Source organism: Paenibacillus glycanilyticus (assembly GCF_051200795.1).
In the GTDB taxonomy this organism is placed as follows: domain Bacteria; phylum Bacillota; class Bacilli; order Paenibacillales; family Paenibacillaceae; genus Pristimantibacillus; species Pristimantibacillus glycanilyticus.
The window spans coordinates 2,202,420-2,317,762 of sequence record NZ_CP195155.1; the positions used below are offsets into that span (position 1 = coordinate 2,202,420).

105 protein-coding genes (2 of these 105 cut by a window edge) are annotated in these 115,343 nt (G+C 50.5%); 80 read left to right on the forward strand and 25 right to left on the reverse strand.

Annotated features, from left to right (window positions below):
* The 3 genes from aroC to ACR9FF_RS09950 all read left to right on the forward strand — a co-directional run.
* Positions 1–626: the 3' portion of a chorismate synthase gene (gene aroC, locus ACR9FF_RS09940; RefSeq protein WP_435170755.1), read on the forward strand. 430 nt of this gene lie to the left of the window's left edge; 626 of the gene's 1,056 nt are visible here — the last part of the coding sequence; its start codon lies beyond the left edge, outside the window; the stop codon is at positions 624–626.
* A 95-nt stretch (positions 627–721) separates the two neighbouring features.
* Positions 722–1,411, forward strand: coding sequence for a TerC family protein (locus tag ACR9FF_RS09945; RefSeq protein ID WP_435170757.1), 690 nt, complete (start codon positions 722–724; stop codon positions 1,409–1,411).
* Positions 1,412–1,687: 276 nt separating this feature from the next.
* Entirely contained in the window at positions 1,688–5,368 is a 3,681-nt protein-coding gene (locus ACR9FF_RS09950; protein WP_435170759.1) for an OmpL47-type beta-barrel domain-containing protein, read from the forward strand.
* Positions 5,369–5,433: 65 nt separating this feature from the next.
* Here ACR9FF_RS09950 and acnA read toward each other — a convergent pair whose 3' ends face one another.
* A complete protein-coding gene (gene acnA / locus ACR9FF_RS09955; RefSeq protein WP_435170761.1) occupies positions 5,434–8,142 on the reverse strand; it encodes an aconitate hydratase AcnA in 2,709 nt (902 codons plus the stop codon).
* 260 nt (positions 8,143–8,402) lie between these two features.
* Between acnA and ACR9FF_RS09960 the strand changes: the two genes are divergently transcribed.
* Positions 8,403–9,422, forward strand: coding sequence for an LLM class flavin-dependent oxidoreductase (locus ACR9FF_RS09960; RefSeq protein WP_435170763.1), 1,020 nt, complete (start codon positions 8,403–8,405; stop codon positions 9,420–9,422).
* Between the two features lie 744 nt (positions 9,423–10,166).
* Here ACR9FF_RS09960 and fabV read toward each other — a convergent pair.
* Positions 10,167–11,357, reverse strand: coding sequence for an enoyl-ACP reductase FabV (fabV, locus tag ACR9FF_RS09965; RefSeq protein ID WP_435170765.1), 1,191 nt, complete (start codon positions 11,355–11,357; stop codon positions 10,167–10,169).
* A gap of 197 nt (positions 11,358–11,554) precedes the next feature.
* Positions 11,555–11,761 carry an alpha/beta-type small acid-soluble spore protein gene (locus ACR9FF_RS09970; protein ID WP_127496967.1) on the reverse strand — a complete coding sequence of 69 codons (207 nt, stop codon included), beginning with the start codon at positions 11,759–11,761 and terminating at the stop codon, positions 11,555–11,557.
* 191 nt (positions 11,762–11,952) lie between these two features.
* On the opposite strand from ACR9FF_RS09970, the gene ACR9FF_RS09975 reads away from it, so the two are divergent.
* Together ACR9FF_RS09975 and ACR9FF_RS09980 are read left to right on the forward strand one after the other, a co-directional pair.
* A complete protein-coding gene (locus tag ACR9FF_RS09975) occupies positions 11,953–12,252 on the forward strand; it encodes a phasin family protein (protein WP_127496966.1) in 300 nt (99 codons plus the stop codon).
* Positions 12,253–12,266: 14 nt separating this feature from the next.
* Positions 12,267–13,934: an ABC1 kinase family protein gene (locus ACR9FF_RS09980; protein WP_435170768.1), complete on the forward strand. Its 1,668-nt coding sequence runs from the start codon at positions 12,267–12,269 to the stop codon at positions 13,932–13,934.
* A gap of 207 nt (positions 13,935–14,141) precedes the next feature.
* Here ACR9FF_RS09980 and ACR9FF_RS09985 read toward each other — a convergent pair whose 3' ends face one another.
* The 8 genes from ACR9FF_RS09985 to ACR9FF_RS10020 form a co-directional block, all read right to left on the reverse strand.
* Positions 14,142–15,986, reverse strand: coding sequence for a CotH kinase family protein (locus ACR9FF_RS09985; RefSeq protein WP_435170770.1), 1,845 nt, complete (start codon positions 15,984–15,986; stop codon positions 14,142–14,144).
* Between the two features lie 20 nt (positions 15,987–16,006).
* Positions 16,007–16,714: a DUF4956 domain-containing protein gene (locus tag ACR9FF_RS09990; RefSeq protein ID WP_317980340.1), complete on the reverse strand. Its 708-nt coding sequence runs from the start codon at positions 16,712–16,714 to the stop codon at positions 16,007–16,009.
* Positions 16,715–16,718: 4 nt separating this feature from the next.
* Positions 16,719–17,429, reverse strand: coding sequence for a polyphosphate polymerase domain-containing protein (locus tag ACR9FF_RS09995; protein WP_435170772.1), 711 nt, complete (start codon positions 17,427–17,429; stop codon positions 16,719–16,721).
* A 170-nt stretch (positions 17,430–17,599) separates the two neighbouring features.
* A complete protein-coding gene (locus ACR9FF_RS10000) occupies positions 17,600–19,063 on the reverse strand; it encodes a sensor histidine kinase (RefSeq protein WP_435170774.1) in 1,464 nt (487 codons plus the stop codon).
* The gene (locus tag ACR9FF_RS10005) at positions 19,060–19,737 is read right to left on the reverse strand and encodes a response regulator transcription factor (protein ID WP_435170776.1); all 678 of its coding nucleotides are present in this window, start codon (positions 19,735–19,737) and stop codon (positions 19,060–19,062) included. The genes ACR9FF_RS10000 and ACR9FF_RS10005 overlap by 4 nt, the downstream gene beginning before the upstream one ends.
* Before the next feature lie 128 nt (positions 19,738–19,865).
* Positions 19,866–20,558: a metal-dependent hydrolase gene (locus ACR9FF_RS10010; protein WP_435170778.1), complete on the reverse strand. Its 693-nt coding sequence runs from the start codon at positions 20,556–20,558 to the stop codon at positions 19,866–19,868.
* 12 nt (positions 20,559–20,570) lie between these two features.
* The gene (locus tag ACR9FF_RS10015) at positions 20,571–21,458 is read right to left on the reverse strand and encodes a VOC family protein (RefSeq protein WP_435170780.1); all 888 of its coding nucleotides are present in this window, start codon (positions 21,456–21,458) and stop codon (positions 20,571–20,573) included.
* 317 nt (positions 21,459–21,775) lie between these two features.
* Positions 21,776–22,552, reverse strand: a complete 777-nt coding sequence (locus ACR9FF_RS10020) for a Cof-type HAD-IIB family hydrolase (RefSeq protein ID WP_435170782.1) — start codon at positions 22,550–22,552, stop codon at positions 21,776–21,778.
* 214 nt (positions 22,553–22,766) lie between these two features.
* Here ACR9FF_RS10020 and ACR9FF_RS10025 point away from each other — a divergent pair, with 214 nt between their 5' ends.
* A complete protein-coding gene (locus tag ACR9FF_RS10025) occupies positions 22,767–23,696 on the forward strand; it encodes a manganese-dependent inorganic pyrophosphatase (RefSeq protein WP_127496956.1) in 930 nt (309 codons plus the stop codon).
* Between the two features lie 70 nt (positions 23,697–23,766).
* Here ACR9FF_RS10025 and ACR9FF_RS10030 read toward each other — a convergent pair whose 3' ends face one another.
* Together ACR9FF_RS10030 and ACR9FF_RS10035 are read right to left on the reverse strand one after the other, a co-directional pair.
* Complete coding sequence (locus ACR9FF_RS10030) at positions 23,767–24,270, reverse strand: GNAT family N-acetyltransferase (protein WP_201004911.1); 504 nt, start codon at positions 24,268–24,270, stop codon at positions 23,767–23,769.
* A 107-nt stretch (positions 24,271–24,377) separates the two neighbouring features.
* Complete coding sequence (locus ACR9FF_RS10035) at positions 24,378–24,866, reverse strand: C40 family peptidase (protein WP_244935721.1); 489 nt, start codon at positions 24,864–24,866, stop codon at positions 24,378–24,380.
* A gap of 307 nt (positions 24,867–25,173) precedes the next feature.
* Between ACR9FF_RS10035 and ACR9FF_RS10040 the strand changes: the two genes are divergently transcribed.
* From ACR9FF_RS10040 to ACR9FF_RS10165, 26 genes are all read left to right on the forward strand, one after another.
* Entirely contained in the window at positions 25,174–25,662 is a 489-nt protein-coding gene (locus ACR9FF_RS10040) for a MarR family winged helix-turn-helix transcriptional regulator (protein ID WP_127496953.1), read from the forward strand.
* Positions 25,656–27,383, forward strand: a complete 1,728-nt coding sequence (locus ACR9FF_RS10045; protein ID WP_435170786.1) for an ABC transporter ATP-binding protein — start codon at positions 25,656–25,658, stop codon at positions 27,381–27,383. Before ACR9FF_RS10040 ends, ACR9FF_RS10045 begins: the two co-directional genes overlap by 7 nt.
* Positions 27,380–29,257 (forward strand): ABC transporter ATP-binding protein, encoded by a 1,878-nt coding sequence (locus ACR9FF_RS10050; protein ID WP_435170788.1) that lies wholly within the window; start codon positions 27,380–27,382, stop codon positions 29,255–29,257. Before ACR9FF_RS10045 ends, ACR9FF_RS10050 begins: the two co-directional genes overlap by 4 nt.
* A 358-nt stretch (positions 29,258–29,615) precedes the next feature.
* Positions 29,616–30,086, forward strand: a complete 471-nt coding sequence (locus ACR9FF_RS10055; protein ID WP_435170790.1) for a hypothetical protein — start codon at positions 29,616–29,618, stop codon at positions 30,084–30,086.
* 321 nt (positions 30,087–30,407) lie between these two features.
* A complete protein-coding gene (locus ACR9FF_RS10060) occupies positions 30,408–30,692 on the forward strand; it encodes a hypothetical protein (RefSeq protein WP_435170792.1) in 285 nt (94 codons plus the stop codon).
* 18 nt (positions 30,693–30,710) lie between these two features.
* Entirely contained in the window at positions 30,711–31,163 is a 453-nt protein-coding gene (locus tag ACR9FF_RS10065) for an NUDIX domain-containing protein (RefSeq protein ID WP_435170794.1), read from the forward strand.
* Positions 31,164–31,332: 169 nt separating this feature from the next.
* Positions 31,333–31,626, forward strand: a complete 294-nt coding sequence (locus ACR9FF_RS10070; RefSeq protein ID WP_201004916.1) for a DUF4362 domain-containing protein — start codon at positions 31,333–31,335, stop codon at positions 31,624–31,626.
* Between the two features lie 15 nt (positions 31,627–31,641).
* Positions 31,642–32,118, forward strand: a complete 477-nt coding sequence (locus ACR9FF_RS10075; protein WP_435170796.1) for a GNAT family N-acetyltransferase — start codon at positions 31,642–31,644, stop codon at positions 32,116–32,118.
* Positions 32,119–32,137: 19 nt separating this feature from the next.
* A complete protein-coding gene (locus ACR9FF_RS10080) occupies positions 32,138–32,794 on the forward strand; it encodes an HAD family hydrolase (protein WP_435170798.1) in 657 nt (218 codons plus the stop codon).
* Positions 32,795–32,900: 106 nt separating this feature from the next.
* Entirely contained in the window at positions 32,901–34,202 is a 1,302-nt protein-coding gene (locus ACR9FF_RS10085; RefSeq protein WP_435170800.1) for a phytoene desaturase family protein, read from the forward strand.
* Positions 34,180–35,046 carry an RNA polymerase sigma factor SigJ gene (gene sigJ, locus ACR9FF_RS10090; protein ID WP_317980328.1) on the forward strand — a complete coding sequence of 289 codons (867 nt, stop codon included), beginning with the start codon at positions 34,180–34,182 and terminating at the stop codon, positions 35,044–35,046. Before ACR9FF_RS10085 ends, sigJ begins: the two co-directional genes overlap by 23 nt.
* A 239-nt stretch (positions 35,047–35,285) precedes the next feature.
* Positions 35,286–36,593, forward strand: a complete 1,308-nt coding sequence (locus ACR9FF_RS10095; RefSeq protein ID WP_435170803.1) for an ABC transporter substrate-binding protein — start codon at positions 35,286–35,288, stop codon at positions 36,591–36,593.
* A 97-nt stretch (positions 36,594–36,690) separates the two neighbouring features.
* Entirely contained in the window at positions 36,691–37,599 is a 909-nt protein-coding gene (locus ACR9FF_RS10100; RefSeq protein ID WP_435170805.1) for a carbohydrate ABC transporter permease, read from the forward strand.
* Between the two features lie 10 nt (positions 37,600–37,609).
* Positions 37,610–38,422, forward strand: coding sequence for a carbohydrate ABC transporter permease (locus ACR9FF_RS10105; RefSeq protein ID WP_015843665.1), 813 nt, complete (start codon positions 37,610–37,612; stop codon positions 38,420–38,422).
* 63 nt (positions 38,423–38,485) lie between these two features.
* On the forward strand, positions 38,486–40,318 hold the full coding sequence (locus ACR9FF_RS10110; RefSeq protein ID WP_435170807.1) for a sensor histidine kinase: 1,833 nt from the start codon (positions 38,486–38,488) through the stop codon (positions 40,316–40,318).
* A gap of 15 nt (positions 40,319–40,333) precedes the next feature.
* Entirely contained in the window at positions 40,334–41,950 is a 1,617-nt protein-coding gene (locus ACR9FF_RS10115) for a response regulator (protein ID WP_435170809.1), read from the forward strand.
* 23 nt (positions 41,951–41,973) lie between these two features.
* Entirely contained in the window at positions 41,974–43,251 is a 1,278-nt protein-coding gene (locus tag ACR9FF_RS10120; protein ID WP_435170811.1) for an ABC transporter substrate-binding protein, read from the forward strand.
* Positions 43,252–43,791: 540 nt separating this feature from the next.
* Complete coding sequence (locus ACR9FF_RS10125) at positions 43,792–45,432, forward strand: extracellular solute-binding protein (protein WP_127496940.1); 1,641 nt, start codon at positions 43,792–43,794, stop codon at positions 45,430–45,432.
* Between the two features lie 117 nt (positions 45,433–45,549).
* Positions 45,550–46,404, forward strand: coding sequence for an ABC transporter permease (locus tag ACR9FF_RS10130; protein WP_236013348.1), 855 nt, complete (start codon positions 45,550–45,552; stop codon positions 46,402–46,404).
* A gap of 11 nt (positions 46,405–46,415) precedes the next feature.
* Positions 46,416–47,297, forward strand: a complete 882-nt coding sequence (locus tag ACR9FF_RS10135) for a carbohydrate ABC transporter permease (RefSeq protein WP_127496938.1) — start codon at positions 46,416–46,418, stop codon at positions 47,295–47,297.
* A gap of 42 nt (positions 47,298–47,339) precedes the next feature.
* Positions 47,340–48,470 carry a glycoside hydrolase family 88 protein gene (locus ACR9FF_RS10140; protein WP_127496937.1) on the forward strand — a complete coding sequence of 377 codons (1,131 nt, stop codon included), beginning with the start codon at positions 47,340–47,342 and terminating at the stop codon, positions 48,468–48,470.
* A 210-nt stretch (positions 48,471–48,680) separates the two neighbouring features.
* Positions 48,681–51,044 (forward strand): helix-turn-helix domain-containing protein, encoded by a 2,364-nt coding sequence (locus ACR9FF_RS10145; RefSeq protein ID WP_435170814.1) that lies wholly within the window; start codon positions 48,681–48,683, stop codon positions 51,042–51,044.
* Between the two features lie 12 nt (positions 51,045–51,056).
* Entirely contained in the window at positions 51,057–52,667 is a 1,611-nt protein-coding gene (locus tag ACR9FF_RS10150; RefSeq protein ID WP_435170816.1) for an extracellular solute-binding protein, read from the forward strand.
* A gap of 92 nt (positions 52,668–52,759) precedes the next feature.
* Positions 52,760–53,155 (forward strand): phage holin family protein, encoded by a 396-nt coding sequence (locus ACR9FF_RS10155; RefSeq protein ID WP_435170818.1) that lies wholly within the window; start codon positions 52,760–52,762, stop codon positions 53,153–53,155.
* A gap of 74 nt (positions 53,156–53,229) precedes the next feature.
* Positions 53,230–53,625 carry a hypothetical protein gene (locus ACR9FF_RS10160; RefSeq protein WP_435170820.1) on the forward strand — a complete coding sequence of 132 codons (396 nt, stop codon included), beginning with the start codon at positions 53,230–53,232 and terminating at the stop codon, positions 53,623–53,625.
* 144 nt (positions 53,626–53,769) lie between these two features.
* The gene (locus ACR9FF_RS10165) at positions 53,770–54,159 is read left to right on the forward strand and encodes a cytochrome c oxidase subunit II (protein WP_015843678.1); all 390 of its coding nucleotides are present in this window, start codon (positions 53,770–53,772) and stop codon (positions 54,157–54,159) included.
* A gap of 44 nt (positions 54,160–54,203) precedes the next feature.
* Here the strand turns inward: ACR9FF_RS10165 and ACR9FF_RS10170 are convergent, their stop codons facing one another.
* Positions 54,204–54,461, reverse strand: a complete 258-nt coding sequence (locus ACR9FF_RS10170; protein ID WP_015843679.1) for a hypothetical protein — start codon at positions 54,459–54,461, stop codon at positions 54,204–54,206.
* A gap of 109 nt (positions 54,462–54,570) precedes the next feature.
* Between ACR9FF_RS10170 and ACR9FF_RS10175 the strand changes: the two genes are divergently transcribed.
* The 13 genes from ACR9FF_RS10175 (at position 54,571) to ACR9FF_RS10235 (ending at position 63,330) form a co-directional block, all read left to right on the forward strand.
* Positions 54,571–54,858, forward strand: coding sequence for a Dabb family protein (locus tag ACR9FF_RS10175; RefSeq protein ID WP_127496932.1), 288 nt, complete (start codon positions 54,571–54,573; stop codon positions 54,856–54,858).
* Positions 54,859–54,883: 25 nt separating this feature from the next.
* Positions 54,884–55,006, forward strand: coding sequence for a hypothetical protein (locus ACR9FF_RS10180; protein ID WP_015843681.1), 123 nt, complete (start codon positions 54,884–54,886; stop codon positions 55,004–55,006).
* 4 nt (positions 55,007–55,010) lie between these two features.
* Positions 55,011–55,457: a DUF86 domain-containing protein gene (locus ACR9FF_RS10185; protein WP_127496931.1), complete on the forward strand. Its 447-nt coding sequence runs from the start codon at positions 55,011–55,013 to the stop codon at positions 55,455–55,457.
* A gap of 49 nt (positions 55,458–55,506) precedes the next feature.
* Positions 55,507–56,187: a helix-turn-helix transcriptional regulator gene (locus ACR9FF_RS10190; protein WP_174806591.1), complete on the forward strand. Its 681-nt coding sequence runs from the start codon at positions 55,507–55,509 to the stop codon at positions 56,185–56,187.
* Between the two features lie 112 nt (positions 56,188–56,299).
* Entirely contained in the window at positions 56,300–56,761 is a 462-nt protein-coding gene (locus tag ACR9FF_RS10195; RefSeq protein ID WP_201004931.1) for a DUF948 domain-containing protein, read from the forward strand.
* Between the two features lie 26 nt (positions 56,762–56,787).
* Positions 56,788–57,183, forward strand: a complete 396-nt coding sequence (locus tag ACR9FF_RS10200; protein WP_127496929.1) for a YtxH domain-containing protein — start codon at positions 56,788–56,790, stop codon at positions 57,181–57,183.
* A 179-nt stretch (positions 57,184–57,362) separates the two neighbouring features.
* The gene (gene racE / locus ACR9FF_RS10205) at positions 57,363–58,172 is read left to right on the forward strand and encodes a glutamate racemase (protein ID WP_308443815.1); all 810 of its coding nucleotides are present in this window, start codon (positions 57,363–57,365) and stop codon (positions 58,170–58,172) included.
* Positions 58,173–58,278: 106 nt separating this feature from the next.
* The gene (locus ACR9FF_RS10210) at positions 58,279–58,758 is read left to right on the forward strand and encodes a MarR family transcriptional regulator (protein WP_435170826.1); all 480 of its coding nucleotides are present in this window, start codon (positions 58,279–58,281) and stop codon (positions 58,756–58,758) included.
* A 140-nt stretch (positions 58,759–58,898) separates the two neighbouring features.
* The gene (locus tag ACR9FF_RS10215) at positions 58,899–60,131 is read left to right on the forward strand and encodes an MFS transporter (RefSeq protein WP_435170828.1); all 1,233 of its coding nucleotides are present in this window, start codon (positions 58,899–58,901) and stop codon (positions 60,129–60,131) included.
* 114 nt (positions 60,132–60,245) lie between these two features.
* A complete protein-coding gene (locus ACR9FF_RS10220; protein WP_435170830.1) occupies positions 60,246–61,142 on the forward strand; it encodes a M14 family metallopeptidase in 897 nt (298 codons plus the stop codon).
* A gap of 73 nt (positions 61,143–61,215) precedes the next feature.
* Positions 61,216–61,452, forward strand: coding sequence for a hypothetical protein (locus tag ACR9FF_RS10225; RefSeq protein WP_317980320.1), 237 nt, complete (start codon positions 61,216–61,218; stop codon positions 61,450–61,452).
* 62 nt (positions 61,453–61,514) lie between these two features.
* Complete coding sequence (locus ACR9FF_RS10230) at positions 61,515–61,817, forward strand: iron-sulfur cluster assembly accessory protein (RefSeq protein ID WP_127496923.1); 303 nt, start codon at positions 61,515–61,517, stop codon at positions 61,815–61,817.
* An 88-nt stretch (positions 61,818–61,905) separates the two neighbouring features.
* The gene (locus ACR9FF_RS10235) at positions 61,906–63,330 is read left to right on the forward strand and encodes a PDZ domain-containing protein (protein WP_435170833.1); all 1,425 of its coding nucleotides are present in this window, start codon (positions 61,906–61,908) and stop codon (positions 63,328–63,330) included.
* A 67-nt stretch (positions 63,331–63,397) separates the two neighbouring features.
* Here ACR9FF_RS10235 and ACR9FF_RS10240 read toward each other — a convergent pair whose 3' ends face one another.
* Both ACR9FF_RS10240 and ACR9FF_RS10245 read right to left on the reverse strand, forming a co-directional pair.
* The gene (locus ACR9FF_RS10240; protein ID WP_435170835.1) at positions 63,398–65,470 is read right to left on the reverse strand and encodes an LTA synthase family protein; all 2,073 of its coding nucleotides are present in this window, start codon (positions 65,468–65,470) and stop codon (positions 63,398–63,400) included.
* Between the two features lie 21 nt (positions 65,471–65,491).
* A complete protein-coding gene (locus tag ACR9FF_RS10245; RefSeq protein ID WP_201004940.1) occupies positions 65,492–66,628 on the reverse strand; it encodes a THUMP domain-containing class I SAM-dependent RNA methyltransferase in 1,137 nt (378 codons plus the stop codon).
* Positions 66,629–66,753: 125 nt separating this feature from the next.
* On the opposite strand from ACR9FF_RS10245, the gene ACR9FF_RS10250 reads away from it, so the two are divergent.
* From ACR9FF_RS10250 to ACR9FF_RS10270, 5 genes are all read left to right on the forward strand, one after another.
* Positions 66,754–67,380 carry an O-methyltransferase gene (locus ACR9FF_RS10250; RefSeq protein WP_435170837.1) on the forward strand — a complete coding sequence of 209 codons (627 nt, stop codon included), beginning with the start codon at positions 66,754–66,756 and terminating at the stop codon, positions 67,378–67,380.
* Between the two features lie 202 nt (positions 67,381–67,582).
* A complete protein-coding gene (locus ACR9FF_RS10255) occupies positions 67,583–68,113 on the forward strand; it encodes a type IV pilus modification PilV family protein (protein ID WP_435170839.1) in 531 nt (176 codons plus the stop codon).
* Positions 68,097–68,621 (forward strand): PulJ/GspJ family protein, encoded by a 525-nt coding sequence (locus ACR9FF_RS10260; protein WP_164775569.1) that lies wholly within the window; start codon positions 68,097–68,099, stop codon positions 68,619–68,621. The genes ACR9FF_RS10255 and ACR9FF_RS10260 overlap by 17 nt, the downstream gene beginning before the upstream one ends.
* A gap of 12 nt (positions 68,622–68,633) precedes the next feature.
* Positions 68,634–70,391, forward strand: coding sequence for a hypothetical protein (locus ACR9FF_RS10265; RefSeq protein WP_435170842.1), 1,758 nt, complete (start codon positions 68,634–68,636; stop codon positions 70,389–70,391).
* 114 nt (positions 70,392–70,505) lie between these two features.
* Entirely contained in the window at positions 70,506–71,405 is a 900-nt protein-coding gene (locus ACR9FF_RS10270; RefSeq protein WP_435170844.1) for an aldo/keto reductase, read from the forward strand.
* Between the two features lie 24 nt (positions 71,406–71,429).
* On the opposite strand, the gene ACR9FF_RS10275 is transcribed toward ACR9FF_RS10270, so the two are convergent.
* On the reverse strand, positions 71,430–75,659 hold the full coding sequence (locus ACR9FF_RS10275; RefSeq protein ID WP_435170846.1) for a DUF5057 domain-containing protein: 4,230 nt from the start codon (positions 75,657–75,659) through the stop codon (positions 71,430–71,432).
* Between the two features lie 214 nt (positions 75,660–75,873).
* On the opposite strand from ACR9FF_RS10275, the gene ACR9FF_RS10280 reads away from it, so the two are divergent.
* From ACR9FF_RS10280 to ACR9FF_RS10355, 16 genes are all read left to right on the forward strand, one after another.
* The gene (locus ACR9FF_RS10280; RefSeq protein ID WP_127496914.1) at positions 75,874–77,538 is read left to right on the forward strand and encodes a GspE/PulE family protein; all 1,665 of its coding nucleotides are present in this window, start codon (positions 75,874–75,876) and stop codon (positions 77,536–77,538) included.
* 79 nt (positions 77,539–77,617) lie between these two features.
* Entirely contained in the window at positions 77,618–78,661 is a 1,044-nt protein-coding gene (locus tag ACR9FF_RS10285; RefSeq protein ID WP_435170849.1) for a type IV pilus twitching motility protein PilT, read from the forward strand.
* On the forward strand, positions 78,661–79,869 hold the full coding sequence (locus ACR9FF_RS10290) for a type II secretion system F family protein (protein ID WP_201004948.1): 1,209 nt from the start codon (positions 78,661–78,663) through the stop codon (positions 79,867–79,869). The genes ACR9FF_RS10285 and ACR9FF_RS10290 overlap by 1 nt, the downstream gene beginning before the upstream one ends.
* 66 nt (positions 79,870–79,935) lie before the next feature.
* Positions 79,936–80,397: a type II secretion system protein gene (locus ACR9FF_RS10295; protein ID WP_435170851.1), complete on the forward strand. Its 462-nt coding sequence runs from the start codon at positions 79,936–79,938 to the stop codon at positions 80,395–80,397.
* 77 nt (positions 80,398–80,474) lie between these two features.
* Positions 80,475–81,230 carry a prepilin peptidase gene (locus ACR9FF_RS10300; protein WP_435170853.1) on the forward strand — a complete coding sequence of 252 codons (756 nt, stop codon included), beginning with the start codon at positions 80,475–80,477 and terminating at the stop codon, positions 81,228–81,230.
* A gap of 16 nt (positions 81,231–81,246) precedes the next feature.
* Complete coding sequence (gene pilM / locus ACR9FF_RS10305) at positions 81,247–82,749, forward strand: pilus assembly protein PilM (RefSeq protein WP_435170855.1); 1,503 nt, start codon at positions 81,247–81,249, stop codon at positions 82,747–82,749.
* Positions 82,742–83,341 (forward strand): GspMb/PilO family protein, encoded by a 600-nt coding sequence (locus ACR9FF_RS10310; protein WP_435170857.1) that lies wholly within the window; start codon positions 82,742–82,744, stop codon positions 83,339–83,341. Before pilM ends, ACR9FF_RS10310 begins: the two co-directional genes overlap by 8 nt.
* A gap of 215 nt (positions 83,342–83,556) precedes the next feature.
* Positions 83,557–84,627, forward strand: coding sequence for a uroporphyrinogen decarboxylase (gene hemE / locus ACR9FF_RS10315; protein ID WP_127496908.1), 1,071 nt, complete (start codon positions 83,557–83,559; stop codon positions 84,625–84,627).
* On the forward strand, positions 84,620–85,567 hold the full coding sequence (gene hemH / locus ACR9FF_RS10320) for a ferrochelatase (RefSeq protein ID WP_127496907.1): 948 nt from the start codon (positions 84,620–84,622) through the stop codon (positions 85,565–85,567). Before hemE ends, hemH begins: the two co-directional genes overlap by 8 nt.
* Positions 85,568–85,583: 16 nt before the next feature.
* Positions 85,584–87,032 carry a protoporphyrinogen oxidase gene (gene hemG / locus ACR9FF_RS10325; protein WP_435170860.1) on the forward strand — a complete coding sequence of 483 codons (1,449 nt, stop codon included), beginning with the start codon at positions 85,584–85,586 and terminating at the stop codon, positions 87,030–87,032.
* Between the two features lie 67 nt (positions 87,033–87,099).
* The gene (locus ACR9FF_RS10330; RefSeq protein ID WP_435170862.1) at positions 87,100–88,452 is read left to right on the forward strand and encodes a CapA family protein; all 1,353 of its coding nucleotides are present in this window, start codon (positions 87,100–87,102) and stop codon (positions 88,450–88,452) included.
* A 27-nt stretch (positions 88,453–88,479) separates the two neighbouring features.
* On the forward strand, positions 88,480–89,220 hold the full coding sequence (locus ACR9FF_RS10335; RefSeq protein WP_127496905.1) for a glycerophosphodiester phosphodiesterase: 741 nt from the start codon (positions 88,480–88,482) through the stop codon (positions 89,218–89,220).
* Between the two features lie 179 nt (positions 89,221–89,399).
* Complete coding sequence (locus ACR9FF_RS10340) at positions 89,400–90,257, forward strand: DUF92 domain-containing protein (RefSeq protein ID WP_435170864.1); 858 nt, start codon at positions 89,400–89,402, stop codon at positions 90,255–90,257.
* A gap of 164 nt (positions 90,258–90,421) precedes the next feature.
* Positions 90,422–90,796 carry a VOC family protein gene (locus tag ACR9FF_RS10345; RefSeq protein ID WP_435170866.1) on the forward strand — a complete coding sequence of 125 codons (375 nt, stop codon included), beginning with the start codon at positions 90,422–90,424 and terminating at the stop codon, positions 90,794–90,796.
* A 33-nt stretch (positions 90,797–90,829) separates the two neighbouring features.
* Complete coding sequence (locus tag ACR9FF_RS10350) at positions 90,830–91,585, forward strand: class I SAM-dependent methyltransferase (RefSeq protein WP_435170868.1); 756 nt, start codon at positions 90,830–90,832, stop codon at positions 91,583–91,585.
* A gap of 102 nt (positions 91,586–91,687) precedes the next feature.
* Complete coding sequence (locus ACR9FF_RS10355; protein ID WP_127496582.1) at positions 91,688–92,446, forward strand: cyclase family protein; 759 nt, start codon at positions 91,688–91,690, stop codon at positions 92,444–92,446.
* A gap of 18 nt (positions 92,447–92,464) precedes the next feature.
* On the opposite strand, the gene ACR9FF_RS10360 is transcribed toward ACR9FF_RS10355, so the two are convergent.
* The 4 genes from ACR9FF_RS10360 to ACR9FF_RS10375 form a co-directional block, all read right to left on the reverse strand.
* Positions 92,465–93,310, reverse strand: coding sequence for a DUF4362 domain-containing protein (locus ACR9FF_RS10360; protein ID WP_435170870.1), 846 nt, complete (start codon positions 93,308–93,310; stop codon positions 92,465–92,467).
* Between the two features lie 368 nt (positions 93,311–93,678).
* Positions 93,679–95,469: an oligoendopeptidase F gene (pepF, locus tag ACR9FF_RS10365; protein WP_435170872.1), complete on the reverse strand. Its 1,791-nt coding sequence runs from the start codon at positions 95,467–95,469 to the stop codon at positions 93,679–93,681.
* 185 nt (positions 95,470–95,654) lie between these two features.
* The gene (locus ACR9FF_RS10370) at positions 95,655–95,831 is read right to left on the reverse strand and encodes a hypothetical protein (RefSeq protein ID WP_164775547.1); all 177 of its coding nucleotides are present in this window, start codon (positions 95,829–95,831) and stop codon (positions 95,655–95,657) included.
* Between the two features lie 156 nt (positions 95,832–95,987).
* Entirely contained in the window at positions 95,988–96,221 is a 234-nt protein-coding gene (locus ACR9FF_RS10375) for a hypothetical protein (RefSeq protein WP_127496579.1), read from the reverse strand.
* 153 nt (positions 96,222–96,374) lie between these two features.
* Here ACR9FF_RS10375 and ACR9FF_RS10380 point away from each other — a divergent pair, with 153 nt between their 5' ends.
* Positions 96,375–97,079, forward strand: coding sequence for a class I SAM-dependent methyltransferase (locus ACR9FF_RS10380; protein WP_435170875.1), 705 nt, complete (start codon positions 96,375–96,377; stop codon positions 97,077–97,079).
* A 74-nt stretch (positions 97,080–97,153) separates the two neighbouring features.
* Entirely contained in the window at positions 97,154–97,351 is a 198-nt protein-coding gene (locus ACR9FF_RS10385; RefSeq protein ID WP_127496577.1) for a cold-shock protein, read from the forward strand.
* A 74-nt stretch (positions 97,352–97,425) separates the two neighbouring features.
* On the opposite strand, the gene ACR9FF_RS10390 is transcribed toward ACR9FF_RS10385, so the two are convergent.
* Positions 97,426–98,610 carry an MFS transporter gene (locus ACR9FF_RS10390; protein ID WP_435170877.1) on the reverse strand — a complete coding sequence of 395 codons (1,185 nt, stop codon included), beginning with the start codon at positions 98,608–98,610 and terminating at the stop codon, positions 97,426–97,428.
* A 155-nt stretch (positions 98,611–98,765) separates the two neighbouring features.
* On the opposite strand from ACR9FF_RS10390, the gene ACR9FF_RS10395 reads away from it, so the two are divergent.
* From ACR9FF_RS10395 to ACR9FF_RS10435, 9 genes are all read left to right on the forward strand, one after another.
* Positions 98,766–99,083 carry a hypothetical protein gene (locus ACR9FF_RS10395; RefSeq protein ID WP_201004965.1) on the forward strand — a complete coding sequence of 106 codons (318 nt, stop codon included), beginning with the start codon at positions 98,766–98,768 and terminating at the stop codon, positions 99,081–99,083.
* A 78-nt stretch (positions 99,084–99,161) separates the two neighbouring features.
* Entirely contained in the window at positions 99,162–100,190 is a 1,029-nt protein-coding gene (locus tag ACR9FF_RS10400; RefSeq protein WP_201005091.1) for a tetraprenyl-beta-curcumene synthase family protein, read from the forward strand.
* Between the two features lie 24 nt (positions 100,191–100,214).
* On the forward strand, positions 100,215–101,183 hold the full coding sequence (pfkA, locus tag ACR9FF_RS10405; protein WP_435170879.1) for a 6-phosphofructokinase: 969 nt from the start codon (positions 100,215–100,217) through the stop codon (positions 101,181–101,183).
* Between the two features lie 133 nt (positions 101,184–101,316).
* The gene (locus ACR9FF_RS10410) at positions 101,317–103,077 is read left to right on the forward strand and encodes an ABC transporter ATP-binding protein (protein WP_435170881.1); all 1,761 of its coding nucleotides are present in this window, start codon (positions 101,317–101,319) and stop codon (positions 103,075–103,077) included.
* A 17-nt stretch (positions 103,078–103,094) separates the two neighbouring features.
* Positions 103,095–103,769, forward strand: coding sequence for a response regulator transcription factor (locus ACR9FF_RS10415; RefSeq protein WP_127496572.1), 675 nt, complete (start codon positions 103,095–103,097; stop codon positions 103,767–103,769).
* Positions 103,766–104,839 (forward strand): sensor histidine kinase, encoded by a 1,074-nt coding sequence (locus tag ACR9FF_RS10420; protein WP_435170883.1) that lies wholly within the window; start codon positions 103,766–103,768, stop codon positions 104,837–104,839. Before ACR9FF_RS10415 ends, ACR9FF_RS10420 begins: the two co-directional genes overlap by 4 nt.
* Before the next feature lie 91 nt (positions 104,840–104,930).
* Entirely contained in the window at positions 104,931–106,412 is a 1,482-nt protein-coding gene (locus ACR9FF_RS10425; protein ID WP_435170885.1) for a sensor histidine kinase, read from the forward strand.
* Positions 106,390–107,079: a response regulator transcription factor gene (locus tag ACR9FF_RS10430; protein ID WP_127496569.1), complete on the forward strand. Its 690-nt coding sequence runs from the start codon at positions 106,390–106,392 to the stop codon at positions 107,077–107,079. The genes ACR9FF_RS10425 and ACR9FF_RS10430 overlap by 23 nt, the downstream gene beginning before the upstream one ends.
* Before the next feature lie 36 nt (positions 107,080–107,115).
* Entirely contained in the window at positions 107,116–110,151 is a 3,036-nt protein-coding gene (locus ACR9FF_RS10435; protein ID WP_435170888.1) for an efflux RND transporter permease subunit, read from the forward strand.
* A 185-nt stretch (positions 110,152–110,336) separates the two neighbouring features.
* Here the strand turns inward: ACR9FF_RS10435 and ACR9FF_RS10440 are convergent, their stop codons facing one another.
* The 3 genes from ACR9FF_RS10440 to ACR9FF_RS10450 form a co-directional block, all read right to left on the reverse strand.
* Positions 110,337–111,524, reverse strand: a complete 1,188-nt coding sequence (locus tag ACR9FF_RS10440) for a putative glycoside hydrolase (RefSeq protein ID WP_435170890.1) — start codon at positions 111,522–111,524, stop codon at positions 110,337–110,339.
* Positions 111,525–111,709: 185 nt separating this feature from the next.
* Positions 111,710–111,898 (reverse strand): hypothetical protein, encoded by a 189-nt coding sequence (locus ACR9FF_RS10445; RefSeq protein ID WP_174806585.1) that lies wholly within the window; start codon positions 111,896–111,898, stop codon positions 111,710–111,712.
* Between the two features lie 149 nt (positions 111,899–112,047).
* The gene (locus ACR9FF_RS10450; protein ID WP_127496565.1) at positions 112,048–112,887 is read right to left on the reverse strand and encodes a YitT family protein; all 840 of its coding nucleotides are present in this window, start codon (positions 112,885–112,887) and stop codon (positions 112,048–112,050) included.
* 159 nt (positions 112,888–113,046) lie between these two features.
* On the opposite strand from ACR9FF_RS10450, the gene ACR9FF_RS10455 reads away from it, so the two are divergent.
* Both ACR9FF_RS10455 and ACR9FF_RS10460 read left to right on the forward strand, forming a co-directional pair.
* The gene (locus ACR9FF_RS10455; RefSeq protein WP_201004977.1) at positions 113,047–114,639 is read left to right on the forward strand and encodes a DEAD/DEAH box helicase; all 1,593 of its coding nucleotides are present in this window, start codon (positions 113,047–113,049) and stop codon (positions 114,637–114,639) included.
* Positions 114,640–114,733: 94 nt separating this feature from the next.
* Positions 114,734–115,343, forward strand: the 5' portion of a protein-coding gene (locus tag ACR9FF_RS10460; RefSeq protein WP_435170892.1) for a YesL family protein. Its footprint extends 176 nt past the window's final position; only the first 610 of its 786 coding nucleotides appear in the window; its start codon is at positions 114,734–114,736; its stop codon lies off the right edge, out of view.

A 115,343-nucleotide genomic window follows, 5' to 3' on the forward strand; every position in this document is an offset into this window, starting at 1 on the left:
TTCTTGAACGCCGCGGCGTATCCATCGTTGCGTACACGAAAGAAGCAGGCGGCATTAAATGCGAGACGTTCGACGAATCCGTTATCGAGAAAAATCCGATGCGCGCAGCCGATCTGAACGCCGCGGAAAGAATGGTAACGCTCGTGGAGGATCTGGCGGCTAAAGGCAACAGCTGCGGCGGCGTGGTGGAATGCATTATCCGCGGCGTGAAGCCGGGGATCGGCGAACCAGCATTCGATAAGCTGGACGCGGAGCTTGCGAAAGCGATGCTGTCCATCGGTGCGGTAAAAGGCATTGAGTTTGGCGCAGGATTTGCGGCAACAACCATGTTCGGCAGCGAACATAACGATGAAATGGACGCAAACGGCTTCCTGACCAATAATGCCGGCGGGATCGTTGGAGGCATCAGCACGGGGCAGGATATCGTTTTCCGTATTGCGGTAAAACCAACGTCGTCGATCTCGCTTCCGCAGCAAACGGTTGACGAAGAAGGCAACGAGCATACCATTCAAACACTTGGACGTCACGATCCGTGCATCTGCCCGCGCGTTGTACCGGTAGTGGAAGCGATGGCTTGCATGGTGCTTGAAGATTTGTACAAACGCCATACGGCTTTGCATGACTAACATTAATTTTATTTTATCAATAAATATTACATCCCTCGTAAAAAATAAACTATAATGATGGATGTTATGGTTTATCACGCAAGAAAGAAGGGGAAATGGACTTGACGCCGTTTGAATTTCTGACCACACTACTGTCCATTGTATTTATTGATCTTATTCTCGCTGGCGATAATGCGATCGTGATTGGGATGGCGGCAAAACGGCTCCCGAAGGAGACGCAGAAAAAAGCCATCCTGTATGGTACCTTCGGAGCTATACTGCTTCGGATCGTAGCGACCGTTCTGGTTGTGTACCTCCTTCAGATTCCTTGGCTGCTTGTTGCCGGCGGAGTCATTCTTCTCTGGATCGCGTACAAGCTGCTTGTGCAGGAAGAAGATCATGAGAACATCAAGGCGGGAAGTACGCTGTGGGCTTCCGTGTGGACGATTATTGTAGCGGACGCGGCAATGGGGCTGGATAACGTAATTGCCGTTGCAGGCGCCGCTCAGGGACATACGCTGTTAGTTATTATAGGTCTGATTATCAGTATTCCGATTGTGGTATGGGGGAGCACCTTGTTTATCAAGCTGCTCAGCAAATTTCCTTGGATCATTTATGCAGGCTCGGCCGTGCTGGCTTATACGGCATCCAAGATGATTACTCATGAGCCGGCGTGGAAGGTTTGGTTCGAAGAAAATCAGGTCGTCAAGTGGCTCGTAATCGCCATAGCGGTTGTTGCGGTGCTTGGCGCAGGGCTTTGGACGAACGAATGGAAGAAGAAGCATCCTCAAGCTGCACACGAATAAATCAGAAAAACCGATGTTAGAGTGGACAGGCTCTAATGTCGGTTTTTTGTTTTTTTTCAATGAAGAATACACTGATTTTTATACCTTTATCCCTGATAATTGCATAGAGATTTCCCAGTTGTTCCCTTACAATGGGCATGGTTCGGATTTCAATATCAACAAGATAAACATACCGTGAAATTCAGGTAACGGGTACTAGTCGACAGGATAAGAAAGGAGGAGCAGACGGATTCCCCATCTTTACCTATGATTGTTACTATGAATTGGAGGTTGAAAATGATGCAGGCCATACGCCGCAGACATCCTTTGGCAAAGCTTCTCCTTATCTGCTTACTCTCTACCTTGCTCGTACCGCTTCATATTACTCCTGTGCTTGCCGCAGACATGGCAGTAGTTGATGAAGATTTCTCTGCTTATCCTGTTGGCGCGCTGACAATTGGAAGCGGTAACAATTGGACGAAGGAAGGAACGGCACCGGTTGTCGAGGTCGTTAACAATCCGGATACCCATCAGCAATACGCTGCAATCAGCCATGATCTGACCGGCTCCTCTTATTTCGGTCAACGTTTTACTCCTCAGACTGGAGGCATGATTCTGCAATTTGACCTTAATATGCCTACAAGCAAAGGCGGAACCTTCTGGGTGATGGAAGGGAAGGTAAACGCCACAAACGCAGCCGTTACCCGTATGGTGATGGATGGCGGCGTGATCAAAATGCAGAACGGACCAACCCTCGTCACGTATGACACGACGCATTGGTACAGGTTTACCTTCGTTTACAATATTCCGCAGAAAAAATACACCTTATCGATCAAGGATTTAAATACGGGCAATACGGTTAACACCAATGAAAACTTCTACAGCGCCAGAGAACGGATCAGCAGCTTCGGCTTCTTCACCAATGCGGACGGAGGCCGGTACAACCTGGCGAATATGAAAGTCACGGCGCTTGATCTGGCTTTGGCCAATGTTCAGCTTAAAGCCGGCGATTATGCTCCTCCCTTTGCTTTTGACCCGACAAATAACAACTATACAATCGATGTGCCTTATTCCGCAAGCGTCCTGACCGTGACGCCAACGGCGAGTTATGCGGAAGGCGTTCAACTGAATGTTGGCAGCTCAACCGTTGAAAGCGGTTCTTCGATTGACGTGCCGATTAACGGTGCTTCCTCGCCAATAAGCATTACGGTTGCTTCCAAGCAATATACGGATGTAGCCCGTACTTACACGATTAATGTCAAAAAGTTGGACAAGGCTCCCGTTGTTACGGATCTGGCCGCGGAAGGCCATGACGGCAAGGTTCTAATTGGCTGGAAGGCTCCGATTGATCCGGCATACCAAAAGGCCAATGTCTACATCGTTAATGAAGACGGCACGGAAACTCTGGTCGCTGCGGTGCCAAAAGGAACGTATATCGCAACTGTTGACGGCCTTGATAATGGTACGGAGTATACGTTTAACGTCAAGGGTGTTTACGCGTATGAGGGAGAAGAGCTGACAGAATCAGCTCCCGTAACCGTGATGGCTAAGCCGCAGCTGCTGCCGGCCCGGCAGATGGAAGACTTGGATCGCGAACTTGTAGCCGTAGAGCAGGATGGACATGTCTACCTCTCTTGGAGATTCCTTGGCACGGAACCGGATAATATCGGCTTTAACGTATACCGCGACGGGGTTAAAATCAACTCTGCTCCGGTTCAATCCAGCACAAACTATGTGGATGAGTCTGGAACGGCGGATTCGTCTTATGCGATCCGGGCGGTTGTGAACGGTGCGGAACAAGCGCCGTCCGAATCGGTACGGCCTTGGAATACGAATTATTTGAACGTACCGCTGGATAAGCCTGCCGATGGCGTGACTAGCGCTGGCGAAGCTTATACGTACCGGGCGAATGACGCATCCGTAGGCGATCTGGACGGGGACGGCAAATACGAAATCGTATTGAAGTGGGACCCAAGCAACTCGAAGGACAACTCACAGTCGGGTATTACCGGCAATACGTATCTGGACGCGTACAAAATGGACGGTACGCGACTATGGAGAATCGACATGGGTCCGAATATCCGATCAGGCGCCCATTATTTGCATCCGATGGTGTATGACCTGGATGGAGACGGCAAGGCGGAGGTAGCCGCGCGTACCGCGGACGGAACGGTTGACGGTTCAGGAACCGTGATTGGCGATGCAGCGGCTGACTACCGAAATTCAAGCGGATACGTCCTTGACGGGCCGGAGTTTTTTACGATCTTTGAAGGAGCGACGGGCAAGGCACTGGATACGGAGGATTATGATCCGCCAAGAGGCAATATCGGAGACTGGGGAGATACGTACGGCAACCGGATTGACCGTTTCGGAGCAGCGATTGCTTATTTGGACGGCGCGCATCCAAGCTTGATCCTGCAGCGCGGCTATTACACGCGGATGGTACTGGTGGCGTACAACTGGCGAGACGGGGAACTAAGCAAGCTGTGGAAGTTTGACTCTCCGAATCCGGGTTACGGACAAGGCAACCATCAGCTGAGCGTGGCGGATATCGATGCGGACGGCAAGGACGAGATCGTAACCGGCAATACGGCGATTAACGATGACGGAACTTTGCTGTGGAATACGAAGCTGGGCCATGGCGACGCCATGCATCTCGGTGATCTGATTCCTTCCCATCTCGGTCTAGAGCTGTGGACGGTGCAAGAGGAGACAGGCGCTAAGTATTCGGCAACGATGATTGACGCGCGGACAGGGAAGCCGTTATACGGACAGCCCCAGATTGGCGCGGATACCGGCCGCGGCTTGTCCGCGGACGTGGATCCAAGATACGAGGGCGAAGAGTCCTGGGCTATTGACGCGACGAAGCCAGCCGCAACGGAAAGTAACTCAAGCGGCTTTATGTTTAACGCGGAAGGCATCAAAATTTCTAACCAAATCCCTACCTCCAACTTTGCCATCTGGTGGGACGGCGATTTAAGCCGCGAGCTGCTGGATCATGATTGGAACGCTGCAACAGGCAATGGCGTGCCGAAGATCGACAAATGGGATTACGAGAATAGCTCGCTTGTCCGGTTAGAGACGTTTGCCGGTACGTATTCCAATAACGGAACAAAAGGCAACCCGTCTCTGCAAGCCGATCTGCTTGGCGACTGGAGGGAAGAGGTGGTTGTCAGAACGGAAGACAGCAGCGCGCTTCGCATTTATACAACGACGGACGTAACGGATCAGAAGATCCGCACGCTGATGCATGATCCGGTATACCGGTTAGGCATAGCGTGGCAGAACACCGGCTATAACCAGCCGCCGCATACAAGCTTTTACCTGGGCAACGGAATGGAGAAGCCGGATGCTCCGAACATCTACCTCGTCGACAACACGGCTCCGGCTACAACCGATAATGCGCCGGCAGGTTGGGTTAATCATAATGTGACGGTAAACTTAACGGCGAATGACAGCATTTCCGGCGTTGACGCTACTTACTATACGTTGGACGGAGGAGCGGAGCAGAAGGGAACTACCGTTCAAATAACGGAGGACGGTGTCCATACCCTTGTTTATTGGAGCGAGGATCATAAGGGGAATGCGGAAGCTCCTCATACGGTTAAGATCCAGATCGATAAGACAGCGCCTGAGCTGAGTGTAGTACTGGATAAAACGGAGCTATGGCCGGCCAATCATAAGCTGGTTGACGTAAAAGCCGTTGTGAAAGGCACGGACCTTACGTCAGGCGTCGATTCGGTCGTATTAAGCTCCATTACAAGCAACGAGAAGCTTGCGGAAGGAGCGAATGCGGATATTCAAGGGGCTGAATTCGGTACGCTTGATCAAGCCTTTAAACTGAGAGCAGAGATGTCCGGCAGCAAGAATGGACGTACGTATACGATCAAGTACACGGCAACGGACAAAGCAGGCAATGTAACGGAGAAGTCCGTTACGGTTATCGTGCCTCACGATCAGTCCGGCACAAAGGAATAGGGGATAAATTAAATTAAATTAAAAAGGTGAGCCCGAGGGCTCACCTTTTTGTTATAACGAATAAATTAGTTCTTAATCATTTGACGCAGAACCGTTTGCAGGATACCGCCGTTACGGTAGTAGTCAACGTCCACAAGGGAGTCGAGGCGTACGATAACTTTGAATTCGATTTGGGAACCGTCTTCTTTCGTAGCGATAACCGAAACCAGGTCGCCTGGTTGAACATCGTTCGACAGACCAACGATATCGAAGGTTTCGAAGCCAGTCAGACCAAGTGCCTGCCAGCCTTGGCCAGCTTGGAATTGGAGCGGAAGAACGCCCATGCCAACCAGGTTGGAACGGTGGATACGCTCGAAGCTCTCCGTAATAACGGCTTTAACGCCGAGGAGGAACGTACCTTTAGCTGCCCAGTCACGGGAGCTGCCTGTACCGTACTCTTTACCGCCGAGTACAATCAGGTTCGTTTTGTCCGCTTGGTATTTCATCGAAGCATCGTATACGGAAGTCACTTCGCCGGTAGGCTGGTAAGTCGAGAAGCCGCCTTCTGTGCCCGGAGCCATGTGGTTACGGATACGGATGTTCGCGAATGTACCGCGAACCATAACTTCGTGATGACCGCGGCGGGAGCCGTAGGAGTTGAAGTCTTTCTTCTCAACACCGTTAGCGATCAGATATTTACCGCCTGGAGCATCTGGACGGATGCTGCCTGCAGGCGAGATATGGTCAGTTGTAACCGAGTCGCCGAGAGCAAGCAAAGTTTTTGCTGCTTTGATGTCTTCAACGTCGCGGATGCCGTCAGCAAGGCTGTCGAAGAACGGCGGGTTAGCGATGTAAGTGGATTTTGGATCCCACTCGTACAGTTCGCCTTCCGGTACTGGGATAGCGTTCCAACGTTCGTTTTGCGTGTATACATTCTCGTATTTCGCACGGAACATTTCCGGGGACAGCGAAGCGCTCATCGCGTCAGCGATTTCCTGGTTCGTTGGCCAGATGTCTTTCAGGAAGACAGGCTCGCCTTGCGGATCGAAGCCGATTGGCTCGCTAGCAAAGTCGATGTTAACTGTACCAGCCAGCGCGTAAGCAACAACAAGCGGCGGCGATGCCAGGTAGTTCGCTTTGATTTGCGCGTGGATACGGCCTTCAAAGTTACGGTTACCGGACAATACGGCAGCAACAGTCATGTCGTTGTCAGCGATTGCTTGGCTTACGTCTTCAGGCAATGGACCGGAGTTACCGATACATGTTGCGCAGCCGTAACCAGCAACGTGGAAGCCAAGTGCCTCGAGGGACTCGAGCAGGCCAGCTTTTACGAGGTAGTCGGTAACAACCAGGGAACCTGGAGTCAGCGAGCTCTTCACGTATTCAGGCTTAACGAGACCGCGAGCGACAGCTTTCTTCGCCACAAGGCCCGCGCCTACCATTACGCTTGGGTTGGAAGTGTTCGTACAGGAAGTGATAGCGGCGAGTACGACTGCGCCAGCTTTCATTTCGCTTACTTTGCCGTTAGCGTGGTTAACGGTAACGACTTCTTCCGTTTTCTCGTCAGTCAGGCCGTAACCGCCTTTGTCGACTGGCTTGCGAACGATTTCGTTCCAAGCGTCCTTCATCGAAGTCAGCTCGATACGGTCTTGCGGACGTTTAGGACCGGCAAGGGAAGGAACAACCGTCGACAGGTCGAGTTCAACCACTTCCGTGAAGACAGGGTCCGGAGTAGCATCCGTACGGAACATGTCTTGTGCTTTGTAGTAAGCTTCAACCAGCTCGATTTGCTCTTCCGTGCGGCCCGTTTGGCGCAGGAAGTCGAGTGTAGTTGCGTCAACCGGGAAGAAACCGATTGTTGCGCCGTACTCAGGAGCCATGTTGGCAACCGTTGCACGGTCAGGAAGGCTGATGTTGGACAAGCCGGAACCGAAGAACTCGACGAATTTGCCGACAACGCCTTTTTTACGAAGCATTTGAGTGATAGTCAGGGCAAGGTCAGTCGCCGTAGCGCCTTCTGCCAGGCTGCCAGTCAGTTTGAAGCCGATAACTTCAGGAGTTACGAAGTACAGCGGTTGGCCAAGCATGCCAGCTTCCGCCTCGATACCGCCAACGCCCCAGCCAACGATACCAAGACCGTTAATCATAGTTGTATGGGAGTCCGTACCGACGAGGGAATCCGGGAATACGAAGGTTTCGCCGTCAACCGTTTTTGTAGCTGCAACGGATGCCAGGTACTCAAGGTTGACTTGGTGAACGATACCCGTATCCGGCGGAACCGCACGGAAGTTATCGAATGCCGTTTGTGCCCAACGGAAGAAGCGGTAGCGCTCTGCGTTCCGTTCGAACTCGATGCGTTGGTTGATTTCAAGCGCATCCGGGGAACCAAATGCGTCAACCATTACGGAGTGGTCGATTACGAGATCGACAGGTACAAGCGGGTTGATTTTTTTAGGGTCGCCGCCTGCTTTTTTAACCGTTTCGCGCATTGCAGCAAGGTCAACGACAACCGGTACGCCGGTCAAGTCCTGCAGTACGATACGGGAAGGGATGAAAGGAATTTCTTTGTCGTCGCGGTTAGCCGCCCAATCAGCGAGTTGTTTGACATGCTCTTTTGTGATAGCACGGCCGTCGAATTGACGAACAGCGCCTTCGAGCAATACTTTAATCGAAAATGGAAGTTTGGAAATGTCGCCAAGTCCTTGTTTTTCCAGACCTTGAAGGCTGTAGTAAGCATAGGATTTGCCGCCGACTTCCAAGCTCGACCGTACAGAATAATGGTCTTGATTTGCCATGTTCGGGTATTCCTCCTTGAATGATGTTGACGATTTTGTTGTTTCATTCTGTGAAACTCTATTTCAAAAATCGTTATGTCTTTATTATAGCTCGAGATGTGAGGTTCGTAAAGCAGATTCAGACAGTCATTGGCGGAAATTCACGGTTATTTGCGCAAGTTGCTGGCAGAATGGATACAGTGGTCACTTACTAATGTATAGCAGTTGCGATAGAACTTCGTTATAATGGACATGATGTCTCATGAGAAGGAGAGTTGGACATGACAACAACGAAAAAGCTTGGCAACGTCAAGCTGTCTATATTAGATCTTGCGCCGATTGTGGAAGGCTCGACGGCCTCGGACGCCCTGTGCAACAGTCTCGACCTGGCCCAGCATGCGGAAAAATGGGGCTATACCCGTTATTGGGTAGCCGAGCATCATAGCATGCCGGGAATCGCCAGCTCGGCTACTTCATTAGTAATCGGCCATATTGCGGGCGGTACATCGACCATTCGCGTCGGCTCCGGCGGCATCATGCTGCCTAACCATGCGCCGCTTGTGATCGCGGAGCAATTCGGCACGCTTGAATCGTTGTATCCCGGCCGTATTGATCTTGGCCTTGGCCGAGCTCCGGGCAGCGACCGCCAGACGATGATGGCGCTGCGCCGCGATTTGTACGGCGGGGAGAATTTCCCGGCGATGCTGGAAGAGCTTCGCGGCTTCTTCCGCGGACCGGAATCGGAGAAAGCGGTACGCGCGGTGCCGGGCGAAGGCCTGGATGTGCCGATCTGGCTGCTTGGCTCCAGCGATTTCAGCGCGAGGCTTGCAGGCGAGCTGGGCTTGCCGTTTGGCTTCGCGAGCCATTTCTCGCCGGACTTCACGCTGCCGGCGCTTGATATTTACCGCAGCAGCTTCAAGCCGTCGGCGTATCTGGATAAGCCGTATGCGATGGTTGGCGTAAACGCCATCGCGGCTGACACGGATGAGCACGCGGAATGGCTTGGCACAACGCTGGAGCAGCAGTTCCTCAATCTGATTCGCGGCGGCGTGCCAAGAAAGATTCAGCCGCCGGCCGATCTCGAAGGCTTCGCGAATCCGTATGAGCTGACGGCCGTGCGCAACCAGCTTCGTACGGCGATCAAAGGCAGCCCGCAGACGGTTGAAGCAAAGCTGAATGCGTTCATCGAGCAGACGGATGCGGATGAAGTGATCATCAACTGCGCGATTTACGATCATCAGGAGCGGTTGAAGTCTTACGAGCTGATTGCCCAGCTCGGATTAAGCGGCAGCAAGGAATAAGCGGATAGCGGTGGAGCAGCCTTCGGGCTGCTCTTTTTTCGTTTGAAGAGATTAGCTTAACGATGCGCGGTATCGTTAAAGCGGCGAGGAGGGCTGGGCTGGTGAGCTTAACGATGCGGCACATCGTTAAGAAGCGGGAGAATGCGTGAAACAGGCCCAAAATGGGCTGCAGGCGGTAGCTTAACGATGCGCGGCATCGTTAAGGCGGGCGAGGAGGGCTGGGCTGGTGAGCTTAACGATGCGCCATATCGTTAAGAAGCGGGAGAATGCGTGAAACAGGCCCAAAATGGGCTACAGGTGGTAGCTTAACGATGCGCGGTATCGTTAAGGCGGGCGAAAAGGGCGATGCTGGTGAGCTTGCCGATGTGGCACATCGTTAAGGAGTCGGAGAATGCGTAAAACAGGCCCAAAATGGGCTACAGGCAGTAGCTTAACGATGCGCGGCATCGTTAAGGCGGACGAAAAGGGCGATGCTGGTGAGCTTGCCGATGTGGCACATCGTTAAGGAGCGGGAGAATGCGTGAAACTGGCCCAAAATGGGCTACAGGTGGTAGCTTAACGATGTGCGACATCGTTAAGGCAGACGAATAGGGCGAGGAGGGTGAGCTTAATGATGCGCCAAATCGTTAAGATGCGGGAAGTGGGAAGGGGCAGATATGTGTCGGTGGAGATGGATGAATGAAGTACAATCTACCCAACAAAAAAACCGTAGCAGGCTGGCCTGCTACGGTTTTCTCTTATCGTCTAGCGGAGGTTTGGAATATCAACTTCCGGATTTGTGTCTGCTTCGTAGTCGATACCGTCGGTTTCGAAGCCGAACAGCTGGAAGAACTCGCGGCGGTAGCCTTCAAGATCGGACAGCTCGTAAACATTTTCCGTGGTAATCTCGCTCCACAGCTTATCTACCGCAGCTTGGACGTCTTCGCGCATTTCCCAGTCATCCATGCGGATGAGGCCTTTTTCGTCAACCGGCGTAGGGCCGTCTACATACAGGCGGGTAGCGAACATGCGGTACATTTGCTCGATGCAGCCCTCATGAATACCTTTTTCCTTCATTACTTTGAAGAGCGCCGAGATGTACAGCGGCACGACCGGAATCGCGGAGCTGGACTGCGTAACCAGCGCTTTGGCAACCGCAACATAAGCGCGTCCGCCAGTGGAGGACAATTGCTCGGTGAGGTTGTGCGCCGTAGCCTCCAGATCGTTTTTCGCGCGGCCGATGGTGCCGTCACGGTAAACCGCATGCGTAATTTCCGGACCGATGTACGAGTAAGCAATCGTAGTAGCGCCTTCTGCAAGCACGCCGGCTGCTTGGAGCTCGTCGATCCACATTTGCCAGTCTTCGCCGCCCATGACGGTAATCGTCTGGCTGATTTCTTCTTCCGTAGCCGGTTCAATCGTAGCAACGGACACAACGCCGTTATGGAAGTTAACGGTTTTGTTCGAATAGGATTGACCGATCGGCTTGATCACCGAATTGAACACTTCGCCTGTCTTCGGATGAACGCGGCGAGGTGCGGCAACGCTGTAGACGACGAGATCAACCGAGCCAAGCTCCGTGCGGATCAGATCGATCGTTCTAGCTTTGGTCTCGTCGGAGAATGCGTCGCCGGTGAGGCTGAACGATTTCAGGCCGGATTCCGCAGCAGCCTTCTCGAAGGCAGCGGAGTTGTACCAGCCCGGCTTCGCCGTACGGTTGCCTTCCGCGCCTTTGCTCGTAAATACGCCAACGGTATTCGCGCCAGCGCCAAATGCCGCAACGATGCGGGAAGCAAGGCCGTAACCCGTAGATGCGCCGATAACAAGCACATTACGCGGACCTTTCAATTTCGGTTGGGACTGTACGTATTCCACTTGGCGGTTCACTTGCTCCGCGCATCCAACCGGATGGGCGGTTGTGCAGATAAAGCCGCGTGATTTCGGTTTAATGATCATATGGTAAAATCCTTTCTTCATTAAAATCATAATTATAGGTTCAGTCCACAATAAGACAAGCCATTTCTCATTTTACCGATTTTTAGCTCTAAAGGGAAGTTCACGCACAAAGGAAATCATAAAAAAACAGGGCTAAGCCCATTGAAACAGCGATTGCTGCAGGGTTAGCCCTTGTCGTGTAAGTGAGTGCCGCTTGCTTAATACCGGCCGGATATTTGCTGCTCCGCCATCTGGATCAGGCGTTTGGTAATCGTTCCGCCGATAGAGCCCATATCGCGAGTCGTCATATGGCCGTAGTAGCCGTCAGCGGGAAGCTCTATGCCAAGCTCTTGCGCGATTTCGAACTTAAGCTGTTCAAGCGCGGCGCGGGCATTCGGAACTAATAATGATTTGCGGTTAGCCATGGAAAGTGCCTCCTAAAAAATAGTCGAATTAGACGACCATTTATTACCGTTATTATGCGATACAGGGATAAGAATTATCCGTAAATTCACCCTTTTTTTACCTTAGTGCCGGTTAAAACAAGCGCAATGACTGTAATCCGGCCAAGTTGCATAAACTGGATATATTCCATACTGTAGGAGATGTGATACAGATGAAGGATTTGTTCGGAAGAGCCGTATCGTTTGGACTTGGATTTGCGGTGACAAGCAAGGAGCAAGTAGAGAAGCTGGCGGAGGAATGGGTGCGAAAAGGCGAAATTACCAAAGCGGAATCGTCCGTCTATGTCGATGAGCTGCTCAAGAAAGGCGAAGAAACACGCAATAAAATTGAAGAAATGATTCGCGAACGCGTACAATCCATCATTGGCGAGAAATACGTAACCAGAGAGCAATACGAGCAGCTGGAGCAGCGTGTGGCGGCGCTTGAGCATAAAGAAACCCCTGTGGACTGATCTGAGGCGGATGTATGAGCGTAAGATCGAAATTCCGTCATTTGCAGCGTTATCGGGAGATCGCTGTCGCTTTTGTCCGCAACGGCTTTGGGTATATTGCCAAGGATTTGGGACTGCCGGATACGGGACTGGCGCTGCGTGGCGGTGAAAGGCAGGGCATTCGCAAACGGGGAGTCGGAGAGCGGCTTCGCATGTTTCTGGAGGAGCTTGGTCCAACCTTCGTCAAGCTGGGTCAAATGGCGAGCATACGGCCTGACCTGATTCCTGCCGGCATTATTGCGGAGCTGGAGCAGCTGCAGGATCATGTTCAGCCTTTTTCGTATTTGGAAGCCGTACATATTATTGAAGACGAGCTGGGTTCGCCGATTGAGCAATTATTTGCAGAGTTTAGCGAAGAGCCGCTGGCTTCCGCGTCAATCGGGCAGGTATACCGGGCCAAGCTGATAGACGGCACGGTGGTAGCGGTAAAAGTACAGCGCCCATCTATACAAAAGGTCATCGAGACGGATCTCGATATCTTGTCGGAGCTGGCGCGGGTTGCGGAGCATCGTCTCGAATGGGCGCGCAGCTACCGGCTACGCGACATGATCGACGAAATTGCCAGAGCGCTTCGCGCCGAGCTTGATTACGGACTGGAGGCACGCAATGCGGAACGGTTCGCCGCCCAGAGCAGCAGGTTTGACGGCATCATCATTCCGGCGGTGTACTGGGAGTATACGAGCAAGCTTGTTCTGACGATGGATTACGTGGAAGGGATCAAGCTGTCGGACCGCGAGCATCTCGAGCAGGGTGGCTATGATCATAAAAAGCTAGCGGAGCGGTATTCCAAAGCGATCTTTCAACAGGTGCTGGTGGATGGCTTTTTCCATGGGGATCCGCATCCGGGCAATGTGCTGGCTCTGCCTGACGGGAACCTGGCTTTTTTAGATTTCGGGATGGTCGGAAGGCTTACGTCTGACATGAAGCAGCATTTCGCCACCTTCGTAATCGGCCTGCGCAATCAAAGCACAAGTACAATTATCCGGGCGATTAACGGGATGGGCTTTATCCCCGATGCTACGGACAGGAAGGCGCTCCGGGCTGACGTGGACGAAATGAGGGACAAATATTACAAGGTTCCCCTTAGCCAGGTAAAGATCGGGGAGTCGGTCAATGAGCTGTTCGCGCTTGCTTTCCGCCATGGGATTCGAATTCCGTCCGAGCTTACCTTGCTGGGAAAAACGTTCCTCACCCTGGAAGGCGTAGTGACGGCGCTTGACCCGGACTTCAGCGTGTTTGACGTCGCCGAGCCGTTTGGCCGAAAGCTGGTGATCGAGAAGCTGGACCCGCGTCGGCTCGCGCGCAAATGGGTGGATGACATCCCGGATTATCTGGAGCTGCTCTCGGATGTTCCGCTCAGTTTGAGGAGCGTGCTCAATATGATGCGAAGGGGAAGGCTAGGGCTGGATCTTGCTATTCCCGAATTAAATGCCGTGCTGAAAAAGCTGGATCAGATCAGCAACCGGTTAAGCCTCAGCATTGTGCTGCTATCGTTCAGCATTATTATGGTTGGCCTTATTATAGGCTCGTCAATGGGGCATCAGAGCACGCTGCTGTGGAATATACCGGCGATTGAGATCGGGTTCGGGATTGCTTCTATTCTGTTTGTGTGGTTGATTGTGGCAATCATTCGGAGTCGGTAATGGAAAACGGAATTACGGAAATGTATCTCCTTCCGGCCGCTGTTGCCAGTACTTTACTTTAACAATTTTTCAAGGTGGTAAAGTACATGGCAAAGGCGAACGTTTCACTCCTCCAGGAGATACATTACCTTCATTCCTCTTCCATTTTTATAGGGGAACAGGCAAAGGAGCAGGGGGATTCCCTGCTCCTTTACTTTTGAGAAAAGATTATAATCTTCTGCGGTTGAAGTATTTGATGAACAGACACGAGAGGAGCAAGACAAGGATTGCGATACCGGCCGTAATGGCTTCTTTAGAGTTATCCTGCTTAGGCTGGTTGCCCATGCCCATGCCCATTCCGGGGAAACCTCCGCCGCCCATGCCGCCTTGGAAGCCATCCGGTGGCTGGCCCATACCTCCGCCCTGGAAATCTCCCGGCGGGGCTCCCATATCGCCGCCAGGGAATCCCATGCCGTCGCCGCCTTGGAACCCGTCCGGCGGCACGCCCATATCGCCGCCTTGCTGCTGGCCGCCGTTGCCAGCGCCGGTACCGGCTTGGCCTTGCTGCGCATCGGCGCCATTCGCGCCTTGCGCGGCAGCCGGTACCGCGCCTTGCTTGCTGTCCGCAGCGCCATTGGTGCTCTGCTGTGCAGCGGCACCCTGCTGCGCCGCATTACCGCCCACGCCTTGGGCTGCAGCGGCACCTTGCTGCCTTACGCCTGCGTCAGCGGCATTTTGCTGGCGGTTGCCGCCGCCGCGCATGCCACCACCAAAGCCCCCACCGCTGCCGGAGCCGTCGCCCGAAGAGGGGATCGTGCCGTCGAGCTGCTGCGAGATATTGCTGATCGTGCTCGCATTGGTCGAGACTAGAGATTTGACTCCCGACTCATACTCCTCGTACGTGTAGAACGAGGAAGGGTCCGCTTTGACATACGAGGCGATCATCGTGTTAAGCTCATTTACTCTTGCCTGGAATTGCGAGTCCGACAAATAACCATCAACGATCTTTTGGAGCATCTCATGGTACTTCTCTTTGTATTCATCCACGGCAAGCAGCTTTGCGACCAGCGGACGGTCCGCAAGCGCGCTTTGCGTCGGCTCGTCGATTAAGAGACTGCTCGAACCTCCGCCGCCCATCATTCCCATGCCGCCAAAGGCCATATTGTAATCCCACGGCAGGATGGAGAAGACGCCGTCATCCTCATACAGATAATAATTCTGCTTGTTGCCTCCAATGTAGCTGTCCATATTATTGGTAGCTGCGTTTAGGGCGATATACCCCAAGGCATCATCGACATTGATATATTTCTCCAAATCGGTACCGTTGTTCAGCTCGTTCAACATATCGATCAGAATGTCGTTATTGGAGGATTTGGATTTTTGCGTAAGACCCGGGTAAGAATCAAGCTTGTCGTCGATCCAGAGAAGATCGCTGCCCGTCGACATAACTCCTTTATACAATGCGCCATACGCATTGCCGAAGTTGCGGTTCAGATATTCATCTCCGACTTGTTCGACCGCTAAGTAGAAGCCCCACAGTTTATCGTTCACATATACGTTAACGAACGAGAACTTTGGTGTCGGCAGCCCCATCTGGTCGGCCAGCTCATACGTCAGAAATTCCCTCATATAGGAAGCATCGCTGTAATTATTGTTCAGGTTGATTTTGCTGATGCCGCCAAGCGTCTGGTTCACGTATTCGTCAAAAGAGATCTTGAAGCTGTACCGGTCGGAATCATCCATCCGCACGACGCTTGCAAGGCTTAAGTTACCCTTGGCGCGGATGCCGACATTGTCGAAATGCTCTCCGTTATAATCCACGGAAGCCGCGTGGTATTCCTCGGCGCTGGCATTATCAATAATGTTCTGGAACTGATCTTCATCGATCGTAATTTTCACGTCGACGACTTTGTCCTTCGGAAATACGGTTTCGTCTAAAAACTGCTCCTCCTTGGAGGCGGGTTTGTTCTCAGCGCTTTCTCCCTCATTGTTCGCTGCCGGCTTGGAGCCGCATCCTGTTAATCCGATGATCAGAATGATGGAGAAGAGCGTCAGCATAAACTTCGCTTTCATCTTAAGCACCATCCCGTCTTTTACGATACGTAATCCCCGCTGTAGCTGATCAGAACGGCATTGCGAACGCCGGCAATCTGCGACAGCTCGTTTACAAAACGTCCTTCCTGATCGTTCAGACGGACTTCCAGCGTAATTTCGATATTTCCTGCGGATACGGTTTTTTGCTTCACGTTATAGCGTTTAACCAGCTTGCCGACTTGTTGCTGAACGGCTTTTTCGCTCTCGTCATTTGCGCATTGAACAACCAGAAGGTACGGATTTTCCACCTTGCCGCCTTTTACGAACAGGAAGAGGACAAGCCCGATAACAACAGAGCCAACAACGGCAAGAGTGAAGAAGCCTGCGCCGGTTACGATACCGGCAGCTGCCGCCCAGAACAGGAAGATCAGGTCGGTCGGGTCTTTGATTGGCGTACGGAAACGAACGATCGAGAGCGCGCCGACCATACCGAGGGACAGGACGAGGTTCGAGTTGACCGCCAGAATAACGACGGACGTAATGATGGTCATCCCGATCAGGGAGACGTTAAAGCTCTTGGAGTATAACACCCCGCTGAAGATTCTTTTGTAAAGCGTGTAAATAAACAGACCGATTAAGAAAGAGATAGCGAGCGTGATCAGCATTTTCGAAATATCGATGCTTGAATTGAAGTTGTCGAGGACCGAGCTTTTGAAAAGGTCGGAAAACGTGTTGGTCGTATCGGTTGCGTTAGTTGTTGTATCCATTGGTTTAATAATCCTCCCACGAGTTATATTTCAGAAATTTACGGCAGATGACGTACTTGGACGCCGATTGCCGGTTCAGGCCTTCAAGCTGCAGCGCAGTCTGAATGTAGCCCGGGATGTACTCATCGAATTTCACTTCCAGGATGATGAGATCTTCATCGATCGCTTTAACGGGCGCCAGCTCGGGATCAAAAATATCGACCGCATGCAGCCCGGTCCGCAGGTCCTTGTCGAACGTAATCCGTACGTTGCCGTTATGGCAGACATAAGGCTCGCGCACATAATCGACGATTACCTTCGGACGAAGCAGATTGTCGTGCATTTCATTGTAGATCTCCTTAAACAGCGGCTTGTCCGGCACGTTCAGAACCTCGTAATCGCCAGCCATAATGCGGTTGTACATCTCTCTGGTAAGCGGCTCCTTCAACTTGGCGATGTAGTCCATCCGTTTAAGCTTTTTTTCGAAATGAATGACTTTGTCCTGGCCGTTGTAGATGCGGATCCGGTACTTTTTCCTGTCCCGGAAGCCGCCCAGCTTGTCGTTTAAGGCGGTATTGCTAAAATCGTCGAAATACAAGCTTCGGATATGGTATTCACCGGTTGAACCCGCATGCTCGTCGGGCTGCATCAGATGACTTAACCGTTGGCGAATCGTGAAATATTGCAGATGGTTGATGAAAAATTTCAGCTCATTCCTGAATTTGATTTTGCTCATTATTACACCTCATTTCACTGTCATGTTTGCTTTCGTTTACATTCTCTTAACAAAACTAATTGTATAGGCTGAGTCTGATGCTAATCTTAACGCTGGCTGAAAGAATGCTGAATGTCTTCATGCGCGCGGCAAAAAGGCCATCCCGCCATTTGGTATGACGGAATAGCCTTTTAAGGATGAAGCGGCAGTCTGATTCGGAACGTGCTGCCCGAGCCTTCTATACTGTCCACTTGTATGGTGCCGTGATGCTTGGCGACAAGGGACTGGGTAATGGCAAGGCCAAGACCCGTACCGCCGCTTTTGCGCGTTCGCGAGGATTCGCTTCTGTAGAATCGTTCGAATAGATGGGGCAGATGCTCTGCCGCTATACCGGAGCCATTATCGGACACGGCAATAACCGCTTCATCCGCTTCCGTATATAGCTTAAGGGACAAGCTGCCGGTATCCGGATCGGTATGCTGAACGGCATTCAGGAACAGATTCAGCACCGCTTGCTTAAGCTGATCGGGATGCCCGGAAACCTGAATGCCCGAATTGATGCGCAGGCTAACGCTGCGAGTGCCGCCTAGCAGGAGAAGCTGGGGCTCCATTTCCTGCAGAAGCTTGTCCAGCCGGATCACGATCCGTTCGGGCGAAGGGGCCTGATCAAGCTTGGCAAGCAGGAGCAAATCCTCGACCAGCTTGTTGATCCGTTTGGATTCCAGCTGCATGCTGGTTAAGGCGGAACGAAGCTGATCCGGGTTGGAAGCGGCCCCGCGCAGCAAAACTTCGATAAAGCCATGAATAGACGTAAGCGGTGTGCGCAGCTCATGCGACGCGTCCGCGATAAACCGTCTCATTCGTTCCGTTGTCTGCCGTTCGGCTTCAAAGGAAAGGTCCAGACGCTCCAGCATCCCGTTAAAGGCGACGGCAAGCTGGTCGATTTCCTGCTGCCCTTGATTAACGGGCAGTCTTTCGTTCAGATTAGCGGCATCCGTCTGGCCGACCTTTTGCACGACGCTCGACAACGGGCCAAGCGTGCGGCGCAGCAGGGGAATATAGAGCCATAAGCCGGCAGCCAGCGCAAGCACGGACAATCCGATAAAGATCGCAAGCTGAGTCATCAGTATTTGCTTCAGGGAAGCGGTATCCGTTCCGGCCTGGATGATGCCGTCGGGATGTCCGGGAGGCCCCGTGACATGAAAGACGACCAGCTGCTGCGTGCCTTTTTTGTCCGTCAAGATCCGGTAAGCGCCACGCTGATTAGGCTGTTTAAGCAGCTCTTTATATTGCCCGGCCGATAATTGAGGAGCGTTAAGCTCCTCATCGCGCGACAGATCGGTAAATTCGCCTTCAAGATTAATGGAAGCCAGGGACAAGCCCGGCTGATAATAAAACGGGGCCGGGATCGGCAGCTGCATGGGCGGCAAGCTGCCGGGGAGACTGCCGCCGCCGAACGGCTTGCCTCCAAACCAATCATGGGGAAGCGAGATTAGTTGGGCTTCCAGCGCTTCGGCTTTATTTTTATATTGAAAATCCTTCATCAACACATACTGCAAAATTCCGATCATAAGCAGCAGAGCCGCCATGACGAACAGAGAGCGCTGAAGAAGCTGAAATCGGAGGGAACGGGGGGCTAAGAGCGAGCGTCTCATGACAGATCCATCCTGTAACCGACGCCCCGCAGCGTACGGATAAGCCGGTGCTCCTTGTCGCCAAGCTTGTCCCGCAGGGAGCGGATGTACACCTCGACGATATTGTCTTCCCCGCCAAATCGGTAGCCCCATACGCTGTCCAATATTTGCGCTTTGCTGAGAACAATGCCGTTGTTCAGCACCATAAATTTCAACAGCTCATATTCGGTGGGAGAGAGCTCCAGGGTCTGATCCTGGTAGATCAGTTCCTTCTTGAGGTCGTTAACGCGGAAGGGGCCGTAAGTCGCCTCGCCCAGCAGGCTAGGGAACTGGTTGCGGAGCCGGGCTTTGATCCGGGCGAGCAGCTCTTCGAAGCTGAAGGGCTTCACGACATAATCATCCGCGCCAAGCGTTAAGCCCTTCACCCGGTCTAAGATCTCATCCTTCGCGGTAAGCATAATGACCGCAACGTTCGCTCCGGTGTCTTTGACCGCTTGACAAACTTCAAACCCGTTCATCTCCGGCATCATGACATCGAGAATAAGGACATGGGGCTGAAACTCCTTGGCCAGCTGCAAGGCGGCTGCTCCGTCCTCGGCGGTACGGATGTCAAACCCTTCGTTCAGAAGACCCAGCTCAAGAAATTGTATAATATGCGGCTCATCGTCAGCCAGCAATAATCGGATTCCGTTCATAAATGCGTTGCTCCCCGTTATCATGTTCAAAATTTGTTGTCTACTTATTATCGTCGTTTTTAGCAGGGATTTCATTAACCGCAAATAAAAAAAAGCTGCCGACCCTATAAGGGAAGGCAGCTTGCGCGTTAGATGGACAGCTTCTGGCCGGGCTCGAGGAGCTGGCCTTTTAAGCCTTTTGCTTCCAAAGCCTGAACGAAGGCTTCCGCATCCTGGCGGATAACCGGGAAGGAATTGTAGTGAACCGGGATTGTCACCTTGGCGCCGAACCATTCGGCCGCTTGGAGAGCATCCTCGGGGCCCATCGTGAAGTGGTCGCCGATCGGGATGAGAGCAACGTCAATGTTATGACGGTCTCCGATCATTTTCATATCGCCATACAGAGCAGTGTCGCCGGCATGGAGAATCGTCTTGCCGTCCACCGTAATAATGTAGCCGCCCGGCATGCCTCCGTAAATAATGCGCTGCTCTTCCGCGATGGTAATGCCCGAGCTGTGGAACGCTTGAATCATTTTCGCTTTGGCAAAGCCAAGATCAACGGTCCCGCCAATGTTCATGCCAATCGTCTCAACGCCTTTCCAGGACATGTAGGTAGCAAGCTCGACGTTCGCGACAACCGGAGCATTGTTCGCCCGGGAGATAGGCTCGGCATCAAGGATATGATCGATATGGGCATGCGTGAGAAGGACCGAGTTGACCTTGATGTCTTCGGGCTTCGTTACAGCCAGTTCGTTCCCTCTCAGGAAAGGATCGATTACAAGCGAGTTATCGCCGGAAGTAATCTGGACACAGGAATGTCCGTGAAAAATAATATCAGTCATTGTAGCAGCTCCTTAACGGTTGTTTTGTTGGACAAGTCTCGTGGTAAGTTTAATGCGTACGCTGGACGGATCGGTGACGAAAGCGGCGCCGTCCTGCTGTTCAACGGAAATGCCTGCGGCAAGAAGCCGTTCAAGGGCCGATGAGAGTTCGCCGGAATCCGGATAGACGATCGTAAAATAGTCTAGCCCGGTTGATCGGGAGGAGGGAGCGGGAGCTCCGATGCCAGCCCATACATTAAGTCCGATATGGTGATGGTAGCCTCCGGCCGATACGAATAATGCCCGCATCTGGGTATAATCGCCGACAATATCGAAGCCTAGCAGACCGTTGTAGAACGTTCTTGAATCCGGAATGCCCACCGTATGAAGATGAACGTGGCCCATGATGGTTTCAGGCGGCAGACCTTTCGTTATATCTTCTTCGCCGGCTTCCTGCAATAGACCTTCCCAGTCGATCGGATCGGTTGCCATTACGTAATCGCCGTTAACGTCGCGCTTCCATTCGGATCTTGGACGATCGGCATAAATCTCGATTCCGTTATGGTCGGGATCGGATAAGTATAACGCTTCGCTGACCAAGTGATCGGCCTGGCCAAGCGGGATGCGGTGAGCGATCAGCCGCTTAAGAACGATGCCAAGCTCCTTGCGGCTGGGAAGCAGCAGGGCATAGTGGTACAGCCCGGTTGTTCCTCTGCGCTCTGGCGCTACAATAGCGTCCGGTATTTGCTCAAGCAGAATGAGAGCTGTCTTGCCATCAGCGGCTAATGCGGCAGTCGTGCTCGTCTGCTCCAGAATCCGGAGGCCGATAACCTCGGTGTAGAAGCTGAGAGATTGCGCGAGATTGCTGATCTTGAGCTTTACAGCGCCAAGAACGGTATCTGGATGGATGCTTGCGGACATGATGTAGCCCTCCTTCGCTTAGTTACTTTTTGTAAATTAATATAAATAATATATTTAGTGTTGTCAAGTTATGGGATTGTGAAAACCGGGGAAAAGGCGTGGAGTAAGGTTGCGGAAATCGCTTATGTACTTGTGTTAGTGTGGAATAAAAATGCGAATAAGATACGCTGTTGTACCCGGATGGAGGCAGATAACGAAATAAGAGGAAATTATCGTGTTGCAGCGGGGGGATTAGCGGGAGTTTATAATCGGAGGTTCTGCCAACCTACGGCGCCAATAATAAAAGCCCGCGCAATGGCGGGCTTGGCTGAACCTATTTATTTGATAAGACCGGCATGCACGAGACCGTTGCGGATGCCGCTGTCGCTTACATGCGTCGTAATGTAATTCGCGAACGGCTTCAGCTCTTCATGGGAGTTGCCCATCGCAATGCCAAGGCCAACAACCTCGAGCATTTCTTTGTCGTTCAGACCGTCGCCGAACGCAACGGCTTCTTCCGGAGCGATGTTGAGCAGCTTGAGCAACGCTTTAATCCCTTGCGCCTTGGAGCCGTCAACGGTAAGCACGTCCATCGCGGTGTCATGCCAGCGGATAAAGCGAAGTCCAGGATTAGCCTCACCGTACAGATGCTCTTCGCCCTCGGTACAATGCAAGAAGATCTGATAAACATCTTCCTTCTGCCAGAAGTCCGGATCAAAGCCCGGCTGCGCAACGCGCAGCGATGCTACGGAATTAAACACATGCGGGTGGGATTCCGTATTGCGGTAGAACGAATCATGTCCTTCGAACACGAGAGTATGATTGTGGGCGGAAGCATGGCTGACCAGGGTTTCCACGTCTTCGCGCGGAATAGGGCGACGGTAGATGGCTTCTCCTTTGTATACGACGTACGCGCCATTCAGGCTGACATAAGAATCGATACCAAGCTGCTCGGCAATCGGAGCGAAAAAGTAGGGTGCTCTGCCCGTTGCGATAACAGCAGGAACCCCGCTGGCCTGCAGGTCGCGAATCGCGTCGATCGTATCCTGCGGGATTTGTTTTTCTTCATCCAATAATGTGCCGTCGATGTCAAAGAAAGCAATTTTGTATGGCATAAGCTTACCTCTCCTATCCCTATTTGCGGTTTCATCTATATATTGACGTACTATAACACCGATTTCCGTGATTAGGCAAGCTTTAAAGGCTGGAAAGCGGCGCAGAAGAGTGCGAACATTTTGAATGAATCGGTGTAAAGAAGTAGGAGTTGGACGCATTATGCGATATAATCAGATGGGTATCTATAATTGGGAAATAAGGAGAATGCACGCAATGGAAAAAACATTGATCTTCGGGCACAAAAATCCGGATACAGACACGATCTGCTCCGCGATTGCCTATGCCGAACTGAAATCGAAACTTGGTTTTAACGTTGAAGCCGTACGCCTTGGCGAAGTAAACGGCGAAACGCAATATGCTCTGGACTACTTCAAGACGGAAGCTCCGCGTTTTGTCGAGACTGTAGCAGGCGAAGTAAACAACGTTATTCTGGTTGACCATAACGAGCGCCAGCAAAGCGTTTCCGATATTGATCAAGTTCGCGTCGTTGAAGTTATCGACCACCACCGTATCGCTAACTTCGAAACTGCGGCTCCTCTGTACTTCCGTGCCGAGCCTGTAGGCTGCACGGCTACAATCCTGAACAAGCTGTACAAAGAAAACGGCGTTGCCATCAGCAAAGAGGCCGCTGGACTGATGCTGTCCGCTATTATCTCTGACTCCCTTCTGTTCAAATCGCCTACATGCACGGAGCAAGACGTAGCGGCAGCTCGCGAGCTGGCTGAAATCGCCGGCGTTGACGCTGAAGTTTACGGTCTGGAAATGCTGAAAGCCGGCGCGGATCTCCGCGACAAAACAATCGGGCAGCTTCTGTCGCTGGACGCGAAAGAATTCTCGATGGGCAGCGCAAAAGTAGAAATCGCTCAAGTTAACGCGGTTGACACAAACGACGTTCTGGTTCGCCAAGCGGATCTGGAAGCGGCAATCAACGAAACCATCGCGAAAAAAGGTCTTGATCTGTTCGTATTCGTCGTTACCGACATCCTGAACAGCGATTCCATCGCTCTTACTCTGGGTGCGAAAGCTAACGCTGTCGAACAAGCTTACAACGTTACTCTGGAAGGCAACAAGGCGCTTCTCAAAGGCGTTGTGTCGCGTAAATCGCAGATCGTACCGGTTCTAACCGAAACGTTGAGCAAGTAATACGCTATATAATAGAAGAAAGAGGTTGTTCCCATTGGGACAACCTCTTTTCTTATTGCCGCAGCTGCACTTACTTCAGCCTCAGCACCATATCTTCTTCATCCCAATACTGGCCTTGCGATTTCATGGCATTCCGCTCAATGCCAAATACCTCGAAACCGCAGCTGGCATACAGCGCTTTTGCCGCAGCATTTTCGGAAATAACGGTTAAATTAATCTGTTCGAGTCCATCCATTGTCGAGGCTTTACGGATCAGCTCCGTAACCAGCCGCTTGCCAGCTCCTTGACCGCGCGCCTCCGGAGCGACATACATCGCGTAGATATTCCCTTTGTGGAATATTTTCGGTTTACTTTCTCTCACGAATGTAACCATGCCAACCAGCTTGCCTGCAAGAAACGCTCCTAACGTGAACCGCCCTTCATCCGGCTTCAGCCCACTTGCGATCTCGGCAAGCGATCTTACGACCTGGATCTCGTAGGTGGTAAGGAACGCTTCGGGACTTTCAAGCAGGGATTGCAGACGAAGCTCATGGTAAGCTTGGGCATCGGCTTCGGTCAAAATCCTAATTTCCACAGTTTCACCTCCATTACGGATTGAAATTCCATAGGAGAGGGAAGCTTTCCTTCCTGTAATAAAAAAATGGCTGAGCTTGTTGGCTCAACCATTGTGCAAGTTAGAATTTAGTTAACGACACGGCGTGCAGTTACGTATTTGCCGGACCAGTAGGAGCTGGACATGTCGGATACGGTAACGCCTTGGCTAGTGGAGCTGTGAAGAATTTTTTTCGATCCGGCATAGATGGCCACGTGGCTGATGCTGATGCCGTTCGTACGGAAGAATACAAGATCACCTGTGCTCAGTTCCGTTTTTGGCACTTTTTTGCCGACAGTCGCTTGCTCGGCTGCTGTGCGGGGCAGGTTAACATCAAGGCCGGCAAACATGAATTTCGTAAAGGACGAGCAGTCAAAGGCATATGTAATTCCGACCGGGGCACCGTATTTGTAAGGCACGCCTAAGTAATTTTTACCTTCGCTGATCAAGGCCAGCGTTTTTTCCGTTGCAGCGTTTGCATGATTCGTTGTAGTAGCAAGAGTGAAGGCTGATGCAGCAATGGTTGCAACCAGGCTAAATGTCATTATTTTTTTAAGGGATTTAAATGTGTTTTTCATGGTAGTATGGTTTCCTTTCGTTTGGAAGTTCATTCGAATACAGATTCCATCTTTCGCTGAAATTACTATAACACAACCGAAACAGCACAAATTTTTACAATTAGAGCGAAAGATCAATGAATTGTAAAGAAAGACACCTTTATGAGAAATAAATGAGAATCTCTTTAGAAACGCTCTCAGAAAAGTCTCCTCATATAAGCCGCTTCTCATTGACGGGTAATAGGGGAGTGAAATATAATTAGGTAGCCTATTATTAATAGTACTAAAATAATTAGTGGCTTACATATTTAAAGGGTGAGGTGATCAAATGGCCGGCGGTGGAGAAGAGACCGCAGCACGAAGACTAATAGAAGTATTTATGCTGTTCAACAAGATGAACTGGAACCATCAGCCGATGGATCTGAAGCAGAAGCATAGCGAGCTGCGGCTGCTAGTCGTGATCAAGCGAATGGGCAATGGAGAAGATGAAGGGGTCAAAGTATCCGATTTGAGCAAGTTTCTGAAGGTGACGTCGCCAACCGTTACGCAGCTCCTTAACCGGCTTGAAGAGATGGGGCTTATTGTCCGCAAAGAGGATCCGAGAGACAGAAGAGCGGTCCGCGTGTCCCTGACCGAAGAAGGCGAATTAACCGCCAAAAAGGCGCTGCAAGGTTTTATGCAACGGATGAACGGTCTTGTTGATTTTCTGGGCGACGATGACACGGAGCAATTAATTCGTCTGCTCAGGCAGACGACGACTTATTTCGAACAAATGAATCTGAACGATTCAAATGGAGATGATGTTAATAAATGTTGAAATTATTCCGCTATTTAAAGCCGTTTCGGCTTTTGGTAATTGGTGTTTTGGTTTTTGTCTTTTTGCAGACCTTGTCTGATTTATATTTGCCAACCTTGATGGCGGATATCGTGGATAAAGGCGTATCTGTAGGCGACAAGTCTTATATTTGGAAAATCGGCGGCTTCATGCTGCTGGTTGCGGCTGCGGGCGGGATCTGCTCCGTATTGGCCAGCTATTTCTCCTCGAAATCCGCAATGGGCTTTGGACGGGATGTCCGCAGTAAAGTGTTCAAGCATGTCGAGAACTTCTCGCTGCAGGAGTTCGACAAGATTGGCACAGCTTCGCTGATTACCCGCACAACAAACGATATTACGCAGGTACAGCAAGTGCTCATCATGATTTTGCGGATGATGATTACCGCGCCTATGATGTGTATCGGCGGCATTATTATGGCCATCTCGAAGGATGCCAAGCTGTCGCTTGTATTTGTAGTCGTTATACCGGTACTGGCAGGCGCGATCTTCCTGGTCGTGCGTAAAGGGATTCCGCTGTTCAAAGCGATGCAGGTGAAGATCGATAAATTGAACCTGGTGCTGCGCGAAGGCCTTACGGGTATCCGCGTTATCCGTTCGTTTGACCGGATCAGCCATGAGAGTAAGAAATTCGATGCGGCGAACGCCGATCTGACCGATACGGCGGTGCGCGTAAACAAAATTATGGCGATTCTTATGCCGCTGATGATGCTGATCATGAACATTTCAACGATTGTCATTATCGCGATCGGCGGTATTCGAATTGATCATGGGAATATGCAAATCGGTTCCCTGATGGCTTTTATTCAATACGGCATGCAAATTATGTTCTCGCTTCTGATGATGTCGATGATGCTGATTATGATTCCGCGGGCGCAGGCATCGTCTGTCCGTATTAATGAAGTGCTCGAAATGATACCAACGCTGTCCGACAAAGAAGTAACGAAGAAAAACAGCGGCAAAGAAGGCTATCTGGAATTCCGCGGAGTGTCATTCAGCTATCCGGGCGCGGAACAGCCTGCGCTGTCGGATATTTCGTTCCAGGCAGGCCCTGGTGAAATTACCGCCATCATTGGCGGCACAGGAGCGGGTAAATCCACGCTCGTCAGCTTGATTCCTCGTTTCTATGATGTGGATGCGGGTCAGATTATGATTGACGGCATGGACATTAGAGATATGAGCCAAGAGGATCTCCGCCATAAGATCGGCTTTGTTCCGCAAAAGGCGGTTCTCTTCACGGGCACGGTAGCGGAAAATATCCGTTACGGCCAGGAGGTTGCAACAGACGAGGAAGTCGCTCATGCCGCGGCTATTGCGCAAGCTTCCGAGTTTATCGGCCGGATGGAGCAGGGCTACGATTCCATGATCGCGCAAGGCGGCAATAACGTGTCCGGCGGTCAGAAGCAGCGCTTGTCCATTGCGCGGGCATTGGTGAGAAGGCCGGAAATTTACGTGTTCGACGACAGCTTCTCGGCACTCGACTTCAAGACGGATGCCAAGCTTCGTGCGGCATTGAAGTCTGAGGTAGGCAACTCCACGGTTATGCTTGTCGCGCAGCGCGTAAGCACGGTTATGGATGCGGACCGGATTATCGTCCTTGATGAAGGACGTATTGCGGGGATCGGCAACCATAAGGAGCTTATGCAAACTTGCGAAGTCTACAAGGAAATCGTGTCGTCGCAGCTGTCAGAGGAGGAGATTGCATGAGCCAGCAAAAAGGAAACGGACGCCCTCCAGGCGGACCTGGCAGAGGCCCGGGCATGGGCGGTCCCGGCGGATTCGGGATGCCGGTGCAAAAGGCGAAAAACTTTAAAGGAACACTGTTCCGGTTAATGGCGTATCTGAAGCCGCATCAAACCAAGCTTCTGCTTGTGCTGCTTACCGCGATTTTGAGTACGGTATTCAGCATCGTAAGCCCGAAAATTATGGGTCATGCGATGACTAAGCTGGCCGAAGGTTTTTTTGGTAAACAAAATGGCGGGGCGGGAATCGATTTTGACGCGATTAATCAGATTCTGCTTATTCTCGTCGTTCTCTATATCATCAGCTCGGTGTTCAGCTATATCCAGCAGTATTTGATGGCGGGCGTAGCCCAGAATACCGTTTACGATCTGCGCAAGCAGGTGAACGCCAAGTTCAACCGGCTGCCGCTGAAATATTTCGACTCCAAATCCAATGGCGAAATATTAAGCCGGGTCGTTAACGACGTGGACAATATCGCCAATACGCTGCAGCAAAGCTTAACGCAGCTGATTACATCCGTTATTACGCTGGTTGGTATTATCATTATGATGCTCACCATCAGCCCGCTGATGACGTTGATCGTCTTCCTGACGATTCCGATCAGCTTGCTAGCGACGGCTGTTATCGCTAAGCGTTCGCAGAAATATTTCGTGAAGCAGCAAGCGGAGCTTGGTAAATTAAACGGCCACGTGGAAGAGATGTATACCGGTCACAAGATCGTAAAAGCTTTTGGCCGCGAACGCGAATCCATGGAAAAGTTCGAGAAGATGAATGAGCAATTGTACGATGCCGGCTGGCGCGCCCAATTCATCTCCGGCATTATTATGCCGATCATGAGCTTTATCGGAAATATCGGTTACGTGTTTGTCAGTATCGTTGGCGGTATCCTTGTTACGAGACGCGCGATTGAAGTCGGGGATATCCTGGCCTTCATTCAGTACACCAGACAGTTCACTTGGCCAATCACGCAGCTGGCTACGATTTCGAACGTTATTCAGTCGACAATCGCATCAGCGGAACGCGTTTTTGAGCTTCTGGACGAGGAAGAGGAAGTACTGGAAGCAAATCCGGCGAAAACAATCACTCGTCCGAGCGGTTCCGTGCATTTTGACCATGTGAAATTCGGTTATACAGCGGATAAAACTCTGATCGATAACATGAACATCAATGTGCTGCCTGGTCAGACGGTGGCGATCGTAGGTCCAACAGGTGCCGGTAAAACAACGCTCGTAAACCTGCTTATGCGGTTCTATGAGCTGAATGACGGGAAAATTACGATTGACGGCGTCAACATTACGGATTTGAAGCGCAGCAATTTGCGCGGCATGTTCGGAATGGTGCTTCAGGACACCTGGCTCTTTAACGGCACCATTCGCGACAATATTGCGTATGGACGGGAAGGGGCGACGAAGGAGGATGTCGTTAACGCAGCGAAAGCGGCTCATGCCGATCATTTCATCCGGACGCTGCCGGACGGTTACGATACGATTCTGAACGAAGAGGCGTCCAATATCTCGCAAGGGCAAAAGCAGCTTCTTACTATTGCCCGGGCAATTCTGGCTGATCCGTCCATTCTGATACTGGATGAAGCAACCTCCAGCGTCGATACTCGTACAGAGGTCTACATCCAGAAGGCGATGGGACATCTGATGGAAGGCCGCACAAGCTTCGTTATCGCGCACCGTCTGTCGACGATCCGCGATGCAGACCTGATTCTTGTCATGAACCAAGGCTCGATTATCGAGCAGGGTACGCATGAGGAGCTTCTGGAGCAGGGCGGATTCTATGCGGATTTGTATAATAGCCAGTTTACGGGGAAGGCGATTGAGGCTGTTTAGTTTTAAAGGCAAGGGATAGCAAAGCAAGGGATTACGGGTTTGTATCTCTTCCGGCCGCTGTTATCATTCTGAATAGTGAACTTGTTAATCTAACGAGTATTCAGAATGATAAAGGCGAACGCTACGCTCCTCCAGAGATACAAACCCTCCATCCCCCTCCAATCTTAAACCATACAAGCCCACAATTAGTCTCCCCTTAATGGCTATGTGTGGGGAGGACGGTAAAAAGAGAAAGCGCGTTAACTGCGCTTTCTCTTTTTGTTTGTCATGAGCGGTGGTGATGCGCAACAAATGTTATCGCATGACGTCTTAATAAGTAATTCCAAAGATAGGAAAATGAAATGCGGGGGTACATTATGTGAGAAAAACCTTTATTTTCATTGTTGTTTTATTTTTAATGGGAGGCGCGTATCTGTATCTTCGTTTTGGACCATTGTCACCACAGCATGAATTGAAGAGACAGTTGGAGCACATTATTCATGAACATAATCAAGCGAATATTCAAGCTCTCTCATTAGACGAACCAACAACGGAATATCTTCTTGAATTGCCGACTGACGCAGTAGTTGAATCTGCAACGGATTTTCAAGGAGGCTCAGAACAAATAGGTTATTTGGTTAGCAGGGTGGGGGTAAAGCCGCTTCATGTATATATGACAGTGACTACCAAATCTCTATATCATAAGCTTTTTCCTAAATGGACTTTATTAAAAATAACAATCGCACCAAATGGAACGCTACCTTCCATTCGTGAGCTTCAAAAGTCTGCAGAATCGGAAAGAAATCAAGTCGTAGCCGAAGAGATTATTAAATGGGGAGAAGGAGTGTAGGCATGTCTAGAACCATAAATCTATTTATTGGGTTTATCGTTGGGGTAATTCTAATGATACTACCTCAGCCGCATATTTTTATTGTTAGCGATCTATTGAATGCTTTAAGCGGGGGAGACATCCTTGATGGTCTTATCCATAAATTTTTGGGAACCATCGGCTTTGTTCTTGTGTGTATTTTTGGATATAAAATAGTTACATCCGTTCTTCGGGAGAATTAATATAAGGTAACGGAAGGCGGGGAATACATTGAAGAAAACATATAGTATCCTGCTTGTTGTTTGTCTTTGTTGCTTTCTGGCCGCATGCGGGAAAATTAAGGTGTTTGAAGATCGTATAGACACAATCGAAACCAATGAATTAATGGTCAATTGCTCGGCTGAAGTAACTAAAGGTCAGTCGCAAGTTAACGATATCGGATACTTATGCCGTGTACATATAGATGAGAATACGGTCATTCAGAACGAGCGAGGTGAGCCTGTCCAATTGTCGGAGCTGACTACCGAAGATATAGTTCGGATCGTTCCCGTGAAACCTCAGAATGTGAAAAAAGGAAAAAGAGAATTTACGGCCAAAGAGATTACCGTGCTGGAACAAGATAAATAGAGGAGCGAGAAACAAGAAATGAAGCCTATTCGAAACTCAGGAAAAGCTATTATTATTCAGGATGAGAAAATGTTATTAACGGTTAATAAGGATGATGCTGGGCTCTTTTACTTGTGTCCCGGCGGGGGGCAAGAGCATTCCGAGAGTTTGAGGCAAGCGGTAATAAGAGAATGTCTCGAGGAAATTGGAGAAGAGGTAGAGGTTCAAGATCTTGTCTGCATACGTGAATATATCGGCAGGAACTATATTGATGGCGATCCAGGAATGCATCAGGTGGAATTCTTTTTCGAATGTAACCTGGTTTCCCCGAATCCAACCTTCGAGCATGTGCCGGTTCCGGATGACCATCAAGTAGGAGTTGAATGGGTAGAGGTAAGCAGGCTGGATGAAATCCGATTTTACCCGAGCGAATTAGGGGTCCGAATAAAAAATAAGGATAAAAGCAAGCGTTATCTAGGCGATATAAATTAGAAACGGTGGTAAAGGAGGCTAAAATATCCTTAAATCTCTTTCAGTCATTTTACTTATTGTTACGAGTTTGTGTTTATCGGCATGTTCAATCTCAGCCGGAGAAACAAAGTCTCAGACTCCATTTGGAAATGATATACTGAAAACCTTCGGAAAAGAAGATGTAGTACGAATGCAGCACTTCATTAATCGTTTTCATGATCATAAATTTGATTATGTTCTCGCCATTCCGCCATTTTTAGATGGAGGTTATGTCATCTATGATTTGATCGCCGATGATGGCGAGGTCAAGGTAAGATTGGACTCAACGCGGGATATTTATAGCAGCGACGCCGGTTTGCAGTTAACTTGCAAAGCTATAGAGTTCGATAACAAAGGAACTGTAGTGGTCGAGCAGTGTACAGGCCCGGAGAGTGTGGAAGTTTCCCATTACTCTTTGTTTTCATTTGATCCCACGCGAAAATAAGGAATAGGAGCATGAATGGTGAAAGTCGTAAACGCAGAGAAAGAAGATATAAAGCAGTGGTTAGTATTGGCTGCTGAGGTGGAAAAGCTGTTTGGACCTATGGTTGATGATCCTTTGTTTGTTCAAACGCTTGAACGAAATATCCGCGAGGGCAGGGCTTTTTGCATACGGGAGGATGACGGTTTTCCCGGAGAACAGCTGCTTGGCGGGATTCTCATCTCAACGAAAAAGGCTCCCTCCTATAAAATCGGCTGGCTGGCAGTATCTGCACAAGCAAGAAACAAAGGGGTGGCCTCCGCGCTTATGAAGCATGTCCTCGAACATTTTCAATCCCCGGCAGAGGTATCGGTTGTTACGTTTGGCGAAGATACGAAGGGCGGACTTCCGGCAAGAAGGCTGTACGAAAGGTTTGGGTTTGCGCCTCAAGAGGAGCCTGTTCCGAATGGACCGGAAGGCGGAAGCAGGCAGCTATTCAAGCTGATCATGAACTAATCTATTCGGGAGGTGTAACATGCGGTTTAAAGCCGTACTCTTTGATCTGGACGGAACGCTGCTCGACCGCGATGCCTCTTTGGCTTTATTTATCGATGATCAATATGAACGTTATCCGGCGTTTCAGAAGGTGCCGAAGGATGTTTTCGCGAGACGGTTCATTGAGCTCGATCAGCATGGCTATGTATGGAAGGATAAGGTGTATGAGCAGCTGCTGGCAGAATTCCAAATTCCAGGCTTGCGCTGGGAAGAGCTGTTAGAGGATTATTTGCAGTCGTTTCAAAAGCATTGCGTCGGGTTCCCTCATCTCATTCAGATGCTCTCCTCTTTAAAAAGCTGCGGAACCAAAATCGCCTTAATTTCAAACGGCTACGGCCAGTTTCAATATGATAATTTCAAAGCACTAGGCATTAGCCCATTTTTTGACGAGATCCTTATATCGGAATGGGAAGGGCTTCGCAAGCCGGATCCGGCTATTTTCGAGCGGGCGCTCTACAAGCTTGGCGTGAAGGCGGAGGATGCGCTTTTTGTTGGCGACCACCCGGACAGCGATATAAGAGGCAGCCGCGCGGTTGGCATGAAAGCCGTGTGGAAGTATAATTCGACCTTTTCTCCCGATGTTGAGGCGGATGGTATTGTTTATGAATTGGATGAACTACTCAAAATTATATTTTAGTGCAGGTTAAAGCGATCAAATTAGCTTTAAATTTTTTTTGCGTATCTGTCACATATCACATCCCTTGCCCGTCATACAGGTAAAATTTGCGAGGGGATGATGAACGATGCAAAAGGTTGACGTGGTTGTGGTTGGAGGAGGAATTGCGGGTTTAACCGCTGCTATTTACGCAGCCAAAGCCGGGAAACAAACGGTGGTCATTGAAAAACAGAGCCGCTTGGGAGGCCGAGCCGTTTCCAACAAGAAAAAAGGTGCTTACTTTAATCTAGGCGCGCATGCCTTGTATCAGGGGGATGCCTATGCGACTTTCAGGGAACTGGGATTAACCTTACAAGGAAAAAGGCCTTCATCGTTCGCTTATGGCGTTTGGAAAGGGAAAGCAAGCCCCTTGCCTTCGGATATGAAATCCTTGTTTACGACCCCGCTATTGTCCTGGCAAGGAAAGATGGAGTTTGCTTCCTGTCTTATGAAAGTTAAAAAAGCGGATACTCGTCAATTCGACCGAATCAGTATCCGCGAATGGGTAGAAGGGAATTTGCGAGACCCTATGGTGCGCAATATCTTTTATTCGCTCTTTCGTGCCGCCAGTTATGTGGTTGGGCCGGATTTGCCAGCAGCCGGTCCTGTGTTGAAGCAGCTGCAGAATGCCCTTAAAGGCGCATTGTACCTGGATCGCGGCTGGGGCGAATTGATCGAGGAATTGCGGACAAAGGCATCCGGTCTAGGCGTAAAGTTTTTAACGAATACCAAAGTCGCATCCATCGATACCCGTGGCGGGATCGTGCGGCAGGTTCTTTGTGCGGACGGAACGACAATCGATACGCAGCATGTTATTCTTGCCACAGCGCCTTCCATCGCCAATGAGTTGGTGCCCTTTGCGGAAAAAACCGCCCTTCATACCTGGAAAGAACAAGCGATTGAGGTCACCGCGGCTTGCCTGGATGTGGCCTTGAAGCGGCTTCCCGAGCCTAAACAACAATTTGCTTACGGGATTGATCAGACGGTGCTTTTTAGCAATTATTCGCGTGCGGCTTATCTAAGCGACGATGGAGCGCAGGTCATATCTCTCATTAAGTACCAAGGGAAAGAATCGGACCCGGATAAAGATTTGCAAGAGCTGGAAGGCGTGCTGGATTTGATGCAGCCGGGATGGCGGGAACAATTGGTTGTGAAGCAATACCTTCCAAAAATGACGGTTTGTCACGACTTTATGCATATGAAACGTCTTGAGAATCCCGGACCCGCTGTCCCGGAAATACAAGGATTATATGTAGCGGGAGAATGGGCGTCGCATGGTGAAGTATTGGTCGATGCGGCGACGGCAAGCGCCAAAAGAGCCGTACAACACATGCTCTCCCTTGAGGGTAAGGAGAGGAATGCCTTTTATGAGCATAGAGGAGTTATATAAACGTTATAAAACGGAGCTGTTTTCGTTAGCGTATCGGATGCTCGGCAGTGTGATGGATGCGGAAGATATCGTGCAAGATGCTTTTTTAAGCTATAACGGGCTGTCTGATGCAGGGACCATCCGAAACGAAAGGGCATTCCTATACAAAATCGTCACGAATCGTTGTCTTGATCTTTTGCGCTCGTCGGCCAAAAAACGGGAAATGTATGTCGGCCCATGGCTTCCGGAGCCCCTGATTGATAAAGGGGCTTCGGACAACGACCCATCCCATAAATATTTGCGGTCCGAGTCGATTTCCACGGCTTATCTTCTGCTCCTGCAGCAACTGAGCGCAACGGAAAGGGCAGTCTTTCTTCTTCGGGAGATTTTTCATTATTCGTTTGAAGAGATTGCCGATATTGTCGGGAAAAGCATTGCGAATTGCAGGCAAATTTTCCACCGCGCCAAAAAAAGCATCCATTTCGACCCGGACCAGCAACCGTCGGTTTCCGTTGCGGAGGAGAAGATTAAAGAGTTCGTGAATTCGCTCTTGCAAGGAAATACATCGAAGCTTCTTGAACTGGTTAGCGAAAATGTTGTGCTCTACTCGGACGGCGGAGGCAAAGTAAGGGCGGCGCAAGTACCAGTTGTCGGATTTGAGCAAGTGCTGAAGCTGCATCAACATTCGATCAACCTGCATGCGGGTAAGATTACGTATTCGTTCCTCATGGTGAATGGGCTCCCCGGAATCAGGCTTCATTTGGATGAAGGGATTCAGTATGTTTATTCATTTGCTTATCGGGATCATAAGATCGAAGCGATTTATGCGGTTGCCAATCCGGAAAAGCTGCGCCATCTATCGTGAATTTTTGTTGCGTTGACCCTCATCTCCGATTTTTTGGGGATAGGGTCTTTTTTTCTTTCATTTTGACACCAATCGTAAGATCGTCTACCCGCCCCTCCTAGCAGACCTTATTTTTGTATACCTAAATAGAGCGTTTTATCGGTTTGGCTGGAGAAGCAAACACGATAAAGTAAGGATTAAAGAAAGCACTTACATTTTTCGTGAAGCGCTTTCTCCAATAAGAGAGGGGTAGTCGAAACATGAGAGCAAAGAAGAAAGCCGGAATGATGCTGACCGCCGGAGTGGCGCTTGCGCTAGCCGTAACGGGATGTTCTTCGTCCAACGGCGGCGGTAACGCGGATAACAAAACGAATGCCGGAAACGCAGGCGGCAAGAGCGGCAGCCCGGTAGAAATTACGTTCTGGAATATGTTCGGCGGCGGCGAAGGGGATTTCGTCGATCAGATTATTAAAGGATTTAACGATTCGCAGCAAGAGGTGATCGTGAAGCAGCTGCGTCTGGAATCAAACGAATATTACGCGAAGTTAGGCACGGCGCTTTCTTCTTCCAAGGGACCGGATGTAGCCGTAGCCCACGTCGACCGGCTTTCTCCTTTTGTAAAAGCGAAGCAGATTGTGCCGGTTGACGAGCTGGCGAGCAAAGTCGGATTTGATCTTGGACAGATCAGCGAATCGAATATAACAAGCGTTACTTATGAAGGCAAGCCTTACGCGGTACCGCTCGACACTCACTTCCATATGCTCTACTACAATAAGGACATTCTCAAAAAAGCGAATCTCTTAAATGAGGACGAGACTCCTAAACTCGATGATGTAAGTCCCGAAGGTTATTTGAATACGTTAGCTCAAATTAAAACAGCCGTTCCGGATGTGCAGGCGATGGCCGTTAACACGCCTTATTTCCAAGAGCCCTTCCTCAATATGTATTATGAAGCCGGTGGCGATATCCTCTCGCCGGATTTGAAGAAAGCGGCTATCAACAATGACAAGGCACTAAGCGTATTGAAATTCTACGATGACATTTATACCAAGCAGTACGCGGACATTAACGACAAGAATCCATGGGATACGTTTAGCAACGGCAAAGCCGCCTTCTGGTTTGGCGGGGTATGGGAAGCTGGGGTGCTGCTTGGAGATGCCTCGAAACATATCGGCGCAATGCCATTGCCTGCAATTTTCGGAAGCCAGACGCATTGGGGCAGCTCGCATACGCTAGTCATTCCGTCGTATGTTTCTGCGGAGAAGCAAGAGGCTGCTGCCAAGTTCATGAAATACTTCTCCGAAGTGGGCGGCCAGACTTGGGGTAATGCGGGTCACGTGCCTGCGAACAGCAAGGTGACGGCAAGCGAAGAATACAATAAGCTGCCCTATCGCCAGTTCTTTATCGAAGCGCAGAAAACCGTCAAATTCGCGCCGCAAACGGATAACTATACGACGATCATTACGACGATCGCCGAATCGCTGCAAAACATCATTTTCCATAATGAATCGGCAGAAGACGGCTTGAAGGATTTGGAGAAACAGATTAACGAGATTTTGGCTAACTAATACAGCTCTTGAAGGGTAGGCTGGGCAGGAACGGCGTTACTACTGCCTGGCCGACTCTATATAAATGAATGACGTAGAGAAGCAGGGAGAAACACATATGGATACCAAACCGATTGAACTGCGCAAGAAAAGAGTATCGGGCAAGCGAGCAAAAGCCGAGCTAAAAGCGATCCTGTATATTGTTCCCTTTTTGATCCCGTTCGCCCTATTCTATTTGTGGCCCGTCCTGCGCGGCACCTGGATCAGCCTGCATGTCTGGAATATTCAAGGGATGCAGCGGTACGTGGCGCTCGACAATTACAAACGAATTTTCGAGAATAGCGATTTCTACAAGTATTTATGGAACTCGTTTTATTTTGTACTCATCTGTGCTCCGACGGTTCTCATATTGGGGCTGATTCTGGCGCTTATTATTAATCAAAGGATCTGGCTGAGAACCTTGATTCGTTCCGTTTATTTCCTACCTTATGTCTTGTCGGTTTCGGTAATCAGCTTTATTTGGCTGAAGCTGTTTGATCCGAAGAACGGTCCGGTCAACGGCCTGCTGGGACTTCTTGGCTTGCCTCAGGACATCAATTGGCTGACCGATCACCGGTTTGTATGGTGGGCGATTACGATTGCGACGGACTGGTGGACGGTTGGATTCGTTATGGTGCTGTTCCTGGCGGGTCTTCAGGAAATTCCCCAGGATCATTATGAAGCAGCTACGATCGACGGGGCTGGAACATGGAGCAAATTCTGGCATATTACGATACCGGGATTGTCCAGAGTCATGAAGATTCAAATCTTTTATCAGGTCATCAGCTGCTTGAAATTGTTCGGTCAAGTTCAGATTATGACCGGCGGCGGTCCGGGGGACTCTACGAACACGATGATCCGTTATATTTACGTGACGGGCTTCAAGAAAGATATGTTTGGTCTTGCCTCCGCGCAGTCCATCGTATTTTGCGTCATCATGCTGCTCATTGCAGTCATTCAATTTAAACTTACGGATCGAAAGGATTGAGGGGATTAACATGAACAAGTGGGCTCTTAACATCATTGCAACGGTACTGGCGGTTCTTTTCGTGTTCCCGCTCATCTGGATGCTGCTTGTCTCCTTGAAGCCGGACGGTACGAATGTTTATGCCATGTCCGACTGGGTTCATTTCGCGGATTTGACGTTCAGCAATTACAAGAAAGTGATCACCGGCTCCGAGATTCTCAGATGGACCTGGAACAGCACGGTTATCGGCGTCATTACGACGCTGTTATCCATACTGCTCAGCTCCCTGGCCGCGTATTCTTTCTCCAAAATGCCTTTTAAAAGCAAAGGTTTTTTATTTGTCCTCATTACCTCGGGACTTCTTATTCCGACCGAAGCGATTCTGATTCCGTTATACGAAACGACGCTGCATCTGAATCTGATCGATAATAAGTGGGCCATTATTCTCCCCGGCCTTACGAATCCAATTGGCATTCTTCTTCTCAAGCAATTTATGGACGGCGTTCCGAAGGATTATATCGAAGCCGCTCAAATTGACGGAAGCGGAACCTTCCGGATCTGGTGGAACATCTGCCTGCCGCTGACGAAATCGGCGATGGTATCGGTTGGCATATTCTTTCTGATTTTATCCTGGAATAATTTCCTCTGGCCGTATCTGACGATTACCTCGGAGGAAAATATGATATTGTCGGCAGGACTGCCTACGTTTTTATCGAATAATAATATGTCCTTAAATATGATTATGACGGCAAGCGGCATTGCGGCTATCCCAACGATTCTGGTCTTTGCCATTCTACAGCGCCATATTGTGCAAGGGGTGGCGATGTCTGGCGTGAAGGGCTAATGAAATGATCGGGAAGACGTTTGCCAATAAAAACGGCATGTCCGGCAGGAGCAGCGAGGTACAATGAGAAAACAATCCGGCTGGGCAAGGTTTTTGCCCTCGATGAATATATGGAAGAGCAGCATACGCTACAAATGGATGCTGCTCTTATTTCTATTTTCCCTGACACCGTTAATCGTGATGGGTACGATCTCGTATTCGCTCTCCAAATCCACAATTAACGAAAAGGTAACGGAGTATTCGGAGCAGCTGCTCAAGCAGACGGCGGATAACATCGATACCCGCTTGGGCATTTATAAAGACCTGATGATGCAGGTCGTGAATAACGGCGAGATTATCCGGATGCTGCGGGATCTGGATAAGACAAGCGCGGATAAGCCTTACGATATCGACAGCTTGTCGCTGACGACAAAGCTTTCCACGATTATTGCGATTAATCAGGACATTCAATCCATTTCGTTTATTTCCAAGGATCATTATATAAAAGGAATTTACCGATGGAAGAACCGCACGCCCGAAGAGGTAAGCGGTTTCTTGACTACGCTTGAGGACGGAAGCAATTTCAGATGGTTTCCGACCCGGCTTAACACGTATGTAGACAGCTTGAACACGCAAAACGTCCATGTTTTTTCGCTCTCCAAGCAGATTTACAAAACTTCGGACGACAGTCCGGTAGGGATTATAGCGGTACTGGATATCCGCGGCGAGGTGCTGAAGGAGCTTGGTTCAAGCTCAACCAACAACAACCGGGATATTCAAAGCTTCGTTATCGACGGTCAAGGCCAGATTGTTTCTTATGGCGAGAATGACATGATCGGGAAAAATGTAAAAGAAGTACTCGGGGAACAAGGTTATAATCAGATCGTTCATTCCGGCCTGGAGGAATACCGCTTTCCCATTAAGGAACAAGGGAAGAAGCTGATTGTGAATTACAAGAAGCTTCACACCAATGACTGGATAGTCGTGAACGTCATCTCCGAATCGATTCTGTATCAGGATTCCGACCGTCTGCTGCGGACGATATGGATTATTGCGCTGCTCTGTATCGTGTTCTCTATTATAACGGCCATTTTTCTTGCAAATTCGATCAGCAATCCGATTCTGAAAATGATCCGCCTCATGAGACAGGTCATGTCGGGGGATTTGACGGTTCGGTTCCGGGTCAAGAAGCATAGCGATGAATTTGATATATTGGGCAATAATTTCAATTACATGGTCGCCCGGATTGATGAGTTGCTGAAGACGGTGTACGAGGAGCAAAATCAGAAAAGAACAGCGGAACTAAAAGCTTTGCAAGCGCAGATCAATCCTCATTTCCTGTATAATACACTCGATATTATTAAATGGACGGCCCTGATCCAGAAGGCGAATAACGCCGCGGAGATGGTCAGCCTGCTGTCCCGTTTATTGCGGATCAGCTTGGACAAAGGGAAAGAGACGGTCACCGTTGAAGAGGAAATCGAGCATGTGCAGTGTTATCTGGGAATCCAGAAGTTCCGGTTTAATTATAAAATCAAAACGGAGGTCTATGTGGAAGACGGTGTCCGTCAACTGCGGACCCCGAAGCTGATACTTCAGCCGATTGTCGAAAATGCGATCCTGCATGCTTTTTCCGATTCGGAGCAAGAGGGGCAAATCGATATTTCCTGTACCAGAAGCCCGGACGGAGGCATACGCTTTCAGATTGCAGATAACGGTAAAGGAATGGATCCGGCTTACGCAAGGAGTCTTCTCCGGAATCAGAATCAGGAGCAGGGCGGCAAGACGGGAGGAATCGGGCTCGCGAATGTGGATGAACGGATCAAGCTCATTAGCGGCAAAACGTACGGTATCGATATTGCAAGCGAACCGGAAGCGGGAACAACGGTTACGATCAAGCTTCCGTATTTGGAATAGGAGAGATTATGGCAGATGTACCGAGTGATGATTGTTGAGGATGAGTTTATCGTGCGCTACGGTATTCGCTCTATGATCGATTGGGAGAAGGTAGGATTGGAAGTAACGGGCGAAGCCGCCAACGGAAAAGAGGCACTGGAGCTCATTCGCCGGGATCCTCCCGATATTCTGATCACGGATATCAAGATGCCGGTTATGGACGGGATTCGGCTCATTGAGGAAGTCCGAAGCAGCGGATTTACGATGAAAGTGATTATTTTAAGCAATCTGGAAGAGTTCCAATATGCCCAAAAAGCTATTCGTTACGGAGTTTCGGAGTATATGATCAAGTCGGATATGATGCCAAGGGATTTCGAAAAAGCATTAATGAACGTTAAAGCTTCATTGGATACGGCCGAGTCAGATCCCGAAATCAATGCAAAAGCGTCTATTGTTGAACCGGCACGGAAGGAAAAGCTGCTGCTGGGATTGATTGAAGGAAGCCGCACGGAAGAAGGGGAAGCCGGTTCGATTCCGGAGGAAGCGGAGCTTAATGGCTTGCATCTGCCTGCCTATCTCCTGTACACGCTTATTCACACGAGAGACTGCGGGCTGTTCGAGAAGCAGCAGGTCATTCATGAAACGTTCGAACAGATCGGAAGCGATCGAAGCTTTGTTGTGTTTGCGGATAAACAAGGGGAAATTAACGTCCTGCTTCCGGTTCCGCAGCATGAGGCGGTCAATTTGGAAGGGATTAAGCAGCTGGCGGAACGGATCATCTCCCATCTATCGCAGGCTTACGGACTTGCATGTACGATTGGGTTAAGCGGAAGAGTAAGCGAGTGGACGGAGCTAAGCAAGGCATACGGCGAGGCTTTGGCGGCTGCCAAGCAAAGCATGTTCGCCGGGATCGGGAAAGCGATCTTGTATTCGGAGCTTGCCGGGGCCAAGGAAGCAGACGGCGCGCCAATTAAGGTAAGCCAATCCCATATTCATACTTTGCTGTATGGGCTGCAGTCCAAGGAGCTTCACGATTATGTGAACGGCTTATTCGATCAGTTGGGCAGGCGGCAGGATCCGGATCTGGTGCAGCTCATCTCCCTTGAATTGATTATGATTCTAACGGCGATATGGCCGGATGTCTCCCATGATCAGCAGCAGGTGGTCCAATTGAAAAAACAGTATTTCGACCAATTATCGAAGCTGGAGACGATTGAGCAAAGCCGCGACTGGTTCCTCCAAGCCTTCGCGGAGCTTCTTGAGCATATGATTCGCATTTATAACAGTGACCGGAACAGTATAATAAAAGCAACGCAGTACATTCAGCAGCATTACCAGCAGGAAATATCCTTGCAGTCCATTAGTCATTTCGTTCATTTGAGCAAAAATTATTTTGCGAATCTGTTTAAGAAGGAAGTCGGGGAAAGCTTTCTGGAATACGTAACGAGAGTACGGATTGAGAAAGCAAAGGCGCTGTTGGCCGGTGAGATGAGAGCTGCCGACGTCGGGCAGATGGTCGGCATTCAGGACCCTAAATATTTCTCGAAAGTATTCAAGAAGATTACGGGAGCAACTCCTTCGGAATATAGAAGCTTAGTGAAAGATAATAAGGAGAACAAAGGGATTATAGATAGCTCTGAAACAGGGCAATAAATATGTCTGCGGAAGGTGAAAGTGTGGGGAAAAAGCTTTCTGCATGGTTGTTCGTTATGGTGGCATGCATGGGATTGCTGGTCGGATGCGACGGTTCGGGCAAAGCGGAAGCACCGGTCCGTAAATCGGCCAAAGCACCGGTTGAAATCTTGTTCTGGAATCCGTTCGGCGGCGGAGAAGGAGACTACGTTGGCCAAATCATCAAAGATTTTAACGAGTCCCAGCAGGGAATCGTCGTCCGGCAGCTTCGTCTCGAATCCAATGAATATTACGTCCGGCTAAGCACGGCATTATCTTTCGGGAAAGGCCCCGATGTGGCCGTTGCCCATGCGGACCGGGTATCGCCTTTTGTGAAGGCGAAGCAGATTATTCCGCTCGACGGGCTGGCGCAGTCTGCCGGATTAGATTTCAGTCATATTGAGCCAACAAACCGAAATAGCGTCGTGTATAACGGGGAGACGTATGCGGTTCCGATCGATACGCATTTTCACATGCTGTATTACAACAAGGATTTGCTGGCTAAAGCCGGATTGGACGAGGACGAGGTTATTTCCAAGCTCCGCCATCTAACGCCGCAGGAGTTTATGGATTTCCTCACGTTGCTTCAGAACCGTTTGCCCGGCGTACAGCCGCTTGCGGTGAATACGCCTTTTTTCCAGGAGCCGTTTCTGGATATGTATTACGAAGCCGGGGGCGAGCTGCTTACTCCCGATATGAAGCATGCGGCGATCAATAATGAGAAGGCGCTTGAGGTGCTCCGGTTCTACCAGAAGCTGTTCGCCAGCGGTCTAAGCGACCTTAACGATAAAACGCCTTGGGATACCTTCCACAACGGCCAAGCCGTATTCTGGATGGGAGGAATATGGGAAGCGGGTCATCATCTGAAGGATTCGTCCTTTCAGAGCGGAATTGCGGAGCTCCCGTCCTTGTTCGGCGGAAATAAGCAATGGGGCAGCTCGCATACCTTGGTTATTCCGACCTATGTGACGAAGGAGAAGCAGCTCGCGGCGATGGCTTTCATCCGTTATTTCTCGGAAGTCGGCAGCTTGACCTGGGGGGAAGCGGGACATGTTCCTGCCAACAGTACGGTGCAAAACGACTCCCACTATCAGAACCTCCCGTACCGCAAGCTGTTCCTGGAATCGTCGCATCATGTGAAGCTGGCTCCCAATACGGACAAATATTCCGCTTTGTACACCGTTCTGTCGGAGGAGCTTCAGAATATTATTGCCAATCGACAGGATCCCAAGAAAGGCCTCGTTGATCTGGAGCAAAAGGTAAACGAGCTGTTAGCGAGCTGAGAAGAGGAATAAATGCGGTCCTTCCGTGTCCCGGCGGTCAGTGGAGGAAAAAGTCATAATTCGATGCTGTTTTAAAAGGGCTAGAGATTTAGGGAAACATCCCGAATCTCTAGCCCTTTATTATTCCTCTCTCTCCGAGAGAAGGGAGGAATAGAGGAAATGTATCTCCTGAAGGAAAGTGTATGCTTCCGAAGTAGCTTTCTTTCAGAAAGCTTTTAAGCGCCCGCCTTTGCCAGTCGTGAAATCTCGTTGAAAAACGAGTTGATTCAAAATTTCACGATGGCAACAGCGACGTAAGGAGATACATTTCCGGCATTCCGGCAAAATCTCTCCAATACGCTTTTCCCCCACTCATTATCGATTTTTCCTATTGATTTGTACAAATCATCACTCCCACCATCAATATAAATGGCGAAATCCTCAATTCCCCCTTCTCAAATCCCCATTTGATTGCATCTTTTGCCCATATCGACTCTCCTCCTGCTCCTTTACTCTATGGATGTAGCCATTTTCACTACACAATTAAACGGAGGTAGGGTCATGAAAAAATGGGTAGCAGGTTCGCTCAGCATCGCTTTGCTGGGAACAATGCTTGCAGCGTGTTCTTCCAATAATGATAAGAACGGCGGCAGCTCGAACTCGGGCAATAACGGCAACAGCTCGGCGGAACAGCCGGCGGAAGCAACAACGTATCCGATTAAGACGGATAAGACGCTCTCGTATTGGGGCGAGATTAACGGTCAGCTGATCGGCGTAAAGGAATCCCACAAGGATATTCCGTTCTTCCAGGAATGGCAGAAGAAAACCGGCGTACCGCTCGAATTTACGGAGCCGCCAACCGGACAAGTAAAGGAAGCGTTTAACGTGATGCTCGCATCCGGCAAGCTGCCGGACATGGTGGAGTACAACTTCATCGGCGACTTCCCGGGCGGTCCGGAGAAAGCGATCCAGGACGGCTATATCGTGAAGCTGAACGATCTGATCGATAAATACGCGCCTAACCTGAAGAAGTATCTGCAAGATAATCCGGACATCGACAAAATGGTGAAAACGGACAGCGGCAGCTACTACGCCTTCCCGTTCATCCGCGGCGACGAATACCTGCGCGTGTTCCAAGGTCCGATTATCCGCAAGGACTGGCTGGATGAGCTTGGCCTGGCTGTACCTGAGACGATCGACGACTGGACCGCGGCGCTTACCGCATTTAAAGAGAAGAAAGGCGCTGCTGCACCGCTTACGTTCAACAGCAAGCCGCGCTTCTTCAACGACGGCGGCAACGGTGCCTTTATGGGCGCGTTTGGCGTAACGCGCGGCTTCTACCAGGAAGACGGCAAGGTCGTGTTTGGTCCGGAGCAAGAGGGCTACAAGCAATACCTGGAGCTATTCCGCGACTGGTATTCGAAAGGCCTGATCGACAAGAACATTGCAACGGCGGACACCAAATCGGTGGACGGCAACATTGCGTCCGGCGCAACGGGCGCTTCGATCGGCAATGCCGGCGGCGGTATCGGCAAGTGGCAGCCGCTTGTTGAAGCGAAGGATCCAAAAGCCGTTCTGATCGGCGCCCCTTACCCGGTACTGAAGAAAGGCGACACGCCGAAATTCGGCCAGCATAACACCGCTTACGCATCCGAAGGTACGGTAGCGATCACGACACAAGCGAAAGATCCTGAGCTCGCTGTCAAAATGCTCGACTACGGCTATAGCGAAGAAGGCGGCCTGTTCTTTAACTTCGGTACGGAAGGCGTCAGCTACAACATGAAGGACGGCTACCCGACTTACACCGATCTTCTGCTGAAGAATCCGGACAAGCTGGCTCCGGCGCAAGCGATCTCGCTCTATACGCGCGGCAGCTACAACGGTCCGTTCGTTCAGGACAAACGTTATGCCGAGCAATTCTTTGCTCTTCAGTCGCAGCGCGACGCGGTAACCACATGGCAAAAAACGGACGCGGCGAAATACCAGCTGCCGCCAATCACGCCATCGCCTGAGGAAGCTTCCGAGTACGCGGCCATTATGAACGATATCAACACGCTGGTGGACGAAATGTCCCTGAAGATCATCCTGGGCACGGAGCCGGCCGATGCGTTCGCCAAATACGTGGACAAAATGAAATCGCTCAATCTGGATCGCGCGATCGAAATTCAGCAAGCGGCGCTTGACCGTTACAACAATCGTTAATAGATAGCAAGAGAGGAGAGGGCCTTGAAAGCCCTCCTTCTCCCTCAATAAGGAGTGAGGCATGTGGGGAAAAACCGCTTTATACGCGATTTTAAGCTAAACAAACTGCTCTATCTGATGATGCTTCCCGTCATCGCGTATTACCTTATTTTTCACTATATTCCCATGTACGGGGCGTTAATTGCCTTCAAGGAATACTCCCCGATGAAAGGCATCCTGCACAGCGATTGGGTTGGCCTCAAGCATTTTCATGATTTCTTCGGCAGCTATTACTTTACACGGATCCTTAAGAATACGCTTGTCATCAGCTTGTATTCGTTAATCTTCGAGTTCCCCGCACCGATTATATTGGCGCTGCTCATTAACGAGGTTCGCAACAAGACATTCAAACGGGTAGCTCAAACGATTACGTACATGCCTTACTTTATTTCCCTCGTAGTCATTTGCGGGATCATTACGGACTTTACGAACGCTGACGGCATTATCAATAGATTGTTTATGCTGTTTGGCTACGACGGCCAAGCGATGCTGCAGAAGCCGGAGCTGTTCCGTCCGATTTACATTTTATCGGAGATCTGGCAGCGGATCGGCTGGGAGTCGATTATCTATATCGCGGCGCTGATGAGCATCGACCAGGAGCAGTACGAAGCGGCCAGAATAGACGGCGCAAGCCGGATAAAGCAGATCTTCTTCATTACGCTTCCGGGCATCCTGCCGACGATTACGATCATGTTCATCCTGCGGATGGGCAATATGCTGAACGTTGGCTTCGAGAAAATCATTCTGTTGTACAATCCGGTTACCTACAATACGGCGGACGTGATCTCGTCCTTCGTCTACCGGAAAGGTTTATTGGAATTTGGATGGAGCTACAGCTCGGCAGTCGGATTGTTCAATTCCGTTGTTAACCTTGCCTTGCTCGTTACCGCCAATTACATCAGCCGCAAGGTGAATAAAAGCAGTCTATGGTGAGGTGAGAATCCATGCAAATGAAGGCGACTTTATCCGAGAGAGTGTTCGATGTCGTTGTATACGCCGTCCTGATCCTCCTCATCGTGTCGACGTTGTATCCGCTGCTGTACGTTTTGTTCGCTTCCTTCAGCGACGCGGGGCAGCTTGTAGCCAATAAAGGCATCTTATGGCATCCATTAGGATTAAGCCTGGATGCGTATACGAGCGTGTTCAAAAATCCGGGCATTACGACCGGTTACAAAAATACGCTGTTTATTCTCGTATGCGGTACGGTTCTCAACCTGATTATGACCGCGCTGGGCGCGTATGTCTTATCCCGCCGGGATGTCATGTGGAACAATCTGTTCATGGGCATGATTTTGCTAACGATGTTTTTCAGCGGCGGCCTCATTCCGCTATACCTCGTTGTAAAAGGCGTAGGCCTCTTGAATACGTTATGGGCAACGATTATTCCGTTTGCGATCAGCACGTTTAACCTGATCATTATGCGTACCGCGTTTAAAGGTATTCCGGAAGCGCTGGAGGAATCGGCCAAAATCGACGGAGCCAACCACTTTACGATTTTGTTCCGGATTATCATTCCTCTCTCGATGCCGGTTATCGCGGTTATGATCCTGTATTATGCGGTAGACAAATGGAACGGCTGGTTCTACGCCTCGATCTTTATCCGCAGCCGGGAGCTGTTCCCGCTGCAGCTGGTGCTGCGCGAGATTCTGATTGCGAACTCGACGGACAGCATGGCATCGGGCGCATCGGCAGGAGACCGGTTCCAGATTGGCGAAACGATTAAATACGCGACCATTATGGTGGCTACGGTTCCGATTCTATGCGTCTATCCGTTTGTGCAGCGCTTTTTCGTCAAAGGCGTTATGGTAGGCTCGGTTAAAGGCTGATTTATTTCATAGTCCAAGAGAATAATCCGGGAGGCAGGGAACATGCAAGCAAGCTCGACTCAAAGCAAATTGGATGTAAAGCGCATTTGGAAGCAGCTTGAAGAGAAGGTAGACCGCATGATCGTTCAAATCGGGGAGAAATCCCCGCATGCGGCCAAGGCGGACGGCATTTACGATGATCAAAGAATCGACTGGTGGACTTCGGGTTTCTGGCCGGGCATTCTGTGGCTGATGAACGAAACGACCGGCAACGAGAAATATAAAGAGGCTGCCTGGAGCTGGGATGAGCGGCTGGAAGCGCAAATGCTCCGGCCGAACTCCTTCGACCATGACGTAGGCTTCCACTTCCTGCCGACGGCAGTTGCGAAATACCGGATTACCGGAGACAAAGACGCGTTGCGCCGCGGCTTGTTCGCCGCGAATTTTATGGCGGGACGCTTTAATCTGAACGGGCGGTTTATCCGCGCCTGGAACGGCGACATGCATGGCTGGTCGATTATCGATACGTGCATGAATCTGTCGCTTCTGTACTGGGCATCGGCCGAGAGCGGAGATTCGCGCTTTGCGCATATAGCCAGCGCGCATGCGGATACGGTATTGAAACATTTTATCCGCGAGGACGGCTCGGTGAACCATATTGTCTGCTTCGATCCGGAGACGGGCGAATTCGACCAGGTGCGCGGCGGGCAAGGGGCAGCGCCGAATTCCGGCTGGAGCCGCGGCGCTTCCTGGGCCTTGTACGGAATGGCGAACACTTTCCGTTATACCGGCAATATCGAATATTTGCGGGCGGCGCAGCGCGTTGCGCATTATTTTATCGCGAATCTGCCGGAGGATCATGTTCCTCACTGGGATTTCCGCGCGTCGGAGCAGATGGACGAAGAGCCACGCGATACGTCGGCCGGAGCGATTGCCGCTTCGGGCCTGATCGAATTGGCAGCTCTGCTGGCCGAGAAGGAAGGACGTATCTACCGCGAAGCGGCAGAGCGCATTCTGGCGTCGCTTTATTCGAATTACGGCACATGGGCCGAACCTTCGCATGAAGCGATTCTGAAGCATGGCACCGGCCATAAACCGGCTGGGCAGAACGTGGATGTGTCTCTTATCTACGGAGACTACTTCTTCGTCGAAGCCATCGCGAAGCTGAACGGCTGGAAGCAGCGTATGTTCTAATACCGAATATCGTATAATGGCAAATAGCCCGATTGGATGATTCCAACGGGCTATTTGTGCTGTTTTTGGGGCTCCAGTAGAGCTATCGTCAATCGTTTTGCACATATTGCAACTTCCTCTGGCGCCTTTTGTATGCGTATAATAAGGTTCTAAAGCTGGCAAACAACATGAGCAACCTTAACATTTACGTACAGGCGAGGAGATCTTGGTTTGAATATTCGATCCATATGGGAGAAACGGAAAAGCATCATCGTAACGTGGCTGATTTCCTATTGCGCGGTATTATTCGTACCGATACTAATCAGCTTAATTGTATATTCGCAGTCGAGCGCGGCGCTTCGAAGCGAGATTCACCGTGCCAATGATTCGCTGCTCAAGCAGGTGGGCTACACCATCGATAATCAGGTGGACCAGATGAAGCGTCTGACCATGGAGCTGACCTGGAATGCAAGGCTTCAGACCTTGATGTATTCGAGCAGAACGGAAGCGGATGCGCAATTCGATGCTTATCAGCTCGTGAAGGAATTTCAAACCTATCAGACTTCTTATGCTTCGATAGATGAGTTTTACGTCACCTGGGAGCGGGAGCATGCGGTATTGCGCTCCGGCAATGTCCGCGATATGAAGACGGCCTTTGCCACCCTTCACGACACCGGCCAGATGAGTTATGAAGATTGGCTGGCTGCCGTAGAGACTTCCGAGCATAACCAGTTTACGCTGCTGCCGCTTATGGATGCGGGGGCTACGCAGTCTTCAATCGCCTACATTACTCATTTGCCTAAAGATCTGAACGGCAGGCAAGCAGGCACGGTAGTGGTGATGTCGGATTTGGCCAGATTCCAGAATGCCATCAAGAGCATCTCCGGCTTTAGCGGAGGGTACGTTCTCATTCTGAACCGGAATAACGAGGTGCTGCTGTCCAATCTGCCGAAGAAGCAGGGCGAAGAGGTTATCCTGCAGAAGGTTCGGAGCGGCGGCGAAGAGATGCCGACCTCGATGAAATCGGGAGATTCGGAAATCTTTTACCTGCAATCATCCGTATCGGATCTAAAGTACGCGCTGGTGATCCCTAGCAGCATTTATTGGCAGAAGGCCGAATATGTCCGGAAGCTGACGCTGGTGAGCGTACTGATCAGCGTGATGGGGGCAGGCGTGCTTACATGGTTCTTTATGCGCCGCAACTATTCGCCGATCCAGAAGCTTGTAGAGTCGTTAACCGACAAAAATAACGATGAAGAGCATGCGGAATGGAACGAGCTGAATTTCATTCAGCGGGCGGTTAGCCGGACGCGAAGCGAGAAGGACAAAATCGCGATGCAGCTCCAGATGCATCACAACGTGCTGCGGTCGAACATGCTCAGCAGGCTGCTGAAGGGTCGGCTGGATTCGCCTATTCCTTACGAGGAAGCCTTCAAGACGTACCGCATGGAACAAATCTCGGATGATTACGCGGTTATTTTATTTGTTATCGAGAATGATGAAAGCCTTTACGAGAAGCTGCCGGGCATTGACGACAATGAACGGAGAAGATTCCTTCAATTCATTATCAGCAATGTCGTGGAGGAGCTTGCCGGACGATACGATCATGCGGGCTATGTTGCGGAAATGGACGACATGATGGTCTGCCTCGTGAATTTGTCCTGCGGCAGCGGGGATGACGATCAATACAAGAAGGATTTGCACGAGATCGCAACGGAAGCGCAGCGCTTCCTGAAGCGTTACGATATGGATCTTACGGTGGCGATCAGCGGCAGGCATAGCACTTTGACGGGGATTGCAGCCGCTTATAGCGAAGCGGTAGATGCGATGGAGTATAAAATGGTGCTTGGCAAAAAAGGCATCATAACTTATGACGATATCCGCAAGACGCCTACCGATGCCGTTCAATTCGGTTACCATTATCCGCTTCAGGCGGAGCAGCAATTGATTAATCTGATCAAGAGCGGCGATTTCGAACAGGCTTCCGCTTTCATGAATGAGATTGCGGACCGCAACTTCCAGCAGCCGATGATGAATCTGACGCTGGCCAAATGCTTTATGTTTAATCTGGTCGGAACGATGGTGAAGGCCATTAACGAGCTTGGCGACGGCAAGGGCAGCGTTCTGAACGATAATCCGAATTGGATGAATGGCATTATGGCTTGCGATACGGTCCAGGAGATGCGGCAGGAGCTTCATTCTTTGTTAAGGGATGTATGCGCTTTCGCCTCTGCAAGGCTCGAATCCAATATGACGCATGAGCGCGCCGAGTCCATCCGCGATTTGTCGGCCCGCGTGGCCGGATACATTGGGGAGAATTACGGAGATTCCAATATGAACGTTAATACGATCGGCGAGCATTTCGATTTGAAGGGAAGCTACTTGTCCAAGCTGTTCAAGACGCAGACAGGCGAAGGGCTGCTGGACTATTTGCATAAATACCGGATTGCCGAAGCCAAGCGGCGGATGACGATGCTTCAGGAATCCGTAAACGAGGTATCGCGCGCGGTTGGATACAATGATGCCGCAACGTTTATCCGTGTATTTAAAAAGTACGAAGGCATAACGCCGGGCAAATACAAGGAAATGAACTAGGGGGATATCACAATGAAGAACTACAGCATAATTGCCATCCTCCTGATTACCGCTGTTTCGCTAAGCTGTCTGGCCGGCTGCAAGCAAACGGGCCATAACGGACAACATTCAACGGCCCAGAAGAGGGAGGAACGGCAATCGCCGGCATCAGGCGAGACATTGACCTACTGGGCCGAGTTAAACGGCAATGCGGCGAGCGTCAAGCCGCGTTTTCAAGACGTTCCTTTTTTCCAGGAATGGCAGAAGCGCACCGGCGTTAATTTGAAATTCATCCAGCCTCCCGCCAACCAGGCGAAGCAGGCTTTGAATGTCATGCTGGCTTCGGGGGAGCTGCCGGATATGATCGAATACGAATGGGCGACTTTCCCCGGCGGGCCGGAGAAAGCGATAAAAGACGGCTATATCCTGAGGCTGAATGATCTGATTGATCGATACGCCCCGAATTTAAAGCGGTACTTAAGCGAGCATCCGGACATTGACAAGCAGATCAAGACGGCGGACGGCAGCTATTACGTGTTCCCTTTCATTCAGGGGGATGCGAGGCTGCGGACTTACCAAGGTCCGATTATCCGCAAGGACTGGCTGGAGGAGCTTGGCTTGTCCGTTCCGGTGACGATCGACGATTGGCATGCGGTGCTGAAGGCGTTCAAGGAGAAAAAGGGCGTGCAAGCGCCGCTTACGTTCCTTAGTACGCCCAGTCCGCTGTTCGGCGTGGAGAACGGCGCGTTCGTCGGAGCATTTGGCGTGAAGAAAGGGTTCTATCTGAAGGACGGGCAGGTCAAATTCGGCCCGATAGAGCCGGGATACAAGCAGTTCTTGTCCTTGTTCCGCGACTGGTATGCCGAAGGGCTGATCGACCGCAACATTGCGACGGTGGATACAAGAACGATTGATTCCAGCATGCTGAACGGCAGAAGCGGCGCAAGCATCTGGAATGCCGGATCCGGGATCGGGACCTGGCTGCCGCTGCTCAAGGAGAAGGATCCGGACGCGGAGTTTGTGGCGGCGCCTTATCCGGTCCTTCATCAAGGGGAGCGGCCGATGTTCGGCCAAAGAGTGAATCCTTACATGAGCAGCGGCGGCGTTGCGATCTCGACGAATAGCAGCCATGCCGAAGAGGCGGTTCGGATGCTGGACTACGGTTACGGCGAAGAGGGGCATCTGCTCTTCAACTTCGGAATTGAAGGCGTAAGCTATACGATGCAAGGCGGAAAGCCGACGTACACGGATCTGATCCTCCATAATCCGGATAAGCTGGCTCCGTCCCAGGCCATTGCGATGTACAGCAGGGCGAGTTACTTCGGCCCGTTCGTGCAGGACGTAGCTTACATGGAGCAATATTACATGCTTCCGGAGCAGAAGGAAGCCGTGAATATATGGGCGGATACCGAAGCGGAGAAGTATATGCTGCCGCCGGTTCAGAAGACCGAGCGGGAAAGCGCGGAGTTTTCCGCCATCATGCAGGATGCCACGACGCTCGTGGACGAAATGTCCTTGCGCATTATTCTGGGAATCGATCCTCTCGACTCGTTCGATGATTACGCCGCCCAGCTCAAAGCGCTTAATATTGACCGGGCGATCGCGATCCAGAAGGCGGCGCTTGACCGCTATATGGCCAAATAGCCCGTTTGATAGAATGTATACCATTCGAACAAGCACCCCTTATTTTATCTGCATAGAATAGATGGATTACTTGCAGAAAGGGGTGACGAGAGATGCAGTTAGTCATGGTGTGCTCGGTTAGCGGGATTATCGGCTTTGTGATTACGTTTGCATTCGGCGGATGGATGGAATCATTAACTCTATTGGTAGTGGCGATGGGCATTGATTACGTTTCGGGCATAACCGCGTCAATTAAAGAAGGGAGAGGATTGAACAGCTTTTTCGGAGCTTGGGGGCTGGCACGAAAAGGAATGATGCTGCTCGTCATTCTTCTTGCGCATCGGATTGATATTTTGCTTGAGCTCGATAATATTACCATGGGTGCAGCTATCTATTTCTATATAGCGAATGAGATCATTTCCATTATAGAGAATTACGGCCGGATTGGTCTTCCGCTTCCCGACCGCATACGCAAAATAATTGAGGTGCTGAAGGATAAAGAGAAGTAAGATTAGGGTTGCGTTGTACAAGCGGCGTTCGCTATAATGAGAACAAGTGTTCGATTTATAGGAGGCGATAGCAAATGGCTATCCGGTATGCTGATGAACAGGTACGCGAGCGGGAGGCTCCGGCCTATTCGGCAGAGGACGAAACAACGCTTGTGCAGCGCTATGTCCTGCTTGGAATCGTGATGCTCGTATTGGATCATGATATAAGAGTAATGGGGACGGGCTCCATTAAGCTTCCGAGACTGTATGAATCGCTGCTCCGCGGCATACAGGACCGGGTCTTGCTGGAGCAGGCCGCGTTGCGCATGCAGTTCAGGAAGGCGGGCATCAAGCTGTTGGAGGAACGAAGATTGAAGGAAGGCATGGAGACGGTCTACATATGCCGCGGCAGCACAAAGCGCTGCTATCTGCCATGGAGCTATTTGAAGGCGGAATCGGAGCAGGCCATTAAGCAATACTTTAAAAGTTAAAGTCACAAAAAGTTCATTGTTTTGTCATATTCGGGAAAAAACTTTTCCTGATTCTGCAGTTTAATGTTGAGAACTTCGGACGATCTTATGTAATATAAGAATTAAACACTAAGACAATAAGATCGCAAAGGGGAGCACGTAGCAATGCACAAATGGATCATGTTCGTACTATTATCAGCGGCATCTCTTCTCGGGGTATACTTGCTGACATTCGGCCTCCCAGCCAAACCGGTAGACGAATCTGCTTCACTTCCTGAAGGTACGGTACTCGTTAAAGTTGAAGCGAACAGCGACTTTACTTACGGTCAAGAGGAATACCATGTCAAGGTTGGCGACAAAGTTATCCTGAAGCTGCAAAATAAAAGCGGTATCCATGGTTTGAAGATTGAAGATCTGAACGTAGATCTCGAAGGCGATAATCTCGAGACCAACCTGGAATTTGACAAGCCAGGCGAATACGTGATGCATTGCTCCGTCCCATGCGGCGCAGGTCATGCGGATATGAAAGCGAAGCTTATTGTAGACGCGGCATAATGATAAGGAAAGAGGAGCCTCAGGGCTCCTCTTTCGATTTGTATCTATGCTCTATCGCGGTCGCGGCTTCTGCCGCGTTCAATCAGTCTGTCGGCGATAAACCCTAGAAGGGCCCATGTCGCGACGGTAAGTACGTACATAAGAAGAACGTTTACCTTATGGATGTCGACGAACATGTCCACGATCCATGCCGGAGGGCTAAACATAAAAAACACGAAATTATGCGGGTCGTAACCGGTTGAATTATAAACACATAGGGCAAGACCTATGAAGGTAGCCACAAACATAACGGGATAGCGCATAACGTACCGTTCCTTTCTCAGGCTAATGTTGCCGTAATGCGACTGCTTGGGTTATTATGTGACAAAAGGATATTTGTCATTCGACAAGTTGAAGGGAGCATGACCATTTATGATTACGCATATCGTATTGTTCAAGCTGAAGGACGGAAGCAGTGAAAACGTGGAACGCACGGCTCAAGTATTGCGGGATATGGAAGGCAAAATCGACGAGCTGAAATCGATCGAAGTTGGGCTTGACGTTATCCATTCGGCACGCTCTTACGACATCGCTCTGATCACGAGATTCGAGTCGATGGAAGCGCTTGAAGCGTATCAGGTTCATCCCGTACATAAAAAGGTCATCGAGCATATTAACGAAGTTCGCGAAGCTGTTGTTGCCGTTGACTTCGTAAGCTAATCGGACAGGGGAGCGCGAACCGTTCATGGGAGACGTCTTTGAGATTATGACTTATTTGATCGTGATCCTCATCAGCAGCGTTGTGATGGTGGCATGGTTAAAGAAAAAAGGAAAAAAGAAGAAAGCAAGGCTGAAAGCGGGCGAATAAAGACATGTATTATGTAAATAAAGAACAAATTGCAGTTAGACTAAAGGCTATACCGGATATCGCAACGGCTCTTGAAGCATTGGCTTCAAGCTGGCAGGGTACGCTGCTTGAAGGTCTGGCACAGGAGCGGGCTTTGCATCTCGCGATTGAGACCGTTACGGATGTCGGCAGTTACCTGATTGACGGTTTTATTTTGAGGGATGCGAGCAGCTACGAGGATATTGTGGAAATTGCCGGAGAAGCGGGCGCTTTCCCGGAAGCGATGCAGCCGCTGCTTATCGAGCTGGTTAAGCTCCGCAAACCGCTTGTTCAGGATTATTACAGCTGGCCTAGAGCCGAGCTGCATGCCCTGACAAGGGATATTCCGCAGCAGCTTCGATTGTTCGGCGAGTCCGTACAGCAGTATTTGGAGCGCGAGCTGCCGGACGAATCCGATTTACGAAAAGATTGAAATACGTTACAATGACCCTAACAATGCCTGCAAAGGTGGTGATGGGTTGATGCTGGAGAAGCAGCGCGCGATGGAAACGGAATCCCGCAGCGTGGAAGGAACAACACGGAGCCGGATCTTGTTCTTGCTGAAGACTAACGGTCGATTAAGCGCAGGACAGCTATCCGGAGAGCTAGGAATAACCGAAATGGCAGTAAGGCGGCATATGTATGCGCTCGAGCGTGAAGGCAGCATCAGCATCGTCTCCGTTAAGCAGGGGATGGGGCGGCCGGTGCACGCTTACGAGCTGACGAGGCTTGCCGATGACCGCTTCCCGAAAAACTATAATCTTCTTGCGCTTGATCTGCTTGAGGAGCTGGCGGAAGACCCCGAGACGGCAGGGCTGATTACCCGCATGTTCGAGGGACGTCAGCAAAAGCTTCTGGACCGGTACGAGCCAAGGATGACCGGCAAAAGCCTGTCGGAGAAAGTAACGGAGCTGGAAGCGATTCAGAATGCCGGCGGCTATATGGCTAAGGTAGAAGATAGGGATAACGGTCAATACGTTCTCCATGAATATAACTGTCCGATTGCGCAAGTCGCGGGTAAATACGAGCAGGCTTGCAGCTGCGAGCTTTCCTTGTTCGAGTCTTTGCTCCAGACGAAGGTGGAGCGGACGGAATGCCTTGCCAAAGGCGGGGGTAGATGCAGCTATACCATCGGAATTGAACATCAGGCTAACGGTTCTTAACGAATCGTTAGCTTTTTTATTGCCTTCTTTTGTGTCAGGTCAAGCCCATGCTGCTTATAATGGCAATACGAAATGGGCATTCGCCCGCTCAAGCAAAAGGAGGGAAATGGTCATGACGGTTATGGAATGGAGTGCGCTGATTGCTGCCATCACGTTTGTAATTCTTGCTGCGGGCCTGTTGATCGGCGTCCGTACTGCGCTTAACAGGCTGTCGAGGCTGCAGCTTCAGGCGGAGACGATGCAGGAGGAAATCCGGCAGACTTCCGGTAAAATGGGGGCTTTTGCCGATACGGCCCAGCAGACGGTCAACACCGCGCATCTTCAACTGCAGCAGGCGAACCGGCTGTTTGAAGCGGTCGGACAGATCGGGGATACGATTGGACATACGACAACGGCGATTCATCGCGTATCCAGCGTTATTTCGCAATCCGCGGTCAAACATGCGGAGAGTGCGGCGGCAGAGCGGCAGGCGAGTTCCATGCTGGAATGGATGGAGCTTGGTATGGCTTTCTGGCAGCAATGGCAGACTAACCGTAAACGTTATGAACCCTCCAACAACGGGCAGGGCGAATAGCTCTAATTTGAAGGGAGCGATTTTTTATGGCATCAAGTAAACAAACAAAAGGGTTTCTGTTTGGCGCAATCGCAGGAGGTATCATTGGTTCGGTGACGGCATTGCTGTTCGCGCCTAAAGCGGGCAAGGAGCTGCGCCATGACATCTCGGAAGGCGCGAGAAGAGTTCAGGAGCAAACGGTTAGAGCCGCAGGTCAAGTATCCGATACAACGGTTAGAATCGCCAAGCAAATCGGCAATCAGGCGACTGAGCTTGCGGATACGGCAAGAGCAGCAGCAGGCGCCGCTGTATCCACCGTGAAACAACGCCGTGCCGAGCCGGCAGAATCGGTAGAGGAAGTTACCGATGAAGTGACGGATACTTTCGAAGAGGCGGCGGAAGAAGTTTTCGAAGACGCAAAACAGCTTCAAACCATCAACTAATTAAGACCCGCACGTATCGGAATCGGTTGCTGCAATTACCCGCGTCATCCCTGTGATTTCCTTGAACCTGTATTGGAATTGAGATAAGATGATGGAGGTACATTTTTGTGCCTCGTTTCATATAGTATTGAAGCTTCAAGGTCTCCTTTACATCAAAAGTTCAAGAAAGCGGTGTGTTTGTGCAGCAACCGATTGCGATACTCGACTCAGGCGTAGGCGGCCTTACCGTTGCCAGAGAGGTCATGCGCCAGCTGCCGCGTGAAAAAATCGTTTATTTTGGCGATACCGCCAGAGCTCCTTACGGTCCGAGAGACCCGAAGGTCGTGACTCGTTTTACGCGTGAAATCGTAGATTATCTCATTCAATTTCGTCCTAAAATGATTGTAATAGCTTGCAATACCGCAACCGCATTCGCTTTGGAAGAAATACGCGCAATCGTGGATATCCCCGTAGTTGGCGTCATTAAGCCGGGAGCAAGAGCGGCGCTTGGCCGGACGATTACGGGCTGTATCGGAGTAATCGGCACGGAAGGCACGATAAACAGCGGCGCTTACGAGCATGCTTTACTCGAAATTTCTCCTAATGTGCATGTCATTAGCGAGGCGTGCCCTCTTTTTGTCCCACTTGTAGAGAAAGGGAATTTCCGTTCTTTGCAAACCTATGAAACCATCCGCAGCTCGATAGGCCACCTCCGCAAATTCCCGATGGACAGCTTGATTCTGGGCTGTACCCATTATCCGTTTCTCGCTGATGTTATTCAGGAGGTTGTTGGTCCCGACATCAATCTGATTAGTTCCGCCGATGAGACTGCGCGGGAAGTAAGTAATATCCTGCAGGATCAAGGGATGCTGGCTCGGGGAGAAGTCATTCCGGTCCATCAATTTTTCTGCAGCGGAGAACCGCAAATGTTCAAATCGATTGCCCAGCAGTGGCTTGGAGAGCAAATTGAGTTGACTCCTGTCGTATGGCAGGTGCCGCAGATCGGATAACAAATAACGGCTGTCCTGATTCGCTTTCCGGGCGAAAGCGATAGGGGCAGCCTTTAACCATTTCATTTTATACATAATGACTCTAGCAAGGATGGGTGGACAACCTATGAACAAGGAAGATCAGGTCCTAACGGGTTTCAGGGAATTATATAACAAGCTGGCGTGGCTTAATAAAACGAAGATGGAAGTCAGTCTTAAAGGTTATAAGTCTTCCGAAGTGCATTGCATCGAATACATTGGAAAAAATGCGGATTCCAACGTGACGAAACTTGCGGAATCCTTTTATATGACAAGCGGTGCGATCAGCAAAATGACCAAGAAGCTCATTCATAAGGGGCTTATCGAAAGCTACCAGAAGCCGGAAAACAAGAAGGAAATCTATTTCAGGCTTACCGAGCAAGGGAAAGCTATTGATAAGATCCATAATGATCTTCATAAAGAGTTTCAAGAGCGGGATAAAGAAGTATTCGAGCAGGTTACCGACGAACAATTCGAAGGAGTTCTTCGATTCGTGGAAAAGTATAGCCGGCATTTGGATGCAGAGATTAAGAAACAAGGCTTGGATCTCAAGTCGGAAAAAGAATAAAGTGGAACGTCAATCGAATGAAGCCCGGCTCAATTGAGCATGGGCTTTTTTTTATTGCGGTTTTTGTTGACAAGGAAACAAAATCGCGTTACGATGTTTTTGCTTCCGAGGAAGGAATAATATCATATCAAGGAGAGCTTATGACCATACAGAAATCACAGCAACAATCACAATCAGAGCCAATCGTAGACAAGCATGCCTTACTATTCGGTCTTATCTCCGTGTTTCTTTGCGGGTTAGGGTTTAGTATTATAACGCCAGTCGTCCCTTTCTTAGTCCAGCCATATGCCGGCAATCCGGGCGAACAGGCGATCTTTGTTACGCTTCTAACTTCCGTTTATGCCGTCTGCGTGTTTTTTGCGGCCCCCGCGCTAGGCGCTTTGAGCGACAAATACGGACGCCGCCCGCTGCTCTTAATCTGCCTGCTCGGTTCCGCAATCGGTTATTTCGTATTTGGCTTGGGAGGGGCCCTGTGGGTGCTCTTTGCCGGACGCATCATAGAAGGAATAATGGGCGGGAGCATCGGCACGATCTTCGCCTATTTTGCAGACATCATCCCTCCGGAGCAGAGAACCAAATATTTCGGATGGGTGAGCGCCGTTGTTGGCGTCGGAACCGTTATTGGCCCTGCTCTAGGCGGGTTGATTGCCAAGCTTGGTTATTCCGCTCCCTTGTATTTCGGAGCCGCAATTACGTTATTGAACGTGGTGTACGGATACCTGTTTATGCCGGAGAGTCTCCACAAACATCACCGATTAAAGCAGATTACCTTCGTTAGGCTGAATCCATTTATACAGCTTGCAAGCCTGCTTTCCATGAAAACCTTAAAAAGGCTGCTTGTCTCCGCGTTCTTGCTCTGGATTCCGAGCGGATCTTTGCAAGCCGTCTTCTCGCAATTCACAGTGGATGCTTTCAACTGGAAGCCTGCCGTAATCGGACTTATGTTTTCCATAATGGGGATCCAGGACATCCTGGCGCAAGGCTTCATTATGCCCAGGCTTTTGAAAAGGCTCCATGATAAACAGATCGCCATTCTCGGAATGGTCTCGGAGATGATCGGCTACGGTTTTATTGCAGCATCGGCCGTGTTCTCCTTTTACCCTCTGCTTATCGCCGGCATGTTTATATTCGGGTTTGGCGATTCGATCTTTGGCCCTTCCTTCAACGGGATGCTCTCCAAATCGGTCGATTCCAGCGAACAAGGACGGATTCAAGGCGGCAGCCAATCGATTCAGGCTTTGGCAAGAATGATCGGTCCGATCGCTGGAGGCCAAATCTATGTGATGGTTGGCCACGCCGCGCCAGCTTGGATGGGGATGATTCTTATAGCTGCGGCAATACCGGTTCTATATAGGAGTACGCAAGCGACCTGAAGGTATTTATTTTTACAAGTATTATAAGCCCCGGTGTTGGCATGCGCCGCAATTCACATGAATAGCATGATAAAAGATTACAGCCAATGTTCGATAACAAGGGGGAGTAGCGGCATGGAAGAGCTCGTAAACGGGCAATACGGGTACCGGGACACGGTGGAGGATTGCGACAGACTGATGCGTACTTATCCTTTTGTCCGGGGATACGTCATAGGGCATAGCGTGCTTGGAAGACCCATCGTAGCGCTCAAATGCGGGGAAGGCACGCGGCGTATCCATATGAACGGCTCTTTCCATGCGAATGAATGGATTACCACACCGCTGCTCATGCGGTTCGCTGAAGAATGGGCCGCGGCATGCGCGCAGAATGGTTCATTGTTCGGGGAACAGGCTTGTCAGCTGTACCGGGAGACGGAAGTATGGATCGTTCCGATGGTGAATCCCGACGGCGTTCAGCTTGCGCTCGAAGGCATTGATGAGGCGAATCCGTTCCGGCAGCAGCTATTGCTGTGGAATAAAGGCTCCGAGCAGTTCGATCAATGGAAAGCGAATATACGCGGCGTGGACCTGAATGACCAGTTTCCTGCCCACTGGGAAGAGGAAAGGCTTCGCAGAGGAATGGAAGGACCGGGTCCTCGCGATTTTCCGGGGCCGTTTCCGTTAAGCGAGCCGGAAGCCCAGGCACTTGCCCGACTTACGCAGTCGCTGCAATTCGACTCGGTGCTTGCCTTACATACGCAGGGCGAGGAGATCTATTGGAATTACCGGGAATACGAACCGGAGCATGCCGAAGGCCTTGCGGACCGGCTTGGCAAGGCGAGCGGCTACAAGCCCGTGAAGCTTACAGGCAGCGATGCCGGATATAAGGACTGGTTCATCAAACGTTTTCGCAGGCCGGGCTTTACGGTTGAAGCGGGTTACGGCGTGAATCCGCTGCCTCCCGGAGCGTTCAACGGCATTTATTCGAAGATTGGCCCTTTGTTGACGGAGTTTCTGCGGCTGCACCGCTGACGGACATAAAGGTGATTCCGGGGCACGCCTATGCTATAATGATCGGCAAAAGCTGATGAAGGTGGTGTGCCTCATGCGCAAATGGTTGTCGCTTCGGCATTGGAAGAGCACATTTGTCCGGATCTATAAGCTGATTGTCTCCAGAGAAGTGGCCATTACCGATAAATTGTTGTTTCTTGTGCCGGTTATTCTATATTGGGTGCTGCCGGACGCGCTTCCTTTCGTCCCCATTGACGATATCGCGGTGACGATGCTGCTTGCCGAATGGTTTGCCCGGAGAATGGAGAAGAAGTATAATAGGATCAGGTAATGTTAACCATTGAGTTGGTATAGGCTTACGAATTCACAATTCTTTTTTAGGAGTGGAATAGAATGAACGTCAAAATTACGCGCAACGCGGCAAAAGTACTGAAATTGGAATTGGACAAGCCCGAGAACGAAGGCAAGAAGCTTCGCGTATACGTGACGCATTCGCATGGCGACCATGCGCATTACGGCATGGCGATTGACGAGCCTAACGAGAAGGACGTTGTGGTATCGACGGATAAAGAAATCGACGTTATCCTCGAGAAAGACAACGAATTCCTCGACGGCGTGCGTATTGATTACTTCTACGTGCCGGAAGAAGGCTTTGCGGTAACGAACCCGTCCAAAGGCAACAGCGGCGACCACTAAGAGCAGGAATAGATACGATTGGATTGGAAAAGACTCAACATCAGATGTTGAGTCTTTTTATTACCGCAACAGGGGAAGGGACGTTCAGATGGTTCGTCATGCTCGTTATTATGTGGCCGGGATCATTGCGGTCATGCTGTTTATCCTTGCCGCAGAGCTGATCTGGCTCCCCGCGCCGCTGCGGACCTCCTCCGGCATGCTCTGGATCGATATGATCGACGATCTGCTGTACGGCCTTGCCGTTATCCCCTTGTTATGGGGGATCGGAGCACTGATTGGGATCCGGCGGTTATGGACGGAGCAGGGCCGATTAGGCGCTGGAAAAAGAAGATGGCTCTTGCTTATTGTCCGCATGCTGCTTCTAGCGGTAAGCGCGGCGGGAGTTGTATTCCTGCTCGTAAAGCCGGATGATCTCTTGATCGGCCTTGGCGTGCTCGCGATTGGCCTGATTCTGCTATTTGTCGATCTAATCTGGAGTGATGCCGTATACCGAAGGCTTGCGGGCAAGGGAGAGGGACTTAGATGGCCTTGGCGAAGCGTTGTAGGTCTTGTCGCGACGGCTGCGCTATTTGCCTGTCTGGCTTTTCCTACGTCTTATAACGTTACCTATCCGGGTCTGACGATGGGCATGAACCGGTACGCGCATGTAGACGGAGGCAAGCCGGTAGGCAGCATCAGCGGCGTGCTTGTCTTTGAACGGATTGCCGTGCCTGCGGATTGGCTGTATGCCAAGCTGCTGCCGATGTACAGCTTCGAGAAGAGGAGCAAAAATGAACCGCCGTTAACGGAGTCCTACACCGAGGTTGTGCAGATGAAGCAAGGTGCCGATGACGTGGCGGGGGCTATCGCAATGGGCAAGGCGGGGATAGGCAAAGGGATTGAACTTACCGGAGCCCGGGTGCTTGCCATCGCGGACAACGCGCCGGCCAAGTCCTTGATTAAGGCGGGCGATGTCATTATCGCGTTAAACGGCAAATCCATTAGCAATATGACCGAGCTGACGGATTATATGGTGAACCAGGTCAAACCGGGTGATACCGTTGAAGTAACGCTCCGGCGGGGTAAAGAGACGATTAAGGCACAAGTGCCGACGGGTGAAGCGGAGGCGTCCGGAGATTTGCCGAAGCGTGCCGTATTCGGCATTGGGGCGGAGAACGACTGGCATGCGGATATCCCGCGCCAGATTGCGTACCATCATTACATTGCGCATATCGGCGGACCTTCGCATGGCGCCATGCTGACGCTTGCGCTGATCGATCAGCTGACGCCGGGCGGGGTAACGCATGGCGTGCGGGTAGCCGGCACCGGCACCATCGAGCCGGACGGCTCGATCGGTCTTGTTGGCGGCATCCCGCAGAAGGCCTACGCCGTCAGCCGCACCGATGCCGAAGTGTTCTTCGTGCCCGCCGCTTCGCTTGAGGAAGCGAGGAAGGCAGCCCCGGGGCTCAACATCGTGCCGGTGAAAACCATCGACGAGGTGCTGGATTGGCTGAAGGCGCACGCGAAGGAATAAGGGATAAAAAAGGCTGTCCCCTCATGGTCGATTGACCGAGGGGACAGCCTTTTTGCTGTGCGCGGCGCTACTTGCCCGTGCCGCTTATATTGGCGGCGGTTGCCTCGCCGCCGTCCGCACTTGCCTCTACGGCAGCTGCGCGGAAGGATGCAATCAAATCATGCTGCACGATTTGATCGGACATGGACAGCTCGGTGCGCGCGTCTTCCACCGCACCGAGGCATTTCTGCACATCGCCAAGCTTATTCGCCGCGATGTTCCAGCACTTTCCATTCTCGGCGACGGCATCGCCGGAAGGCATGTAGTAGACGGTGCCGTCGGTGAAGGCACCGTTCCTTTGCACGACCAGCTTGCTTTGCGGCTGGCTTGTCAGGAGCGGCTGGCCAAGCAGCGTCATGTCAGCCGTCGAGATGCCAAGCAAATGCAGGATGGTTGGCGTGACATCAAGCTGTCCGCCTACGTTCGAATGCGTGCCGGCGTATTTGCCATCAGGCAGATGGACGATAAACGGCACCTGCTTCAGAATCATTTCCCGCTGCAGGTCGTTCAGCGGCTGTCCAAGGAAGGTCTCGAACAAGCTCCAATCCCGGATCGAGTTGTCATGGTCGCCATAGAAAGCGACGATCGTGTTGTTCCATAGTCCTTCAGCCTTTAGCCGGTCGATGAAGGTGCCAATGGAGGCGTCGACATAATGAACGGCCTGCAAATAGTCGCCCATAATCGTGCCGTCCAGCTCGCCGACATTCAGCTTTTTCTCCGATTCCGGCATCGTAAACGGATAATGGCTAGATAACGTAATCAGAAACGAATAGAACGGCTGCTGCTCCTTCGCCATCAGATCCACGGACTGCCGGAAGAACGAATTGTCGCCTAGCGACCAGCCTACCGGCTCGTCCATTTCGTAATTCTTTTTGCTGTAAAACGTATCGTAGCCCATATTGGCGTACATCGTATTCCGGTTCCAGAAGCCGCCCTCGTAAGCATGGAATGCGGCCGTTGCATAACCGTTATCCTTGAGAGTGCTTGTCATGCAGTTGTACTGATGATTCGGGTACTGGATAAAGACAGAGCCGCTCATCATCGGCTGCAGCGAACAGTTGCTCAGGAAATCGGCGTCCGAAGTCCGGCCTTGGGCCGTCTGGTGGTAGAATTGGCTGAAATACGCGCTTTCCTTCACCAGCTTATTCAGATTCGGCGTAATTTCCTGGCCTCCGACCGATTTGCCGATCATAAAGTTCTGGAAGGCTTCCATCTGTACCACGATGACATTGCTGCCTTTGTATTCGCCAAACGTAGGATCTGATTCAAGCGATTGGCGCTTATCGCCGCGGGCTTCCGTCCAAGCCATCGCCTCGGCCGTTTCTTCGGCGGAAGCTTGCTCGGAGTCGATCCAATGCAGCTTCGCGTAACGGTAGACATCATAGCCGTGGAAACCAACGATACCGGTGACATTATACAGCGAGACGTTCCACCAGTTGCCGTCGAACAGGCCAAGCGCCCATGTTTTTTTCGCTTCGTTAACATTGCCGATCGACATCGACATCCCGATTGCGAAAATCGCGGCGCTAACGGTGATCCGAATGACGGCTTTACGCCAAAGGGGCGTTTTCCGCATGGAGGAATAGCCGTATCCATAACCATGGGAATCTCTGCGGAGATCCGAGCGGCCTTTCCAGATCACATAAACGCCAAAAGGAATGATCAGCAGCCAGTCTACTCCAAGCAAAAAGTCTTTCGCATGCATTAACGTCCGGATGCTCTCGCCAAGCGAATCTACTTGGTTCGCCTGAAGAAGCACGGGTACGGAGATAAAGTCCTGGAAGTAACGGTAGTAGATTAAGTCTGCGTACATGATAAACGATAACAGCAAATTAAGTACAATCAGGGCCATAATCCGGCCGCGGGTCGGCAGCCAGAATGTCCAGAAGGTGACAAGAGCCAGCGTGCCGATCGCAACAACGGTATCATAGCCGTCCATATCCATATTCGGAACATGGATTAGCTTGTTGAACCACAGCTGCTTTAACAGCATGACGATAAAAAAGAGAATAACGTCGACGCCTTTGAGGCGGTTCAGCCATTCCAGCGTGAATCGCATCAAGCGGCGTACGGCGTTAGGTTGCTCGGTATAACTTAACATAAACGCAAAAGTTCCTTTCTCTTATTTCCGGGGAGGCAGCGGGCCGAAGAACTGGTAGTAGTTGCATTGGATGCGGCCGTTAAAGAGCTTGCGCTTCTTATCCGCCGGCTTCCCGAAATAATGCTCGACGCTTGCGGACGGGCTGATGGCAAAGAAGGACCAGGTCGGCAAATAAAGCGCGGAGCGTCCGAATTGCATCAAAGCCATTTCCGCATCCTTGTCATCGCCCAACCGCTCGCCGTAAGGCGGATTCGTAATAATGACGCCATAATCGCCTTCAGGCTTGATTTTGGCCACCGGCATAACCTTTAACTTAATTTCTTTGCCAAAACCTGCCTTTTTAACCGCGGCTTCCGCAATTTCTATCGCATAAGGATCAATGTCGGAGCCTGCGATTTGCAGAGGGATATCATCCTTCACGGCGTCAAAAGCTTCCTCTCGCGCTTCATCCCACAGCTCGTGAGGGACAAGCGGCCAGCCTTCCGCGTTAAACGAACGGCGAAGGCCGGGAGCGATATTCCAGGCAATCATGGCAGCCTCCACGAGAATCGTGCCGGAGCCGCAGAACGGATCATACAGCGGACGCTCCGGACTCCAGCGGCTGAGGTCAACAAGAGCAGCGGCCATCGTTTCGCGGATTGGCGCTTCGGTCGATACTTTGCGGTAGCCGCGCTGATGCAGGCCCGCTCCCGTTGTATCAAGCGTCAGCATCGCCATATCGTTCATAAGCGTTACTTCAATGACATAACGTCCGCCGTCCTCGTGGAACCATTCGGTGCCGTAGCGGTCCTTCATTTTCTCGACTACCGCTTTCTTGACGATGCTTTGGCAGGCGGGAACGCTTGTCAGCTGCGACTTCTGCGAACGGCCGTTAACGGGGAACTCTCCGTCCTCCGGAATCCATTCCGGCCAATCCAGTGCTTTTGTTCCTTCGAAAAGCTCTTCGAAGGTTGTCGCTTTGAACTCGCCCATATTGACGAGAATCCGTCCCGCGGAGCGAAGCCATAGATTCGTGCGGCAAATATCGATCGGCTGCCCGGTGAAACGGACGCGTCCGTTCTCCACCTGAAGGTCTGTGTAGCCGAGCGTTTTCAGCTCGCGCGCAACGACCGCTTCCAGTCCCATCGGTGCGGTAGCGATCAGATTAATCGTTGTCATGATTACAATTCTCCCCTTACCTGTGAAAACATGAGTTGTATCCACACGGTCAAAATCATACAATCAAGTATAGGACAAAGAGGGTAGCTTTTACAAATTGTAAAAATAGAGAGGCTGAGAGTAAATTGACAGACGAACAATATGTTGACGGGCTATATGGCGAAGATCAGGATCTGGTCCGTACGAAAAAAGGGATCGCCGAACGCGGCATGCCCGATATATCGATAGCTGACGGATACGGCAGGCTTCTGACGATGCTAGCCAAGATGAACGGAGCGAAGAAGGCGCTTGAGATCGGTGCGCTTGGCGGCTATAGCGGGATCTGCATTGCCCGGGGGCTCGCCGAGGGAGGATTGCTTACTTCATTAGAGCTGAAGGCGGAATATGCGGAAGTAGCCAAGGTGCATATGACGGAAGCAGGTCTAGGCGACGCCGTCGAATATATAATCGGGGATGCCCGCGAGAGTCTCGTGAAGCTGCAGGAAGAGGGGCGAACATTCGATTTCTTCTTTATTGATGCGGACAAAGAAGGTTACCCGGTTTATCTGGAGCATGCGATTGCGCTCTCCAATCCGGGTGCGGTTATTATCGGCGACAACATCCTGCTGCGGGGCCGTACAACGGATCCGGCCAAGGAAGGTCCGTCCGTCAAAGCCGTCCGCAGCTTCAACCAGCAGATTGCAAGCGACGAACGCCTGATGAGCACCGTTCTCCCGGGGTATGACGGACTTGCGATTGCGATCGTAAAATAAAGCAAGCAATAGAGAAGAGCAATGATGCTGCGCGGCATCGTTGCTCTTTTTTTGCGTTGTTCTTTTATGGTTCTTTAGACTTAGTTTATTTGCGGCAAATCTATGAAATTAGAATCACTATTCATGGTAAAAAAAGCAAGATTATAGTAAAATAGAATTAGTTTTTCGCAAAAAAAGAAGGCGGATCGTAGGTGCTAATGATATGAAATGGATTCAGCATGGCAATAAGGAATCCGGATTAACCTTGGTGGAAGTGCTGGCTGCACTTGTTATTTTATCCGTTGTAAGCCTGGTGCTGACTTCCTTCTTCACGAATGCACTTACTTACGCGAAAGGCAACCAGAGCAAGACGGTTATGGTCAATCTGGCCCGCAACGCGTTATTTTATATGGAGAAGCAGCGCTTTGAACCGATCCAGACCTACTTCTCGAATACCTCAAACACGGCTATTAACTGTCCTCTAACCGGATGCAATACCGCTGTGAGCAAGCTGGCCGAAGATTCGGCTGTCTTGCAGCAGATTTTAAATCCCAATATAAACGGCGTGCAGTATACCATTTCCGTAATCTATCAGAGAGATATGCATGACGCAATGCTCCACGATGCGGACAAGAAAAACATGGCGGAAGAGCTGTTGCCCGTTCTGGTGCGGGTAGAGAAGGCCAACGGATCAGCCAGCGCCCGTAACGCGGCGGAAGTGGAGGGATATATCGCCAGTGAGAGAGTTCGTTAAGAAGTGGCGGAACGAGGAGCAGGGGCTGACGCTGGTGGAGCTGATAGCGGCTATGACGCTGCTGTCGATCGCCGCGGGCATTATTTTTTCCGTCGTTACCTTCGGCATGAATACGTATAACCGGATCGAAACGGAGAATGCTTTGCGGGATGATGCGGATCTGCTGATGTCCTCCATTATCACGGAGCTGTATGCTTACGGTCCGGATCTGATTTCGACGAATGGGAACGGCATTACGCTGGTACGCGATGCAGGAACCAGGGAAGAACAGAAGATTTTTATCCGGGACAAACAGCTTCATATCGGCAGCAGAACGGTGGATACCCGCTCGGATGTGGATATGCCGAGTCAGACGGAACCAACCTCTGAGGCCTCATCCATTGAGCTTAAATGCAAGACGAATGTAACGGAATGCGGCAGCGGTCTCATCGAGATCCGGCTGGTGCTTGAGCAGAATCATAACGGGCGTAATCAGCAGCTGACTCTGGAAAGCAAATTCGGGTTTTAGGGGGAAGGGTGCATGGGGAGCGAGAAAGAGCGCGGATACGCTCTGGTCTTGGTTCTGTTTATGATCTTGCTGCTGACCATTCTGGGTACAGCGGTTGTCAGTTCGACGTTAGGCGGGGCAACGCGGGCGGAGACGCGTGAAAATGATGTGCAAAGCCTTCATCTGGCGGAAAAAACGTTAAATGAAGCAGCCTCTTATCTTGTCACGAAGTATAACGGCAGGGAAGATATTGCGCCGGAAGAGCTCTCGCAATTGATGCAAGCCGGCATTGATGAGCTGCAACGGCTTAAGACCAGCACCGACCTGCCGGGGGCCAGCGGAAAAATTACGGATGTAACAACGGAGCAGGTAAGCGTTGGCGATCAGACCAGCTATAAGCTCAACCTGACGGCGGAAGCAGTGGTTCATGGCGTGACAAGACGGCTTACCCAGCAGATTACGATAGGCGCTTATCCGGATTTCCTGAATTACGCCTTTGGGTCGGAGAACGATGTCATTATTAACGGTGCTGCCTATGGGATGGGCAATATTTATGCCGGTCACGATTTTCTTATCGATAACACCGCGAAATACATTTACAACAATGACCCGAATAAAACAAAGGATACGAAATATCCGTTTTTTGAAGGCAATATCTTTATTCAAAATATGGACTCCATTAAAGTGCGGGACAAAATCACGGGCAACTACCAGCCGTATTCGCGAACGGATCTGACCCTGCAGCAGATTCTTGGGGTGGACAACAGCAAAATTCAGCTCCGGGATCAAAAGAAGTTTATCTCGATTAACGTAGCGGAATCCTTCATTGATAAGGCTCAGGAAGCAACCAATGTGGACCGCAACAGCATAAAGGCGGCCGTTGATTATGGATTGGCGCATAGCGGAGAAACGGGCAGGTTTAATAACCTGGCGGCTGTTTTGAAGAATGGCAGCGGCGTTACGGTGACCTCCGGTCCTCCCGAAAAGCCAACTTTGCCTACGGATTTGGACGATACGGCAGCTATGTATGCTTATAATGAAGCTTTGAAGGAATACGATGCTTATTTCATGCAATTTAACTCCTTATCGAGCACCGTTCTGTTTAATGGAGACTTGAAGCTGGACGGCTTGGATTATAAGAGCTTGATCTTCACGGATTCGGCCAAGCAGGACAATCATAAATGGCTGATCGTAAACGGGGATTTGACGGTATCGAACTATTCCAGCGATCCGTTGGTGGTGAAAGCCAATATTTTGGTTACGGGCAATGTGTTTATAAGCGACAGCGTTCAAGTCGATTCAACCGTGTTTACGCTCGGGAGTACGACTATTGAAGATGCGAAAATACAAGGCATTCAAAAAGAGAACGTACGTCAGCAACTGATTCTCATTTCGAAAGGACCGGTCTTGGTTAACAAGGTTGACTCTTTTGGGGATTATGGAAATTATACTTCAGACAATAAGAATATTCTCGATGCGTTCTTTTATACGGATGAAGATGCAGAGCTGTATGGAGTTGGTTCAATCTTCTGGCTGCGCGGAGGCTTCTTCTCCAAGGGAGATTTAACGATTAATGCCGTGCTTGGCAAAGCCTCCGAAGGAGCTTCGGATATTATGTTCGATGCAAGGCAGCAAAGCACCATCCCATTTAATGAATCGCGATTTATCATCAACTACGATTATGATTTCTTCGAGAACCAATACGAAGGCTTGCCCCGCGTCAAGAAGCTAAGCGTTATTGTGGGGAAAAAGCAGCTGGTATCCTCTGCTGTGTTACATCAAAGTAACTAGATGAACTTTTTTTCAGTACTACTGGCGAAAAGACAGAACTGATATACTTAAAAATGGAAATTTCTTCTTCACTGCTCTCGAACAATTCATAATTATCTCTAAGGAGGCTGCAAGATGACGATACCGCAACGCAAGCTTGGTTCGACAGGGATAACCGTGGGCGAAATCGGGATGGGCGGAATGCCGCTCTCCGTTAACGGACGCCCTTCGGAGGAAGAAGGCATTAGAGCAGTGCATGCCGCATTGGAGCAGGGCATTACCCTGTTCGATACAGCGGATTCGTATTGCTTGGATTCGACCGAAAAAGGCCATAACGAACGCCTGCTCGCCAAAGCTTTACATAACCGTCCGGAAGTGCTCATTGCAACCAAAGGCGGGCACATTCGCCCGGATGGACGCTGGGAAACGGATGGCCGTCCAGAACACTTGCGTCAAGCGTGCGAGGACAGTTTGCGTGCTCTCGGCGTGGAAGCCATCACGCTCTATCAATTCCACCGTCCGGATCCTAAGGTTCCGTTTGCGGAATCCGTGGGGGCAGTCTCTGAATTACAGCGGGAAGGGAAGATCGTTCACGTGGGACTGTCGAACGTTTCCGTTGCACAGCTGGAAGAGGCTCGCAAAATAGTAACGGTCGCGTCTGTTCAAAACCGTATGAACTTGTTTGACCATTCTTCCATGGACGTGCTGAAGCGCTGCGAGGAGTACGGAATTGCTTTCCTGCCGTACAGCCCTCTAAACGGCATGGGCAATGCGCAAGGCATAGGCAGCAACGAGACGCTTTCGCGGATCGCCAGAAGCCATGATGCGTCGCCGCAGCAGATCGCGATTGCATGGCTGCTCCAATTGTCGCCAATCATTTTGCCGATTCCCGGCGCCAGCAAAGCGGTGAACATCGTTAACTGCGCGGGGGCATCCAACCTGGAGCTTTCCGACAAAGACGTGGCAGAATTGAACGGGACGCTGCTCAAATCACCGCCTAATGCCACTCCATTTAAAGGCCCCGATCCTGTTTAGGATCGGGGCTTTGTTGATGCGGAATTAATATTTCTCGCCGCTGGTATTGCTTCGTTCCACGATAATCGTTGTTTTTGCCGTAATGGACGAATCATTTCTGTAAGTGACCGTGATGGTGACTGTACCTGTTTTTACGCCGGTTACGCGGCCGCTGCTGTCTACCGTAGCAATGGATGGATTGCTCGAAGACCACTGCAGATCACCCTTAATGTTGGTTTTGCCTGCGGCGGGACTGGAGGCTAGAGCAGCGAACAAATCCTTGAATTTGCTAACCTGGATGCGGTAGGAGCTTTCCAGCCTTAGAGTAACCGATTTGACGGTAACCTCCTGCTGGGCAATGTAGACCTTTCCGTTCTTCGTATGAACCGTAACCTTGATTTTGACTTTACCTGGTTTTGTTCCGGTAAAATTTAATGACTTGCTTGTGGTCGAACCCTTAATATTCGCTTTGCCCGGTTCCTCTGTAATAGCCCATTCATAGGACGTAATAACATCACCGGTTGCCGTTGTTAGGTCAACGGATAAAGTTCCGTCCGTTCCAAGCTCGATTGCGCTTGGTCCCGAAATAACAGGAACCGGATCAATGACCTTAATGACCGCTCTGCCCGTCACCCCGCTGCCGTCCTGCGCCTGTACGGTGATCGTTGCTTCTCCAACGCCAACGGCGGTGACAAGGCCCGAACTGTTCACGGTTGCCGCGCTTGAGTTGCTGCTCGGCAGCCAAGCTATGGATTTATCCGTAGCATCCGCTGGACTTATGACCGGATTAAGCTGGTAGGTGGAGCCTACGATCATGGTCGTACCAGTCAGGGTAATGGAGGTTACTTTTTTAAATACGGCAATGTTCATCTCTTTTGTATACGTATGATTCTGATCGGTTCCCACCGAAAGACGGACGGTAGCATTACCTACGTTTTTGCCCGTGACGGAAACGGTATTGCTTGATGTTCCGTTTAAGCTGATATAGCTCGAGCCGTCTTTAATACTCCATTGATAGCTTGTTATTTTCTCATAATCCGCGGTATACAGGTTGGCAGTCAGGTCGATTGAATCTCCTGATGCAACGCGGTCCTGACCAACAATGTTAAGACCAGGTACAATGGCGGTTACCGCTGCCGTTGCGGATAATCCGCTGCCATCCGTTGCTCTTGCGGTGATATGGGCTGTACCTGCTGCCAAGCCTTTCATAATGCCGGAACTATCGACGGTTACGAGATCCGGACGATCCGATTCCCAAATATACGTTGAAGCATACGTTGCGTTAAGCGGCGCATAGGTCGGAATCATTCTCCGGCTGTCGCCAACAAGCAGCTTTGTATCGGTTAAGCTAAGCGAGGTCAGTCTGGTTACAGCCTCCAGAACATAACCGGGGAATGTCAAGGTTCTTGCGGATTGCTGGCCGATATCGTTAAACGTAAGCGCCGCGTTTTGAAGCGGATACAAGCCGTCAGCCGTAGGCTTCACTCCAATCTGGAAGGCCACCGGTGAAGCGATATAGCTGTTGCCGTTTAAGTTGTACGTAATGGCAGCAAGGGTACCCGAAACGGTATATCCGGTTGCTGTCGTGCCGGTTTTTGTCCAGCCTGACGGAAGACTGGTTACTTCCAGCTTCGCAGGCAAGGTTTCGCTGAATGTTATGTTCGTAATCTTCATCTTGTCTGCGGACAAGGCGTCGCTTGACGGAATGGCCTTTGGCGTTACGGTATAAGTGAAAGTAGCGGTTGTATTCGTCTGTACCCGGTTATCCGTTACATTGCCCGATACCGTACGACTCAGATCAATGTTGGATTCTACCTTTACGACTTTTACGTTAATCGTTTGACTAACTTGAGCACCTTTCTTATCCTCGGCGATAATCTGGATTTGCATATCTCCTCCATTAGGAAACGGATTAGCCACTTGTTCGTTAATCGTACCACCGGAAAGTACGGTTTTGTTCTTGAAAACGGGATGTGATTCTCCTCCGTAAATAAAATTAACAGTTGTTTGGAGCTCACGGTCCGCAAGGTCAAAGTCATCGACCTGATAGTTCAGTAAAATATTTTGATAGGACGGGATGAAATTATTGCTTGCCGAATTGTACTCTACAGGTGAGTTAATCGTCAGCTGAGGGGCATGGTTTGAGCCGATATACGCCCGGTACATCGTATTGACAAATAACTGCTGCTCCCAGTCCGGAAAGCGGTTGTTTGTATGCCCGGAACCGGAGTACGTAACATTTCCTTTGGAATAGGTGTAATAAGAATTCCAGCTGTCGCCGGAAGTCCGTTTGCCGCCGCTCATGTTATACCAAGGGATAACGGTCGAATCTTCCAGATCAAGCGTGTAGTACTGGTTGTGGGTAGTGGCTACATTCGTTGTATCGCTCAACAGAAAAGGAAATTGCGTCAATAAGCCGTCATTCACTTTTTCTGTTGTTGTTGAAGCTTCAGGCGCTCCGAGACCTAGATCGGTTCGCGGTGCAATCTGACCGGTAATCGCCTGGAATTTGTTGAGCCAGTTGCTGCTGTTCGAGTTACTGCTGTTATAGATCGTATCATGGGTGAACATGACGCTTTGTCCTGTGTTTATAAAAGTAATAACGGCTGCAGAAGCATTATCGTTGATTGGAGAGTTGTTGTTATAAATATCGCCAAAGCCAAAGATGAGCATGTCGTATTTACCGTTCAAGGTCTGGTAGCCAGAACTGTTAAACGTGCTCATGTTCATCGTGTCTATACTGATGTTATAGGCGTCTTTTGTATTCCCGGAAGTGGGTACAAGATAGGACCCGTTCATATTGCTTGTGTTTTTCAATGAGCTTGCACTGCTGTCGTTAGGCATGACTTGAAGAACCTTGATCGTAATCTTCTGATCCTGGAAACGGTAAACCCCCGAACTATAATCCTTCAGCTTGGTGTTGAAATCCACCGCTTCGAGCCGCCAATATTGAATGCCGGAATAGCCCTTGGGCAGCGTGTAAGAGATCGTTCCCGTTGCGCTGTCCGCTTGCTTGGTAGCTACCACCTGTTCAGCGCCAAAAGGCAAGGAGCTATCCGTACTGATGTAAAGATTGAGCTCAATATTTTTCTGGCTGATATCTCCTACGTTATCAATCGTGTAATTGAAGTTGATCGTGTTTCCTGCGTTGTATTTATTCGCCTGGTTAGCCGTATACTCGGTTGGTTTGCTTGTTACGGTTAGTTGCGGGCGAATATTGGCTCTCTCGAGCAGATTTGTCTTGCTCATGAAGTTAGCTGCGGAAGAGATATGGGATGAATCCACGTAAATAGCGTTTGCCGTGCTTCCGTCTTTGTAAGAAAGGAAGTTTTTCTTCAGCAAAGCTTTGGAGCTAGAGCTTAAATCCGCTTGATACTCGATGCCATTCCTCGTTGAGGAATCGTTGTAAAAGACAACCGGGAGACCTTTCTTTATAAAATCGTTCGTAATTTCGTTTGCCTTGAGCTGCGTGATATCGTTTTGAATACTGCTTGTGTTATGGTTATTGCTTTGCGTTGCACTGCCGGAGGATTGCGCGCTAAGCAAGGACATGCTGTATGGTGTTTTACTCTTGTTGTCTTTGTCGACCAAGGTGCCTTTCCCTATGTATACCGCATCGTATTTGCCGTCCAAGTCATCGCGGGAAGCAACAAATTCCTTCATGCTGTATGTATCGATAGTGAACGGAACGGGGGAGCTGCTGCCGAGTATGGAGGAGAGATCCGATGTTCCGGATTCGGTTACTTCCAGTATGCGAACGGAATCGCGGAAGGAGGTAAGCTTGAATTTCTGGGAACTTTGAATGGTTGTAGCGCTGCTGAGACGCAGATTATTGTTTGATGAAGTCGTGCTAATATACCTGCTCTTGACTGAAGAGTAGAAGGAAACGGTACCGTCAGAGTTAGGCGTGATTGAAAACCTCTGGTTATCGCTCGTATTGGTGTCGCTGCTTGCGGTGAGCGAGCTGTTATTGCTCCCTGCCGATAAATATTTTCCCGTATTATTCGATTTCAACGTGTAATAGCTGCCTGACTTCGCCAATACGAAAAGCTCTTCGGTCCATACCTTGTCCGAGTCGGCGGCAGGAGTAGAGTTGTTTGACGTTACCCTCACGTATTTGCTTTTCTCGGCTGACTTTAGCGCAACAAGCCCCAGGTCGAACGTATCCGCAGCTTCGGCCTGTTTTACCGGAAAGCCTGCAAATGCGAATATCGACGCAAGGAGAGTAACGGCTAAGATGATGGAAATTTTTTTCTGAAAATCAACCAGTTTCATAGTTCTATCCTCCTATTTTTACATTCTCTTTACTTAGTTCTATTTACCTAATAAACTTCTTGAATTCTAGTAATAATGCGCTATAATCAGTTTAAGTCAGTGGGTCGATAGATGCAACAATTAATATAATAAATATTGCCAAAATTGGTTCCGTGGTCTAGAATTCTGGGTATAAAGGACCCAGCAGGATATAAGAGAATGGGGCTGTTAAGAGATGGTGGCTATTAAGAAGAGACTAGGAGATTTATTGGTCGAGAGCGCCATAATATCCGAGGAACAGCTGCAGAAGGCGCTGCTAGAGCAGAGCAAATCAAAGCAGAAGCTTGGCGACTTGCTTATCGCGCAAGGGTACATAACGGAGCAGCAGCTTATTGAAGTGCTGGAATTCCAGTTAGGAATTCCGCATGTTAGCTTGTATAAATACCAGATTGATCCGGAAATCACCCAGATCATCCCCGAAAGCATGGCCAAACGCTACCAGGCGATCCCGCTTCAGAAGGACGGCGGCAAGCTGATGGTTGCTATGGCGGATCCTCTTGACTACTTCGCGATCGAAGAGCTGCGCATGAGCACAGGCTTCCGAATCGAACCTGCTATTTCCAGCAAAGACGAATTGCAGCGGGCTATCGCAAGGCATTACGGCCTGCAGGACTCCATGAGCCAGATGATGATTGATCTTCCGACGCAGGAAGAAATTCGAGAGACCGAAATCACGGACGAGGATTCTCCCGTCGTACGGCTTGTGAACCAAATGATTCAACAAGCGGTGCAGCTTCGAGCCTCCGACATTCACGTTGACCCGGGTGAGACAAGCGTAACGATTCGTTACCGCATTGACGGGGTGCTCCGCACGGAACGGGCTTTGCCTAAGCAGATGCAGGGCTTTATTACGGCAAGACTGAAAATCATGTCCAAATTAAATATCGCCGAGCGGAGGCTGCCGCAGGACGGCCGGATGAAGATGCAGTTCGAATTCAAGACGGTAGATATCCGCGTCGCCTCCTTGCCTACCATTCACGGCGAGAAGATTGTTCTGCGTCTGCTTGACCTAAGCACGGGCGTTAAAGCGGTTGACCAGCTTGGTTTCAATAATCACAACGTCCAGGTATTCAAAGAAATGATTGAGCGTCCGTACGGCATATTGCTCATTACCGGCCCGACGGGCAGCGGCAAAACAACGACCCTGTATTCCGCGCTCAGCCACTTGAATGAAGAGGATACCAACATTATTACCGTTGAGGATCCGGTCGAGTACCAATTGGATGGTATCAACCAGGTCCAGGTTAACCCGACTATCGGCTTAACCTTTGCAACCGGTCTGCGCTCGATTCTTCGTCAGGACCCTAACGTGGTCATGGTCGGCGAAATTCGGGATACGGAGACCGCTGAGATCGCGATCCGCGCCTCCCTGACCGGCCACTTGGTATTGTCCACTTTGCATACGAATGATTCCGTCAGCTCCATTACGCGTTTCCGGGACATGGGGGTCGAGCCTTACCTAATCGCATCTTCGCTTATCGGAGTTGTCGCGCAGCGTCTTGTACGACGGATATGCAGCGACTGCAGGGAAGCGCAAGAGCCGACTGAACAGGAAAGATTGTTCTTGAGAAGCCGGGGGATTCAGGCGCAGACGCTTTACCGCGGCCGAGGCTGCGGCAACTGCGGCAGCACGGGTTATCGGGGCAGGGTGGCTATTCACGAGGTTTTGCATATCAATAACGAAATTCGTGAGCTTATTACTTTAAACGGTTCGTTAAGCGAGCTTCGCGAGGCAGCTAACAAGCAAGGGATGATCCAACTGATGGATGACGGATTGGAGAAAGTTACCCGCGGCATTACGACACTGCAGGAAGTTCTCCGCGAAACCGTGGCCAATTAATTCATGCTTACGATGTAAGAATGACCGCATTAGCTTCGGTGCAACCCATTGATGTGGTCATTCTTTTAGGAGGACAGCCGTGTTTAACGAAGTTATTATGAATTGGCTTAAGCAGGCCTATGAGCTGCGGGCGTCGGACTTGCATTTGTCGGTTGGCAATGTTCCCGTATTCCGGATTAACGGAGAACTCCAGAAGATTGGTGACACTGCCATTACGGCACAAGCAGCAGAGACAATGGCATTAAGTCTGCTGTTAAGCGAGCAGGCGGATAAGCTCCGAACGATTGGGGAAGTAGATTTTTCCCTCGCATTGCCGGGGTACTGCCGTTTCCGGATCAATGTATACAAGCAAAGAGGCTTCATCAGCCTTGCCGCCAGAACGATTCCGACGCAAATTCCTACCTTGGAACAGCTCGAGCTGCCTCCTTCACTTGCCACGCTTGCGGAGAAGCACCAAGGGCTTGTGCTTGTGACGGGACCAACGGGAAGCGGAAAATCCTCGACGCTTGCCGCTTTAATCGATCATATTAACCGGACGCAAGCGAGACATATCGTTACTCTTGAAGATCCTATTGAATTCATACATACAAGTCAGTCTTCGATTATTGAACAAAGAGAAGTTGGCCAAGATACAGGCAGCTTTTCAAGCGGTCTTCGCGCCGCTCTACGGCAAGATCCCGATGTCATTCTCGTTGGAGAGATGCGTGATCTCGAGACGATTTCGGCTGCTATTACGGCAGCAGAGACCGGGCATCTAGTGCTGGCAACCTTGCATACATCCGATGCACCGCAGACGATTGACCGGATCATTGACGCGTTCCCGGCCCATCAGCAAGGACAGATTCGCACGCAGCTAGCATCGGTGCTTCTTACCGTCGTGTCGCAGAGGCTGCTTCCGAAGCGGGGAGGAGCAGGCAGAGCATGTACAACGGAGATTCTGGTTAATACGCCTGCCGTCTCCAACCTGATCCGGACGGATAAGGTGCACCAGATTAAAAGCGTTATGCAGACAAGCCGTGCCCAAGGCATGCATACGCTGGAAATGTCCGTGAAGGAGCTGCTTCATTCCGGCGTCATTCATCCATCCGCGGCTAAGCCGTATATGGCGGAAGGAGGTCTCTAATGCCGCAATTTGCTTATCATGTGAAGACAACCGGGGGCAAGCAGCTGCAAGGCAAGCTAAACTCCATGGACAAGTCGTCGGCGGTAGAGGAGCTGCGTAAGCGCGGATTGACGGTTTTGTCCGTAGAAGAGATACGCAAAAGTGTACTATCGACCGAGATTTACATTGGCAATCCGGTAAAAAGCATTCATTTTATTATTTTCTGCCGTCAATTCTCAACGCTAATCCGGGCTGGGGTAACGATCGTAGAAGCAACAAATATCCTTGCTGCCCAGACGGAAAGCAAACCGCTCAAGAAAGCGTTAGTCGACGTAAGCTCAGCCCTTCTAAGAGGCATTCCGTTCTCGCAGGCCGTTCAAGAGCATAAGCGGATTTTCCCGCCGTTATTTGTCAGCATGATCCGTGCCGGGGAAGAGACGGGGGATTTGGAAGGCACCCTTGACCGGTTGGCACTGTTCTTCGAGAAAGCACATACGACCAAAGAAAAAATTAAATCCGCGATGACCTATCCGGCGGTTGTTGGTCTGATGTCCATCGCTTCCGTTATTTATTTGCTGCAAGGCGTTGTGCCGCAGTTCGTTACGATGTTTGAATCGTTTGATACCGAGCTGCCTGCCATTACGAAGATTGTGTTGGCACTCAGTAAAAGCATGTCCCATCAATGGTATTACTGGGTCATTTCGTTTGTTGTCCTCATTGTGGCCTATCAGCTATACAAACGCACGGAACGGGGCCGGTATGTGCTTGATTACGCCAAGCTGAAGGTTCCGATCTTCGGCAAGCTGGCTCAAAAAGGCGCAATCGCCCAAATGTCGAGGACGCTCTCCTCGTTATATGCAAGCTCCGTGCCGGTGCTCCAATCTCTGACCATTGTGGAGGAGGTGGTAGGCAATAAAGTGATCGGCGGATACATACGGAAATCGGGAGAGTCGCTGAGGCAAGGTAATTCCTTGTCGGAGCCGTTTAAGAAAGCTTGGGTATTCCCTCCGCTGGTAACGCAGATGATTGCGGTAGGGGAAGAGACCGGCTCGCTTGACCAGATGCTGGCCAAGATCGCGGACTTTTACGAGATGGATGTCGACAATACAGTTGACCGTCTGAAATCTCTGATCGAACCGCTTTTGATCGTTTTCCTAGCGGGGGTAGTCGGGCTGATCGTCATGGCGATTATTTTACCGATGTTCACCTTGTATTCCAGTGTCCAGTAATACCTTGGGGTTTACAAGCAAGACAACATAGAAGAGACAAAAATTCAAATTTAGGAGGAAACCTACATGTTGAAAAAAATGATGAAACGTCTGAAAAAAGAAGAAAAAGGCTTTACTCTGATCGAGCTTTTGGCTGTTATCGTTATTCTTGCTGTGATTGCGGTAATTGCGGTTCCTTTGATTGGTAAGATTATTGATAATACGAAGCAAGATGCGGATGTTGCGACAGCACAGCAATTGTATGATGCTGCAAGATTGTATGTAACAGGTGAGTTGGATGGAGATTTTAATGGTTCGAGTAATAATGGACTTGACGTTACTTTCCAAAATTTAGTTAGTGCTGGTTACATTGCTGCAAATACATCTTTGCCTAGTACAAAAGCACAACTTGATAATACTAGTTCGAAAGTAACGTTTAATGCTGCAGGTGATCTTCAAAGTGTAACTTTAAATACCAAGTCATATACTGCTGCTCAAATTAAAGATGGAAAAGCGCCAGCAGCAACATCAACTCCAACTGCAACCTAATAATTTCATCATCAGAAATCGGATACTTTATCCGATTTCTGGTGTCTAACAACACTAAACCGAAAGCGAACCCGCCTATGACCCTATTTCTCGTTATCTACTTATTCTTTTTAGGTTTAATAGTAGGCTCTTTTTTTAACGTTATTGGGCTAAGAATTCCGATCAAGCTTTCGGTTGTATCGCCGCCATCGCAATGTCCGAAATGCGGGATGCGCCTTAAGCCGCGAGATTTGATGCCCGTCGCGAGCTATCTCTTGTCACGTGGACGCTGCCGCCAGTGCGGCAAACGGATTTCTCCTGTATACCCGCTTGGGGAGTTGGCCACCGGCCTTTTGTTTGTATGGATCTATCTTACCTTCGGAAACAGCTGGAATACGGTAATTGGACTGCTCCTGGTCAGCATGTCGGTGATCCTTACCGTCTCCGATTTGAAATATATGCTTTTGCCCAATCGCATTTTGCTCTTCTTTGCTCCACTATTTATTGTGCTTGGATGTCTGTTTCCGGCAGGCTCCATCTGGCTTCATCTTGGAGGAGCATTTGCCGGCGGCGGGGTTCTGCTTGCAGTTGTTATTCTTACAAGAGGCGGCATGGGACTTGGCGATGTCAAGCTGCTTTTCCTGCTGGGCTGGATCCTTGGGCTGCCGAATTTGATACCCGCCTTTATTTTGGCTTGTTTCTTCGGCAGTGCGGTAGGCGGATTATTAATGCTGTTCAAGGTAGTGAAGAGGAAGCAGCCTATTCCGTTTGGACCGTTTTTACTGCTTGGCGCTTTGCTGGCCTTTGCTTACGGCGATGCAATGATTGATTTATACCGTTCAATTCTAATGTAGTGGGATGTGAGAAAGAATGCTCGAGAGCAGCAAGCGTGTTGGTCTAACGATCGATCATGGCGGAGTTCGCTACGCGAGAGTAAGGAAAAGGAAAAAGGGCTGGGAAATCGAGAAGACCGGCTTCCTGCCTTTTGCCGATGGAGTCATTCTTGAGGATCAATTCACGAACATGGAAGAGCTTCGCACGAGTCTGAAGGATTGGGTGAAGAAAGAAAGGCTTAACGGTACTTCGATTACGTTATCCATTCCGACATCGCAAATCATTATCCGGAAGCTTCAGATCGGGACCGTTAACGCAAAAGAGCTGGACCAGCTCATTAATCTCGAAGTCGAAACTGCGCTTCATCTTCCGTTTGAAGATCCGGTCTATGATTATATAGCTGCCGGATCGGAACAGCAGTCAACCCATGTGCTCGTATACGCCTCCCCGCAAAGATGGCTCAAGCAATGCATTGAGCTGCTCGAAAGCACGGGACTGAAGGTCAAATACGCCGAGCTGGCCTCAACGGCTTTTGCGAGAGCGATTCAAGCAAGATATATTGATTCGCTTGAAAATACGATGCTCATTCATCTGGATAAAGCGAATGTGGAAGTGTACATGTTCCATGAGGGGCATCCGGTCTTTATGCGGGTCATTAATGAATATGATTACAGCGGCTCCATTGACGGAACGTTTACCCCGGAGCTGATCTCCAGCATTAATGCCGAGATCTCCAGGCTTCTCAGCTTCTATCAATATAGTATTCATGAAGGCAACGCGCGGATTAATCAGGCGATTATCGCAGGCGAGCTGGCCGGACGTACGCAGCTGGCAGCCGAGCTGCAGCAGGCGCAGCCAGATATGCGAGTCGAGACCGTCGAGCTGGAATCGCCGCTTCGCAAGCGGGTTCGCAGGAAGCTTGATGAATACATGATTCCGTTTGGTCTTGCGATTCGCGAGAAAACGACCCCAGGCATTAATCTAATGCCGGAGAAAGCCAGAAAGACCAAGCCCATTCCGGCCAAGCTGCTGGCTGCAGGCATTCTATGGCTGCTTTGCCTTGGCGCCATACTCGCTTTAAATACAAACAACAGGCTTCAAATCTCGGATTACGAGCATACCGTGCAGGTGATCAAAGATAAAACGGCCTTGCTCCAGCAGCAGATGTCGACGCAAAAAACGGAGGCGCAAGCGGATGCGGATCCGCTGGCTGTCGTGAAGTTTATTAACGATAACAGACAGGATGCCGTTGCCGTTCTAAACGGGCTGACGAATCGGCTGCCTTATGGCTCCCGGCTAACTACGATTGAATACAACAAGCCCGGAACGCTTTCCCTTACTTTCAAAAGCACGGATTTAACCGCGTTGTCCACTTACTTGACGAGTCTTCGGGCCATGCCGTTTGCCGGGAACGTTCATCTGCAGTCTTTTGCCGATAATAATGGCCAGTGGGTAGCAAGCTACGAGATTGCTTGGAAAACAGCGTCTGCTTCAGACAATAAAAAGGCTGACGCAGGAGGCTCGGACAATCATGGATAATTCGAAAAACCGTTCGCTTGGCCTCATCGTCATAATGGTGCTCTTCCTTGTCCTGCTTCTCTTATACGTCGTCTTGCTTCAGCCTTCAAGCAGCAAGCTGTCGAACCAGAAGAAGCTAGCGGAACAATCCCAGCTGCAATTAAATGCTCTTCAAGCCAGCGTGACCAAACAAGAGGAGGGGAGCGGCCTTGCGGAGCAGGATATACAAGCCGCGCTTCCTCTATGGGATAACTCGGAGCAGCTTGTTGTTACGCTCAAAAGCTTAAGTCTGCAGACCGGAGCGAAAATAAACAGCGCAACCGTTGACCTTCCGGACGAAAATAAGCTTAACGCCTTATCCGGCAGCGCCGATCCGTTATACCCAACCGTGAAGGAAGTTAACGTGCATGTGTCTTTGCTTGGCACTTACGCGCAGGTGAAAAGCTGGATGGCTCAGCTGCAGCAGCAAAAGCGTCTTATCGTTATCAACGACTTTACCCTGCAGCAGACCGACAGCGGAATGAATACGACGGAGCTGTCTTTTACCGCGTATTTCGACCCGTCCTACAAGTCGTTATTAAAGGATCCGATCTTGCCGGCGACGGCCGAATAAGAGAAATCACACAGCAGTGGAGGTGCCCTGAACGATAGGGAAAGCCTTACTGCTGTCTTCTTTTTTTTACGGTTAATATTCATCGGTTCTTCATGCAGGGAAAGGTTGATTGTCATACTATTGTCATAGGAAGCAAGGCGAGAATGGTTGTTAGGGGTAACGAAAACGGGCATAATGGAAATTAGTGAAAAATTATAGAAAAGAGGAACGGCAACATGAGCTATAACGACCGTTTCATTCGGGCATGCCGGAAGGAACTTGTAGACACTGTACCGGTCTGGTACATGCGTCAGGCAGGACGATATGATCCTGAATACCGTAAGATTAAAGAGAAATATTCTTTACTTGAAATTTGCAAGCAGCCAGAGCTTGCGGCGGAAGTTACGATGATGCCGGTACGCAAGCTAGGCGTTGATGCGGCTATTTTATATTCGGATATTATGAACCCGGTCGCTTCGATCGGGATTGATTTCGACATCGTTGCCAACATAGGACCGGTTATTCACAATCCGATTCGCACGGCAGCAGACGTGGAGCGGTTAACGCCAATTGACGTAGAGGGCGATCTGGGCCATGTGCTCGAGACAATCCGCATATTGGACAAAGAGCTGGAAGTGCCGCTAATTACGTTCGCTGGCGCTCCGTTTACCATCGCAAGCTATTTGATCGAAGGCAAACCTTCGAAAAACTATCTGCGGACAAAAGCGCTTATGTATAGCGAGCCGAAAGTTTGGTTCAGCCTTATGGACAAGCTTGGCGATATGGTTATCGCTTATCTTCGGGCCCACATGGCAAATGGCGGCAAGGCATTCCAGTTGTTCGACAGCTGGGTTGGAGCTCTTACTCCTGCCGATTTCAGCAAATTTGTTCTGCCAACGATCGAGCGGATTTTCGCTGAGCTGTCGGATCTTCCGCAGCCGAAAATCTACTTCCCGGGCGTCAGTTCGGGAGAGCTTCTGCCGGAGCTGCGCAATCTGAAAGCCGATGTTATCGGCCTGGATTGGCGCGTATCGATTCCGGAAGGCCGCCGCCGTCTGGACGGCAAATACGCGGTGCAGGGCAATCTCGATCCGGTTATTCTGACAGCGCCCATGAGCGTTATCGAACAGTATGCGGCAGAGATTATCGACCAAGGAATTCAGCAGCCGGGCTTTGTGTTTAATCTGGGCCACGGTCTGTTCCCGGAAGCTTCGCTTGAGAAGTTGACAGAGTTAACGGCATTCATTCACTCCTATTCGGAGAAAGCTATTGCAGCGCGAGAGGGGAAGGAAACGAGCCATGTCTGAGACGAATAACAAGATTGGCGTTCTGGTGATGTCCTATGGCACGCCGCAAAGCCTGGATGACGTTGAAGCTTACTACACCCATATCCGCCGAGGCCACGCGCCAACGCCGGAGCAGTTGAAAGAGTTGACCGACCGCTATGAAGCGATCGTTGGCGGCGTATTCCCATTGCGCGAGAATACAAACGGACAAGTGGCAGGCCTGCAGGATAAGCTGGAGCAGCTCGCGCCGGGCCGTTATGTTTGCTACCAGGGATTGAAGCATGCCGTTCCTTATATCGAAGACGGCGTGGAGCAAATGGCCCGCGACGGAATTAAGGAAGCGGTAGGGATTGTACTTGCGCCGCATTATTCGATCATGAGCGTTGGTTCGTATAACAAACGCGCGCAGGAAAAAGCAGCCGAGCTTGGCATTAAGATGTCGTTCGTCAAAGAATACCATCTTCACCCGAAGCTGCTTCAAGCGCTTAGCGAGCGCGTAACGGACGGCTTGGAGCGTCTGGCGAAATCGTCCGGCAATGCAGCGCCGGTGAAAGTATTGTTCAGTGCGCATAGCCTTCCGGAAAAAATCCGCGAGATGGGCGATCCGTACGAGCATCAGCTGCTTGCTACCTCGGATGAGGTTGCAAAACTTGCGAACGTGGATGCGCAGGATTGGCAGTTCACATGGCAAAGCGCGGGCCGAACAAGAGAGCCTTGGCTTGGGCCGGACATTCTGGATACGCTGAAGGTTCTTGCGGATGAAGGGATTAAAGCCGTCTTGGTTGCTCCGGTCGGATTCGTATCCGATCATCTGGAGGTCCTGTACGATCTCGATCTTGAAGCAAAACAGGCTGCAGCCGAGCTGGGTATTACGCTTGAACGGATTACCATGTTGAATAAAGACCCTTTATATATGGACACGTTGGCAGAATCGGTAATTAACGCCGGTTCTTTGGAATAGCGAAAGGATGAAGAACATGCGGAGAATCGGAATGGTTGATCGAATTGTCGTAATCGGCGGGGGGATCAGCGGACTGAGCTCCGCTTTTTATTTGCAGCGGGAAGCGGAGCGGCAAGGCAAACAGGTGAAGCTGACCATTGTGGACGGCGCGCCTGTTCTTGGCGGGAAAATTAATACGCTGCAGCGTGACGGGTTCGTCATCGAGAAGGGGCCGGATTCTTTCCTGTCGCGCAAGCTGCCGATTATTGAACTGGCGAAGGAGCTTGGCATCGAGAACGAGCTGACGGCGCAAAACGAAAACGGCAAAACCGCTTATATTATGCGGAACGGCAAGCTTCATGCGATGCCGAAGGGCATGGTGCTTGGCATTCCGACGAATCTCGATACGTTTATGCAGACGACTTTGTTGTCGGAGGAAGGCAAAGCCCGTTCGCTTGAGGATTTGGAGATGCCGTCAGAGGCACCGGAGGGAGATGAGTCGCTGGGCGATTTTCTATCCCGCAGAATTGGATCCGAGATTGTAAAGCATATTTCAGAGCCGCTTCTGGCGGGCATCTATGCGGGGGATCTCAGCAAGCTAAGCATTCAGGCGACATTCCCGCAGTTTGCCGAGGCAGAACGCCAGTATGGCAGCCTGATTCGCGGAACGCAGATGCAGCAAAAGAACAAAGCTCCGCATCAAGCGCCGGATTATTTGCCGGATGAATTAAAAAACAGTGTTTTCTTGAGTTTTAAAGATGGTTTGTCAACGATGGTGCATGCCCTCGATAAAGCTCTGCAAAGCGTAGAACGGCGTTTGGGTGATGCGGTTGTGGCCATTAAACCTCTTAACGGAGAGGATGCAGCTTCTAATTACGAGGTTGTTTTAGAGTCGGGCGAGGTAGTGCCTGCCGATGATGTGCTAATTACCGTACCGGCATTCCGTGCGGCAGAGCTGCTAGAGCCGCTGGTGGAGGCAGCCGAGCTACGGGCCATTAACTATGTATCCGTCGCGAATGTGGTTATGGCGTTCGAGAAATCGACGTTTGACAGAGCCTTTGACGGGTCGGGCTTCCTCGTGCCGCGTTCGGAGGGACTCCGCATTACGGCCTGTACCTGGACGTCGAACAAATGGCTGCATACCAGTCCCGACGATAAAGTGCTGCTCCGCTGCTATGTCGGCCGAGCAGGCGATGAAGAAGTGGCTATGCTTCCGGATGACGAGCTGAAACAAGCCGTGCTTGAAGATATTCAGAAGGTGCTGAGTATCGATGCCGTGCCGATCTTTACGGAAATTACACGAATGCCGCGATCGATGCCGCAATATCCTGTAGGGCATCTGGAGAATACGGCAGCTCTCCGCAAACGTCTGGCAGCAGAGCTTCCAGGCGTATATGTTACAGGCGCAGCCTTTGGCGGAGTAGGATTGCCCGACTGCATCAGATCGGGGAAAGAAGCGGCTCTCGAAATTCTAGCGAATCTATGAAACCTTCGCAATCTAGAACTAACCTTGCTATAATAGAAGGGATATTCTGGCTGGAAGGAGCCGATCCATGTATTCATCCCGTTCTGAAGCGCATCAGCATGAAAAACGAAGACGCAAAAAAAGATTTCGCCTTCTGTTAACCGTGAATTTGATGATTGTTGGCCTGATTGTCGTTCTAATCGCGGTTTGGGCCTCTGCCGAGGACGGTGGCTTATTCCATAAGAATAACAAGCCACAGACGGAAGAATCAGCAGCTGCTGGTCATTCCCCAGACCCGACTAACTCTTCCGCAGGCGGCAATTCTTCCGCTGAAGCAAGCCCTGAGGCAAGCGCAGCACCAATTGAAACGTCCGCAGCCGACAACGGAAATGCTAGCGGTGCGGATAATGGCGGAACCAAAGAAGACAATTCAAGCGGACAAAGTGACCCAAGCACGACACCGTCAGGGGGCAGCTCATCAAGCGGCGGAGCGTCTGGCGATACGGTTAGCCTTGCATTTGTAGGAGATATTCTGCTGGCGGAAAGCGTCGGCGATATGATGAAGCAATACGGTGACGACTATCCGTATAAGGAAGCCTTATTTCATCTAAGCGAGCCGGATCTGACGGCGGCGAACCTCGAATATCCGGTTACAAATCGCGGAATACCTGCCGAAGACAAGCAATTTGTTTTTAAAGGCGATGCTGGCGCGCTGCCGGCACTGAGGGATTCGGGTATCGATATCGTGACGTTAGCGAACAACCATACGCTGGATCAAGGCGTTGAGGGCTTGATGGACACGATGACTCATTTGAACAAGGCCGGCATTAATCATGTGGGCGCCGGCAAGAACGATACGGAGGCTTTTGCCCCGGTCATCAAGGAGGCAAACGGCATTAAGGTTGCCTATATCGGCGTCAGCAAGGTTGTGCCGACAGGCGATTGGAAAGCAGACAAGAACCGCGCGGGCGTAGCCGAGACTTATGATACAACAAGAACCAAAGCGGCGATCAAGAAAGCCAAGGAAAAGGCTGATCTCGTCGTTGTGATGGTTCATTGGGGGATTGAAAAGGCGGAAACGCCGGAGCAATACCAGCGGGATTTTGCGCGGGAATATATTGATTCGGGCGCGGATCTCGTGATTGGCAGCCATCCGCATGTGCTGCAGGGGTTCGAGCAGTACAAAGGCAAGTGGATTGCCTACAGCTTGGGCAATTTTATTTTTAGCGCGTATCCAAAAGGGGCTACGGCAGATACGGGCGTACTGAACGCGGTTTGCACCAAATCGGGTGACTGCGACCTGAAGTTTGATCCGATGAACAACAATCTTGCCCAGCCGAAGCCGCTTGACGGTGACAAAGCGAAGACGCTGCTGGATCATTTGACGGCGTTGTCGTTTGGCGTGAAGGTGCGCGGCGACGGCACGATTGCAGCGAAATAAGGTAAGCGAAAGGATGGTCAGCGCCTAATGAGAAATGCATGCGTTGCGCATCGGGGCTGGTCCGGACGCGCTCCGGAGAATACGCTAGCAGCCATTCAATTAGCGATTGATGAGCCGGATATCGAGTGGATCGAGCTTGATGTGCAGCTATCGAAAGACAATATACCTGTCGTTATCCATGATTACAAGCTGAAGCGAACAACCAACGGACGCGGCGACGTGAAAAGCCTGACGGCGGCCGAGCTGCAGGCTTTGGATGCAGGAAGCTGGTTCTCTCCGCTGTACAAGGGAGAAGGCGTGCCTGCGCTAAGTCAGGTGCTCGATAAGGCCCGCGGGCGTATCCGTCTGAACATCGAGCTGAAGACGGATGGGATCCGTTATCCGAAGCTTGAAGATTATGTGGTTCAGCTTATTAAGGATTACGGGATGGAAGACGAGGTTGTTATTACGTCGTTTCACGCCGGAACGTTGTTTAATACGCATAAGCTGACGGGCGGCAGCATCCGAACCGGGCTTATCCTGGACGGCTGGCGCAATTCGCTGCCTGTTGAGCTGCAGCAGCTTGGCGCCCAGTTTCTGTCGATCGAGCATGGCCGGTTGAACGCCTCCCGTCTGGAATTGCTGAAGCAGGCGGGAATCCAAGTGATGGCCTGGACGCCTAATGACGAACGCTCCATCCGCAAGCTGATTGCGCTTGATCCGGAGCTGATGATCTGCACGAATTATCCCGACCGCTGGAAAAATGCAATGCAGCAGGTTGGGGTGTAACATAAGCAAGCAGCGGACCCCTGTTGGGCTGAAACCAGTCTGACAGGGGTTTAGTTTAAACTAGCTGGATAAGCTTTTTTTGTAGAGAGTTACGGAGATTTATAAGGCTGAAATCAGCCTTACAGCGTGGAAACAGGCAGCATGATGAATGGAAAGGCTGCCGCTAAGGAGCGAGGAATATGGTTGGATGGGTAGACGAGTGGTGGCTGAGGCTGCTTGCGGGTCTTGTCGGGAGCGGTTTGATTGCCGGTGCAGCTTATCGAACACGCTCATTATCAGGCTCGGGAGCGTGGTCGGCCATGATCATGGGAACGGGCTTTGTTACGTTAGGCGAGCCGGTCTGGTTCGGCTGCCTTATTGCGTTCTTTGTATCTTCGACCATATGGTCGAAGTGGAAGAAACGCCACCGGGCCAAAGCCGCCGCGGAAGCGAATTACGAGAAGACCGGCAGGCGAGACGCCGGACAGGTCTGGGCCAATGGCGGCATCGGTCTGCTCTTGTGCGCGGGCAATGCGCTCTGGCCGGACACGGCCTGGCTGTTCGCTTATATCGGCGTGATGGCCGCCGTAAACGCGGATACTTGGGCCACGGAAATCGGGGCCCTAAGCCGTACCGCGCCGCGGTCGATCACGACCGGCAAGCGGGTAAAGCCGGGCACGAGCGGCGCGGTCACGCCGCTCGGCACGCTTGCAGCGCTGGCTGGCGCCGCCTTCATCGGCGGCGTCGCGACTGCGCTGCTGGCGCTCCCGCAGCAGGCTGCCGCCGCTGCGGGCAGCGCCCCAGGCGGCGCGGCGGCGGTAGTCATCGCCGCCGCTGCCGCCGGCCTGGCCGGATGCTTCGCCGACTCGCTGTTCGGCGCCACCGGCCAGGCCATGTACCGCTGCCGGGTATGCGGCAGCGAGACCGAGCGCGCCGTCCATTGCGGGACGGCGGCAGAGCGGGTGCGCGGCTTGGCCGCGCTGAACAACGACAGGGTGAACCTCCTGTCGTCGGTCTTCGCCGGCCTGCTTGGCTTGGCCATCGGCGCCCTCTTTTAAACAATCCCCAGCAAAAGCTTAGCTTGAAGACAGCTAAGCTTTTGCTGGGGTTTTTTTTATCCTTTTTAAACATGAAGCTACTGGATTTCCGCACTGGTTTCCTATAAAATGGAATTATAAATTGAAACTATGTTTCATTTAGTGAAACAATAGGTGGTGGGAGGATGTCTTTCTTATTCACTGGAATCGATCATGTTCAATTAGCGGCACCGGAAGGCTGTGAACGGGTAGCGCGCAGCTTTTACGCTGACTTGCTTGGCTGGAGAGAGATCGCAAAGCCTCAAAATCTGATGAAACGCGGCGGAGTATGGTTTCAATGCGGAGCGCACCAGGTGCATATCGGGGTTCAAGGCGACTTTGTCCCCGCCCGAAAAGCTCATCCTGCGTTTCAGGTGCAGAACTTAAATGCGCTTCGGGAGTATTTACTTCAAGAGGGAATTCAAGTGATAGATGATCATGCGCGGTCTGATGAAGGAGTCGTGCGATTTTATCTAAACGATCCTTTTGGAAACCGACTTGAATTTCTGGAATGGCTCTAATAATTAATAAATGGATTAGGAGATGACGAATCGATGAACAGCAAGGAGCGTTTTTCCGACCGGGTTGATCAGTATGTCAAATACCGTCCGAGCTATTCGGACGAGGTTATTCAATATATGTACGGAACAATCGGGTTCACTCCGGAATCCTCTATTGCGGATATTGGAGCGGGGACGGGCATATTCACCAGGCTGCTTTTGGAAAAGGGAAGCAACGTAACCGCCGTTGAGCCTAATCCCGATATGCGGCTGGCAGCCGTTGAGCAATTAAGCGGATATCCCAAATTCCAAGCGGTGCCCGGTTCAGCCGAAGAGACCGGTCTTACGGACGATTCCGTTGATTTTATCGTTTGCGCCCAGTCCTTTCATTGGTTTGACCGTACCGCGGCAAAAGCGGAATTCAACCGGATCTTAAAGCCCGGCGGCAAAGCCGTGCTGATCTGGAACTCGCGTTTAACGACCGGCACGCCATTCCTGGAAGGCTACGACCGGCTGCTCCGGACTTACGGCATCGATTACGAGAAGGTGGGCCACAAAAATATTTCCCAAGACGCCCTTACGCCGTTCTTCAAAGACGGAGAACTCCATAAGGCAACCTTCCCGTTATTAAGCCTGCTTAACTTTGAGCAATTAAGCGGACGGATGTCGTCTTCCTCTTACATGCCGCTGCCCGGCCATCCTAACCATGAGCCTTTAATGGCTGAGCTTCGGAAGCTTTTTGACGCTACCGAGAAAAACGGTCTAATCTCCTTCGACTATGAGACCGAAATCTACTGGGGCGAAGTATAAATTCAACCTTTGCAAACTGCCTTGTTAACGGAATCTCTATCTAAGCGGTTGGAGGATTGTGGTATAATGGGGCTTGAATCGGGAGACAAGGAGAATTGCGTGATGAAAATAATCGATTTAAGCGTTCCTATCAGTCCATCAATCAGAGAGCCTTTGCCTGCCAAAATCGAATATTCGAGCCATGAAGCAGGGGCGCAGCAAGCTGCGGCTATCCTTGGGCTTAAGCAGGAGGACTTTCCGGAAGGCAAAGCGTGGGCGACGGAAACGGTAACCTTGAATACGCATGCGGGCACTCATATAGACGCGCCATGGCATTACTGGCCAACGTCGGAAGGCAAGCCGGCCAGAACGATTGACGAGCTTCCTCTCGAATGGTTCTTTTCCGACGGCGTATTGCTAGATTTCAGCGCTAAGCCGCCTGGCTACGAGATTACTACGGAAGACTTGAAAGCCGAGTTGGATCGGATCGGCTACACGTTAAAGCCATTTGATATCGTCCTGATCCGGAGCGATGCGGACAAACGTTTGTACCATGAGCATTATGCATTCCTGCATGCGGGGGTATCGGCCGAAGCAACCGTTTGGCTGCTTGATCAAGGCATCAAAGTAGTGGGTACCGACGGATGGGGATGGGATATTCCTCTCAACCTGCAAGCGGAATCGTTCAAACAGGATCCAAGAGAAGGCGTCTTGTGGGCTGCCCATTTCGTCGGCAAGGACCGGGAATATTGCCAGATCGAGAAGCTGGCCAACCTGGACCAAATCCCGCAGCCATACGGCTTCAAAGTATGCTGCTTCCCGATCAAAGTGGAAAAAGCAAGCGGAGGCTGGTCCCGTCCAGTCGCCATTTTACAGGATTAAATAAAAAAGACAGCGGGATCAGCTCCCGCTGTCTTTTTTCATGGAGTCTTCAGGGATGGTCATAATAGATCTGTTATCGCCAATCTGACATCCGGTTGCGACGTAGCGTATATTTCCTTCTTCGGTTTTCTCCTGTTTGATATTCGTGCATTCCGTTTTGGAGGCACCTGTATCGCTCCCTCCAAAAGCATCTTCGCTGTTATCGTGTACATATTGCAGCTTGGTTCCGTCAGTGATCAGATAGATGTAGATCGGATCGCCTTCAATTGTAAGTGATGTTATTTTTACTTGATCCGCTTGGTGGTTGATAAAGCTATTTATGAAGCTCTTCCATTTGGAGACATTATAGTATTTAAAATGCTGGACATAAATTTCATCGCCTAACAGCTGTTCAATGGAGCTTTCAATGCCGGAATTGTAGTTGGTTCTCTCTCGGGGGCGTTCGCCGCTAACGTTAGGCTGGTACAGGATTAGGATGTTTTTCACGTTATAAAATAGCGGCGAATTGACGTTCATGACCTTGGTTTGCTCCGCAAAATCGAGTCTTGCCTTTTTCGTATCTTTGGCAGTGTCATAAACGTACAGCATAATTCTTTCATTGCCTGGGAGCGCATAAATAGAAGGCTTCACTTTATTTAATTTGAAATAGGAGTCTGAAGGGCTAGCCGTCAACTCGACACCGTTTGCCTTTAAAGTTTTAACGATATTCTCTTCTTTTAACGGAGTTTCCTTGTACGCAATACCATCGTTTGAAGCAACATGGGGAGCGCTAGAATCGGGCTCGGATTTGCAGCCGGCTAGTCCAACAAGCAATATTGCTAGGCCAAGCATGATTAGATAACCTGATCTCCATTTATTAATCATCCCATCACCCTTTCTATATTTAAATAGACGCAGGGAATAACTGGAAAGTTACGCGCTAGCGCCAACAAAAAAGACAGACTCGAAACCACCGAGTCTGTCTTTTTCTGTCTTTCCTCTTTCCAACCCTTTACACGAAGTAAAGGGAGCTTTTGGTCTGCAATTGAGAGGAATGGGTAGAGAGAGAGGGAAAGGAGCTCCTAAGGAAAGTATATGCTTCCGAAGTAGCTTTCTTTCAGAAAGCTTTTAAGCGTCCGCCTTTGGAACTCGGGAATACACCTTTAGGTGTCATTCAATATTCCCGATTCCAACAGCGGCCGAAGGAGTTCCTTTCCCGTCCTCGGAGCGGCCCATCAAGCATTTCTCCAAAGTTACTTCGTCAACTCCTCCATCTGCTCAATCAAGCTTTCAAACACGCTCATCGCTTGCTCGATTGGCTCTGGGGAGGACATGTCAACGCCAGCTTTCTTCAGGATGTTAATCGAGAAGTCGCTGCCGCCGCTCTTCAGGAAGCCGAGGTAACGGTCAACCGCCGGAGCGCCTTCTTCGAGAATTTGCTTCGAGAAGCTTGTTGCCGCGGAGAAGCCGGTTGCGTATTTGTACACGTAGAAGCTGTTGTAGAAATGCGGGATCCGCGCCCATTCCATCTCGATATCCTTGTCTACAACCATGTCTTTGCCATAGTAGAGCACGTTCAGGTCGTAGTAGATTTTGCTCAGATCCTGCGGAGTCAGCGACTCGCCTTGCTCGGTTTTCTCGTGAATGATTTTCTCGAACTCGGCAAACATCGTTTGACGGAATACCGTTGTGCGGAACTGGTCTGCATAGTAAGTCAGCAGGTACATTTTTTCCTTCGGATCCGTGGACTTGTTCAGCAGATAATCCATAAGCAGCGCTTCGTTCAGCGTGGACGCAACCTCCGCAAGGAAGATCGTGTACTGCGCATCGCGGTAGTTCTGGTTCGTATCCGAGTAGTACGAGTGGAGCGCGTGGCCCATTTCGTGCGTCAAGGTGAACATGCTGTTCAGGTTATCCTTATGGTTCAGCAGCACGTATGGATGCGTGCCGAAAGCTCCCCAGCTGTAAGCGCCGCTGCGCTTGCCTTCGTTCTCGTACACGTCAATCCAGCCGTTATCGAAGCCGTCCTGCAGCACGGACAAATAATCCTCGCCAAGCGGCTTCAAGCTTTCTTTGACGATTTTCTTCGCGTCGTCATACTTGATTTCCATGTCGAACTCGTCGACTAGCGGTGCGAACAGATCGTACATATGAAGCTCGTCAACGCCAAGCAGCTTTTTGCGGAGGTTCATGTAACGGTACATAAGCGGCATGTGCTTATGGATCGTATCGATCAGATTCGTATAGACGCTCTCCGGAATGTTATCGCCATACAGCGACATGCCAAGAGCCGAAGGGTATTTGCGTGCCCGCGCGTAGAAAATGTTTTTCGTAACGTTCGCATTCAGCGTTGTTGCGAGGGTGTTTTTTAATTTGCCGTATGTATCGTACATCGTGTGGAAGGCGTTAGCGCGCACTTCGCGGTTTTTGCTTTCCAGGAACTGAATGTAGCGGCCTTGAGTCAGTTCGACTTCCTCGCCGGCTTCGTTTTTTACTTTAGGAAATTTCAGATCCGCATTGTTCAAAATGCTGTAGATCGAACCCGGAGCGGAGCTTACGTTGCCGACCTGCGCCATCAACGCTTCTTCCGATTTGGACAGGACATGCGCTTTCTGGCGGCGCATCTCTTCCAGCGTATGCTTGAATACCGCAAGATCCTTGTTCTCGATCAGAGCGTCTAGCTCGGCATCGGACAGGGACAATACTTCCGGCGTAATATAGGAGAGGGCTTCGCCGGTTTCCACGCTGATTTTTTTGGCTTTGTCGGACAGAGCCTGATAGGTTGGTTCAGCGGTATCCTCGTGATGCTTCATATTGGAATATACATAAAGCCGTTCAACATGCAGGGAGAGCTCATCTTCCAGCTCGAAGCAGGCTTTCAGTTGAGCGGGATCGCTCAGCTTGCCTTCGAAAGCTCCGACTTTCTTGATCAAAGCTTTTGCCTCGGCAAACTCTTTATCCCAGGCAGCCTGGTCGGCAAACAGATCCTCCAGTTTCCAACGGGCTTCTACTGCGGTTTCGGAACGCTTAGGTACGTGATTCATCGAACTCCTCCTCGGTACGGATATAGATGATTGGTGATATGACGCAGCCTGCTTGCCGGCGTCGGCGGAAGCCGAACCGGGAGCAAGGCATAACGCTAATACGACAGGCAGCCATTTCATTCGCGGAAGATCACCTCGGGAACACAGTTTGTCCTAGTATGTCCGGTGATGCTTCCAATCATGTCCTAAGTTCCCAGTGTAAAGAAGCTGTACACAATGAGGAAAAAGGCGAATGCGATTAAGACGATAGATACGATTGCCATCCATCTGCGCAGGTGTGGCGCCATGGAATCGCGCTTAAGAATAACAAGGCCGCCAAGCACGAAGGCGGAAATGATAAATATTGCGTTTACGGAGCCCATTTGTTCCTCCTAAAAAAATCGCATAGCAATTTTGCTTCGGAAGCATATGCTTTAATTTGCGAAGCAAATTACTACGAAAGCATGCGCTAGTCTATTGTCTATGCACCGTGTTGTAACGATATGTGTTCGCCGTGCAGGTTAATATTTCCTGCCGGTTTATACCTCTTTCAGCGCTTTCAGAATATTTTCCCGTTCTTCCTCGCGTCCGGTGAATTGCTCGGGCTTGAACCGGTTTTCCGCCCAATGCATCATTTCCGGACGGCTGACGAAGGTATGGGTCTCTTCACCCCATTGATCGGAAATTTCGCGGACGATCAAGGTTTTGCCTTGAACCTCCACGGTAAGCATATTGTATTTATCGGTTTTGAAAATTTCATGTTTTTTAAACATTGTTGCAAGTCCACCTTTCCTTACCTAGATATACTGTTCATCATAGCCAAATTTAGGGGTGGAAATCAATAATAGCGGATGGTAGAATTAGGCTATTCTGCAAGCAGGCGGAATGATGAGACGAGAAGAGCCGAGATGAGGAGCGTGTTTGAGATGAGTAAGCAGGTATACGAGCAGGTTGGCGTGGCAATGACATGCCGGGGATTTGACGAGTATGCGAGAATGTTTGAGTTAACGGAACGCGAGCTGGCAAAGGGTAAAGTGCTGGATGTCGCCGGTGGCGGTTCCTCGTTCACCGCGGATGCGGTAAGCCGGGGATATGATGCAACCGCTGCGGATCCCCGTTACGCGTTGGACACAGTCGCTTGGCTCGAAGAGGCGGCAGCCGAGATCGAGATCTCTACGGCTAAGCTTGATAAGCTGAGGGAGCATTTCGACTGGAGCTATTACGGCAGCCTGGAGCAGCATCGCGATGGGCGGCTGCAATCGCTTGAGAGGTTTCGCATGCATTTGCAGTCAGCTGAAGGGCGCAGCCGGTATGCAGCCGGATCCTTGCCGGAGCTTCCGTTTGAAGACCATGCTTTTTCGCTTGTCCTGTGCAGTCATTTCCTTTTTCTATATGCCGAGCAATTTGGCTTTGAGTTCCACAAGCAATCCCTTCTGGAATTAATGCGGGTGTGCAAGCCGGGCGGAGAGGTAAGAGTCTATCCGCTGTATTCCTTGGGCTGGAAGCCATACGAACGGATGGATGAATTGCTGGCTGCCGTTAGGGCAAACGGCGGGGAGCCGGAGCTTATGGCATCGGGGCTTCCTTTTATTCCGGGCTCCAGTCAATTCCTTCGAATTACAATTTGTTGATTTTTCCAAATTAGGCAGATATAATGATGTTACTCGTCGTTTCAAGCGGCGGTTATTTTAGGAGGTAGTGAAAGTTGAAGGGAACAGTTAAATGGTTTAACGCTGAGAAGGGCTACGGTTTCATCTCGGTAGAGAATGGCGAAGACGTGTTTGTCCATTATTCCTCTATTCAAGGCGACGGCTTCAAGTCGCTGGAAGAAGGTCAGTCGGTAGAATTCGAAATTACACAAGGCAATCGCGGTGCACAGGCGTCCAACGTCATTAAATTATAAGATCAACCGCTTATAAGCACGCAAAAGAGCAAAAGAGATCCATCTCGATACGAGAGGATCTCTTTTTTTGTGTTTTAAGCGTTATTTCGTCCAAATACATGCTGGCAGAAGAACAGAACCGCCGAGATCAGGGCAAGCACGGCTCCCATTTGATAAAAGCTGCTCCGTCCGAAATGCTCGAAGAAATATCCTCCGACCGTACCGCTGATTAGGCCGGCGAGTCCCGACCATACAACGGCATAGACGGCCTGGCCGGAAGAGCGGTATTCGTCGGGAATAAGCTGCGACAAGTACCGGAGTGCCGTCGAGAAATAGATGCCGAAGCTGACGCTGTGCATAAGCTGCGTGCTGAGCACAAGACGGGGATCCTCCAGCACGGAAGCCAGCCAGAACCGGAGCATATACATCAGGCAGGCGAATACGAGCAATGGCAGCTCTTTGAATTTATGTCCGTATTTGCCCATCAGGAACAATACCGGAATTTCGCTGATCGCGGAGAACAGCCAAGCCAGTCCAACCTGGGAATCCGATGCGCCCATCTCCCGCAGGGCTACGGCCAGGAAGCTTTCGTTCATCCGGTGGCTGATCGACACAAGCAATATAATGAAGAAGAAAAATAGGATTTCGGGCTTGCGAAGCAATTTGAAAAATCCCGAAAAGTCGATTTTGCGGGTATTGCCATGGTAATCCTTCAGGAAGAACGATAACAGGATCGTGACGGTTATCGTGCCCAGACCAAGCGGCAACGTCCATTCCGTGCCAATCCCTTTCAGGATTAAACCAAACAGGTAAGCCGATACGGCAAAACCAAGCGAGCCGAATATGCGGATTAGCGCATACGGTGTCTTAATGTGCTGGCTGGCGAGCAGGATCAGGCTGTCGCTAAGCGGGTTCATTGGTGTCTGAAAGAAATAAAAGGCCGTCATGACGAGACAGATAAGGGCAAAGTGATGAACCGGGAACAAGAGAGAGATCATAACCAGCTGACCGAACAGCAGGACGGTAAGCAGCTTCTTGATCGTCCGGAACCTGTCGCTGGCCATGCCTAGCAAGAGGTTTGCAAAGATAGAGATAAAAGGGCCGGTCGAATAAATAATGCCGATCTGATGCGCCGAGAACCCCTGATCCATAAAATATAAGGGGATGTAAGAGATGAGCAGAGCCTGCGTGGAGTACATCGCAAAGCTGAAGGCCCTAAGCGAAAGCGTATCCCGTTTGACCGTAGCCGCGGAAGGCGTCTCGCTGCCTGAGTGATCCATATGTTTTTCCTCCTGAAAAGAATTAACGCGCGTTCTTCGCGATAATTCTTACTTCGTAAGCATGTACTTATCAAAACAACATTGTTTAACAGTATAGCATGATAGGCTGGATTATTGTTTGTCGAAATGGTACATTATTGTCTGGAGGTTCACGAATGTTGATGTATCGGTTTGAGTGGAATGAGCGGCTCTTAATCGCATTGCCGGTGCTCGAAGCGGACTGGGAGCAGTATTCTTCCGTAGAGCAGCTGGACATCGTGGAACGTTGGGAGCTCATTAGGGGAACAATACCGGATCGGGTTATGGAATTTGAGAGAGTTATTAACCGTATGCAGAATCAATTGTACGAGGAAGAGAACTTCGAAGAGTCCTGCCGTTTGAACGCGGAGATTGCCGAATACGCCAGCCGGATTAACGACTTGCATATCTGGTACCGCACAAATCAGGAGCTGGATTCCCGCCGGCATACGTAAGGCTGTCTTAGAAAGGGGTGCGTTGTGAGAGTAACGACTTTGTCCGGCAATCGGGTACCCGAACGCCCGTTAAAGCTCATGCACCGCGTCTACAAGTACATATTGCCTGAAGTGAATATCGAGCTGCGCAAGCTGCGCAGGCTGGCCGAGCAGATTCCGGATCCCGAGCTTAGGTCGCAGGCCCTTCAGAGCATGGACAGCAAGAAGTTTCATTGCCAAGGCGGCGCGATTTACGCGTCTATGAATTTGGACGAGCGGTATGTTCTCATCCCGCTAATAGTGGCGTTGCAGACGATCAGCGATTATTTGGACAATCTGTGCGACCGGAGCACTTCGCTGGATCCGGATGATTTCCGTTTGCTCCATCAATCGATGCTGGATGCGGTCGACCCGTCAGCAGCGGTAAAGGATTACTACGCTTTGCGCCAGGAACGGAACGACGGCGGTTATTTGCATCATTTGGTAAATTTATGTCAACACTGTGTGTCAATGCTGCCTTCGTATGCTTCGGCACAGCCGTATGTTACGGAGCTTGTTGGCTTGTACACCGATCTTCAGGTGTATAAGCATATCCGCAAGGACCTGCGCGAGGAGAGTCTTCTCGCTTGGTGGAAGCCGCATGCCCACAGGTTTCCCGATTTATATTGGAATGAATTTGCAGCCGCGACGGGCTCGACGCTAGGCATGTTTATGCTGTTTACCGCGGCGAGCGACAAGACGCTACGTCCGGAAGACGCGGAAGCAATTAAAAATATATATTTTCCGCATGTGTGCGGCCTTCATATCATGCTCGATTATTTGATCGATCAGGAAGAAGACCGAGCCGGCGGCGATTTGAATTTCTGTCATTATTACGACAGTCAGCAGCAGCTTGTAGAACGGATTGTCACGATTGTTAATAGGGCCAGGGAAGATGTGAAAAAACTCCCCTCAGCCGGCTTTCACCGGCTTGTAATCGAAGGGCTGCTAGCCCTTTACCTATCCGATCCCAAGGTCCGGACCCAGTCGGATGTGCTGGCCGCATCCCGCAAGCTGATGAAGAACAGCCCGCTTACCCGCCTGTTTTTTTTGGTCAACAGCATCTGGATTCGAAGACAACAGGTTTAGATAAAACTACTTGGAGGAATGATTATGTCATCTGTAAAATCTATTGCTGTATTAACGAGCGGAGGCGACTCTCAAGGCATGAACGCGGCGGTCCGCGCCGTTGTCCGGAGCGCTCTGTATAATGGTCTCGACGTATATGGCGTTCAACGCGGCTATCAAGGTCTGATTAATGATGACCTCTTCAAGATGGATCTTCGCAGCGTAGGCGATATTATCCAACGCGGCGGCACGATTCTTCAAACGGCGCGCTGCAAAGAGTTTACGACGCTTGAAGGACAGCAGCGCGGCGCTGAAGTACTGCGTGCACGCGGTATTGACGGTCTGGTCGTTATCGGCGGCGACGGTTCTTATCAAGGCGCTAATAAATTAAGCAAGCTTGGCATTAAGACGATGGGGCTTCCCGGTACAATCGACAACGATATTCCGTTTACGGACTTCACGATTGGCTTCGATACCGCTGTCAGCATCGTAGTCGACGCGATCAACAAAATCCGCGACACCATGTCTTCGCACGAACGTTCGTCGGTTGTGGAAGTTATGGGCCGTCATTGCGGGGATATCGCTTTGTACGCGGGTCTTGCGAGCGGCGCGGAAACGATCATCGTTCCGGAAGTGCCTATCGACATGGCTGAAGTGTCCGTGCGCATGGAGAGCAACTTTGCTAAAGGCAAACGCCATAGTATCGTAGTTGTTGCGGAAGGTGCGGGACGCGGTGAAGACGTGGCAAGAGAAATTACGAAGGGCTGCGGACTGGAGCCTCGCGTAACGGTTCTGGGTCACATTCAGCGCGGCGGCACGCCAACGGCGATGGACCGGATTCTGGCAAGCCGTCTGGGCGACTTTGCCGTTCATCAACTGATGGAAGGTGAGTCCGGCAAAGCCTGCGGTATTGTCCGCGGCGAGCTGGTAACGACGGATATTGATAAAGTCGTTAATTCCAAGAAGCCGTTTAATATGGAAATGTACAACCTGGCTCTTCGCCTTTCCCAATAAGACAAGCCTTTATAACGAGAATGCAACCCGCCAGAGCAATTGCTGCTCTGGCGTTTTTTTGTTTAAATTGGGTTTACAATGCCGTAGTATTCTTCAGAAAGACTAGAATGTTGGCAGGAGAGGGATGAAATTAATGAGACAAGAGAAGAAGGAGCGTAATGTCGGAGGGAGCTGGCGTCCGTTTCTGAAGCTGATGCTCGACACTAAACCTTCGAAATGGCTGCTCGGAATCGCCATAGGATTAAGCGTGATCTCTACCGTTGTTGGGCTGGCGGTACCTTTATTAACGAAAAATGTGGTGGACAGCTTTTCCATTACCGATATAAGCACTATGCAGATTATTGGGCTATGCCTGGCCTTTCTTGGGCAAGCGGCGGCATCGGGGGTTTCCATCTACTTGCTGAACCGGGTTGGGCAAAGCGTTGTCGCAAGCCTGCGCGACCGATTATGGAAGAAGCTGCTAGTCTTGACCGTGCCCTATTTCGATAAGCACCGGACAGGGGATACGGTAAGCCGGGTAATCAATGATACGGGAGTCGTCAAAGGATTGATTACCGAGCATTTGACCGGATTTTTTAACGGATTGATTTCGATTATTGGCGCGGTAACGATCCTTCTGTTCCTGGATTGGAAAATGACGCTGCTAATGTTGACCGCCGTGCCGGTTGCGATGCTGATCTTTATTCCGATCGGCCGGAAGATGACGAAGATTTCTAGAGAGCTCCAAGACGAGACCGCAGCCTTTACGACGGTGCTTGATCAGGCGCTGTCGGAAATCCGATTAGTAAAAGCATCAAATGCAGAAGACTATGAATATAACAACGGCAAGCGTTCCATCGGAAAGCTGCTTGCTCTCGGCATTCGGGAAGGCAAGCTGCAGGCAATTATTTTCCCGATTGTAGGACTGGTCATGATGGGGATGCTTGTTCTGATTATTGCTTACGGCGGAATGCGCGTATCGTCAGGCGAGCTGTCGGCAGGCGATTTAGTCGCTTTTATTCTATATTTGATTCAGATCGTGTTCCCGATTAACCAGATTTCGCAATTTTTCACGCAAATGCAGAAGGCGATCGGAGCGACGGAGCGGATTATCGCTACCCTGCATTCGGATGAAGAGTCTTTCCGCCAAGGCCGTCCATTGCTGGACGCAAGGCAGCCGATTGTGGTGGAGGACGTCGCGTTTGCATACGGCGAGCAGGATGACGTTCTCCGGAATATCGATTTTACGCTACAGCCGGGTACGGTGACGGCGATTGTTGGTCCGAGCGGAGGCGGGAAAACAACCCTGTTCTCTCTTCTTGAACGTTTTTATGAACCGCAGCAAGGAACGGTCCGGATCGGACAGGAGGATATCTTCGAGTTGTCCTTGCATGACTGGCGCAGCAAGATCGGCTACGTATCGCAGGAAAGCCCGATTATTGCCGGGACGATTCGTGATAATCTCACTTACGGCACGGGCAGAACGATAACCGATGAAGAAATAGAGCTGGCTGCGAAAATGGCGTATGCGGATGTCTTTATCGATGAGCTTCCGGGCCGGTACGAGACGGAGGTCGGCGAGCGCGGCATCAAGCTGTCCGGCGGGCAGCGCCAGCGAATTGCAATCGCAAGGGCCATCCTGCGCGATCCACAAATACTGATGCTGGATGAAGCGACTTCAAGCCTGGACAGCAAATCGGAGATTGTCGTGCAGCGGGCTCTGGACAATCTGATGGTTGGACGTACAACGCTGGTTATTGCGCATCGTTTATCCACGGTGGTGGATGCCGATCAAATTTTGTTTGTCGAGAAGGGAACGATTACGGGTAGAGGCACGCATGAGCAGCTGCTGCAGTCCCATGAGCTGTACCGCGAATTCGCCAACCAGCAATTGCGTTTAGAGAAAATCTCGTAAAGAAAGGGAGAATGAACATGGCTTGCATTATGGTCGTCGACGACGATTTGCATATTCGGGAATTAATCAGCCATTACTTGAAGGTTGAAGGATTTGAGGTGCTGGAAGCCTGTGACGGGCTGGATGCCTTGAGAATATTGGATTCGGCCAAAGCGGATCTCGTCATTATGGACGTGATGATGCCCAACATGGACGGCTGGGAGTTATGCGCCGAGATCCGCGATCATTATGATCTGCCGCGGCTTATGCTGACGGCGAAGGGGGAGACGGCCCAGAAGCTGAAGGGCTTTGAGCTGGGCGCCGATGATTACCTGGTTAAGCCGTTTGAACCGCTGGAGTTAATCGCGCGGGTGAAGGCGCTGCTTAAGCGTTACCGGATCGCTTCTTCGCAAACCGTTCAGGCGGGGGATCTTACTCTTGACCGGAAAACCTATGCCGTTCAAGTCAATGGGCAGAGCATGACGCTTCCGCTTAAGGAATTCGAGCTTTTGTTCAAGCTGGCCAGCTATCCGGGGCAATCGTTCTCGCGCGGGCAGCTCATTGAAGAAATATGGGGGTATGATTTCGAAGGGAACGAACGGACGCTGGATGTCCATATCAATCGGCTGCGCGAAAGATTCCCCGAAGCGCTGCATACGTTCCGAATTGCGACGATTCGCGGGCTAGGCTATCGTCTGGAGGTGCAGGGTTGAAGGAGAAGCTTAAGGTTGTACTTAAAGTTCTCGTAAGAATAGGCCAATTCAGCCTCATGCTTTCATTTGTTACGGCATGCTGGACTGCCGTTTATTTTTTTAGTCACTGGCTATACAACCAAATCGATTGGACTCCACATCATTATGTCGCTCAACTGTTGAATCTGCTGGGCGGTTTCTTTTTGATGGGGCTTGTGATCCAGTTGATCGGCTTCTTCTTTTTCCATAAGAGACAGAAGGAATTTACGAATTCGATGAGAGAAGCGCTTAGACGGATTGCTCAAGGGGATTTCAAGGTGCGTCTCAACTTCGGCAAGATGGATCCAAGGTACATGGAAATTCTTGACGAGATTAACCTCATGGCGGACGGACTCGAGAAGCTGGAGGAGCTTCGGCAGGAGTTTATTTCCGACGTTTCGCATGAAATCCAGACGCCCCTTACCTCCATCAGCGGATTTGCGCGTGCGCTGCAGAACCAGTCGCTTGATTCTGACACCAGGATGAAATATTTGCGTATTATCGAAGGTGAAAGCTCCAGGCTGTCCAAGCTCAGCGAGAACCTGCTCCGGCTTGCCTCGCTGGATTCGGAGAAGCATCCCTTTGAGCCTAAGCGTTACCGGCTGGACCGACAGCTCGGAACGCTTATTCTTTCTTGCGAGCCGCAATGGACGGGGAAATCCATTGAACTTAATGCGGATCTGGACGATGTTTACGTGGAAGCCGATGAAGATCTGCTCAGTCAGGTCTGGATTAATCTGATCAGCAACAGCATCAAGTTTACGCCGGAAGGCGGTCAGATTGACGTTACTTTAAGGCGAAAAGGGAGCTTTGTGGAATTCCGGATCAAAGATACCGGGATTGGCATTGCCGCCGATCAGCACGAGCTTATTTTCGATCGCTTTTTCAAATCAGACAAGGCAAGAAGCCGCAAGGTTAGGGGAAGCGGACTTGGGCTGTCGCTGGTGAAAAAAATCGTCGAGATGCATCAGGGCACCGTTGTTGTGGAAAGCGAGCTTGGCCATGGCTCCGTCTTTATCGTAACTCTTCCTGCAATGAGGAGCCATTTGTAAGAACTTTGTAAGAAATGCTTTCGAGTTCGTTTAGAATTCACGGTTATGATAAACGATAGATTCAAAACTTCCGCAGTCAGGGTGAGTACGGTTGTCCATACGAGTGAAGCTGTACATGTCGTATTTGGCCATGGTTTTTCTGCCGATGGTCTTGATCTTGGGTTTTGTCGTGTTTGTGCTTTATGCCGGAGGCATGCAGGATTTGAGGGAATATTTCCGCGTGGAGAAGGAGGAGAAGACGAACCAGTCCCTTATTTACGGTGAATTGAAATACGTTCTCGAGAATGATACCGACAAGCTGTCGTCCCCTGCTTATACAGATAAGCTTCAGCGTAGGCTGGCTGACCAATGGGCGGGCCTCATTATGACGAAGGATGGAATCGTAACGGAGGTTCCGGTATTTTTGAAGGAACTGTCACCGCATGAGGATTGGCAAGGTTTGTTTGACAAGTCCCCGGACACGGTATCTTTCAGAGCTTTCAAGTTCCAAGTCAACGATATCGCCTTTCGGTATCCGGACGGGCATAACGGACAGATGCTGCTGCTTCGCCGTTACGATGTGGTGCCGCCGCTTTGGAGGCCCATTGGAACTTTGATCTTTATCGCGTTTATAGGATTATCCAGTCTGATTCTGACCTATTATGTATCCCGAAGCATCATTCGGCCGATTCATGCGCTGAAGACGGCTGCCCTGCAGATCAAAGACGGCGATTTATCGCAAAAGGTTGTTGTTAAGAGCAAAGGCGAAGTTGGCCAGCTTGCCGCGGCTTTCGAAGCGATGAGGATCCAGCTCAAGCAGTCCATCGATCAAAGCTTGCAATACGAGGAAAACCGGAAGCAGCTGCTATCCCATATCTCGCATGATTTGAAGACGCCGATCTCCGCGATTAAAGGCTATGTGGAAGGCATTATGGACGGCATCGCCAACACGGACGAGAAGCGCCAGCGTTATATGGAGACCATTTATCACAAGGCTAACGACATGGATCAATTGATTGACGAATTATTTTTGTTTTCCAAACTGGATTTGCACAAGGTAGCCTTTGATTTCAAAACGATCGATTCGGTCAAATATTTAGGGCATTACCTGGAGGAGCAGCGGTTTGATCTGGAAAAGTCGGGCGTGCAGCTCAGGTTTGAGGCTCCTCCCGGCGAGCAGCTGCTTATCGCGGCCGATCCGGACAAGCTTGGACGGGTATTGACGAATATTTTGAACAACAGCGAGAAGTATATGGGCCAGCTCCCGGAATCCGCGGACAAGAGGGTTACGGTATCGGTTCGGGAGAAAGGAAGCGATGTGCTCGTTGCCGTCGAGGACACGGGACCCGGGATTGAGAAGGAAGATCTTCCGTATATCTTCGACCGGTTCTACAGGGCAGAGCAATCCCGGAACTCCGAGACGGGTGGAAGCGGGTTAGGTCTTGCTATTGTCAAACAAATTATTGAAGGGCATGGCGGTACGGTCTGGGCGGAAAATGCGGAAGGCGGAGGAGCAAGATTCTGCTTCCTTCTCCCCAGAGCGGAGCCGGTTAGAATGGTGGTGATAGAGCATGAAGAGCATACTAATCATTGAAGACGAGAAGGCCATTGCCGAGCTGGAGCGGGATTACCTGGAGAGCCACGGCTTTGCCGTCGAGATTGAAGGGCGCGGAGACGTCGGGCTGCAGAAGGCTTTGGGCGGCTCCTACGATCTGATCATTCTGGATGTCATGCTGCCGAAGCTGGACGGATTCGAAATCTGCCGCCAGATCAGGCAGACGAAGAATATACCGGTGCTGATGGTAACGGCGAAGAAGGAAGATATCGACAAGATCAGAGGACTTGGTCTAGGCGCGGATGATTACATGACGAAGCCGTTTAGTCCAAGCGAGCTGGTGGCAAGGGTGAAGGCGCATTTAGCCAGATACGAGCGGCTGACTGCCGAGCGGGGCGAGAGTCACGAGCAGATCGGAATCCGGGGTCTTATGATCGATAAAACATCCAGAAGAGTTACGATTCATGACCGGGAGGCCATGCTGACTTCCAAGGAGTATGATCTCCTGCTGCTTCTAGCCTCCCATCCTAACCGGGTTTTTGAGAAGGAGGAGCTGTTTGAGCGGATATGGGGTCTTGACTCAAACGGCGACGCAGCTACGGTAACGGTTCATATTCGGAGGCTGCGTGAAAAAATCGAACATGACCCGTCGAACCCGCAATATATCGAGACGATATGGGGCGTCGGATACAGGTTCAAAGTGTAAGAGCAAGAGCAGATAATAGAGAAGGAGTGGGAAGGTTTGAAGAGCATTATCAAGTTTTCGCTGAATAACAAATTTGCTTTATGGATCATGACGGTTATCGTCCTGTTCGCGGGCCTGTACTCCGGCCTGAACATGAAGATGGAGACGCTGCCGGACATTACGGTGCCAATCGTCAGCGTAACCACGGTGCTGCCCGGCGCAGCGCCGGAAGAAGTAATGGAGAAAGTTACGAAGCCAATCGAGCAGCAGACACGGAATATGGAAGGGGTAGACAGCGTCAGCTCGACCTCCTTCGAGAATGCATCGTCGGTCATCATTCAATATAAATTCGGTACCGATATGGATAAGGCGGAAAGCGATGTAAAAAGCCTTCTTGCCGACTTGAAATTGCCTGAAGGAGCGCAAGATCCGGATGTATCCCGGATCAGCCTGAATGCCTTCCCGGTCATTTCTCTTAGCTTCGCGAACGACAAGCAGGATCTGGCGCAGCTGACCGATCTGGTCAACTCCAGTGTTTTGCCTGAACTGCAAGGGATTTCTGGCGTGGCGGATGTTCAGATTTCCGGCCAGAACGTGATGCAAGGGCAGCTTGCGTTCGATCAAGCTAAGCTTGCGCAGCTTGGCCTGACTGAAGATGCCGTAAAAGGCATCATTCAAGCCTCCGCAATGAAAGCTCCGCTTGGGATCTTCGAGTTCGGCGATACCGAGAAAGCGGTAGTTGTTGACGGCAACGTATCTACGGAAGAAGATCTGAACAATCTGATTCTGATGCCGAACGTTAAGCTTAGCGATGTGGCGAAGCTGACGGTTGAAGGCAAAGCGGAATCGGTATCCCGCACGAACGGCAAGGATTCCATCGGCATTAACATTGTAAAAGCGGCGGATGCCAATACGGTTGACGTTGTTAACAACGTGAAGGATGCCATTAAGGTTATGGAAGAGAAGAACGATGGCCTGACGATCGTTACAACGCTCGACCAAGGCAAACCGATTGAGAAATCGGTTGAGACGATGATCACGAAAGCGGTTATCGGTGCTTTGTTCGCGGTGCTCATCATCATGATCTTCCTGCGCGACATCCGTTCCACGATTATTGCTGTCGTATCGATTCCATTGTCGATTCTGATTGCGCTGCTCATCTTGAGCCGGATGGATATTACGCTTAATATTATGACGCTTGGCGCCATGACAATCGCGATCGGGCGGGTTATCGACGACTCGATTGTCGTTATCGAGAACGTGTACCGCCGTATGGCGCTTAAAGGCGAGAGGTTGAAAGGCAAAGAATTGATTCTGGATGCGACCCGCGAAATGTTCGTTCCGATCATGTCCTCGACGATTGTAACGATTGCCGTATTCCTTCCGCTGTCGTTCGTATCCGGCATGGTTGGCGAGATCTTCACGCCGTTTGCCTTGACCGTCGTATTCGCCCTGCTCGCCTCCTTGCTTGTTGCGATTACCGTCGTACCAATGCTGGCTCATATGATGTTCAAGAACGGCATCAAGGAAGGCAAGGCTGTAGACCACGACAAGCATGGCCGACTGGCAACCTGGTACAAAGGCATTCTGTCATGGTCGCTTAACCATAAAGTCGTTACCTCCCTTATCGCGATTGTTCTGCTTGTAGGCAGCCTCTCGCTAACGCCGCTGATCGGCATGAGCTTCCTGCCTGGCGATGAGCAGAAGTCGATGATCGTGACTTACAACCCGGCTCCGGGCGAAACGAAGGAGCAGGTTGAGGAAATGGCGCTGAATGCGGAAAAAGAACTGATGAAGCGCGAAGGCATTGATATCGTGCAGTACGCGGTAGGCGGACAGAATCCGATGAGCCCCGGCGCATCGAAGCAAGCTTTGTTTAACCTGACTTACGATGAAGACATGAAGAACTTCTCCGAAGAGAAGGACCAGATCGTTCCGCTGCTTCAGAAGCTGGGCGGCAAAGGCGAATGGAAAGAGCAGAACTTCGGTGCTGGCGGCGGCGTAGGCGGGTCGACGATCTCGATGGTCGTATACGGTCCGGATATGGATTCGCTTGATCCCGTTGTTGCCGATCTGATGAACAAGCTGAAAGAAAATAAAGATCTGGAGAAAGTGGACTCGAGCCTCTCCGAGCGTTATGAGCAATACCGCATCGTAGCGGATCAAGCGAAGCTTAGCCAATACGGCCTGACTGCCGGTCAAGTGGCAATGGCGCTTAGCCCGGTTAGAGAAAATCCGGTATTGACGACAATCAAGAAAGACAATGAAGACGTAAATGTATACGTTAAAGTGGATACAAAGACGTACAAGGAAAAGTCCGACCTGGAAAACGTCAAGCTTAAATCGCCTGTTACCGGCGCAGAGGTAGCTCTGAAGGATGTCGTTACCATTGAAGAAGGCAAGTCTCCGAACACGATTACCCGTCTTGACGACCGCATCAATGCGGAAGTAACGGCTGACGTGGTATCGTCCAATGTTAGCGCCGTGTCCTCGGATCTTCAGAAAACGATTGACGGCATGAAGCTGCCGGCAGGCGTTGAGATCAAAATGGGCGGCGTAACGGAAGACATGCAAGAATCGTTTATGCAGCTTGGCTTGGCTATGCTTGCCGCTATCGCTGTTGTTTACCTGGTTCTTGTTATTACATTCGGCGGAGGGCTTACACCGTTTGCCATCCTGTTCTCGCTGCCGTTCACCGTTATCGGTGCATTGGTTGGCTTGTGGATCGCGGGGGAGACAATCAGCGTGACCGCTCTGATCGGTATGCTAATGCTTATCGGCATCGTGGTAACGAATGCGATCGTACTCGTAGACCGCGTCATTCAGAAGCAAAAAGAAGGCTTGACCGTTCGCGAAGCGCTGCTTGAAGCAGCGGGCACTCGTCTGCGTCCAATCCTGATGACCGCTATCGCTACGGTTGGCGCGCTTCTGCCGCTGGCGTTTGGTTTCGAATCGGGCGGCCTGATCTCGAAAGGGATGGCGATCACCGTTATCGGCGGTCTGATCAGCTCGACGCTGCTGACTTTGATCTTCGTACCGATGGTCTATGAATTGTTCAACCGCAAGAAAAAAGCTAAGGCTATTGTTGAGTAATTTATACAGAATTTAAGAAAGGCTTCTTCGATCCGTAATTGATCGAAGAAGCCTTTCTTTTTGCGGTCAGCGGAGGTTATTTCGAGTCGGGCGTGACTTTTGCGCGTTTATTTCAACCAATAACTAGTTGATCAAGAAACAAACCGCAAGGAACGACCGACCGAAATAACCGGAGCGTCGGAGCGTCAGTATTTGACGCCCTCAGAATAATTGTTTCCGGCATTCCATAACAGGTATTCGTCAACTCCGGCGTCATGGAGGGCTTTGATTTGGGCTTCCACCTCCGCAGGGCCGTACTTGATATAATGTCCTTTGCCCAGCCAGCTGGCAGTGAAATCCTGAATCCAAGGACGGATGATCGGCTTCTTGTCTCCGATCGGATCGAGCTTTTTATGCGTATCCTTCATTGCTCCGGCAATGGTGGCATACGGACTCTTGTCCGGATCCTGCTGGTCGAACCACCCTGCGCCGTAATGGCTTGGATAGATCATAGGAGAGATAACGTGAACATCGCTTGATATCTTAACAAAGTCTTGGCCAATGCCTTCAGCGGCAGGCACGGACGCGGCATAGCCGAATATATCGACGGAAACCCGGACGCCAAGCGGCTCGAGCTGCTCTCGTGCGTATTTCACGAAGCCGGCTACTGCGTCAACCCGGCTTTGTTCGGTTTTGGTGAACGTTAGCGAATCCGCCTTTTTCTCGAATCCTTCCGGGAAGCGGACGTAGTCGAATTGGATTTCTTTAAAGCCTAATTTCACGGCTTCCTTGGCAACTGCGACATTATAGTCCCAGACTTCGCGGATATACGGATTTACGAAGCTGTCTCCTTTGCCGTTAGCCCATAAGGAGCCGTCCGCGTAACGGTAGGAGTACTCGGGATGCTTTTTCGCCAGAACCGTATCCTTGAAGACGACAATCCGGGCAATCGGATAGACCTTGTGAGCCTCCAGCTTGGACATCAGGGCCTGGATGTTAGAGATGTATTTCTGCGTGGTGCCAAGCTTCAGCAGCTCGGGCGCTTGTGTCGGATAGGTTATGTATCCGTTATCATCTTTAATGTCGATGACCATGCTGTTAAGCTCTGTATCGTCCATTAGCTTCAGCAGAGAGTTCAGACGCGATCCACCGGCACTGTAAGCCGTTACGTAGACGCCTTTGACGGTTGGGGCATCCGGCTGGGGATCGGCCTTAAAGCCGTCTCTGAGCGCTTCTGGCGTTGCGGTGGTCATTGCCGGTACGGCTTGGATAATCGTTTTTCCTGCGGCTGCGTTAAAAAGAGAGGCAGCTAGCTGTTTCGAGGCGGCATTTTCTTCTCCCGTTCCCGTAACAAGATGATACAAAAGCATCAGCGTCGAAAAGATAATGTCCATAATTATGCCCTCTCCCCGTTAGCGTTTTCATCCAAATTATAAAGCAGAAGAAGGAATCGTGGCATTATTTTTTTCGGTCAGGCCTCTTTCTAAGCAGGCAATTGTTTCATGTCTTGGGCGCAAACAAAAAGCCTGCCGGCTTAAAGCCGGCAGGCTAAACTTTCTAGATTTTATACCCCATCTTGTCATTGCAGTAAAGCCTGTATTTGATGCTCGCAAATGCTATGCTGCACAATTTCCCTTGCATCTTCCGGTTCCAGAACGGCTAATCCATCCCGCAGCACGATGTTGATCGCAAGCTCGCGCTTCGTGAGGAAAGAACTTAGCTCGGGCACCAGCTTTTCCACAATCTGTGACAATGTGACTGTTTCCATATCCACCTGAGCATCACCCTTTCATCATAGGTTCAGGGCAAATCATATGGCAAGAAACCAAAGTTAACGGGATAACCACATTATAACAGGATGAAATGCAAAAACATAGGGATATGTATATGATTCCATGTTTGTCTATTATAACTGGGCTAATCCTTCGACCGCCGGAAGTCGCCTATAACCCCGACGGTTTCCACGATATTAACGAAAGCGCGGTTATCGATCGAGGCAATCGTTTTTCGCAGCTCGGCAAGCTCGTACCGCGTGCGGACGGTCATCAGCATATCCTGCTCGGCGGACGTATAGGCGCCTCTGGTCTTGATGATCGTAATGCCGCGAGGATGGCTTAGCAGCTTCGTAAGCATCTCCTCCGTCTTGGTGGTTATAATAAAGGCTGTTACTTTAATATGCCGGACATGGATGATGTCGACCACTTTCCCTGCGATATAGATAGACAGCAGGGAGTAGAGCGCGAGATTCCAATCCTGCGTATAGAGGACCAGGGCCGCGATGACGAGGCCATTTAGGGTGAAAATGATGGAACCGACCGGCAGATCCCTTTTTCGTGTTATAATGGATGCGATGATGTCAAATCCCCCTGAGGAGCCACCGTACCGAAGTGTCATACCGGTGCCGATGCCAAGTATAATGCCGCCAAAAACAGAGCCAAGTACGATATCTTTGGCAATGGCTGCGACAGGAATGAGCTGGAGAAATAACGTTGAGGCCAGCACGGTGTACATGCTCCAAATGATGAATCGCCTTCCCACAATAAACCAGCCCCAGACTAGAACCGGAACATTAAGCAACAAATAGAGCCAGCCGATATTTCCGCCGGTAATATAGCCGATCATCATCGCAACGCCGGACAAGCCGCCGCTCAGCAATTGATGGGGAATCAGGAACAAATTGAACGCGCCGGCAATTAGCAAAGCGCCTATGGTCATAACTACCGCGGTAACCGCAGGTTTAAAAATCCATTTGTTCATTTTTGGTAATCTCCATAAATTGAATTCGCCGAAAATCAGCGGTTGTTAATCTATGGTAGTATGGCTTTTTGCCCATTGCTGGTATTCGTAAGTTGTTATGTGCTATAATGGTTTGGATATTTTTTAGTAGGCTGCAGATAAAAGGAGTATGAGAAAAGTTTGAAAACATTTGCTGAATTTGGCCTGGAACCGAAAGTGTTGCAGGCAATTACGGAGCTTGGATTTGAGGAATCTACCCCAATCCAAGACAAATCGATCCCAATTGCAATGGCAGGGAGCGATATGATTGGTCAAGCACAGACGGGTACAGGCAAAACGGCTGCATTCGGAATTCCACTTATTAACAAAATTCCGACTAGTGAAGAACGTATCGTTGCATTGATTATGACGCCAACCCGCGAGCTTGCTATCCAAGTAGCAGACGAGATCGGGAAGCTGACTAAATACAAAGGTCTTCGTTCACTGCCGATCTATGGCGGACAAGAAATCGGTCGCCAGATTCGCGCGCTGAAAAAGAAGCCGCAAATTATTATCGGTACACCGGGCCGTTTGCTCGACCATATTAACCGCAAGACCATTAAGCTTGAAGATGTACGTACCGTTGTTCTTGACGAAGCGGACGAAATGCTGGACATGGGCTTCATGGAGGATATCCAATCCATTCTGAAGCAAGTGCCGGAAGAGCGCCAAACTTTGCTGTTCTCGGCAACTATGCCTCCGAACATTCAGAAGCTGGCACAGCAATTCCTGAAAAATCCGGAGCATGTAGCGGTTATTTCAAAACAAGTTACAGCACCAACGATTCAACAAAATTATTTCGAGGTTCACGAGCGTCAGAAATTCGAAGCGCTAGCCCGCTTGCTCGATATGGAATCGCCTGAACTCGCAATCATTTTCGGTCGTACGAAACGTCGTGTTGATGAGCTCAGCGAAGGTCTGCAAAAACGCGGATATTCGGCTGATGGCTTGCATGGTGACCTGTCTCAGAACCAGCGCGATAATGTTATGCGCAAATTCCGCGACGGCAGCATCGATGTTCTCGTGGCAACAGACGTGGCAGCACGTGGTCTCGACGTATCGGGCGTAACTCACGTTATCAACTTCGACCTTCCGCAAGACCCTGAGAGCTACGTTCACCGTATCGGCCGTACCGGCCGTGCCGGTAAAGAAGGCTCCGCTTACTCTTTCGTAACGCCTCGCGAAGTGGATCATCTTCACTTCATCGAGAAGGTTACTCGTCAACGCATCAGCAAGAAGCCTTTGCCTAGCCTGGCCGAAGCGATCGAAGGCAAACAACGCCTTACCGCTGAGCGCGTGCTCGAAGTTGTTCAGAATGAAGACTTCACCGAGTACAAAGGCATCGCAATCCAATTGCTGGAGCAATACGATTCCGTGCATTTGATGGCGGCGGCTCTGAAGCTGCTTACCGGCGAGAAGAAAGACGTTAGCGTTGAACTGACGCCGGAAGAACCGCTTCGCGCTAAAAAACGCAAGCCGGATATCCGCTCGAATGGTCGCCGTTTCTCCGGCGGATCGTTTGGCGGCGGCAACCGCGGCGGCGGTCAAGGCGGCGGCGGATACCGCGGCCGTGATGACAGACGCAGCAATGGCGGCGGAGGATCCCGCGGCAGCTATGAAAACCGCAATCGCGACAACAACGGTGGAGGACGCGGACGCAGCGGCGAAGGCCGCAGCAACAGCAGCGAACCGCGCCGTCCGAAATATTCGTCTGAAGACTTCGTAAACAACTAAGGTATGTAGATCAGGGGAAGTCCGTGATGCCTAAACGGGCATCCGGGCTTTCCCTTTTTTCCATAATCATTCTATTAGGGTAGGGGCGAATCAAATGGAACCAAAAGGCCTTGTTGGCGGTTTGTATCGGATTTCCGAATGGATAATGCGTCTGGCGGTCATTAACATCTTATGGCTGGTATGTTCGATTCCGTTTGTATTTATCGCTTGGAGCGGACTTCTTGCAGCCCCGGCGAATACATCTGATTCTGCGATTACCAGTCAGGTGTATGCTACATTAATTATGATGGCGGTTATTGCGCCATTCACCTTGTTCCCGGCTACGGCAGCCATGTTTACGATTGCACGCAAATGGGTGATGGGCGAAGTCGATGTACCTATGTTCAAAACGTTCTTCCGCGGTTACAAAGAGAACTATTTGCAAAGTATGATTGGCGGCATTTTCTATTCGCTTATTCTTGGCATCATGATTATTGATTTTATTGTTTACCAGGATAAATTCAATTTGTTTTCCTATTTGTACCTGGCGATCTGCCTGATTCTCGTTGTTTCCTTATTCAACTTCTTCTCGATGCTTGTGCACTATCATATGAAAACGTTTCAATTGCTGAAGAACGCGATTCTGATTACGATCGGACGTCCGATCCGTTCGTTCTCGACTGCGATTATGGCCGCAGCGGTCATGTACTTCAGTACGCAGTATA

Coding starts and splice junctions, on each gene's coding strand:
- ACR9FF_RS10270 (WP_435170844.1), top strand. CDS start 70,506: ATGACGATACCGCAACGCAAGCTTGGTTCGACAGGGATAACCGTGGGC.
- ACR9FF_RS10230 (WP_127496923.1), top strand. CDS start 61,515: ATGAACGTCAAAATTACGCGCAACGCGGCAAAAGTACTGAAATTGGAA.
- ACR9FF_RS10095 (WP_435170803.1), top strand. CDS start 35,286: ATGAGAGCAAAGAAGAAAGCCGGAATGATGCTGACCGCCGGAGTGGCG.
- ACR9FF_RS09975 (WP_127496966.1), top strand. CDS start 11,953: ATGAAGGATTTGTTCGGAAGAGCCGTATCGTTTGGACTTGGATTTGCG.
- ACR9FF_RS09980 (WP_435170768.1), top strand. CDS start 12,267: ATGAGCGTAAGATCGAAATTCCGTCATTTGCAGCGTTATCGGGAGATC.
- ACR9FF_RS10165 (WP_015843678.1), top strand. CDS start 53,770: ATGCACAAATGGATCATGTTCGTACTATTATCAGCGGCATCTCTTCTC.
- ACR9FF_RS10005 (WP_435170776.1), bottom strand. CDS start 19,737: ATGAACGGAATCCGATTATTGCTGGCTGACGATGAGCCGCATATTATA.
- ACR9FF_RS10410 (WP_435170881.1), top strand. CDS start 101,317: ATGAGACAAGAGAAGAAGGAGCGTAATGTCGGAGGGAGCTGGCGTCCG.
- ACR9FF_RS10350 (WP_435170868.1), top strand. CDS start 90,830: ATGAACAGCAAGGAGCGTTTTTCCGACCGGGTTGATCAGTATGTCAAA.
- ACR9FF_RS10135 (WP_127496938.1), top strand. CDS start 46,416: ATGCAAATGAAGGCGACTTTATCCGAGAGAGTGTTCGATGTCGTTGTA.
- ACR9FF_RS10195 (WP_201004931.1), top strand. CDS start 56,300: ATGACGGTTATGGAATGGAGTGCGCTGATTGCTGCCATCACGTTTGTA.
- pilM (WP_435170855.1), top strand. CDS start 81,247: ATGCTCGAGAGCAGCAAGCGTGTTGGTCTAACGATCGATCATGGCGGA.
- ACR9FF_RS10440 (WP_435170890.1), bottom strand. CDS start 111,524: ATGGACATTATCTTTTCGACGCTGATGCTTTTGTATCATCTTGTTACG.
- ACR9FF_RS09995 (WP_435170772.1), bottom strand. CDS start 17,429: ATGAGCAAAATCAAATTCAGGAATGAGCTGAAATTTTTCATCAACCAT.
- ACR9FF_RS09970 (WP_127496967.1), bottom strand. CDS start 11,761: ATGGCTAACCGCAAATCATTATTAGTTCCGAATGCCCGCGCCGCGCTT.
- ACR9FF_RS10355 (WP_127496582.1), top strand. CDS start 91,688: ATGAAAATAATCGATTTAAGCGTTCCTATCAGTCCATCAATCAGAGAG.
- ACR9FF_RS10175 (WP_127496932.1), top strand. CDS start 54,571: ATGATTACGCATATCGTATTGTTCAAGCTGAAGGACGGAAGCAGTGAA.
- ACR9FF_RS10025 (WP_127496956.1), top strand. CDS start 22,767: ATGGAAAAAACATTGATCTTCGGGCACAAAAATCCGGATACAGACACG.
- ACR9FF_RS10295 (WP_435170851.1), top strand. CDS start 79,936: ATGTTGAAAAAAATGATGAAACGTCTGAAAAAAGAAGAAAAAGGCTTT.
- ACR9FF_RS10370 (WP_164775547.1), bottom strand. CDS start 95,831: ATGGGCTCCGTAAACGCAATATTTATCATTTCCGCCTTCGTGCTTGGC.
- ACR9FF_RS10310 (WP_435170857.1), top strand. CDS start 82,742: ATGGATAATTCGAAAAACCGTTCGCTTGGCCTCATCGTCATAATGGTG.
- ACR9FF_RS10020 (WP_435170782.1), bottom strand. CDS start 22,552: ATGCCATACAAAATTGCTTTCTTTGACATCGACGGCACATTATTGGAT.
- ACR9FF_RS10075 (WP_435170796.1), top strand. CDS start 31,642: ATGGTGAAAGTCGTAAACGCAGAGAAAGAAGATATAAAGCAGTGGTTA.
- ACR9FF_RS10275 (WP_435170846.1), bottom strand. CDS start 75,659: ATGAAACTGGTTGATTTTCAGAAAAAAATTTCCATCATCTTAGCCGTT.
- ACR9FF_RS10255 (WP_435170839.1), top strand. CDS start 67,583: ATGAAATGGATTCAGCATGGCAATAAGGAATCCGGATTAACCTTGGTG.
- ACR9FF_RS10155 (WP_435170818.1), top strand. CDS start 52,760: ATGCAGTTAGTCATGGTGTGCTCGGTTAGCGGGATTATCGGCTTTGTG.
- ACR9FF_RS10215 (WP_435170828.1), top strand. CDS start 58,899: ATGACCATACAGAAATCACAGCAACAATCACAATCAGAGCCAATCGTA.
- pepF (WP_435170872.1), bottom strand. CDS start 95,469: ATGAATCACGTACCTAAGCGTTCCGAAACCGCAGTAGAAGCCCGTTGG.
- ACR9FF_RS10345 (WP_435170866.1), top strand. CDS start 90,422: ATGTCTTTCTTATTCACTGGAATCGATCATGTTCAATTAGCGGCACCG.
- ACR9FF_RS10330 (WP_435170862.1), top strand. CDS start 87,100: ATGTATTCATCCCGTTCTGAAGCGCATCAGCATGAAAAACGAAGACGC.
- ACR9FF_RS10210 (WP_435170826.1), top strand. CDS start 58,279: ATGAACAAGGAAGATCAGGTCCTAACGGGTTTCAGGGAATTATATAAC.
- ACR9FF_RS09960 (WP_435170763.1), top strand. CDS start 8,403: ATGACAACAACGAAAAAGCTTGGCAACGTCAAGCTGTCTATATTAGAT.
- ACR9FF_RS10015 (WP_435170780.1), bottom strand. CDS start 21,458: ATGTCCGCAAGCATCCATCCAGATACCGTTCTTGGCGCTGTAAAGCTC.
- ACR9FF_RS10265 (WP_435170842.1), top strand. CDS start 68,634: ATGGGGAGCGAGAAAGAGCGCGGATACGCTCTGGTCTTGGTTCTGTTT.
- ACR9FF_RS10125 (WP_127496940.1), top strand. CDS start 43,792: ATGAAAAAATGGGTAGCAGGTTCGCTCAGCATCGCTTTGCTGGGAACA.
- ACR9FF_RS10245 (WP_201004940.1), bottom strand. CDS start 66,628: ATGACAACGATTAATCTGATCGCTACCGCACCGATGGGACTGGAAGCG.
- ACR9FF_RS10225 (WP_317980320.1), top strand. CDS start 61,216: ATGCGCAAATGGTTGTCGCTTCGGCATTGGAAGAGCACATTTGTCCGG.
- ACR9FF_RS10235 (WP_435170833.1), top strand. CDS start 61,906: ATGGTTCGTCATGCTCGTTATTATGTGGCCGGGATCATTGCGGTCATG.
- ACR9FF_RS10395 (WP_201004965.1), top strand. CDS start 98,766: ATGTTGATGTATCGGTTTGAGTGGAATGAGCGGCTCTTAATCGCATTG.
- ACR9FF_RS10240 (WP_435170835.1), bottom strand. CDS start 65,470: ATGTTAAGTTATACCGAGCAACCTAACGCCGTACGCCGCTTGATGCGA.
- ACR9FF_RS10190 (WP_174806591.1), top strand. CDS start 55,507: ATGCTGGAGAAGCAGCGCGCGATGGAAACGGAATCCCGCAGCGTGGAA.
- ACR9FF_RS10430 (WP_127496569.1), top strand. CDS start 106,390: ATGAAGAGCATACTAATCATTGAAGACGAGAAGGCCATTGCCGAGCTG.
- ACR9FF_RS09945 (WP_435170757.1), top strand. CDS start 722: ATGGACTTGACGCCGTTTGAATTTCTGACCACACTACTGTCCATTGTA.
- ACR9FF_RS10050 (WP_435170788.1), top strand. CDS start 27,380: ATGAGCCAGCAAAAAGGAAACGGACGCCCTCCAGGCGGACCTGGCAGA.
- ACR9FF_RS10400 (WP_201005091.1), top strand. CDS start 99,162: ATGCACCGCGTCTACAAGTACATATTGCCTGAAGTGAATATCGAGCTG.
- ACR9FF_RS10000 (WP_435170774.1), bottom strand. CDS start 19,063: ATGAGACGCTCGCTCTTAGCCCCCCGTTCCCTCCGATTTCAGCTTCTT.
- ACR9FF_RS10085 (WP_435170800.1), top strand. CDS start 32,901: ATGCAAAAGGTTGACGTGGTTGTGGTTGGAGGAGGAATTGCGGGTTTA.
- ACR9FF_RS10065 (WP_435170794.1), top strand. CDS start 30,711: ATGAAGCCTATTCGAAACTCAGGAAAAGCTATTATTATTCAGGATGAG.
- fabV (WP_435170765.1), bottom strand. CDS start 11,357: ATGATCATTAAACCGAAATCACGCGGCTTTATCTGCACAACCGCCCAT.
- hemG (WP_435170860.1), top strand. CDS start 85,584: ATGCGGAGAATCGGAATGGTTGATCGAATTGTCGTAATCGGCGGGGGG.
- ACR9FF_RS10115 (WP_435170809.1), top strand. CDS start 40,334: ATGTACCGAGTGATGATTGTTGAGGATGAGTTTATCGTGCGCTACGGT.
- ACR9FF_RS10070 (WP_201004916.1), top strand. CDS start 31,333: ATGCAGCACTTCATTAATCGTTTTCATGATCATAAATTTGATTATGTT.
- ACR9FF_RS10150 (WP_435170816.1), top strand. CDS start 51,057: ATGAAGAACTACAGCATAATTGCCATCCTCCTGATTACCGCTGTTTCG.
- ACR9FF_RS10040 (WP_127496953.1), top strand. CDS start 25,174: ATGGCCGGCGGTGGAGAAGAGACCGCAGCACGAAGACTAATAGAAGTA.
- ACR9FF_RS10340 (WP_435170864.1), top strand. CDS start 89,400: ATGGTTGGATGGGTAGACGAGTGGTGGCTGAGGCTGCTTGCGGGTCTT.
- ACR9FF_RS10185 (WP_127496931.1), top strand. CDS start 55,011: ATGTATTATGTAAATAAAGAACAAATTGCAGTTAGACTAAAGGCTATA.
- ACR9FF_RS10290 (WP_201004948.1), top strand. CDS start 78,661: ATGCCGCAATTTGCTTATCATGTGAAGACAACCGGGGGCAAGCAGCTG.
- ACR9FF_RS10450 (WP_127496565.1), bottom strand. CDS start 112,887: ATGAACAAATGGATTTTTAAACCTGCGGTTACCGCGGTAGTTATGACC.
- ACR9FF_RS10180 (WP_015843681.1), top strand. CDS start 54,884: ATGGGAGACGTCTTTGAGATTATGACTTATTTGATCGTGATCCTCATC.
- ACR9FF_RS10105 (WP_015843665.1), top strand. CDS start 37,610: ATGAACAAGTGGGCTCTTAACATCATTGCAACGGTACTGGCGGTTCTT.
- ACR9FF_RS10220 (WP_435170830.1), top strand. CDS start 60,246: ATGGAAGAGCTCGTAAACGGGCAATACGGGTACCGGGACACGGTGGAG.
- sigJ (WP_317980328.1), top strand. CDS start 34,180: ATGAGCATAGAGGAGTTATATAAACGTTATAAAACGGAGCTGTTTTCG.
- ACR9FF_RS10010 (WP_435170778.1), bottom strand. CDS start 20,558: ATGACTGATATTATTTTTCACGGACATTCCTGTGTCCAGATTACTTCC.
- ACR9FF_RS10415 (WP_127496572.1), top strand. CDS start 103,095: ATGGCTTGCATTATGGTCGTCGACGACGATTTGCATATTCGGGAATTA.
- ACR9FF_RS10035 (WP_244935721.1), bottom strand. CDS start 24,866: ATGAAAAACACATTTAAATCCCTTAAAAAAATAATGACATTTAGCCTG.
- ACR9FF_RS10110 (WP_435170807.1), top strand. CDS start 38,486: ATGAGAAAACAATCCGGCTGGGCAAGGTTTTTGCCCTCGATGAATATA.
- hemE (WP_127496908.1), top strand. CDS start 83,557: ATGAGCTATAACGACCGTTTCATTCGGGCATGCCGGAAGGAACTTGTA.
- ACR9FF_RS09985 (WP_435170770.1), bottom strand. CDS start 15,986: ATGAAAGCGAAGTTTATGCTGACGCTCTTCTCCATCATTCTGATCATC.
- ACR9FF_RS10140 (WP_127496937.1), top strand. CDS start 47,340: ATGCAAGCAAGCTCGACTCAAAGCAAATTGGATGTAAAGCGCATTTGG.
- ACR9FF_RS10300 (WP_435170853.1), top strand. CDS start 80,475: ATGACCCTATTTCTCGTTATCTACTTATTCTTTTTAGGTTTAATAGTA.
- pfkA (WP_435170879.1), top strand. CDS start 100,215: ATGTCATCTGTAAAATCTATTGCTGTATTAACGAGCGGAGGCGACTCT.
- ACR9FF_RS10100 (WP_435170805.1), top strand. CDS start 36,691: ATGGATACCAAACCGATTGAACTGCGCAAGAAAAGAGTATCGGGCAAG.
- ACR9FF_RS10080 (WP_435170798.1), top strand. CDS start 32,138: ATGCGGTTTAAAGCCGTACTCTTTGATCTGGACGGAACGCTGCTCGAC.
- ACR9FF_RS10390 (WP_435170877.1), bottom strand. CDS start 98,610: ATGGATCACTCAGGCAGCGAGACGCCTTCCGCGGCTACGGTCAAACGG.
- ACR9FF_RS09950 (WP_435170759.1), top strand. CDS start 1,688: ATGATGCAGGCCATACGCCGCAGACATCCTTTGGCAAAGCTTCTCCTT.
- ACR9FF_RS10045 (WP_435170786.1), top strand. CDS start 25,656: ATGTTGAAATTATTCCGCTATTTAAAGCCGTTTCGGCTTTTGGTAATT.
- ACR9FF_RS10445 (WP_174806585.1), bottom strand. CDS start 111,898: ATGGAAACAGTCACATTGTCACAGATTGTGGAAAAGCTGGTGCCCGAG.
- ACR9FF_RS10280 (WP_127496914.1), top strand. CDS start 75,874: ATGGTGGCTATTAAGAAGAGACTAGGAGATTTATTGGTCGAGAGCGCC.
- ACR9FF_RS10170 (WP_015843679.1), bottom strand. CDS start 54,461: ATGCGCTATCCCGTTATGTTTGTGGCTACCTTCATAGGTCTTGCCCTA.
- ACR9FF_RS10380 (WP_435170875.1), top strand. CDS start 96,375: ATGAGTAAGCAGGTATACGAGCAGGTTGGCGTGGCAATGACATGCCGG.
- ACR9FF_RS10200 (WP_127496929.1), top strand. CDS start 56,788: ATGGCATCAAGTAAACAAACAAAAGGGTTTCTGTTTGGCGCAATCGCA.
- ACR9FF_RS10375 (WP_127496579.1), bottom strand. CDS start 96,221: ATGTTTAAAAAACATGAAATTTTCAAAACCGATAAATACAATATGCTT.
- ACR9FF_RS10360 (WP_435170870.1), bottom strand. CDS start 93,310: ATGATTAATAAATGGAGATCAGGTTATCTAATCATGCTTGGCCTAGCA.
- ACR9FF_RS10160 (WP_435170820.1), top strand. CDS start 53,230: ATGGCTATCCGGTATGCTGATGAACAGGTACGCGAGCGGGAGGCTCCG.
- ACR9FF_RS10335 (WP_127496905.1), top strand. CDS start 88,480: ATGAGAAATGCATGCGTTGCGCATCGGGGCTGGTCCGGACGCGCTCCG.
- acnA (WP_435170761.1), bottom strand. CDS start 8,142: ATGGCAAATCAAGACCATTATTCTGTACGGTCGAGCTTGGAAGTCGGC.
- hemH (WP_127496907.1), top strand. CDS start 84,620: ATGTCTGAGACGAATAACAAGATTGGCGTTCTGGTGATGTCCTATGGC.
- ACR9FF_RS09990 (WP_317980340.1), bottom strand. CDS start 16,714: ATGGATACAACAACTAACGCAACCGATACGACCAACACGTTTTCCGAC.
- ACR9FF_RS10130 (WP_236013348.1), top strand. CDS start 45,550: ATGATGCTTCCCGTCATCGCGTATTACCTTATTTTTCACTATATTCCC.